The sequence below is a fragment of the Streptomyces sp. NBC_01808 genome (assembly GCF_035917395.1).
In the GTDB taxonomy this organism is placed as follows: domain Bacteria; phylum Actinomycetota; class Actinomycetes; order Streptomycetales; family Streptomycetaceae; genus Streptomyces.
The window spans coordinates 7745849-7861191 of the sequence record NZ_CP109072.1 but is presented as its reverse complement, the minus strand read 5'-3'; the positions used below and the strand labels follow the sequence as shown (position 1 = coordinate 7861191).

The following is a 115343-nucleotide window of genomic DNA, read 5'->3' as shown; positions in this document are numbered from 1 at the left end:
TCACGCCTCCCGTTCTACACCGCGTACCCAGATGTGCCCATTCCGGACACGCCGCCGCCGGCGTCGTGACCCCGAGCAGGTCCGGGGCGACCCCCAAGCTCCCTTATCGCCCACATGCCGCCAAACAGCACCGGTCCAGCGTACGCCGTACAGGACGAAGACGCGGCATGCGGTGGTCACCTCAATCCGCGCGCGCCGGAAGGAGCGCGAAACGCCGTCGTGCGCAAGGGGTTTGCCGGATCACACGGTGAGGCCGTCCAAGATCATGGTGAGCGTGCGGGTGACGATCGCGTCCCGCTGCGGGGGCGGCAGGTCGCTCAGCGGCCCGTCGAGGAGGAGCATCGCCAGCCCGTGCACGGAGGACCAGGCGGCGAACTCCGCGCCGGTCCGTACGCCCGGTCGCATCACGCCGGCGGCGTCGAGGGCGTCCATGGCACCGATGAGCAGCCGGAAGGAGCGGACGTCTCCGGGGTGCAGGTCCCCGACGCCGTCGCCTTGGTTCCACGGCTGCCGGCCCAGCTCGACCCGGCAGAAGGCCGCGCGGTACATGCCGGGCTCGGTGACGGCGAAGCGCACGTAGCCGAGGCCGAGCGCCATGAGCCGGCCCTTGGCCGCCCCGGCGGGATCCCCGCCCGGTGGCCCCTCGGTCTCGGCGATCACCTTCTCCATGGAGTCCGCCAGCCGCCGCTGGCCCTCGTCCTTGACCGCCTGCAGCAGATCGGCCTGGTTGGCGAAGTGGCGGTACGCGGCCGTCGGCGACACGCCGACGCGCCGGGCCGCCTCGCGCAGCACGACCGCCTCGGGCCCGCCGCCGCGGGCCAGCTCCGAAGCCGCGTCGACCAGCGCGTTCCGCAGGTCGCCATGGTGGTAACCGGCCTTCCCGCTCCTGACCTCGCTCATAGTCGCATCATGCCTCATGTTGACAGCATTAACATCACCTGCAAGGCTCAATGTTAACGCTATAAACATGGGAAGGGGAGCACCGTGCTGACACGCATTGCGGAGCTCGTACTGCGCAGGACCCGGCTCGTGCTCGCGCTCGCCGTCGTCGCGGTCGTCGCCATGGCGGCGCTCGGCTTCGGGGCCTTCGGCAAGCTCAGCGCCGGCGGCTTCAGCGATCCGGGGTCGCCGTCGAGCAAGGCGCAGGAGGTGATCGACGACAGATTCGGGGGCGATACGAACCTGGTCCTGCTCGTCTCCGCCGAGTCCGGGGGGCTCGGCGGGGACGCGGCCCGCGAGCGCGGTCTTGAGGTGACCGAGGGGCTGCGGGCGGAGTCCACCGTCACCAGCGTCATGTCCTACTGGGACCGCGGCGGCGAAGGACTGACGTCGCAGGACGGGAGCCAGGCGCTCGTCCTCGCGCATGTCGCCGGCGGCGACGAGAAGGAGGCCGACCACGCCAAGACGCTGACCGACGAGTACGCCGGCACCAGCGACGGCGTCACCGTCAGGGCCGGCGGCGGCGCGGCGGTGAGCAACGACGTCTCCATGCAGGTCGCCGCCGACCTGGCGCTGGCCGAGGCGATCGCCGTACCCCTCACCCTCGTGCTGCTGGTCCTCGCCTTCGGCAGCGTCATCGCGGCGCTGCTGCCGCTCGCGATCGGGCTGGTCGCCATCTTCGGCACCTTCGCCGAGCTGTGGGTGCTGGGCAGCCTCACCGACGTCTCGGTGTTCTCCGTCAACCTCACCATCGCGCTGGGGCTCGGCCTCGGCATCGACTACGGGCTGCTGCTGGTCAGCCGGTTCCGCGAGCAGTTGGCCGCGGGCGACGAGGTGCCTGCGGCCATCCGGCGTACGGTGGCGACCGCCGGCCGTACGATCGCGTTCTCCTCCGCGACGATCGTCGCCGCGCTCGCCGCGCTGCTGGTCTTCCCGCAGTACTTCCTGCGGTCCTTCGCCTACGCGGGCATCGGCGTCGTGGCCATCTCCGCGATCAGCGCGCTGGTGATCATCCCCGCGCTGCTCGCCGTCCTCGGCCACCGCGTCAACCGCGGCCGGATCCCGGGCGCCCGGGCCATGCGGCGCACCGACGCGCCGCTGTGGGGGCGGATCGCCGGCGCCGTCATGCGCCGCCCCGCGCTCACCGCGCTGCCGGTCCTCGGCGTGCTGCTGCTGGCCGCCTCCCCGCTGCTGGGCGTCAGCTACGGCACCCCGGACGAGCGGGTGCTGCCGGAGAGCGCGCAGGGCCGGCAGGTGGCCACCGCGCTGCGCGAGGACTTCGCCGTCGACGACAGCACCGCCATCGACGTGGTGACCACCGGCGCCGTCGCCGGGCCCGACCTCACCGCGTACGCCACCGAGCTGTCCCGGCTGGACGGCGTCGCCCGGGTCGCCGCGAGCAACGGCACGTACGCCGACGGCGCGGCCGGCCCCGCGGGCCCCGCGGCCGAGGCGCTCGGCCGGCCCGAAGCACAGCGGCTCACCGTCTCCGTAGAGCCCGCGCCCAAGTCGGGCGCGGCCCAGCACCTGGTCGAGGAGGTCCGCGCGGTGCCCGCGCCCGGCGGGGTGGAGACCCTGGTCGGCGGCACCGACGCGGAGCTGGTCGACGCCAAGGACAGCATCGGCAGCCGGCTGCCGCTGGCCGTGGGAATGGTCCTGATCACGACGTTCGTGCTGCTGTTCCTCTTCACCGGCAGCGTCGTCCAGCCGCTGCGGGCGGTCGTCCTCAACGCCGTCAGCCTGGCCGCGGCCATGGGCGTGATGGTGTGGATCTTCCAGGACGGCCATCTCAGCGGGATGCTCGGCTTCACGCCGCAGCCGATGGACACGGCGATGACCGTCCTGATGTTCTGCATCGCCTTCGGTCTGTCGATGGACTACGAGGTCTTCCTCACCAGCCGGATCAAGGAGCTGCACGACGCGGGCGCGGACCCGGCCACGGCGGTGACGAGCGGGCTCGCCCGCACCGGCCGGATCGTGACCATGGCCGCCGGCCTGCTGGCCGTGAGCTTCTTCGCCTTCGGCACCGGTGAGGTCAGCTTCATCCAGATGTTCGGCCTGGGCAGCGGGCTCGCCATCCTCATCGACGCGATCGCGGTACGCGGCGTGCTGGTGCCGGCCGCGATGCGGCTGCTGGGCAGGCACGCCTGGTACGCGCCGCGCTGGCTCCGCCGGGTGCACGGCCGGGTGGGCCTGAGCGAGGCCGGGCCAGGGCCCGCCGCGCCCGAGCGGGAGTCGGAGCGCGCCCCGGCCGGGGTGTGAGCACCGAGGACGTACGGCAAGGGCCCCGCCGCGACACGCGGCGGGGCCCTTTTGCGCGTACGCGCGGCTACCGCTTGGAAAACTCCTGGTACTCCTTCAGCACGTCGTCCGTCGGCCCGTCCATCACCAACTCGCCCTTCTCCAGCCACAGCACCCGGTCGCAGGTGTCACGGATGGACTTGTTGGTGTGGCTGACCAGGAACACCGTGCCGGCCTCCTTGCGCAGCTCGCGCAGCCGCGCCTCGGAGCGCTTGCGGAACCTCAAGTCGCCGGTGGCCAGCGCCTCGTCGATCATCAGCACCTCGTGGTCCTTGGCCGCGGCGATGGAGAACCGCAGCCGCGCCGCCATGCCGGACGAGTACGTCCGCATGGGCAGGGTGATGAAGTCGCCCTTCTCGTTTATGCCGGAGAAGTCGACGATGCTCTGGTACCGCTCGCGGATCTGCTCGCGGGTCATTCCCATCGCCAGCCCGCCGAGCATCACGTTCCGCTCGCCCGTGAGGTCGTTCATCAGGGCCGCGTTGACGCCGAGGAGCGAGGGCTGGCCGTTCGTGTACACCTTGCCGCTGTGCGTGGGCAGCACGCCGGCGATGGCCTTCAGCAGCGTCGACTTGCCGGAGCCGTTGGAGCCGATCAGGCCGATGGCCTGGCCGCGGTACGCCGTGAAGCTCACGCCGCGCACCGCGTGCACCTCGCGCACCCTGTCGCCCTTTTCCCGGCGCAGGATGCGGTTCAGCGCGGCGGCGCCGCTGCCCTTGCCACGGGAGCCGCCCTGCACCCGGTACACGATGTGCACGTCGTCCGCGATGACCGTCGGCACCCGCTGGTCGGCGGGCGTGTCGGTCTCGGCGCGGCTCGTCGGATGTTCAGCCACGGCCATATCGCTCCTCAGCCTTCCAGAAGAACACGAAACCGAACGCGCCGATCACCACGGCCCAGCCCGCCGCCAGCAGCCAGACGTTCGGCGGCAGGTAGGCCTTCGGGAAGTCCCCCATGAGGGCGTAGCGCATGAGGTCCATGTATACAGCGGCCGGGTTCATCGCGACGAGGTCGGCGGCCCACTGCGGCGCGTCCGCCCGCACCGTCATCATGTACTGCAGCGGGAACATCACGCCCGAGCCGTACATCCAGGCGCGCAGGATGAACGGCATGAGCTGCGCGAGGTCCGGCGTGTCGCTGCCCAGCCGGGCCACGACCATCGCCAGGCCGGTGTTGAAGACGTACTGGAGCGCCAGGATCGGCACGATCAGCAGCCACGTCCACGTCGGGTACCAGCCGAAGGCGACCAGGATGACGGCCAGCACCGTCATGGAGTAGAGCAGTTGCTGCAGTTGCTGCAGCGAGAACGAGATCGGCAGCGCGGCCCGCGGGAAGTGCAGCGCCCGCACCAGGCCCAGGTTCCCCGAGATCGACCGGACGCCCGACATCACGGACTGCTGGGTGAACGTCCAGACGAACACCCCCGTGACCAGGAACGGGATGTAGACGTCGTTGCTCATCCCGGCGCGGCCGCCGAGCAGCACGCCGAAGATGAAGAAGAAGACCGTCGCGTTCAGCAGCGGGGTCAGCACCTGCCAGACCTGGCCCAGCTTCGCCCGGCTGTACTGCGCGGTGAGCTTGGCCCGCGAGAAGGTCAGGATGAAGTGGCGGCGCGCCCAGAGCTGCCGCACGTACTCGGGCAGTCCGGGTCGGGCGCCGCTCACCGTGAGGCCGTACTTGGCGGCCAACTCGGCCGGGGTCAGCCCGTCATCGGGATGGCGCTTGGGCGGAGCGCCCACTGCCGTTTCGCTCACAGTCGGTAACTTTCGTCCTCAGACACTCAACGGTACGAGCTTGTCAGATCACGGGCGGTCGTCCCAGCCGGGTCAGCCGCCACACCGTACGCCACTTCATGGGCTTGCGCGGCCCGCACGGCGCGCGCCAGCCCTCTCGGAAGCCTACGAGCCATGATTTCAGCACAGCCGGGGAGGGGCTGCGTGCCACTGTGAGCAGGAACCAGACACCCAGATAGACCGGGACCAGCGGCGCGGGCAGGTTCCGGCGGGCCAGCCAGACGCGGTTGCGGGCCACGTTGTGGTGGTACGTGGCATGCCTGCTGGGCGGCATCGTCGGGTGGTGCAGCACCATGTCGGCGCGGTAGTCGATGTGCCAGCCCGCGTCCAGCGCCCGCCAGGCGAGGTCGGTCTCCTCGTGGGCGTAGAAGAAGTCGTCCGGCAGCCCGCCGACCTCCTGGAACACCTCCGTGCGCACCGCGTTGGCGCCGCCGAGGAAGGTGGTGACGCGCGAGGAGCGCATCGGGTCGGAGGCGCGCAACCGGGGCACGTGCCGGCGCTGGGTGACCCCGGTCTCGGGGTCGGCGATGCGGAAGCTGACGATGCCCAGGCGCGGGTCGGCGGCGAACGCCTCGCGCACCAGCCGGGCCGTGTCCTGTTGTGGCAGAAGACCGTCGTCGTCGAGAAAGAGCAAGACGTCGACATCGCGGCCGCCCTCGCCGAACGCCTCGATGCCGACGTTGCGCCCGCCGGGGATGCCCAGGTTCTCGGGCAGCTCCACGACCCGTACGCCCTGCGGGATGTTCGGCACGGTCACGCCCTGGGCGACGACGACCACCTCGACCGGCGCGCCGTCCTGCTTGGCGACCGACTCCAGCAGCGCGCGCAGCTCCTCGGGGCGCTGGCCCATCGTGATCACGACGGCGCCGACCCTGACGTCCTCCGGACGCGTGGCCTCCGTCTGCCGGGGCTGGTGTTCATATGTCATTCGGCTCACCGCAACCTACTGGAGGCCAGAATGCTGACCAGGTGAAGGAGGGTCTGGAGCATGGCTATCGCGGCGAGTACGGCGACACCGAGCCGGGAGAAGTAAAGGTCCCCCTTGATCAGGTCGAGGATCGCCAGCAGGAGGATGAGGAGCGACGCCTCGATCCCCAGGATCAGCCGGTGGAACTTCAGCGCCGACGCCGCCTTGCGGGCCACGGCGACTCCCGACGAGCGCGGCTCGGCCGCGGACTCCTTGACCGGCGGCAGGCCCTGCTGGTGGCGGGCGACGCCGACGAGGTCGGTCTCCGCCTTGATCAGCACGGCACCCAGTGCGGCGAGGGTGCCGAGGAAGGCCCAGAGCCAGTCGGCGGAGCCCTCGCCCCACGGGTCGGCGGCGCGCAGGCCGAAGCCCACCAGCACCGCGGCGTCGCAGAGGTACGCGCCGACCCGGTCGAGGTACACGCCGCCGATGGAGAACTGCTGCTTCCAGCGGGCGACCTCCCCGTCGACGCAGTCGAGCAGCAGGTACAACTGGACCATCAGCACGCCCAGCAGGGCCCCGGTGATCCCGGGGACCAGCAGCGCCGGGGCGGCGAGGACGCCGGCGAGGGTCATGACGTACGTCAGTTGGTTGGGCGTGACCCGGGTGTTCACCAGGTGCCGGTCGACGCGCAGCGAGATCTCGCGCATGTACAGGCGGCCGGCCCAGTGCTCCCCGCTGCGCCGGTCCTTCACCCCCGGGGGGTGGACCACGGGCCGTAGCTCAGCTACCGATGGCTTTGGCATAGTCGGCGTAGGCGTCTCTGATCTCGTCGGTGGACAGGTCGAGGTGTTCGAGGATCGTGTACCGGCCGGGCCGGGTCTGCGGCGCGAACTCGATGGCCTTCACGAACTCGTCGTCCGCGAAGCCGATGTCGTCGGCCAGCACCGGCAGCCCGTGCCTGCGCAGCACCTGCGCCATCAGCAGCGCCGTCTCCCGGTCGCCGCGCAGGAACGTGGCGAAGGTCCCGCCGATGCCGCACTGCTCGCCGTGGAGCGCGCAGCGCTTCGGGTAGAGCAGGTCGAAGGCGTGGCTGATCTCATGGCAGGCGCCGGAGGCCGGCCGGCTGTCGCCGGCGACGGACATCGCGATGCCGCAGAGCACCAGCGCCTCGGCGAGGATGACGAGGAAGTCGTCGTCGCCGATCCCGCCGGGGTGGCGCAGCACCGAGTCGCCGGCGCTGCGGGCCATCGCGGCGGCCAGCCCGTCGATGGGCTCGCCGGTCTCGCGGTGGGACAGCTCCCAGTCGGCGACGGCGGAAAGCTTGCACGTCACGTCGCCGATGCCTGCCCGGACGAAGCGCGCCGGGGCCTCGCGGATGACGTCGAGGTCGATGACGATCGCGATGGGGTTCGGCACGCCGTACGAGCCGCGCCCGGCGTCGTTGTCGAGCGTCGAGACCGGCGAGCAGAGGCCGTCGTTGGCGAGGTTGGTGGCCACGGCGACCATCGGCAGGCCGACGCGCGCGGCGGCGTACTTCGCGGAGTCGATGACCTTGCCGCCGCCGAGGCCGACGACGGCGTCGTAGCGGCCGGTGCGCTTGATGGACTCGGCGAGCCGCACGGCGCCGTCGATGGTGCCGTCGGCGTCGGCGAACCAGTCGGCGCCGGGCAGCGCCGGCGCGAAGCGGTCGCGCAGCGCCTGCCCGGAGCGCGGGCTGATGGCGAAGGCAAGCCGGCCCGACGGCGCGACCCGCTGGTCGGAGAGGAGGTCAGCGAGGTCGTCCAGCGCCCCGGCCCGGATGTCGACCGTCAGCGGCGACGGGATCAGGCGGGTCAGTACCGGCACGCGATCTCCCTGCCCTTGGCGAGGTCGTCGTGGTTGTCGATCTCGACCCAGGCGACGTCGCCGATGGGCTCGACGTCGATCCTGAAGCCGCGGTTGACCAGCTCCTGGTAGCCGTCCTCGTAGTAGAGGTCGGGGTCGCGCTCGAAGGTGGTCTTCAGCGCGTCGGCCAGCTCGTCGGCCGCGCCGCCCTCGATGAGGGTGACGCCGATGTACTCGCCGGTGGCCTCGGCCGGGTCCATCAGCTTGGTGATCTTCCGGACGCCCTTCTCGTCGGCGACGACCTTCATCTCCTCGTCGGCGAGCTTCTTGACCGTGTCGAGGGCGAGGATGATCTGCTTGCCGCCGCCGCGGGCGGCGAGCAGCGTCTTCTCGACGGAGACGGGGTGGACGGTGTCGCCGTTGGCGAGGATCACGTCGTGCCGGACCGAATCCCGGCCGCACCAGAGGGAGTAGGCGTTGTTCCACTCCTCTGCCTTGTCGTTGTCGATCAGCGTGAGCTTCAGCCCGTACGTGCGCTCCAGAGCCTCCTTGCGCTCGTACACGGCCTCCTTGCGGTAGCCGACGATGATCGCCGCCTCGGTGAGCCCGATCTCGGCGAAGTTGCCGAGGGTGAGGTCGAGGACGGTGGTCTCGCCGTCCACAGGCACCAGGGCCTTCGGCAGGGTGTCGGTGTAGGGGCGCAGACGCCTTCCGGCGCCGGCCGCCAGCACGAGGCCGATCATGCGGGTTCTCCTGTTTCGTCGTGTACAGCGGGGGCTCCGGAGGAGACCCAGAAGCGGATGCTCTCGGTGAGCACCACCAGCGCCACGGCCACGGCGATGGCCGCGAGCGCGAACGTGAAGCGCGTGCCGGTCAGCAGGGCTGCCGCCAGCGTGACCGCCAGCGCACGTCCCTCGTGCCCGCCGATCGCCCGCACCAGCAGGCGCGGGGGCGCACCCGTGCCGCCGCGGATGCGGTACACGGTGTCGTAGTGATGGTAGGCGACCGCGGCCACCAGTCCGAAAGCCGCAGGAAGCGCTCCGTTCACCTCGGAGCGGGCCGCGAGCGCGAGGACGAGGCCGTACTCGGCGGCCCGGAAGACCGGCGGCACGAGCCAGTCCAGCGGGCCCGCGAGCGGCCGGGCGACGGCGAGTGCCGAGGTCAGGACGTAGCCGGCGGCGCCTATCAGGGGCCACCAGGTGCCGTACGGGGTGAAGAGCGCCAGCGCCACGAGGAGCACGCCGCCGGCGACGGCGAGGGCGGGCGCGGCGTACGACGGCAGGGAGCGCACGGGGGCGCGCAGGGGGTGGGCGGCGGCTTCGGCGAGCGGGCCGGTGTCGGTCAGCTCGTCCAGCGCCCTGAGGGCCTGCTCGGTGCGCGGGACGCGGCGCTTGAGGGAGCGCAGCACCCGGCCCGCGGTGGTGTAGGAGGCGGCGAGCCCCATGCCGATCAGCAGGACGACGAAGACGACGCGCGGGGTGGTGACGGCGGTGAGCACGGCGATCAGCGCCCAGCGCTCGCCGATCGGCAGCACCACCATGCGGCGCAGCCACACCGTCCAGCCGAGCCGGTCGAGCCGTTCGGAGAGCGCCGCGGTGGGGCTGGTGTTGGCCGCCGCGGCGGCGGTGCCGGCGATGGACTCGTTGAAGGCGAAGTCCACGACGTGCCGGCAGGTCTGCAGCACCATGGCGCCGAGCGCGAGGGCCCACACGTCGTCGCCGTCGGCGTTGGCGGCGCCGATGGCGAGGCCCGCGAAGTAGGCGTACTCCTTGGCGCGGTCGAAGGTGGCGTCGAGCCAGGCGCCCAGCGTGGAGTACTGCAGCGAGTAGCGGGCGAGCTGGCCGTCGGTGCAGTCCAGCACGAAGGAGAGCATGAGCAGCACGCCGGCGGCGACGAAGCCGCCGCGGGTGCCGGTGGCCGCGCAGCCGGCCGCGAGCACGGCGGTGGCCAGGGAGGCGGTGGTGACCTGGTTCGGGGTGAGGCCGCGGTTGGCGCACCAGCGGGCGAGGTAGCGCGAGTAGGGGCTGATGAAGAAGGTGGTGAAGAACCCGTCGCGGCTCTTGACCGCGGCGCGCAGCCGGGCCTTCTCCTCGTCCACGGCGGCGACGGCGTCCGTGGCCTTCGCCCGCGCGAGGGCGTCTTCGGGTACGGCCGCCACCAGCACTCCCAGCTCCGGCCGGGCCAGCGGCCCGTCGGCCTCCGCGAGCTGCGCGGCGGTCTGCTCGGCGACGCCGTCCAGGGAGTGGCTGCGCATCACCGCGCGGGCGAGCGCGCTGCGGGCCGCGGGCGTCCGCACCGCGACCACCCCGGGCACGGCCGCGCCCGGGAAGCGGGGGTCGGCGAGGGTGAGGCGCAGGCTGTGCCGGTGGCCGACGAAGCGGCTGTCGATGAGCGCGACCCGGCCGTCCTCGGGCAGCAGCGCGAGGACGGTGGCGGCGTCGGCCACGTCCGCGGCGGTACGCACGTCGTCGTAGCCCAGCGACCTCAGGTCGCTCTCCAGGGGGGACCCGTGGACGGGCGGGCCGATCAGGATTGCGGTCCGCAGACGAACTCACTCCTTGGCAAGCGGGGCGGCAGGCGGGACCGCCCCTCCCCCGTCCGGCCGGGCGGCTGTCGGCAGAGGTTAGCGGATCCGTGGAACCACGGGTTCACCGCCCGTTCGCCTCGACCGGGTGGCGATCATCATTTCGCAGCTCGCACCCGTGCTCCAAACCGGGGCGGTAGTGTTCCGGCATGACGTGGTTGATCACCGGCGGGGCCGGTTATATCGGCGCGCATGTCGTGCGGACCATGGTGGGTGCCGGGGAGCGGGTCGTCGTGCTGGACGACGTGTCCACCGGCAATCCGGCCCGGCTGCCCGCGGACGTACCGCTGGTGCGCGGTACGTTCCTGGACCGGCTGCTGCTCGACCGCACGATCGCCGAGTACGACGTCACCGGCGTGCTGCACCTGGCGGCGAAGAAGCAGGTCGGCGAGTCGGTGGAGCAGCCGCTCTCGTACTACCGGGAGAACGTGCACGGCCTGGGGGTGCTGCTGGAGGCGGTGGTGGCCGCGGGCGTCCGCCGCTTCGTCCTCTCCTCCTCGGCCGCCGTCTACGGCATGCCCGACGTCGACCTCGTCACCGAGGACACCCCCTGCCTGCCGATCAACCCGTACGGCGAGACCAAGCTCGCCGGCGAGTGGCTGCTGCGGGCCACCGCGCGCGCGCACGGGCTGGCCACCGCCTGCCTGCGCTACTTCAACGTCGCCGGGTCCGCCACTCCCGAGCTGGCGGACACCGGGGTGTTCAACGTGGTCCCGATGTTCTTCGAGCGGCTGACCGCGCACCAGCCGATGCGGATCTTCGGCGACGACTACCCCACCCCCGACGGCACCTGCATCCGTGACTACGTGCACGTCGTCGACCTCGCCGACGCCCACCTGGCAGCGGCCCGCCGCGTCGCCGCCCCGGCGGTCTCCGGCGACCTGACGGTGAACCTCGGCAGCGGCACCGGCGTGTCGGTCCGGGAGCTGGCCGACGTCGTGGCCGAGGTCACGGGGCGGCGCGAGCACGCCCCCGAGGCCCTCCCCCGCCGCCCCGGGGACCCGGCCCGGGTGGTCGCGTCGTACGACCTGGCGGCCAAGGAGCTGGGCTGGCTGCCGCGGCTGGACGTGCGCGCCATGGTCGAGTCCGCCTGGGCGGGCTGGCTGCACAGCCATCCGGAGGCGCGGCGCGGCTGACCTGCCGAGACGCCCGCAGTAGCGTTTCCGCAGGTCAGACGATGAAAACCGACTTCATGTCAAGGTTTGGCGAATACCCCCTGCCCGTAGTTCACTGAGATCGTCGGGCAGGCACGAGGGCCTGTCCGCGACCGCCTGGGAACCGGAGGGCACGCGGCATGGGTGCAGGGCACGACCACTCCCACGGACCGTCCGGCGGCACGGCCTCCGCCGCCCACCTCGGCCGGCTGCGCATCGCCCTGATCCTCACCCTGTCGGTGCTGGGGCTGCAGGTGGCCGGTGGGGTGATCACCGGCTCGCTGGCGCTCGTCGCGGACGCCGGGCACATGGCGACCGACGTGGTCGGGCTCTCCATGGCGCTGCTGGCGATCCACTTCGCGAACCGGCCGACGAGCGAGCGGCGCACCTTCGGCTTCGCGCGGGCCGAGATCCTGGCGGCGCTGGCCAACTGTCTGCTGCTCTTCGGCGTCGGCGGCTACATCCTCTACCAGGCGGTCACGCGCTTCATGGACCCGCCGGAGATCGAGGGCGGGCTGACCTTCGCCTTCGGTGCCGCGGGCCTGGTGGTCAACCTGATCTCGCTGGCCCTGCTGATGCGCGGCCGGCAGGAGAGCCTGAACGTGCGCGGCGCCTTCCTGGAGGTGCTGGCGGACGCGCTGGGCTCGGTCGCGGTGATCATCTCGGCGCTGGTCATCGTCACCACCGGCTGGCAGTACGCGGACCCGGTCGCCTCGCTCGCCATCGGCTCGATGATCATCCCGCGGACGTTCCGGCTGCTGCGCGAGGCGCTGGACGTGCTGCTGGAGGCGGCGCCGAAGGACGTGGACGTCTCCGAGGTACGGACGCACATCCTGGCGCTGCCGGGCGTGGTGGAGCTGCACGATCTGCACGTGTGGACGATCACCTCGGGGATGCCGGTGATATCGGCCCATGTGGTGGTCAAGGAGAACGTGCTGCAGGCGGTGGGTCAGGAGAGGTTGCTGCACGATCTGCAGGGGTGCCTCGGCGATCACTTCGATGTCGCCCACTGCACGTTCCAGATCGAGCCGGTCGGACACGCGGAGCATGAGGCAAATCTCTGTCATTGAGCCGTCACCGGTAAGGCAGACTGAATGAGGTGTCCCACCGTCTCCGCCCGTCGCGGAGGCCGGGACGCCCGTGCCCCGGACGCCGTAGATCGGACGCAAAGGATGGTCATGCCGGCCGCTACCACCGAAGAGATCATGCTGGAGCTCGTCGACGAGAACGGCGCCACGATCGGCACCGCAGAGAAGCTCTCCGCGCACCAGGCGCCGGGCCGGCTGCACCGGGCGTTCTCCGTGTTCCTCTTCGACACCGGCGGCCGGATGCTGATCCAGCAGCGCGCGCTCGGCAAATACCACTCCCCCGGCGTGTGGTCCAACACCTGCTGCGGCCACCCCTACCCCGGCGAGTCGCCGCTCGCCGCCGCGGCCCGCCGCACCTTCGAGGAGCTGGGCGTCTCGCCCGCGCTGCTCGCCGAGGCGGGGACGGTCACCTACCACCACCCGGACCCCGCCTCGGGGCTGGTGGAGCACGAGTACAACCACCTCTTCGCCGGGCTGCTGCGGGCCGAGCCGCGGCCGGCCGCCGACGAGGTCGGCGCGGTCGCCTTCGTCACGCCGGACGAGCTGGCCAAGCGGCACGCCGAGAACCCGTTCTCGGCGTGGTTCATGACGGTGCTCGACGCGGCCAGGCCGGCCATCCGGGAGCTGACGGGGCCGTCCTCGGGCTGGTGACGCCGGCGAGCGGGAGGGAGGCCCAGATCACCTTCCCGCCGTCGACGGTGTGCTGCACGTCGCAGGCACCGCCCGCCTCTTTCGTGATCGCCTTGACCAGCAGCAGTCCCCGGCCGCCCGTCTCCTCGTCGTCCGCCTGCAGGGCCTTCGGGCGGTACGGGTGCTGGTCACGGACGGCGACGCGGACCCAGCCGGCGCCGACCGACAGCTCGACGCCGATCTCCGGGGAGAGCACGCCGGCGTGCCGGACCGCGTTCGTCACCAGCTCCGAGACGATCAGCAGCACGCCCTGCAGCAGGTCGTCGCCGATGGGGACGCGCCGCCGGACGAGGAGGTCGCGTACGGCGTGCCGGGACTGGGGCACGGAGGAGTCGAGCGCCGGGGCGTCGAACTTCCAGGTGCCCTCGTACGCCGCCGGGACCACCTGGCCGGGCTCGGGTCTCAGACTGCCGCCGTCGCTCACCGCCGGCACCTGCTTTCGCCACCACTCACCCTCCGAGTGTTGGCAATCACCGGAGCCCACCCCCCCATCGAGCAGAAGTTGACTGGCTTTCGTCACCTTCCGACCGGCTGCGCAATGACCGGCCTGCGTTGAGATCGAAATAATCGGTTGCCGATTCCCGTTGAAGAGTCGTACCTTCGCAGTGCCCTGCAGTCGACGATTGGAGAAGGTGTTGCTCGTCTGAGGTCTCTACGGCACCGTGCCCGCGGCATTTCCCGTGTGCGGCACGTGCGACCTCATGGCTCGAGCCACCTTCCTCTCCTGCAGGGCACCCAGCCCCGCCCCCGTTCCACCCGGCTCTCCCAGGTCGCCGTCCGGTGCCGACGCCGCCCCGTCGCACCCCTACGAGCTCACCGGGAGACGCCATGTCATTTCCCTCCACGCCGCGCGCCGCGGCCTCCGTCATCTGCGCCGGGCTGGCCTTCAGCTGGCCCGACGGCACCACCGTCTTCGAGGACTTCGACCTCGCGGTCGGCCCCGGCCGCACCGGGCTGATCGGCCGCAACGGCACGGGCAAGTCCACGCTGCTGCGGCTGATGGCCGGGGAGCTGGCCCCCGCCGCCGGCACGGTCAAGGCCGCCGGCACGGTCGGCTATCTGCCGCAGAACCTCGTCCTGGACACCGCCGCGCGGGTCGACGAGGTGCTGGGCATCGACGGGGTGCGGCGTGCCCTGCACGCCATCGAGTCCGGTGACGTCGCCGAGGAGCACTTCACGGCCGTCGGCGACGACTGGGACGTCGAGGAGCGCGCCCGCGCCACCCTCGACCAGCTCGGCCTGGCGCACGTCGGCCTCGACCGCACCATCGGCGAGGTCTCCGGCGGCGAGTCGGTGCTGCTGCGGCTGGCGGCGCTGCTGATGCGGCGGCCGGACGTGCTGCTGCTGGACGAGCCGACGAACAACCTCGACCTGAAGGCCCGCCGCCGGCTGTACGCGGCCGTGGAGTCGTGGCCGGGCGTGATGGTGATCGTCAGCCACGACCGCGAGCTGCTCGACCGCGTCGACCAGGTCGCCGACCTGCGGGACGGGGAGGTCACCTGGTACGGCGGCAACTTCACGGCGTACGAGGAGGCGCTGGCCGTCGAGCAGGAGGCCGCCGAGCGCACGGTGCGCTCCGCGGAGGCGGACCTGCGGCGGCAGAAGCGCGAGCTTGCCGACGCGCACGAGAAGCTGAGCAAGCGCAAGCGGTACGCCGACAAGCAGTTCGCGAACAAGCGCGAGCCGAAGATCGTCATGAACCTGCGCAAGCGGGAGGCCCAGGTCTCCGCGGGCAAGCACCGCATCATGCACGAGGAGCGGCTGCGGGACGCCAAGGAGCGGCTCGACGAGGCGGAGGCGGCGGTACGGGACGACGACGAGATCCGCGTCGACCTGTCGTACACCGCCGTGCCCGCGGGCCGGGACGTGCTCATGCTGCGCGAGCTGGAGCTGCGCTACGGCGCGCGGGTCTCGGCGCTGCAGGTGCGCGGCCCGGAGCGGATCGCGCTGACCGGGCGCAACGGCGCGGGCAAGTCCACGCTGCTGCGCACGATCGCCGGTCAGCTCGCACCGGTGGCGGGCTCGGCGTCGGTGCACGTACCGCTGCGCTACCTGCCCCAGCGGCTCGACGTGCTGGACGACGCGCTGAGCATCGTCGAGAACGTGGCCCTGCTGGCGCCCGCGGCGACCAACCAGGAGATCCGCTCGCGGCTGGCCCGCTTCCTCTTCCGGCAGGGCCGGGCGGACCAGATCGTCGGCACGCTGTCCGGCGGGGAGCGGTTCCGCGCCACGCTGGCGGCGCTGATGCTGGCGGATCCCGCGCCGCAGTTGCTGATGCTGGACGAGCCGACGAACAACCTGGACATGGCAAGCGTGCGGCAGTTGGTGAAGGCGCTGGAGTCGTACGAGGGGGCGCTCGTGGTCGCCAGCCACGACGTGCGGTTCCTGCGCGACATCGGGATCACGCGCTGGCTGCTGCTGGACGAGGAGTTGAGCGACATCGAGCCGCTGTAGGCGGGACGCACCCGGGACGCGCCCGCGTCCGGTCCCGGGTGCGCGGCCGGCCGTGAGAGGCTGCCGGTCATGAGCGAAGGCGAGCTGCGGTGCGGCGTCGACGGCGGCGTGGCGACGGTGGTCATCAGCAACCCGGCCAAGCGCAACGCGATGACGCCGGACATGTGGCGCGCGCTGCCCGGGGTGCTGGCGGGGCTGGCGGCGGACCGGGCGGTGCGCGCGGTCGTGCTCACCGGCGCCGGCGGCACGTTCTGCGCGGGCGCCGACATCGGCTCGCTGCGGGCCGGCAGCGAGGGCACGCAGGGCCTCGCCGAGGCCGCGGAGGAGGCGCTCGCCGCCTTCCCCAAGCCGACGCTCGCGGCCGTACGCGGGCACTGCGTGGGCGGCGGCTGCCAGCTCGCGGCGGCTTGCGACCTGCGGTTCGCCGCCGAGGACGCGCTGTTCGGGGTCACCCCGGCGAAGCTGGGGATCATCTACCCGGCCGGTGCGACGCGCCGGCTGGTGCGTCTGGTGGGCCCGGCGACGGCGAAGTACCTGCTGTTCTCCGCCGAGTTGATCGGCGCCGCGCGGGCGCTGCGCACCGGCCTCGCGGACGAGGTGCTGCCCGCGGCGGAACTCGGCGCGCGGGTGTCGGAGTTCACCGCGGTGCTCGCGGCGCGCTCGCAGCTCACCCAGGCGGCGGCGAAGGACTTCGCCGACACGGCCGCGGTGTACGGGGACGGCGGCGCGGCCGGCGACGCCGGGGCGGACGCGGCGCGTATCGCGCACTGGGCCCGGCAGGCGCGCGCGGCGGGCGACACCGCGGAGGGCGTCGCCGCCTTTCTGGAGCGCCGCGAGCCGCGCTTCACCTGGTCCGTCTGACGGCCGCGCGGCCCCCGGGCGTACGAACGGGAGGTCGCGCCCCCCTTCTCGCGCTAAGCGTCCGCTCAGTAGCCTGGCGGCATGACGTCACTCCCGCCGCGCGCCGGCCGCCGCTGCCAACAGGTCCTCAACCCGCTGCACTCGGCGATCTACTTCGCGCCGGAGTTCACCGAGGAGTTCGCCGGCATCGGCATCGACGGCTGGCACGCCGCGTACTTCACCGCCCGGTCCGCCGCCATGGGCCCCGTCGGACCCGGCGTGGTCGCCGCCGTCTTCTACAACTACAGCCACCGGCTGGCCGCGCAGCACCTGCCCGCCGCCTGGACGACCGCGGACCCGGCCACCGTGCTGGCGGCCCGGCTGCGGGTCGCCGACGCGGTGCTGCGGCGGCTGCTGGGCGAGGAGACGATCGCCTCGCCCGAGCTGGCCGAGGCCGCGGAGCTGGCGCAGCGCGCGGCGGCGGGCGGCGGGCGCGCCGGGCGGCCGCTCTACGCGGCGGAGGCGGAACTGCCGGTGCCGGACGCCCCGCACCTGGCCCTCTGGCACGCCGCCACCCAACTGCGCGAGCACCGCGGCGACAGCCACGACGCGGTGCTCGCCCACGCGGGGCTCGACGGGCTGGAGTCCCAGGTGACCCACACCGCCACCGGATTCGGCTTCACCCCGGAGTTCGCCCGGTACTCGCGCGGCTGGGAGGCCGAGGAGTGGGCCGCGGCGCAGGACCGGCTGCGGGCCCGCGGGCTGCTGGCGGCGGACGGCGAGCTGACCGAGGCGGGCACGGCGCTGCGCAAGGAGCTGGAGGACGAGACGGACCGGGTGGACCTCGGCCCGTACACCCGGCTGGGCGCCGCGGGTGTGGCGCGGCTCACCGAGCTGGCCACCGGCTACACCACCGCCGCGCTGGCCGCGGGCGCGATGCCGAAGGACATCTTCGGCAAGGGCTGAGGTGCGGACGGGCCGCGGAGCGGCGGGAGGCGGCCGGTGTTTGCGCAACGCTGCGACGGCTACCCGCAGTTCTCGACCGAGTAGCGAGGTGAACAGCCATGCGAGCCATCGCCGACGCCCTGCGCATGGTCGGCGGCGCCATTGCCGCCATCGTGACGCTCCCCTTCCGACTGGCCGCCCGCCTCTTCAGCGCTGCCTCCCGGGGCGGCCGCAGGGCCCGCCGCCGCACCGTCTGACCGCACGTCGGCCGGGGGCCCGGGACGCGTCTTCGCCACGGTCCGGCGCCCATCCGGCCCTGTTCCGACCCGCCGGGCGACCGGGGCAGGTCGCGCCGGGCGCCCGGCTGTCAGTCGGACCTGCCACAATGCACTCCGCCACAGATGACAGAAAGCGGGGCGGACGTGACGGCGTCGGTATCGATTGAGGCCAGGATCGCCGAGGAGCTCGGCGTACGCGAGCGGCAGATCACGGCGGCGGTGCGGCTGCTCGACGACGGCGCCACGGTGCCGTTCATCGCCCGCTACCGCAAAGAGGCGACGGAGATGCTCGACGACGCCCAGTTGCGCACCGCCGAGGAGCGGCTGCGGTATCTGCGGGAGCTGGAGGAGCGGCGGGCGGCGATCCTGGAGTCCGTGCGCGGGCAGGGCAAGCTGACCGAGGAGCTGGAGGCGCAGATCCGCGCCGCCGACTCCAAGGCCCGGCTGGAGGACGTCTATCTGCCGTACAAGCCGAAGCGGCGCACCAAGGCGCAGATCGCCCGCGAGGCCGGTCTGGAGCCGCTGGCCGACGGGCTGCTGGCCGACCCCTCGGTGGCGCCGCTCGCGGCGGCCACCGCGTTCGTGGACGCGGACAAGGGCGTGGCCGACCCGGCCGCGGCCCTGGAGGGCGCGCGGGCCATCCTCACCGAGCGGTTCGGCGAGGACGCCGACCTGATCGGCGAGCTGCGCGAGCGGATGTGGACGCACGGCCGCGCGGCCGCCAAGGTGCGCGAGGGCAAGGAGGAGGCGGGCGCGAAGTTCTCGGACTACTTCGACTTCGCCGAGCCGCTGACCGACCTGCCGTCGCACCGCATCCTCGCCCTCTTCCGCGGCGAGAAGGAGGAGGTCCTCGACCTCGCCCTGGAGCCGGACGCGCCCGGCGAGGCGGAGCAGGAGGGCCCGTCGGCGTACGAGCGCGCCATCGCGGCCCGGTTCGGCGTGGAGAACCGGGGCCGGCCCGCCGACCCCTGGCTCGCCGAGACGGTCCGCTGGGCGTGGCGCACGCGCATCCTGGTGCACCTCGGCATCGACCTGCGGCTGCGGCTGCGCACGGCCGCGGAGGACCAGGCGGTGGACGTCTTCGCCGCCAACCTGCGGGACCTGCTGCTGGCCGCCCCGGCGGGGACCCGCCCCACGCTGGGCCTGGACCCCGGGCTGCGTACGGGCGTGAAGGTCGCCGTCGTCGACGCCACCGGCAAGGTCGCCGCCACCGCGACGGTCTACCCGCACGCGCCGGCCCGCAAGTGGGACGAGGCGCTTGCCGTCCTTGCCGAACTGGCGCGGGTGCACGAGGTGGAGCTGGTCGCGATCGGCAACGGCACGGCCTCGCGGGAGACCGACAAGCTGGCCGCCGACCTGATCGCCGCACAGCCCGAGCTGAAGCTGACGAAGGTGATGGTCTCGGAGGCCGGGGCGTCGGTGTACTCGGCGTCGGCGTTCGCCTCGCAGGAGCTGCCCGAGCTTGACGTGTCGCTGCGCGGCGCGGTGTCCATCGCGCGGCGGCTGCAGGACCCGCTGGCCGAGCTGGTGAAGATCGACCCGAAGTCGATCGGCGTCGGCCAGTACCAGCACGATCTGTCGGAGGCGAAGCTGTCGCGCTCCCTGGACACGGTCGTGGAGGACTGCGTCAACGGCGTGGGCGTCGACCTCAACACCGCCTCGGCGCCGCTGCTGGCCCGCGTCTCCGGCATCGGCGCGGGGCTCGCGGAGAACATCGTGGCGCACCGCGACTCCCACGGTCCTTTCCGCAGCCGCGCGGCGCTGAAGGACGTGCCGCGGCTGGGGCCGAAGGCGTTCGAGCAGTGCGCGGGCTTCCTGCGCATCCGCGGCGGCGAGGACCCGCTGGACGCCTCCGGCGTGCACCCCGAGGCGTACCCGGTGGTGCGGCGGATGGTGAAGGCGGGCGGCGCGGAGGTGGCGGCGCTGATCGGCGACACGCGGACGCTGCGGTCGCTCAATCCGCAGGACTTCACCGACGAGCGGTTCGGGCTGCCGACGGTGACGGACATCCTCAAGGAGCTGGAGAAGCCGGGGCGCGACCCGCGGCCGGCGTTCCGGACCGCGGTGTTCAAGGAGGGCGTGGAGAAGATCGGCGACCTGCAGCAGGGGATGGTGCTGGAGGGCGTGGTGACGAACGTGGCCGCGTTCGGGGCGTTCGTGGACGTGGGCGTACACCAGGACGGGCTGGTGCACGTGTCGGCGATGTCGAAGACGTTCGTGAAGGACCCGCGCGAAGTCGCCAAGCCCGGCGACATCGTGAAGGTGAAGGTGCTGGACGTGGACGTGCCGCGGAAGCGGATCTCGCTGACGCTGCGGCTGGACGACGAGCCGGGCAAGCCGGCGGGCGGCGGCGGCCGGGGCGGCGGGCGCGAGCGCGACCGGCAGGGCCCGCCGCGGCAGCGCGGCGGTGGCCAGGGCGGTGGCGGCCAGGGCGCGGGCGGCGGCCGGCAGCGCGGCGGCGGTAGCGGCGGCCGGCGCCGTGAGGCGCAGCCGGAGAACAGCGAGATGGCGGACGCGCTGCGCCGCGCGGGGCTGCTCGGCGGCGGTGGCCGGAGCGGCGGCGGTGGCGGTGGCGGCAACGGCCGCCGCGGCAAGCGCTGATCGCTGCACGGGCACGGCAGCACGAGAACCCGCCGGGCCCCGTACGCCGCGTTGCGGTGAACGGGGTCCGGTCCGCGCCGGATCCTCGCCCCGCCGGTGCCGTAGGGCGCGGCGGCAGCCGCCGCGGCCGCCGGACGTGCGCCGGCCGTCCGCAGACTCACCGAAGGCGCTGCTCCGGTACCGGCCGCAGGGCCGGCGCCCGGTCACAGCCCCAGCAGGCCCTTCGTCAGGGTCGCCGCGCCGCCGGCCAGCCCGAGGATCAGCACGAGCCAGCGCGCGGGCGCCTCGGGCACCCGGTCGCCCAGGGCGCGGCCGATGAGCGCGCCCGCGGCGACGGCCGCCGCGCAGAGCGCCCAGGCCTCGGCCGACAGGTCGGGCGGGCCCTTCGCGGTGACCGAGAAGAGGTTGATGACGACGCCGTAGAAGAGCGCGTTCGGCACGAACTCCCGTACCGTCCAGCCCGCGTTCACGGCGTACAGGGAGACGGCGGGGCCGCCGATGCCGGCGGAGGAGTTCATGAAGCCGCTCACCGCGCCGGCCGTGACCGCCCCGCCGGTGCCGCGCAGGGACTCGGTGCGCGCACCGGCCATGACGAGCCCGACGGCGCCGCAGACCATCGCGCCCATGCCGGTGAGGAGTACGGGCGCGGGCAGCCGGGACGCCGTGACGGCGCCGATCGGCACGGTACAGACGGCGGCGGCCAGCAGCGGCACCATGGCGCGGGGCCTGACCTGCCGCCAGACGGTGGCCAGGCCGAACGCGCTGATGGCACCCGCGGCGCAGTTGGAGAGCCGGACGCCCTCCGCCGGGCCGAGCACCAGCGCGAGCGCGGGCCCCGCGACCAGCGCGAGGCCGATGCCCGCGAGCCGCTGCACGGACGCGCCGAGCAGCAGGACTCCGGCCATGAGCAGGACGTCACCGGTCACAGCAGCCCGGCCAGCCGGTAGAGGACGAGGGAGCCGGCCACGGCGACGTTGAGGCTGGCGCCGGTGCCGACCATGGGTATCTCGACGGCCTCGTCGAGCAGGTCGAGCGCGTCAGGCGGGATGCCGTGCTGCTCGTGGCCGAGCACCATCACCGTGGCCCGGCGCGCGGCCGGCAGGTCGGCCAGGCGCACGGCCTCGTCGGCGAGTTCGACGCCGAGGACGCTCTTGCCCGCGGCGCGCTGCCGCTCCAGCCAGCGCAGCGGGTCGCCGGTCCAGTGCACGCAGACGGGGCGGCGCAGCGTGTTGCCGCGGGCCAGCGCCTCGGGCACCCAGGGGAAGCGGGGCACGACGAGGCAGGCGCCGACGGCGTCACAGGTGCGCAGGAGCGTACCGAGGTTGGCGCCGTGGAGCGGCCAGAGCGGGGCGGCGTAGAGGTGGTCCCAGCAGGAGTGGGCGCGGGGGCGGCGGCTGCGCCTCAACTCGCGGGGGGTGCGGGTGCGGATGGCCGGCGCGTCCGTGCCGGGCCGGCCGACCCCCGGGCGGGCGCTCATCGGCGCGGGGCGCGCGCCCCCCGATCGCTTGTAGTACTCACGTCATTCGACATGCGAACAGAGTAGCGATCATCCTCGGCCGTCCACCACCCCGCGCGTGCTCCCGACCGGTGCGGCAGACTGCCGTGATGGATTCCGAAGTCATCGTGCTCGGCAGCGGCATCATCGGCCTGACCACCGCGGTCGTCCTCGCGGAAGGCGGGCGGCGGGTCACGGTGTGGGCGCGGGAGCCGGCGGAGGAGACGACGTCGGCGGTCGCGGGCGGGCTGTGGTGGCCGTACCGGATCGAGCCGGAACACCGGGTCGCGGACTGGTCGGTGCGGTCGTTCGACGTGTACGCGCAGCAGGCGGAGCACGCGGCGGTGACGGGCGTGCGGATGCGGACGGGGCTGCAGCTCGGCGCCGAACTCGCCGGCCTAGGACCGTGGCGGCGCGCCCTGCGCGACATGCGCGCCGCCAACTCCGCCGAGCTGCGCGGGGAGTACGTCACGGGCGTGCGCGCGACGGTGCCGATCGTGGACACCGGCACGCACCTGGCCCACCTGCGCGACCGGCTGACCGCGGCCGGCGGCCGGGTCGAGCGGCGCGCCGCCGGCTCCCTCGACGAGGCCGGGCGCACGGCCCCGTACGTCGTCAACTGCACCGGCCTCGGCGCCCGCGAGCTGGTGCCGGACCCCGGTGTACGCCCGGTGCAGGGGCAGCTCGTCGTCGTGGAGAACCCGGGCGTCGAGGAGTGGCTGGTCTCGGCGTACAAGGATGCGACGGCCACGCTGTACGCGCTCCCGCAGCCGTACGGGCTGGTGCTCGGCGGCACGGCCGTCGAGGACGCCTGGGGCACCGAGCCGGATCCGGCGGTGGCCGCGGGCATCGTGGCGCGCTGCGCGGCGATCGTCCCCGAGGTGGCCCGGGCCCGGGTCCTCGGCCACCGCGTCGGGCTGCGCCCGGCCAGGCCCGCCGTGCGGCTGGAGGCGGAGCGGCTGCCGGGCGGGGCGCTGTGCGTGCACAACTACGGGCACGGGGGCGCCGGTGTGACGGTGGCGTGGGGCTGCGCCGAGGAGGCCGCGGAACTCCTGGAGGCGTAAGGCCAGCACAAGACAGCACATCCCGCACATCCCCGCACACCCGCCCAAGGGTAGGCGGGCCCACCGACAGCCGAGCCGCCGCGCGTACAGCCAGGCCGCCGCCCCACGTACAGCCCTCGTGCACGCCTACGCGCCTACGCGCCCACGCGCCGAGACCGCCGCACCCTGCCGCTACGGCTCGCCGGCCGCCCCGCCCCGCTCAGCGGCAGCGTTCCAGCGGCCTGCCGTCCGTCAGCTCGTAGACCGCCCGCTGGTCCAGCAGCAGCGGCACCAGTGCGCGCAGCGGCTGCCGCAGCTTCACCAGCGCGCCGCCGTCCGGCCGTTCGCGGACCTCGATGCCGTGCAGCGCCAGCTCGTCGCCGACCGCGTCGTACTGCGCGGCGTCGAGTTCGTAGCCGCAGGGCGGGTCGTCGATGATCTGGCCGGGCGCGGGCGGCTCGTTGTCGGCGCCGCCGAGGTAGACGGGACCGGTGTCGGCGAGGCCGCGGGCGCGGGCCGCCGCGGTGGCGGTGGCCAGCCGGCCGCGGTGGTCCGCGGCGTAGGCGAACGTGGCGTCGAGCGCGGTGAGCTGGGAGGCGACCCGGCGGCGGTGGTTGGCGGCGGGGTTGCCGCGCTCGTCGTCGGTGAGCGCCGTGATGCGGGTCTCGACGAGCAGCCCGGCCGCGTGCTTGAGGCCCGCCGTGTTGCGCAGGATGCGCTCCTGGCCGTCGCCGGCGACCTGGCGGATCGGCTCGCCGGTCTGCGGGTCGGTCCAGATGCCGTAGACGCCGCTGCTGTAGCCGGCTTCCTCGACGCCGGCACGGACGTGGTCCTCGGTCAGGTGCCGGGCCTCGCGGTGGACGGCGTCGTGGGTGTTGAGGTTGCGCGGCCAGAGCGCGAGCACGTCCTTGACGTAGTACGGCTCGGTGGCGTCGAACTCGTGCAGGTCGTGGACGACGTCGGGGCGGTAGTCGCGGATGACGGCGGCCATGGCGCGGCCTTCCGCGGTCTCCAGGGCGACGTGGTCGCGGTTGACGTCGACGCCGTCGGCATTGCCGCGGGTGTCGGCGGCGCGGCCGTCGGGGTTGGCGCTGGGGACGACGAGGACGGAGTTGCGGGCCAGGAAGCGGCGGGTCTCGGCGTCCTTGGCGTAGGCGAGGTCGCGCAGGCTGGTCAGGCACGCCTCGCGGCCGGCCGGTTCGTCGCCGTGCTGGCTGCAGATCAGCAGGACGACGCTGCCGCGGGCGGCCTCGGCCGGCGTGGGCGGGCGGGGGGCGCCGATGCGGACGAGGTTCAGGGGGCGGCCCTGCTCGGTGGTGCCGATGCGGTCGACGGCGACGCGCTCGCTGTCCTCGGCGACGGTGGCCAGGAACTCCGCCTCCTCCTGCTCGCCGGTCCAGCGGGTGCCGTCGCTCTCCTCGAAGCCGGTACGCGGCGGGTTGGCGGCCTCGGCGGGCGGGCCGGTGAGCGGCGCCAGCACGACGGCCGCGGCGCAGGCCGCGAGGGTGGCCGTGCGGAGCACGGTGAGACGGGGGGCGCGTATGCGCATGGGCGGTCTCCCGGGGGCGGAGCGCGACGAGGGTGGCCAGAAGATAGCGGAGGGTGACCCGCCGCAGAAGCCTCCGCGCACGAAATCTCCGCGGCCGCCCGGCATCCGGGGGGTGCCGCGGTCTTTCACAGGACCGGTGAGACAGCAATATTGTTGGACCATGACCCAGGAGACGGAGGCGGCCGGGCTGACCGTGGACGAGCTGGCCGCACGCGCGGGCGTCACCGTGCGCACGGTCCGCTTCTACTCCACCCGCGGGCTGCTGCCCCCGCCGGTCATCGGCCCGCGACGGGTGGGGCGCTACGGCCACGAGCATCTGTCCCGGCTCGCGCTCATCGAGGAGTTGCAGCACCAGGGGCTGACGCTGGCGGCGATCGAGCGGTACGTGCAGCAGTTGCCGCCCGGGCTGAGCGCAGAGGACCACGCGCTGCACCGCGCGCTGGTGGCCACCTGGGTGCCGGACGCGGAGACCGAGGTGAGCCGGGCGGAGCTGGAGCGGCGCGCGGGGCGGTCGCTGACCGACGACGACGTGGCGCGGCTGGCGGCGATGGGGGTGCTGGAGCGTACGCCGCCGGGGCCAGGTGCGCACGATGCGGGCTCCGGTACGTACGACGCCGCGGCCGGTGCGTCCGACGCGGGATCCGGCGCGGACGGCGGCGGCGACACCTTCCGGGTCGACCCGGTCGTCCTCCACCTCGGCGTACGCCTCCTCGACGTGCCCATCCGGCTGGAGACCGTCCTCGCCGCGCGGGACGTGGTGCAGGAGCACTCCCGCGCGGTGGCCCGCGAGCTGACCCGGCTCTTCCACGACGAGGTGTGGGAGCCGTTCGGCGAGGCGGACCCCGACCCGGAGCAGGTCGAGACGATGAAGTCGCTCTCCGCGCACATGCAGCCGTTGGTGGTGCAGGCGCTCGTGACGGCCTTCCAGCGGTCGATGAAGGCGGAGCTGCGGGCCTCCTTCCCCGCGGAGTGACCTCTTCCCCCCGCGGCCCTTCCGGCGGAGTGACCTTGCGCACGTACGCCTGTGACGGCTGAGGTCCGACCGGCGTTCTTTGGCAACGACATGTGCGAAGGCCGCGGCCGCTCTTGCCCGGGCCCCACTGTGTTGTCATGCTCATCCGCGTCGCAGTCGCAAACCGCCGTCCGCGCCGAGGAGTCGGAACATGAGCGCACGCCCCCGACGGGGACGCCGCTGGGCCTTCCCCGTACTCGCCGTCCTGCTCACCGCCGCGGGGCTCACCGTCCCCGGCGCCCTCGCCAGCCCGGAAGCGGAGCCGGACGGCGGCCGCTTCAGCCTCGTCGGCGTCTCCTGGCCGGGCGGCGGCGGCGCGCTCGACGGCACGCCGCAGGTACGCACGCGGGACGCCGGCACCGGCCGCTGGACGGCGTGGCGGTCGCTGGAGGCCGAGCCCCGGCTGGCCGACCCCGGCGCGGACGCGCCGTCACGGGCCGCCACCGCGCCGCTGTGGGTGGGCGACTCCGACGCCGCCCAGGGCCGGCTGCTCCGCGGCGACGGCGGGACGGCGCCGCTGCCCGGGCGGGCCCGGCTGGAGCTGGTCGACCCCGCCGAAGGACCGGGGGTGCCCGCGGAGCCCGCGTACACCACGACCGCGACGCGACCGGCGATCATCTCGCGCAAGCAGTGGGGTGCCAACGAGTCCTGGCGCGACGGACCGCCCGAGTACGGCACCAACACCAGGGCGTTCATCGTCCACCACACGGTGGACAGCAACGGCTACTCCTGCTCGGAGGCCCCGGCGATCATCCGCGCGATCTACCGCTACCACACCCGCACCAACGGCTGGAACGACATCGGCTACAACTTCCTCGTGGACAAGTGCGGCCGCATCTACGAGGGCCGCCGCGGCGGCGTCACCAAGCCGGTGACCGGCGCCCACACCCTCGGCTTCAACAAGAACACCAGCGGCGCCGCGGTCATCGGCTCCTACGGCTCGGCGTCCGTCCCCTCGAAGGTCACCGGCGCGCTGGCCCGGCTCTCCAAGTGGCGCCTCGACGTCGCAGGGCACACCCGCACCGGCAAGGTCAGGCTGACCGCGGGGAAGTCCAACGGCAAGTACGACAAGGGCGACTCGACCACCGTCTACCGCGTTACGTCCCACCGCAGGCTCTATCCGACCGCCTGCCCCGGCGCGAAGCTCTACGCCAAGATCGGCACGATCCGCACCATGCGCGTCGGCTGACGACGACCCCGCCGCACGCCGCGGCCCCCGCCCACGCCGGCACCGGCGCGGCGGGGGCCCGGCCCGCTCAGACGGCGTCCATGAACGGCTCGCCCCGCTCCGCCTTCGCCAGCAGCAGCGCGGGCGGCTCGAAGCGCTCGCCGTACGCCGCCGCCAGCTCCCGCGCCCGCGCCACGAAGCCGGGCAGCCCGCCCTCGTAGCCGTTGATGTACTGCAGCACGCCGCCGGTCCAGGCGGGGAAGCCGATGCCGAAGACCGAGCCGATGTTCGCGTCCGCGACGGACGTCAGCACGCCCTCTTCGACCAGCCGCACGGTGTCCAGCGCCTCCGCGAAGAGCATCCGCTCCTGGAGGTCGCGCAGCGCCGGCGGCTCCTGGTCCTGCCTGGTGAAGTGCTCCCGCAGCCCCGGCCACAGCCGGGTCCGCTTCCCGTCCTCGTAGTCGTAGAAGCCCGCTCCCCCGGCCCGCCCGGTGCGGCCGAACTCGTCGACCATGCGGTCGATGACCGCCTCCGCCGGGTGCACGGGGTAGCTGCCGCCGGCGGACTCGACGGCCGCGCGCGTTTCGTTGCGGATCTTCCGGGGCAGCGTCAGGGTCAGCTCGTCCAGCAGGGACAGCACCTTGGCCGGGTAGCCGGCCTGGGCGGCGGCCTGCTCGACGGTCGCGGGCTCGATCCCCTCGCCGACCATGGCGACGCCCTCGTTGATGAAGTGGCCGATCACCCGGGAGGTGAAGAAGCCGCGCGAGTCGTTCACGACGATCGGGGTCTTGGCGAGCTGCCGTACGAGGTCGAAGGCGCGGGCCAGCGCCTCGTCGCCGGTGCGCTCGCCCTTGATGATCTCGACCAGCGGCATCCTGTCGACGGGCGAGAAGAAGTGCAGCCCGACGAAGTCCTGCGGACGGGCGACGCCTTCGGCGAGCACCGTGATGGGCAGGGTGGAGGTGTTGGAACAGAGCAGGGCGTCGGGCGCGACGACGTCCTGGATCTCCTGGAACACCTTGTGCTTGAGCGCGGGGTCCTCGAAGACCGCCTCGATCACGGCGTCGCAGCCGGCCAGCTCCGCCGGGTCCGCGGCCGGCGTGATGCGGGCCAGCAGCTCGTCCCGCTTCTCCTGCGTCGTACGGCCCTTGGCGAGCTGCTTGTCGAGCAGCCCGGCGGAGTAGGCCCTGCCCTTCTCGGCCGCCTCAAGCGACACGTCCTTCAGCACGACCTCGATGCCGGCGCGCGCGCAGGCGTAGGCGATGCCCGCGCCCATCATCCCGGCGCCCAGCACGGCGACCTTCGCCACGCGCCGCTCGGGGACGCCGGACGGGCGGGAGCGGCCGGCGTTGACGGCCTGGAGGTCGAAGAAGAACGCCTGGATCATGTTCTTGGCGGTCTGCCCGACGGCCAGGTCGACGAAGTAGCGGGCCTCGATCACCTGCGCGGTCTCGAAGTCGACCTGGGAGCCCTCGACGGCCGCCGCCATGATGTTGCGCGGGGCGGGGAACGGGGCGCCGCCGAGCTGCTTCTTCAGGTTGGCGGGGAACGCGGGGAGGTTGGCCGCGAACGCCGGGTTCTTCGGCGTGCCGCCGGGGATCCGGTAGCCGGGCTCGTCCCAGGGCTGCCGGGACTCCGGGTGGGCGTCCACGAACGCGCGGGCGGCGGCGCGCAGTTCCTCCTCGGTCCCGACGACCTCGTGCACGAGCCCGTTCTCCAGCGCCCGCCGCGGCCGGTACTGGGTGCCCTGGAGCAGCACCTTCAGCAGCGCGTCGGTGATGCCCATCAGCCGTACGGTACGGGTGACGCCGCCGCCCGCGGGCAGCAGCCCGAGGGTGACCTCGGGCAGCCCGATCTTCGAGCCGGGCGCGTCCAGGGCGACGCGGTGGTGGCAGGCGAGCGCGATCTCGTAGCCGCCGCCCAGCGCCGCGCCGTTGAGGGCCGCGACGACGGGCTTGCCGAGCGTCTCGATGCGGCGCAGCGCGTGCTTGACGGCCATGCCGGCGTCGAACGCCTCGCGCGCGTGCTCGCGGTCGATGCGGATGAGGTCGTGCAGGTCGCCGCCGGCGAAGAAGGTCTTCTTCGCCGAGGCGAAGACGACGCCGCGCACGCTGTCCCGCTCGGCCTCCAGCCGGTCGGCGACGGCGGTCAGCGACTGGATGAAGTCCGCGTTCATGGTGTTGGCGGACTGGTTCGGGTCGTCCAGGACGAGGGTGACGACGCCGGTGTCGTCCTGCTCCCAGCGGATCGTGTTCGTGTGGCTCATGGCGATGAGGTGGTCTCCGTAGGCAGGGGCGGGACGGGGTCAGACGCGCTCGACGACGGTGGCGATGCCCATGCCGCCGCCGACGCAGAGGGTGGCGAGGCCGTAGCGCAGGTCGCGGCGCTCCAGCTCGTCGACGAGGGTGCCGAGGATCATGGCGCCGGTGGCGCCGAGGGGGTGGCCCATGGCGATGGCGCCGCCGTTGACGTTGACCTTGTCCGGGCTGACGCCCATGTCCTCGATGAAGCGCAGCACGACGGCGGCGAACGCCTCGTTGATCTCGACCAGGTCGATGTCCTCGATGCCGAGACCGGCCCTGGCGAGCGCCTTGCGGGTCGCGGGCGCGGGCCCGGTGAGCATGATCGTGGGCTCGGAGCCGGTGACGGCGGCGGAGACGATACGGGCCCGGGGGGTGAGCCCGTACCGCCGGCCGACCTCGGCCGAGCCGACGGCGACGAGGGCGGCGCCGTCGACGATGCCGGAGGAGTTGCCCGCGTGGTGGACGTGGTCGATCCGCTCCACCCAGTGGTACTTCTGCAGCGCCACGGCGTCGAAGCCGCCCAGCTCGCCGATGTCCGCGAAGGCCGGCTTCAGCTTGGCCAGGCTGTCGGCCGTGGTGCCGGGCCTGATGTGCTCGTCCCGGTCCAGGACGGTGAGCCCGGCGCGGTCCACGACCGGCACCACGGAGCGCTCGAACCGGCCCTCCTTCCACGCCTCGACGGCCCGCTCCTGCGACAGCGCGGCGAACTCGTCCACGTCCCGGCGGCTGTAGCCCCCGATCGTGGCGATGAGGTCGGCGCCGATGCCCTGGGGTACGAAGCCGACCTCCATGTTGGTCATCGGGTCGTTGAACCAGGCGCCGCCGTCCGAGCCGATCGGCACCCGCGACATCGACTCGACGCCGCCGGCGAGGATCAGGTCCTCCCAGCCGGAGCGGATCTTGGCCGCGGCGATGTTGACGGCCTCCAGTCCCGAGGCACAGAAGCGGTTCTCCTGCACCCCGGCGACGCTGTCGGGCAGCCCGGCGGCGATGGCCGCGATCTTGGCGATGTCGGAGCCCTGGTCGCCGTGCGGGCTGACGACGCCGAGCACGACGTCGTCGACGGCGGCCGGGTCGAGACCTGGGAAGCGGCGGCGCAGCTCGTGGACGAGGCCGACGACGAGGTCGATCGGCTTGGTCCCGTGCAGGGCGCCGTTGGCCTTTCCGCGGCCGCGGGGGGTGCGGATCGCGTCGTAGACGTAGGCGTCGGTGACGGACGGCCTGGCGGTTGTGGTCACGGTTGGTGCGCCTCTCAGGAGAGCAGGGAGCGGCCGATGATCTCTTTCATGATCTCGGTGGTGCCGCCGTAGATGGTCTGGACACGCCCGTCGGTGAAGGCACGGGCCACGGGGAACTCGCTCATGTAGCCGTAGCCGCCGTGCAGTTGCAGACAGCGGTCCGCGGTGCGTTTCTGCAGCTCGGTGGCCCACCACTTGGCCATCGAGGCGTGCACCGCGTCCAGCTCGCCGGCGGCCAGGTCCTCGATGCAGCGGTCGACGAACGTCCGGGTCACGGCGCACTCGGTGGCCATTTCGGCGATCTCGAAGCGGATGTGCTGGAACCGGCCGAGCGGCCGGCCGAACGCCTCGCGCTCCTTGACGTACGCCGTGGTGGCCTCGACCAGGTGCTCGGCGGCGGCGACCGCGGCGACGGCGATGGCCATCCGCTCCTGCGGCAGGTTGGTCATGAGGTGGCCGAACGCGCCGTCGCGCTCCCCCAGCAGGTTGTCCTTCGGCACCCGTACGTCGGTGAAGAACAACTCGGCGGTGTCCTGGGCCTTCTGGCCGATCTTGTCCAGGTTCCGGCCGCGCTCGAAGCCGGCCGCGCCGCGCTCGACGACCAGCAGGCTGAGCCCGCGCGCCCCGCCCTCGGGGGTGGTCCTGGCGACCACGACGACGAGGTCGGCGAGGATGCCGTTGGAGATGAACGTCTTGGCGCCGTTGAGCAGCCAGTGGTCGCCGCGGTCCTCTGCGGTGGTGCGGATGCCCTGGAGGTCGGAGCCGGCGCCGGGCTCCGTCATGGCGATGGCCGTGATCAGCTCACCCGTGCAGAAGCCGGGCAGCCAGCGGCGCTTCTGCTCGTCGGTGGCCAGGGAGGTCAGGTACGGGCCGATGACGTCGTTGTGCAGGCCCACGGCGAGTCCGGCGGCGCCGGCGCGGGCGAACTCCTCGGCCAGCACGGCCGCGAAGCGGTAGTCGTCGTGGCCCCCGCCGCCGTACTCCTCGGGGACGGCGAGGCCGAGCAGGCCCTGCCGCCCGGCGGCGCGCCAGGCGTCGCGGGAGACGATGCCGTCGGCCTCCCAGCTCGCGTAGTGGGGGGCGACCTCCTTGGCGAGGAAGGTTCGCACGGTCTCGCGGAAGGCCAGGTGCTCGGGCCCGTACAGCCGGCGCTTCAACGCTCCTCCTGGGTCGGGGCGGGGGTGGGGGCGGGGGTGGGTTCGGGGAGGCCGGGGACGTCCCAGTCGCGGGCGACGGCCGCGGTGTCGGCGCCCGGGACGGCGGGCGGACGGCGTACGGCGCCGGGGGTGGCGGAGAACCGGGGCGCGGGGGCGGGCTGGACGGTGCCGTACTCCTCGGTGAAGGTGCCGCGGGCGGCGAGGTGCGGGTGGTCGCGGGCCTCGCGCAGGGACAGCACGGGGGCGACGCAGGCGTCGGAGCCGGCGAAGACCTCGGTCCACTCCGCGCGCGTACGCTCCCGGAACCGGGCGGCCAGCCGCTCGCGCAGCTCCGCCCAGGCGGCGGGATCGCCGCGGTCGGGCAGGGTGCCGGGGGCGCCGAGGAGGCGGACGAACTCCTCGTAGAAAGCGGGTTCCAGCGCGCCGACGGCCATGTACTGCCCGTCCGCGGTCTCGTAGACGCCGTAGAACGGCGCGCCGCCGTCGAGGAGGTTGGCGGCGCGGCGGTCGCGCCAGGCGCCGGCGGCGACCATGGCGTGGATCATCGCGGTGAGGTGCGCGGTGCCGTCCACGATGGCCGCGTCCACGACCTGCCCCTCCCCGGTGGTACGCGCGTGCTGCAGTGCGGACAGCACGCCGACGACGAGGTAGAGCGAGCCGCCGGCGTAGTCACCGAGGAGGTTGGCGGGGACGGCGGGCGGGCCGCCGGCGGGGCCGATCATGCCGAGCGCTCCGGTGACGGCGACGTAGCCGATGTCGTGTCCCGCGGTCTCCGCCAGCGGTCCCTCCTGGCCCCAGCCGGTCATCCGCCCGTACACCAGCCGGGGGTTGCGCGCGAGGCAGTCGCCGGGGCCGACGCCGAGGCGTTCGGCGACGCCGGGGCGGAAGCCCTCGACGAGGATGTCGGCGCGCTCGGCGAGGGCCAGTGCGGCGGCGGCGCCGGACACGGACTTGAGGTCGAGGACGACGGAGCGCTTGTTGCGGTTGGTGAGGTCGTGCGCGGGGTCGATGCCGAGTCCCGGGCCGCCGGGCCGGTCGACCCGTACGACGTCGGCGCCGAGGTCGGCCAGGAGCATGGCGGCGAACGGCCCGGGGCCGATGCCGGCCAGTTCGACCACGCGTACGCCGTGCAGCGGGCCGTGCCCCGTGCTCCCCATCAAGCCCCCAGCGGTGTGACACCAACTGTGTAACACCAGAGATGATAAGAACACGTTTCAGCGGGCACAAGTGCGGGGACACCCCGCGCGGGTCGGACACACCGCCGGGCGGCACGGGACGGGAATCCGCCGTCCGGCGCGTATACGTGACGGCACCTCATGAACCACCCTGGGTGCCATGGCAGACGAGCCCCGGCCGCACGACCTCATCCTCTTCGGCGCCACCGGCTTCACCGGCGGACTCACCGCCGAGTACCTGGCCCGGTACGCGCCGGCCCGCTGCCGGTGGGCGCTGGCCGGGCGCGACACCGGCAGGCTGGCGGAGGTACGCGACCGGGTGGCCGCGATCCGGCCGGAGTGGGGCGACCTGCCGCTGCTCACCGCGGACGCGGCGGACCCCGCGGCGCTGCGCGGGCTGGCCGAGCAGACCCGGGTGGTGGCCACGGCGGTCGGGCCGTTCCTGCGCCACGGCGAACCGCTGGCCGCCGCGTGCGCCGCGGCCGGGACGGACTACGCCGACCTGACCGGCGAGCGGGAGTTCGTCGACCGGGTGTACGTGCGCCACCACGAGCGGGCCCGGGAGACCGGGGCGCGGCTGGTCCACTCCTGCGGGTTCGAGTGCACGCCGTTCGACCTCGGCGTGCGCTTCACCGTCGAACAACTGCCGGAGGACGTGCCGCTGCGCATCGACGGCTTCCTGCGCGCCGCGGGCCGGATCTCCGGGGGCACGCTGGCGTCTGCGCTCGGGGTCGTCTCCCGGCCGCTGCCGGGGGCGCGCGCGGCGCGGGCCCGCCGCCGGGCGGAGCCGCGGGTGACGGAGCGCCGGGTGCGGGCGCCGCTGGGCGCGCCGACGCGCAGCGGCGCGCTGCGCGCCTGGGGGGTGCCGCTGCCGACGCTGGAGCCGCGGGTGGTGGCGCGGTCGGCGGCGGCGCTGCCGCGGTACGGGCCCGACTTCCGCTACCGCCACTACGCCGCCGTCAGGCGGCTGCCGGTCGCCGCGGGCAGCGTGCTGGGCGCCGGAGCGTTCGCCGCGGCGGCCCAACTGCCGCCGCTGCGGAAGCTGATGGCGTCCCGGCTGTCGCCGGGCACGGGCCCGGTGGAGGAGCGCCGGGCGCGCAGTTGGTTCTCCGCCCGCTTCGTGGGCACGGGCGGCGGCCGGCGGGTGGTGACGGAGGTCAGCGGCGGCGACCCGGGATACGACGAGTCGGCGAAGATGCTGGCGGAGGCGTCGATGTGCCTGGCGTACGACCCGCTGCCGGAGACGTCGGGGCAGGTCACGACGGCGCAGGCGATGGGTGAGGCGCTGACGGCGCGGCTGGTGACGGCGGGGATGGGTTTCCGGGTCTGGGTCGCGTCGCCGTAGCCGGGGCGGGCGGGACCGCGCTGAACGGGCCCGCCGCCGGCGGTCGTACGAGCCGGGCGCCCCGCTCCGTACGGCCTACTCTTCGGCCGTCTGCACCTCCAGGGCCGCGTCCCGCACCTCGCGCTGCGGGTGTGCGCGCAGGGTGCGCAGGGTGGCCCGCCAGGGCTCCGGCCAGCCCGCGCGCGTACCGCCGACCTCGGTGAGCGCGACCGCGAACAGGCCCTCCGCGTGGCCGCCCGCAGCCGCCAGCGCGCGGGCCGCCTCCGCCCGGGCGTCCGGCGTGCCCGGCCGGGCGTCCCGGTCGAGCCGGTGCCTCAGCGTGCCCGCCGTGGCCTCGGCGAGCACCGGGCGCCCCTCGTGCAGCGCAGCCAGTTCCCGCAGCGCCGCCGTCAGCTCCGCCGCCCCGGCCTCCAGATCGAGGGCCTCGGTGCGCAGCACCGCCGCCTGCGGCACGAAGTCGTCGTCCACGGCGAGCACGTCGGCGAACGCGTGCAGCGTGGGCCGCAGCAGGGGGCGGAGTACCCGCGTCCGCATGGTCAGCCGCCGGACGAGGGAGACCAGCCGCCGGCGCGCGGGCAGGTCGCGGTCCTGCTCCGCGTCGGGCTGGCCGAGGGCGCGGACGCGGAGTTCACGCGCGGCGCGTACGACAGGCTCGCGCGCCGGATCGTCCGCGGGGGCGTTGATCGCCAGGGTGACGAGGGCATCGGCCGCGGGCTCCCACGTGCCGCGGTTGCCGAGGTCGGTGACCGCGCGGCACAGCACGTCCGCCGCGGTCGGCGACCACGGTGCCCAGCCGGCGAGGCTGGTGTACGCGGTCCAGGCGAGCTGCGGGTCTTCGGTGCGGCTTGCGGCCTCCACCAGGCCCGCGTACCGCGGCCGGTACTCCTCGCGCAGGTCGCGCGGCTGCGGCCGGAGCAGCGGGAGCCGCACCTCCGAGTCGTCGGCCGCGGCCGCCTCCAGCATCCGCCACACCTCCGGCCTGCCGAGCAGGCCGCCGGCGAACGCCACGCACGCGGCGCGTACGTCGCGGTGCTGCTCGGGCAGTTCGTACGCACCGGCCACCAGCGCCGCCGCGCGTTCGGCCGGCAGCCGGGCGGCGGCGAGGCGGACGGCCTCCTTGCGGCTCGTCACCTTCGCGGCGGGGGACCCGTCGGGTCCTGGCAGCAGCAGCGGACGCAGGGCCGCCTCGACGCGCGAGGGCGCGGCGTGCCGGGTGGCTCGGGTGGCGGCGTACACGGCGACGCGGGCGCGGTCGCCGCCGGCGTGCGCGAGCAGCAGCGGCAGCGCCTCCGCGGGCCGGTCGGTCCACACCAGGGCGGCGAGCGCGGCCTCGGCGAGCACGACGTCGTCCGCCCCGGTGTAGCGGAAGACGACGTCGAAGCCGTGGCCGGGTATGCGGGCGACCTCCGCGAGGGCCCGGGTGCGGTCGTACAGCGGCAGCCCGGCGTCGGCCGCCGCGCGGGCCAGCAACCGGGCGGCGGCGGCCTGCTGGGCGGGCGTCCAGCGCTCGGGCGTGATGACGGGCGGGGTCCAGGAGGCGCGCCGCGTCAGGAACCTGCCCCACGGCGGGGTGTCGCCGAGGACGCCGTCCAGCAGGTCCGTACGGCTGCGGGCGAGCACCGCGTACACCGGCGGGAGGACCGCCGCGGACGGCTCCAGCGCCAGCAGCCGGCCGACGCGCTCGCCGCGGCCCGCCCACGGCTCCAGCCACAGCGACACGGCGGTGCGCACGGTCGCGTCGTTGCCGAACTGCACCGCCTGCCACAGGTATTCCTGCAGCTTGGGCATGCCCCAGGCACGCCGCCCGAGCGCCCGCGCGAGCGCGAACGTCAGCCCGTGGTCGACCTTGTCCGCGCCCGCCTCCAGCCACGGTTCGAGGGCGTCGAAGACCTCGTGCTCCTGCCCGCGGCGCAGCGAGGTGTCCAGCCGGCCGAGGTCGGCGCCGCCGGTGTGGCCGGTGAGCCGGGTGATCGTACGCAGCGAGAAGCTCACCAGCTCGGGCCGGCCGCCGGCCGCGTGCTCGCGGAGCAGCGCGACCGCCAGCGTGCGCAGCGCCCCGCGGGTGGCCGACGAGGAGTCGCGGGCGGCGATCGCATCGGCGGCGATGAGGTGGAGGTGGTCGGCGGCGTCGGCGGTGAACAGCGCGGGGTGGGTCCCGGCGAGCTGCCGCAGTGCGACGGAGCGCACCGGGTCCTGGTCGTTGCGCAGCCGCTCGGCCAGCAGCCGGACGGCGCTGGTGACGTCCTCGGGGTGGCCGGAGCGGGCGGCGTTGGCGACGAGCAGCCGGTACGCCTCGGCGCGCTCGTCGGCGTCGGAGCGGCGCAGCGCGGCGAGCAGTTCGCCGCGGGCCTCGGCGACGGGCAGGCAGGCCACCGCGCCCAGCACGACCGACGGGTGCGCGTCGCGCTCCCGGGCCTGCGCCGCCATGCGGCGCGCCTCCGCCGCGCGGCGCCGGTGGGGCAGGGCGTCGAGGAGGTCGGGCGGGAAGTCGTCGCGGGCGGTGTCCCGTCCGGCCATGGCGGCGTCGAAGAGCGCCTCGCGGCGGGACGGCGGGGTACGGCGCAGCAGGTCGGTGAGCGAGGAGGTGTTCTCCTGCCAGAGCCGGGCGAGTTCGGTCAGCTCGGGCGGCGCGGCGACGACGAGCCGGTCGAGCACGGTGCGCGGGAGCCGGGTCGCGGCGGTCCCCCGGCGGCGCTCCGGGGCGAGCAGCAGGCGCAGGGTGCGGCCGGGATCGGCGGCCACGAGGCGGTTCAGCCGCTCGTGCACGAGCGGCTGGAGCCCGCCGTGGCAGAACCGCTCCAGCAGGTCGAGCACGCGGTCCGGGGCGGCGTCGGCGAGCGGCGCGACGACGCCGGAGTACGCGGTCCACCATGCCGCCCGGCCGCCACGCGCCAGCAGGGCCAACTGCCGCTCCGCCTCGTCCAGTACGGGCCCGGGGTGCCGGCCGGCGAGGGCGGCGGGGCCGCTGAGCGCGGGCCAGAGCGCGGGCAGCAGGCGGCGTACGGTCTCCTCGGTGCACGCGGGCAGCAGCCGCGCGGCCTCGGCGTCACCCCACCGCTCGCCGACGGGCCCGATCAGCGCCTCCGCGACGGCGGTGCGCCGGCCGCGGACCACGGCCCGGACGAGCTGCCCGCGCACCACGGCCGGCGCGTCCTCGAACGCGGCGACGACGATGTCGTCGGGCAGCAGGCCGCGCCGTACGGCCTTCATCCCCTGGGCGCGCACCGCTTGGTCGGCGTGGGCGAGCCGGGCGGCGAGGAAGCCGGTGTCGCGCCCGACGAGGGCGGCGAACGCCGCGAGCCGGCGGCCGTACCCGCCGTGCCCCTCCAGCCCGTCGAGGAGCGCGGCCAGTTCGCCGCGCCCGGCGGCCCGGCGGGCGGCGAGGGCCAGCTCGCGCAGGCGCCGCGGGTACGGCAGGGGTTCGAGGGCGCGGATGAGGTCGTCGGCGTGAGGCTGCATGGGACGGCATTGTTCCGTGCCTGCTGCCGCTCCGGCGCCGAATTCTTGTACGAGCCGGGCCGGGTCGCGCCGGGCCGGGCGGCGGTCAGTCGAACGACGGCATCTCACGGGTGCGGGTGCGCTTGATCTCGTACAGGCCCGGCAGGCCGCCCAGCGTCAGCAGCCCGTCCCACAGCCGCAGCGCGTCGGCGCCGCGCGGCGCGGGCGAGACGACGGGGCCGAAGAAGGCGAAGCGGGCGCCGCCGGGCGGGGTGACCGCGAGGACCGGGCTGCCGACGTCCGTGCCGACCAGGGCGATGCCCTCGGCGTGCGAGGCGCGTACCGCCTCGTCGTACGCCTCCGACTCGGCTGCCGCGGCCAGTTCGGTGGGGAGCCCGGTGTCGTCGAGCGCACGGGCGAGGCCGTCCCACTCGCCGCGCTCGTGCAGGCGCACGGCGAGCGCCGCGTAGTAGCGGCCCAGGGCGTCGGACCCGTGGTGCTCGGCGACGGCGGCGCAGACCCGCACCGGCTGCCTGAGGTAGGCGCCCCACTCCCCCTCGGGATCCTCGGGGTTGACCTCGCGGCCCTCGTTGAGGACCTCCAGGCTCATGACCCGCCAGCGCACCCGGATGCCGGTGAGCCGCCGCACCTCCGTCAGCCAGCGGGCCGTCGTCCACGTCCAGGGGCACACGGGGTCGAACCAGAAGTCGGCTTCGGGCGTGCCGTCTCCGGGGTCCGCCGCCTCGTCGGTACGCATCACTCCACCGTATCGAGGTGCAGGCGGACGAACCGGGGGCGGTACAGGGCGACGTTGCGGTGCACGTGGGCGGAGACGTTCTCGGGCGAGGCGTCCAGCCAGTTGACGTCGTAGCCCAGGAGCAGCCCGTCGCCGGAGCCGACGCCGGGATGCGCCTGCGGGTTGTACGCGGCGGCGCCGGAGCCGCCGGCCGCGTCCTCGGGCAGCGGCGCGGTGAACGCCTTGTCCGGCCCGTGCCACGGGCCTTCCGGCCGGCACGCCCAGTACGACGCGACGGTCGTCAGCCCGCTCCCGGCCGGCCCGCCCGCGTCCATGGTGAACAGCACCCAGGTGTCGCCCTGCCGCACGACGCTGAACGCGCTGCCGACGCCCCTGCGTCCGCCGTCCCCCAGCACCGGCCGGGAGCGGGCCGCCTCCGTGCGCCACCGCTCGCCGTCCCAGTACCGCCACGCCGACCGGTCCCCGAGCCGGCCCACCGGCACGCGCGCGAGGTGCGCGCGGGAGCTGCGCTCGGCCTGCTCGGGAGTGCGGCCGTCGGTGCCGCCCCACACGTACGTGAAGTCCCCCCGCCGCACCGCGGCCGCACCGTAGACGAGGCGGTCGGCGGGGTCGGCGACCCGCGACTGGTCGTCGACCTGGGTGATGCCCTCCAGCCGCAGGTCGGGCAGCGAGAGCGTGGCGACCTCGGTGGCCAGCGGCACGCCGTAGATCCACGGCTGCTGCGCCTCCTGCCGGTGCCAGAGCAGCACCCGCAGCACCTGCTCGGCGGAGCCGGGCGCCCGCGGCTCCACCACGGCGTGCACCGGCCAGCGCCACTGCCGCACCGGGGCGCCGGGTTCGGGGAAGAGGGAGGCGGGCGCGCCGGGGGCGCCGCCGAGGAGGGTGCGTTCGAGCCGGCCGTCCGGGGACATGACAAGGGCGGCGTTGCGGGTCCACGCGGGGGTGCCGAGGGAGGTGTCGCGCCAGGCGTGCGGCTGGCCCTGCTTGTTGGGCGGCGGCTGGACCCGGCCGAGGTACGGGTCGGAGACCAGCCACAGGGTACGGCCGTCGGGCAGCCGGACGGAGTGGTTGCCGTCGCCGCCGGTCCAGTCGTCCGTGCGAGCGGCGTCGTCTCCGTAGCGCGCGAACTCGTCCGTCGTCGCGGCGTCGGCGCTCCAGCCGGAGACGGCGAGGCCCGTGCAGGCCCCGGCGTCCTCGCCGGAGTCGTCGTCGGTGAGCACGACGACGAGGCCCACGACGAGCAGCAGGGCGAGGGCTATCCCGGCGCCGGCGGTCTGGCGTCGCTCCATCGGGGCACGGTAACGGGCGGGGCCAGAGATCCGTAAGGCGCCCGGTGGGACGCGGCCCGCGGGCGCCCGTAGGCTGGCGGCGTGGCGAAGCGAGACCTCGCGGTGTTCGACCTGGACGGCACCCTCACCGACACCCGGCACCGGCTGCACCACCTCACGTCCTCCCCCAAGGACTGGGACGGCTTCTTCCGCGCGGCCCCCTTCGACCCGCCGCTGCCCGAGGGCGTGGCGCTGGCCCTTCAGTGGGCCGAGAGCTGCGAGGTCTGCTACGTCACCGGCCGCCCGGAGCGCACCCGCCGGGACACCGTGGCCTGGCTCGCCGCGCACGGCCTGCCCGAGGGCCCGCTCTGGATGCGCCGCGCGGGCGACCGGCGGCCGGCCCGGGTGGCGAAGCCGGAGTTGCTGCGCCGGGTGGCCCGCGGGCGGACCGTCGCGGTGGTCGTGGACGACGACGAACCGGTCTGCCAGGCGTACGAGAAGGCCGGCTTCCCGGTCGTACGGGCCGACTGGATGCCTCACGCCGAGCCGCTGCGCGCGGCGCAGGAGGACGAGGGCCGCACGTAGCACCCGCCCCCCGGCGGCTCCGGCGGGAGCGGCAACGCCGGTTGAATCCCGGGCCGGATCGCGGCCCGACCCTCCCGCGCCGCGGCCGGGCGACTACGCTCGGCGCACATGACCTCCCGCGACGACACGGACATCGACGACACGGGTCTCGACGAGACCGAAAAGACCGGAAAAGCCGGAAAGACCGGCATAGCCGCGGCCGGCACCGACACGGGCGACCCCCACACGCCCGGCGCCGGTGACTCCGGTGCGGCGGCAGGACTGCCCGGCCCGCTCGACGGCGAGGAGGGCGAGGACGGCGAAGAGCCGCCGCCGCCCCGGCTGACGCCGCGGCAGGCGCGCCGTGTACGGGCCCTGACCTCCGCCGGCGTGATGGTGGCCGTCGGCGTGGCGATGGTGGTGCGGTTCCGCACGGAGCCGTCGCTGCTGACGTTCGCCCTCTACGGCGGCGCGCTCGTCCTCTCCGGCACCGCGATCATGCTCAGCCGCGCGGGCCGCACCCGGGTCGCGATGGCGGTGCTGGCCGCCGGCTTCGCGTTCGTGGTCACGGACCAGTTGCTGCGCTAGCACCACCGCGGTAGAGGGCGGCCGGGGCGGGTAGGTCATCGGTAGTACGCCGAGTGGGGGGTTCGTTGAACAAGAAGCACGCGGCCGCAGCGGCGGCGCTCCTGGTGCCCGCGGTCGCCGTCGCCGCGGTGCTGTTCGCCCGGTCGCACGGCGGCACCGAGGAGACGGCGCACCGCCCCCAGGCCCGCTCCTCCCCCGTCTCCCCGGCGGCGTCCCCCTCGCCCTCGCCCACACCGGCCGACGAGCCGCCCGCGACCGAGGGCCCGGTGCTCGGCGTGAAGCTGGACAACGCCGCGGCCGCCCGGCCGCACACCGGCCTGGAACAGGCCGACGTGGTGCACGTGGAGCGCGTCGAGGCCGGCATCAGCCGGTTCCTCGCCGTCTACGCCTCCGGGCTCCCCGACGTCGTCGGGCCGGTGCGCAGCGCCCGCGAAACGGACCTGGAGCTGCTCGCGCAGTACGACGACCCCGTACTCGCGTACTCCGGCGCGCAGTCCAAGCTCAAGCCGTACATCAACCGCGCCCCGCTGCGCCCCGTGCCGCCCGAGCAACTGCCCGGCGCGTACTTCCGCGGCACCGACCGCCCCATACCCCACAACCTGTACCTGCGCCCCGAGCGCGTCACCGACGCCGCCCCCGAACTCGCCGGCATGGACGCCGCGTCGCTCTACGAGACCGGCGAGGCCCCGGCAGGCGGCCGGAAGACCGCCGAGCGCACGGTGGAGATGCCGGCCGCGAGCTTCACCTTCGACTGGTCGGCCGAGCGCCGCGGCTGGGAGGTCTCCATGGACGGCACGCCCGCCACCAGCGGCGGCACGCGGCTCGCGCCGCCGACGGTGGTGCTCCAGGAGACGACGATCCGCAAGGGCGGGTTCGGCGACCGGTGGGGCAACAACTCGCCGTTCACCGAGACCGTCGGCTCCGGCGACGCGACGGTGCTGCGCGACGGCCGCGCGTACGCCGCCGAGTGGGACCGGCCGACGGAGGCGGACCGCACGGTGTTCACGACGCCGGACGGGCGGACGATGCCGGTGGCGGAGGGCCAGGTGTGGGTCGTGTACGTGCCGCGAGGCTGACCGCGCCGGGCACCGGTCCCGTCGTACGCGCCCTCAGCCCGCGGCCATCCGCAGCACCGCCGCGCCCCTGACCCGGTCCGCCGCGAGGTCGTCGAGCGCCTCGTCCGCCCGGGCGAAGGGGTACGGGGTGACGGTCGCACGCACCCCGTGCGCGGCCGCGGCGGCGAGGAACTCCCGGCCGTCGGCGCGGGTGTTGGCGGTGACGCTGCGCAGCACCCGCTCGCGGAACAGGTGCCGCTCGTAGTCCAGCTCCGGGATGGTGGTGAGGTGGATGCCCGCCACGCTGAGCGTGCCGCCGGCGTCCAGCGCCTCCAGCGCGACCGGCACCAGCTCGCCGACGGGCGCGAACAGCACCGCCGAGTCGAACGGCTCCAGCGCCGGCTCGTCGGCCCCCGCCGCGGTCGCGGCGCCCAGCTCCAGCGCGAGCCGCTGCGCCGCCCGGGAGCGGGTGCGCACGTGCACCTCGGCGCCCTCGGCGAGGGCGAGCTGGGCGGTCAGGTGCGCGGAGCCGCCGAAGCCGTAGAGGCCGAGCCGGCCGCCGGGCGGCAGGTGCGCCAGGCGCAGCGCGCGGTAGCCGATGATCCCGGCGCACAGCAGCGGCGCCAGGTCCTCGGCGGCGGGCTCCTTGGGCAGCGCGTACGCGTACGGGGCGGGCACCACGGCGTATTCGGCGTAGCCGCCGTCCGCGTCCCAGCCGGTGTAGCGGGAGTGGGGGCACAGGTTCTCCTGGCCCCGCTCGCACCAGCGGCACTGTCCGCAGGTGTGGCGCAGCCAGGGGATGCCGACGCGGGATCCGATGCGCCGTTCGGCGGCGGCGCCGGCCGCGACGACCTCACCGACCGCCTCGTGACCGGGCACGACCGGCGTCTTGTGCGGCGGGAGGTCGTGGTCGCGGACGTGGAGGTCCGTACGGCAGACGCCGCACGCCTCGACCCGGACCAGCAGTTCGTCGGGCCCCGGCTCGGGCACCGGCAGCTCCACCGGCTCCAGCCGGCCCTTCGCGGTGACGACCCAGGCCCGCATGGCCGTCGGCAGCGTGGCTCCCATGCCCCCATCCTCGCGGGCGCCGGTTCTCCCCGTCCACGACGCGCCGGGCGGTGCACCCCCATGCGACCTCGGATGCCCCCGGCTGTCTGCGCAGGGGTGTTCGATCGCGCCACGCCGGGTACCCGCGGGTCGCACTCCCGCGAAGAGATCGGAGGTGATCATCGGCAGCACATGCCGTGACCGGTGACCACCGTGATCGTCGAAAGGACGTGCCCGTATGCGCATCGCATTCCTCATCGCCCCCGAGGGGGTCGAGCAGGTCGAGCTGACCGAGCCCTGGCAGGCCGTCACGGAATCCGGCCACACCCCCCGGCTGGTCTCCACCCGGCCGGGCCGGGCCCAGGGGTTCCACCACCTGGACAAGGCGGACACCTTCGAGATCGACCAGGTCGTCGCCGACGCCACCGCCGACGAGTACGACGCGCTGGTGCTGCCGGGCGGCGTCGCCAACCCCGACTTCCTGCGGATGGACGCGGACGCGGTGTCCTTCGCCCGGGAGTTCTTCCGGACGGGCAAGCCGGTGGCGGCGATCTGCCACGCGCCGTGGCTGCTGGTCGAGGCGGACGTCGTCCGCGGGCGCACGCTCACCTCCTGGCCGAGCCTGCAGACGGACATCCGCAACGCGGGCGGCACCTGGGTCGACGTACCGGTCCAGATCTGCGCCGACGGACCCAGCACCCTGGTCACCAGCCGCAAGCCGGGCGACCTGAAGCCGTTCGGCGAGGCGTTCCTGTCCGAGTTCGCCAAGGCCGAGCAGAGCTGAACCGGGCGGCGGGGCCCGCCTGCAGGGCGTCAGCCCCCGGGGCGGATCCTCGCGCTCCGGGTGACGCGGCGGACGCTCCACTCGAAGCCGCCGCGGCACACCACCGCGTGCCGCTCGTCGGTCACCACGCCGTGGGTGCTGATGCGGGCCCGGTCCGCGGTGCCGGCGAGGACGGGGCGCAGCACCTGGACGGCGGACGAGCTGAGCTTGCAGGAGGCGATGAGCCGGCCGCGGGCGGGCGCCAGGTACTCGAACGAGGCGGACGCGCCGAGCGGCAGCACGCCGTCCAGTTCGCCGGGCGCGTCGCCGGCGGAGAGGATCGCGGCCAGCGCGGCGGCGTCGACGAGGGTGGCGAGGCCGCTGGAATGCAGCGAGCCGATGACGTTCCCGAGCACACCGGGGGCCTCGACGGCGACCTCGGCGGCACCGTCGATGGCGCGCAGCACCGTGAGTCCGGCGGTGCGGTGGGCGGGCACGGGCTCTAACAGCGAGCGCGCCAGGGCGGTGGCATCCATGGAGGCATGGTGCCGGGGGCCGGCGAAGGCGGCGGGTCCGCCAGGCCAACTCCGGCTGACCGGTAGGTTCCGAAAAGTCGCCGGGTGCCGGCCGCTCACTCCTCCTTGCGGGTGGCAAGCACCTCGTGCAGGTCGTACGTGACCGGCTCCTCCAGCTGCTCGTAGGTGCAGCTCTCCGGCGTGCGGTCGGGGCGCCAGCGGCGGAACTGCGCGGTGTGCCGGAAGCGGGCCCCGTTCTCCATGTGGTCGTACGCGACCTCCAGCACCCGCTCCGGCCGCAGCGGCACCCACGACAGGTCCTTCTGCCCGCTCCACCGGCTCGGCGCCCCCGGCAGCCGCGCCGACTCGTGCGCCTCCTCCTTCGTCCAGTCGGCCCACGGGTGCGTCGCCTGCTCCTCGGGCGTCTCCATCCGCAGCGGCGCCAGCTCCTCGACCAGTTCGGCCCGCCGCTTCATCGGGAACGCCGCGCACACCCCCACGTGCTGCAGCACGCCCTTGTCGTCGTTGATGCCGAGCAGCAGGGAGCCGACCACCGGCCCCGACTTGTGCCAGCGGAAGCCGGCGAGCACCACGTCTGCCGTGCGCTCGTGCTTGACCTTGACGAGCACCCGCTCGTTCTGCCGGTACGGCAGATCGGTCGGCTTGGCGATTATCCCGTCGAGCCCGGCGCCCTCGTACTGCTCGAACCACTCCCCCGCGACCGCCAGGTCCGTCGTCGCCGGCGCGATGTGCACGGGCGCCCGGGCGTCGGCCAGCGCGCGCAGCAGCGCCGCGCGCCGCTCGGACTGCGCGGTGTCCAGCAGCGAGTCGTCGCCGAGCGCCAGCAGGTCGAACGCGACGAAGCTCGCCGGCGTCTGCTCGGCGAGCATCCGCACCCGCGAGTCCGCGGGGTGGATGCGCTCGGTGAGGGCGTCGAAGTCGAGCCGGTCGCCGCGCACGATGACGATCTCGCCGTCCACGACGCACCGCTCGGGCAGGTTGGCCTTCAGCGCCTCGACCAGCTCGGGGAAGTAGCGGGTGAGCGGCTTGCCGGTGCGGCTGCCGATCTCGACCTCGGCGCCGTCGCGGAAGACGATGGCGCGGAAGCCGTCCCACTTCGCCTCGTAGAGCATCCCGGGCGGGAGCTTCTTCTGCGGCTTGGCGAGCATCGGCTTCACGGGGGGCATCACCGGCAGATCCATGTGCGCAACGGTAAGGCGGGATTCGGACATCCGCCTTACCGTTACGCACATGGGTGCAGCGATTCAGCTCCAGGCGGGCGACAGAACAGTGCGGCTGTCCAGCCCTGACCGGGTCTTCTTCCCGGCGAAGGGGTACACGAAGCTCGACCTCGCGCAGTACTACATCGCCGTCGGCGACGGCATCGTACGGGCGCTGCGGGACCGGCCGACGACCCTTGAGCGCTATCCCGAGGGGATAAGCGGTGAGTCGTTCTTCCAGAAGCGTGCGCCGAAGAACACGCCCGACTGGATCCCCACCGCCCGCATCACCTTCCCCAGCGGCCGGTACGCGGACGAGATGTGCCCCACCGAACCGGCGGCGGTCGTCTGGGCGGCCCAGTACGGCACGCTGACGTTCCACCCCTGGCCGGTGCGGCGCGGCGACACCGAGCACCCGGACGAGCTGCGCATCGACCTCGACCCGCAGCCCGGCACGGACTACGCCGACGCCGTGCGCGCCGCGCACGAGATGCGCGCCGTCCTCGGCGAACACGGGCTCACCGGCTGGCCGAAGACCTCCGGCGGCCGCGGGATGCACCTGTTCGTGCCGATCGCGCCGCGCTGGACGTTCGTGCAGGTGCGCCGCGCGGTGATCGCCGCCGGGCGGGAACTGGAGCGGCGGATGCCGGAGCAGGTCACCACCGCGTGGTGGAAGGAGGAGCGGGGCGAGAAGGTCTTCGTCGACTACAACCAGATGGCCCGCGACCGCACCATCGCGTCCGCCTACTCCGTGCGGCCCCACCCGCACGCGCCCGTCTCCGCGCCGCTGCGCTGGGAGGAGGTGGACGACGCCGAGCCGGACGACTTCGACCTGGTGACCATGGTGAAACGCTTCGCCGAGGTCGGCGACGTGCACGCGGACATGGACGACCACGCCTTCGACATCACCTCGCTGCTTGAGCTGTCCGCGCGGCAGGAGCGGGACCACGGCCACGGCGACATGCCCTACCCGCCGGACCACCCGAAGATGGCGGGCGAACCGAAGCGCGTACAGCCCAGCAGGGCGCGGCCGGAGGAGTGACCGCGGGCGCGGGACGGCGCCGCCGATGCCGTGCGCGGCGGCCCGGGCACGGGCCGCCCGGCCTGCGGCGTACGGTGTGATCGTAGACTCGGCGCATGCGATTCGGACTCCTCGGCACCGGCCCCTGGGCGGAGCGCGCGCACGGCCCAGGACTGCAGGCACACCCGCGGGCGGAGATCGCCGGCGTGTGGGGCCGGCGTCCTGAGGCGGCCCGCGCGCTCGCCGACCGCTTCTCCACCCGCGCGTACGAGGACGTGGACGCCCTCCTCGCCGACTGCGACGCGGTGGCCGTCGCGCTGCCGCCCGACGTGCAGGCGCCGCTCGCGGAGCGGGCCGCCGCGGCGGGCTGCCACCTGCTGCTGGACAAGCCCGTCGCCACCGAAGTGGCGGCCGCCAGGCGGGTGGTGACCGCGGTGGAGCGCGCTGGGGTGGCGTCCGTGGTCTTCTTCACGATGCGCTTCCGCGACGAGACCGCCGGCTGGCTGGCCGAGCGGGCCGGCGAGGAGGGCTGGCTGGTGGGCCGCGCCGACTGGCTCTCGCCGGTCTTCGCGGGCGCCGACAGCCCGTACGCAGCCTCGCCCTGGCGCGGCGAGAAGGGCGCGCTGTGGGACGTCGGACCGCACGCGCTGTCGATGCTGCTGCCGGTCCTCGGCGACGTGGACCCGGCGGTGCCCGGCGCCGTCACCTCCGCGCGCGGCCCGGGCGACACCGTGCACCTCACGCTGCGGCACGCCTCGGGGGCGTCCAGCACCTGCACGCTGAGCCACACCATCCCGCCGCAGGCATCTGGCGTCACCGTGCAACTGCACGGCACGCCGGGCGTGCAGACGGCGCCGGACCGGGACGACGACGGGCCCGTGCCCGCGTTCGTACGGGCCGTGGACGCCCTGCTGGAGGCGGCCGAGAGCGGCCGCCCCGACCCCCGCGACGTACACCTCGGGCTGCGCGTGACCGAAATCCTCGCCGCGGCCGAGGAAGGGCTGCCGGCCGCGGGCGAGTGATCCGGCGGTAGCCGCCGGGCCCGCGACCCCGAAGGGCCGTGGCGCCCGCCTGTGCGGCGGGGGCCACGGCTTTCACTTCCGCCCCGCCGTCAGGATCCCGCCGGGGCCTGCGCGGTGGTACGGGCCGCGGGGACGACGCCCAGCAGGCGCAGCCGGTCGAGCGCCGTTTGCCGCGAGGCGATACCCGCGGCCCCGGCCGCCCACTCGTCCCACTCCGGCCAGCGCGCGCGGTCGAACCCCGCGTCCTCGTACTCGTCCTCGGCGAGCAACTCCCCCACCGTGCGCATGCCGTCGGCGTCGCCGAGCCCGGGCCACCCGAGGTACTCGGTGCGCCACGCCAGCCGGTTCTCACCGCCCACCGAGCAGTGCAGCAGGTGGGCGTCGAACGCCAGCATGTCGCCCGGCTCCGTCGGCAGCACGGTCTCGGGCACCGGCCAGCCGGGGAACCCCTGGTTGGCGGGGTCGAGATCGTGGTACGCGGCCAGCCGGCGGGCGTACGCCGGGTCGTGCGACCCGGGCACCACCCGCAGCGCGCCGGTCCGCCCGGTACGCGGCTCCAGGTGGGCCAGGAACGTGACCCCGGGCACATCCGGGCCGACGTCCGTGTGCCAGCCGGAGTTGCCGGTGAAGCACACCGCACTGGGTACGGAGGGCACGGTCATCCGCCCGCACAGTTCGGCCGAACCCTGGAACAGCCGCGGGTCGTCGGCGATCAGCGACTGGCTGAAGGGCGTCCGGTCGGCGGCAAGCGGCAGGTAGTCGCCGCGGATGCCGCCTTCGCCGTACGGGTCGGTGTCGGTGCCGAGAGCCCCGTAGGCGTCGGTAAGGGCGGCGGTCACCTCGGCGGTGAGCCGGTCGGTCTCCTCGTACGTGAGCAGGCCGCGCAGCACCACGTACCCGAAGGCGCGGAAGTGCTCTCTCTGCTGGTGGCTGAACAACGACGTCATGACGTCGTCTCCTCTCGTCTCGATGGCAGGTCGTCTCGCGCATCGGGCGGGAGGAGGGCCACGGGCCCGTCAGCGTCAAACGAATCCGGTTCGCATGGCGCCCACCGTAGCCACGCGGCCCCGGTGTCCGCCACGGGGTTTACCTGTCCGCGGCGTTCGGGGGTAGGCGCGTACGGCACCGGGCCAGTGCCTAGACTCGCCCCGACCACTGATCTTGACCACATCGGGGGGTTTGCGCCCATGGGCACGAAGAAGACCGCCATCTCCACCGCCGCCGCAGGACTGACCGCGCTGCTGCTGGCCACGGGGTGCAGCGGCGGTGCGGACGACGACGGGGGCGGCGCCGGCGACGAGAAGGCGCAGCCCCGCCCGGTGATCAGCGAGGGCCAGGCCCGCAAGGTGCTGGAGCGCTACGTCGAGACCAACAACGCGGCCAACGCCGCCCTGGACCGCAAGGCGCTCGGCGAGGTCGAGGGCGGCGCGCTGTACCAGCAGAGCCAGGCGCAGTACCGGCAGTTCCCCACGTACGAGAAGAAGTACCAGGCGCTCTACAAGAAGCCGTTCCGCTACCGCGCCGACGAGGCCCAGTACTACATACCGGCCCGCGGCGACTGGTACATGGTCGACGCCCCGGTGGAGGGCCCCGGTTACGACGAGGGCGACCGCAGCCTGCTGGTCTTCGAGCGCGCCGGCGGCGGCACGTGGAAGAACGTCGCGTCCGTCGGCATCCAGGGCCGGATCCCCGAGGTCGCCCGCGGCGACGGCGGCCTGCCCACCGTGCTGCCCCCCGGCACCGAGGTGGGCACGACCGCGCTTGACGGCCTGGACGACGCGGTCAACGACCTCTATGTCTCGGGCGGTAAGAAGGACGGCAAGCTCCTCGCGGACAGCGAGGTGCGCAAGAACATGGTCAAGGACCACGCCACCCGCCGGGACTGGATCAGGCCCGAGCACGACGGCTACTTCGAGACCGAGTTCGAGTCCCAGAACCGCAAGTGGGACGACGCGTACAAGCCCGCCTTCCCCGACGTCTACGCGCTGCGCACGGCCGACGGCGGCGCGCTGACGGTCTTCAACTCCTACGACGCGCGCGTGGACTTCGCCACCCGGCCGGGCTTCCACATCATCCCGGGTGATGCCACCAGCCTGTACGTCAAGGAGAAGGAGCCGCTGGGCGTACGGGAGTACTACGCCGTGCAGAACGCGGCGCACGTACCCGACGAGGGCAAGGTCGAACAGCTCGGCGGCGAGGTGGAGATGATCGGCGCGAGCTGACCGCCCTCCCCCCCGTTCCGCTCACCAGTCCGCCGGGTCCGGCGGCGGGAACTCCACCGTGACCGCGAGCCCGCCCTCAGAACCCGGCACCGTGGTCACCTCGGCGCGGTGCGCGGCGGCGACGGCGCCGACGATGGACAGCCCGAGGCCGTAGCCGCCGCCGGCCGCCCGCGGCTGCAGCCGCTGGAACGGCTCGTACAGGTCGGGGATGCGCTCCGCGGGGATCCGCGGGCCGCTGTTGACCACCCGCAGCATCGGATGGCCCGTCTCCCTGACGTCCGTGGCGACCCGCACCCAGCCGCCTGCCGGGGTGTAACGCAGCGCGTTCTCCACCAGGTTGCCGACGAGGCGGGCGAGGAGCCGTTCGTCGCCCGAGGCGACCGCGGGGCGCAGCGAGGAGTGCAGGTCCTGCGTGCCGGGCGCGGCCCGGGTGCGGTCGTGCAGCACCTCCCGTACCACCCGGGCGAGGTCGACGGGCTCGGCGGCGACCAGCCCGCTCTGGCTCCCGGCCAGCGTCAGCAGCGCCTCGATCAGCCGCTCCTGCTCCTCCCCGCGGCGACGACCCGCTCGCACACGGCACGCAGCGACGCCGCGTCCGCGCCCGGGCGGGAGAGCGCCACTTCGACCATCGCGCGCTGGAGCGTCAGCGGCGTGCGCAGCTCGTGGGAGGCGTTGGCGACGAACCGGCGCTGGGCCTCGAACGCGGCGTGCAGCCGGGGCAGGTCGCGGTCGAGCACGATCACGTCGTACTCGCTGCTCGTGGCACGGTCGATGGCCTCCTGGCCGTCGTACGCGAGGTCCGTGTCCATGCCGTCCTCGCGCAGCCCGGTGGCGACGGTCTCGGCCAGCTCCCGGTGATCCTCCACGATCAGCACACGCATGCCGTCAGCGTGCCGGAGACCGCGTAAGCCCCCGGTAACAGCCGAGGTCACCTGGCTGGGGTGGCCCGAAGGCGGCTCGTCTCGACGGGCGGCAGGACGGCCGGCGGCCGGGCGTACGCCGCGGGCGGAGCCCCCGCTGCTCGGGGGGACAGCGGGGGCACCGCGGTCTGCGTGGGCGTGGCTGCGTATCGGTGCACCGTCCGGACTCCCCCGGGCCGGTGCACCGGTACGTCAGGTGGTGGCCAGCGCCTCGGTCGGAGGCAGCCGGGCGGCGCGCACCGCCGGGTAGAACCCGGCGAGGCCGCCGATGAGGAGCGTCGCGCCGATACCGCCGGCCATCGCCCATATCGGCACCACCGTCGCCCAGTCCTGGGACGTGGCGTAGCCGACGGTCACGCCGATGCCCAGGACCACGCCGCCGAGGCCGCCGAGCGCGGACAGCAGCAGCGCCTCGCAGAGGAACTGGCTGCGGATCTGGCCGCGGGTGGCGCCCAGCGAGCGGCGCAGGCCGATCTCGGAGCGGCGTTCGAGGACGGAGATGACCATGGTGTTGGCCACGCCCACGCCGCCGACGATCAGCGCCACCCCGCCGAGTCCCAGCAGCAGGCCGCTGAGGGTCTCGTCGGTGGCCTCCTTGGCCGCCAGGGCGTCGGAGGGGCGGGAGACGGTGGCCTCGTTGGGGTTCTCCGGGTTGGCGGTGGCGCCGAGGACCGACTGCACGTCCGCGACGGCGGATTCGTCGGTGCGGGTGTAGATCGTCGTGGGGGTGCCGGCGAAGCCCAGCTCGTCCTCGGCGACGTCCCAGCCGACCAGCGCGGCCGAGTCCAGCTCGGGCACCAGCTCGTTGTACGCCGTGAGGCCCACGACCGTGAACCACCTGCCGCCCAGCCACACCTGCGAGTCGGGCCCCGCCTCGTAGACCCCGAGCTGCTCGGCGGCCTTGGGCCCGAGGACCACCGCGGGGTAGCGGCTGTTCGCGCCGTTCAGCCAGCGTCCTTCGGTGATCTGCAGCCCGACGGACTCCGGCAGATCGATGCGGGCCGCGCTCACACTGAGGCCGCCCGTCTGCTCTTCGGGGATCCGGTCGTTGCGGAAGACGTTGGCGTCGACGCGTCCGACGGCGGAGACGTTCTCGACCTCCGGGATGGCCCCGATCATGCCCACGGACTCCGCCGGCAGGCTGGCCTGGGAGCCCGAGAACGACTGCCCGGGGGTGACGGTGAGCAGGTTGGTGCCCAGCGCGTTCAGCCGGCGGTCCAGATCCTCCGTGGAGGAGGTGGAGATGCCGACGACGCCGATCATCGCGGCGATGCCGATGGCGATCCCGAGCGCGGAGAGGAACACCCGCATGGGGCGCGAGCGCAGCCCCGAGCCCCCGACCCGCAGCATGTCCGCCGGGGTCATCCGGGCGGGCTTCGGCGGGGTGGGCGGCGGCGGTACGGGCGGCTGCGCGCGGTCGAGCTCCGCTGTCGCGTGCGGCGCGGTCATCGGACGGCCTCCTGGGAGAGCCGGGCGGCCGGGAGGGCCGCGGCGGGGGCGGAGTCGTGCTCGATGCTGCCGTCCTTGAGGCGGACTTCGCGGGGCAGGGAGGCCGCGATGTCACGGTCGTGGGTGATGACGACGACGGTGGTGCCGGCCTCGTGGAGCTGGTGGAGCAGCTCCATCACGACCGCCCCGGAGCGGGAGTCGAGCGCGCCGGTGGGCTCGTCGGCGAGCAGCAGGGGCGGGTCGCCGAGGACCGCGCGGGCGATGGCGACGCGCTGCTTCTCGCCGCCGGAGAGCTGGTGCGGCTCGTGGTAGAGGCGGTGGCCAAGACCGACGCGGCGCATGGCCAGCTCGGCGAGGCGGCGCCGTTCGGCGCGGGTCCGGCCGCTGTAGAGCAGCCCGTCGGCGACGTTGTCGAGCGCCGGGACTCCGGGGGCGAGGTGGAACTGCTGGAAGACGAACCCGATGGTGCCCGCCCGCAGGGCCGACAGCTCCCGGTCGCTGAGCCGGTCGATGTCGTGGCCGTCGATGCGGACGGTGCCCGCGGAGGGGCGGTCGAGCGTCCCCATGATGTTGAGCATGGTGGACTTGCCCGAGCCGGACGGGCCGACGACGGCCAGCAGCTCGCCGCGCCGGATGACGACGTCGGCGGAGCGGAGGGCGGCGACGTCACCGTAGGTCTTGGTGACCCCGGTCAGCTCGACCACCGGATGGGAGAGGACGGTCACTTCGGAACCCCCACGGACATGCCTTCTTCGATGCCGTCGCCGGTGATCTCGACCAGCCCGTCGGCGAACATGCCCAGCTCGACGGGCACGGACTCCGTGCTCCCGCCCGCGGTGACCTTCTGCACCGCGTAGCCCCCGCCCTGCCGGGCGACCAGCGCGTTCACGGGCACCGCGAGCACGTCCTCACGCGTTTCCGCCTTGAGCACCACGTCGACAGGCGCGGCCTGGTAGCGGCCGAGCTTGTCCTGCTCGCCGACGGTCAGCTGCAGGGGCAGCGTGGACTCCTGGTCCTCCTCGCCCTGGCCGCCGGCGTCGCCGGAGCCGGAGCCCGTGGCGGCGGGCGGGGTGCCGATGTCGGTCACCTTGCCGTCCACGGTGGTGCCGTTGGGCAGTTCGATCTCGGCCTTGGTACCGACCCGTACGAGGTCCTCGAACTGCGCGTCCAGCTCCACGGAGACGACCCGCTCGGTGCCGGTCCAGTCCAGGACCGCGCCCCCGGCCTTGGCGCCCGGCCAGGTCTGCAGCGCGGCGACCCGCCGGGCGCTCTCCGCGGTCACGGCGTCGCCGGCCTCGACGACGCCGGTCTGCTCCCGGCCCATGTCCTCCTGCCATTCGGACACCGCGTCGGCGGTGTCCGAGCTGTACGTCCCGTCGACGGTGAACCCGGTGTAGCCGAGCTTGTCGAGGTTGCGTTCCAGCAGCTCGACGTCGCCGCCCTCGCTGCCGTCGGACAGCGTGCGGTACAGCGGTGTGTCGCCGTAGAACAGCGGGACCTTCTCGCCGTCGACGCTGTACACGGTGTCGCCGCGCCTGATCGTGGAGCCCTCGTTGGGCGTCCAGGTGACGATCCCGGAGCCCGTGTCCGCGGCGTCGCCGGCGGAGCCGGCCGCGGTTCCGCCGCCGCCGGCCGGCTGGCCGGAGCCGGGATCCGCGCCGGGGTCGGCGCCGCCGGCCGCCGGGGCGATGGCCTCGACGGTGGACACGTCGCCGTAGCCCAGGGTGCCGTCCACGGTCTCGCTGCTGGTGAGCGTCGTCCGTTTCACCTGGGCAGTCGCGGCCGGTCCCGACGGGCCGGCGGCGGGCTCTTCCGAGTCCTCGCCGCCGAGCGCGCCGGTGGCGGCGAGCCCCGCCGCCGCGGCGACGCCGATCGCGATCACCACGATCAGCGCCATCCGCAGCCTGCGGCTCTTGCGCACCGGCTCGGGGCCGCTCGGCGCGCCGTCGCCTTCGGCCGGCGGGGCCGCGGTGGCGAGTTCGCCGCCGGGACCGCCCGCCTCGGGGTCACCGCCCGCGGTGAGCGGCCCGGGCGGGCGGACTTCCAGCGTGCCCGGTGGCCGTTCCCGCAGGTTCAGCTCCTCCGTCTCCTCACGGCTGGTCACTGCGGGCCCCCGCCGATCCGCATCCCGCCGCCGGGGTACTTGTCCTGGCATGCCTGCCGGGCGGGCTCGAACGTCGTCGGGTCGGCGGCACCGATGTCGACGACCATGCTGTTGCCCTCGATCTCCGGGTCGGGGAAGTCGGGCACGCCGTTCTGGCGGATGCACTCGGCCCACTCCGCGACCTTCTCGGAGTCCAGCGGCTCACCGCCGTTGGGGCCGCCCTGGCGCTGCGGCTGCTTGTCGCGGCAGGCTTCCTCCGCGGCCTTGAACTCGGCGGACTCCGGGTCGAAGCCGCCCTGGTTGAACATGACGCCGCCGGTGTCCTGCACCGGGTCCTTGAACTCCGGCACCCCGTTGTCACGCATGCACTGCGCGTACTCGACCGCCTGGTCGAACGGGCTGCCCGGAGAGGCGGACGTGCCGCCGTCGGAGGAGGCGGCCCCGGAATCGTCGGAGCACCCCGCCAGCACGACGCTGACGACGAGTGCGGACGAGGCGAGCAGGGTCTGCGCGAATGCGCGTTTGCGTGTGGTGAACATGGACCCAAGTTCTACGCGAGCGCCGGTCACACGGCGGATACAGAACGCCGCCGACGAAGAGCATCGGCGGCGGCTTTCATGAGAATTCCATGAATGGGGTTCTGTCGGCGGTGCTCAGCGCGTCGCGGGGGTGCGTTTTATCCTCAGAAGAACTTCAGGCAAGACTGCCCGAACCGGTAGTCCGGTCGGCTCTTTCCGTGCCGGCGGCGCCGTCGGAGCCCTCGCTCCCGGTGCCGTCATGCAGCGAGATGGCCCGCCCGGGGCACCGGCCGGCGGCGCCGCGTACGGACCTGGTGAGCGCGGGGCCGGGGTGCGCGGTGGTGAGCAGCACCTTGCCGTCGTCCTCGGACTGGTCGAAGACCGCGGGCACGTGCATCATGCAGAGCCCGGACCCCACGCACCTGGCGCGGTCGACCCGTACCTCCATCGTCGTCTCCTCCCCGGCCGCCGGTCACCAGGCGACCGGCAGCCGCTCCAGCCCGTAGGCGGTCGTGTGCAGCCGGAACGGCACCTCCGGGGCCGGCGCGGCGAGGCGCAGGTGCGGGAAGCGTCGCAGCAGCGCCGTATAGCCGATGCCGAGTTCCATGCGGGCGAGCGCGGCGCCCAGGCAGTGGTGGATGCCGTGGCCGAAGGCGAGGTGGGCGGCGGGCTCGCGGGCGGGGTCGAAGCGGTCGGGGTCCGCGGTCAGGACCGGGTCGCGGTTGGCCGTCGGCAGGGAGACGACGACGTGTTCGCCCGCCCTGACGAGCTGTCCGCCGACGGTGACGTCCTCCAGGGCGGTGCGGGGCGTGGGCGCGTGCGGCACGGTCAGGTAGCGCAGCAGTTCGTCGACGGTACGGTCCACGGCCCCCGGGTCCGTTCGGATCTCCGCGAGCCGGTCGGGGTGTTCGAGCAGCACCAGGGTGCCGAGGCTCAGCATCCCGGAGACGTTGTCGAGGCCGGCGAGTATCAGGAGCACGCAGACGCCGCGGAGTTCCTTGTCGGTGACGTCGGTTCCGTGGTCCCGTACGAGCATGCCGAGGAAGCCGTCGCCCGGGTCCCGGCGCTGCCCGGCGACCAGGGCGGCGAGGTAGCGCGAGAAGGCGGCGCCGGCGGCCGCCCGCGCCTGCCGGCCGCGGCCCTGGTCGAGGTGGTGACGGGCGCGGCGCAGGAACGCGTCGCGGTCGTCGCGGGGGACGCCGATCAGCTCGCAGAGCACCGCGCCGGAGACGGGGGTGGCGAACTGCTCGACGAGGTCGGCGGGCGGTCCCGCGCGCTCCACGGCGTCGAGGCGGTCGGCGACGATCTCCTCGATCCGCGGGCGGAGGCGGCGGATCCGGCGGACGGTGAACTCCGGGGTGAGCATCTTCCTGAGCCGGGTGTGCTCGGGCGGGTCGTAGTCCATGAGCTGCCCGATCATGTCGTCCGGGCGGTAGTCATCGGGGTACGTCCCGTCCGCGCGCGCCTCGCGGCCGAAGCGGCGGCGGGTGGAGAACCGGACGTGGTCGCCGAGGACTTGGCGTACCTCGTCGTATCCGGTGACCAGCCAGACGTACTCCTCGCTGTCGCCGGGACCGACGTCGATCCTGGTGACGGGTCGTTCCGCGGCGATCGCGCGCAGCTCGGCGGCGGGGTCGAAGCGCGTTCTGCGGGTGTAGGCGGGCGCGGGCCCGGGGCGGCGTGGCATGGGATCCCCTACCAGGTGACGGGCAGCGCTTCGACGCCGTAGTTGGGCGCGAGCGTCCGGTAGCGCAGCTCTTCCGGCGGTAGGGCCAGGCGCAGCCCGGGGAAGCGGTGCAGCAGCCGCGGGAGCGCGATCCTGAGCTGCACGCGGGTCAGCGGGGCGCCGAGGCAGTAGTGGATGCCGTGGCCGAAGGCCATGTGGGAGGTGACCTCGCGGGTGATGTCGAAGCCGTCGTGGCCGGCGCCGTCCCTGGCCGCCCGGTTGACGGCGAGCAGGGAGCAGACCACGACGTCGCCCTTCTTGATCACCGCGTCGCCTACGGGCACGTCGGCGAGGGCGGTGCGCGGCGAGGAAGTGGCGATCACGGAGACGTAGCGGAGCAGTTCCTCCACCGCGCGGTCGGTCAGCTCCGGCTTCTCCAGCAGCAGCGCGAGCTGGCCGGGGTGGCTGAGCAGCAGCATCGTGCCGAGGCCAAGGGTGCCGGCGACGTTCTCGTATCCCGCGGCCATCAGCGAGGTGCCGATGCCGGTCAGCTCGGTGTCGCTGACGTCGTCGCCGTGCTCGCGGATCAGCATGCCGAGCAGGTCGTCGCCGGGGTCGCGGCGTTTGCGCGCCACGAGTTGGCTCATGTAGCCGACGTACGCCTTTCCGGCGGTCATCTGCTGTTTGCGGCTGCGGTTGCCGGCCCGGCTGATGTCGAGGTTGCGGGCCAGCTCCGCCTGGTCGTCGCGGGGCACGCCGAGCAGCGCGCAACTGACGAGCCCGGGGATGGGCCAGGCGAAGTGGCGCATGAAGTCTGCGGGCCGCCCTGCGCGTTCGAGGGCGTCGAGGCGTTCGGCGACGATCTCCTCGATGAAGGGCTCCAGCCTGCGCATCCGCCGGTTGGTGAACTCGGGGGTGAGCATCTGGCGCAGCCGGGTGTGGTCCGGCGGGTCGTACTGCAGGAGGTTGCCCTCCTGGATCTGGCGCCGCCGGTCCTCCTCGGTGTCGGCAGGGGGCATGGTGCTGAAGCGGTCGGCGTCGCCGAGGATCTGGCGCACCTCGGCCTGGCCGGTGGCGACCCAGTCGCGCGGGGTTTCGAGCAGCGGCGTCTCCCGGCTCATCCGGCGCAGCTCGGGGAGGGGTTCGAGACCGTCCCTGCGGTTGTGTACGGGAATCTCGGGTGACTTGGCCATGCGCGCGCTCCTTCTCCCTGAATTCGTGCGTCTTTTCTGCACGCCGCCGGGCCTGAGGGCGCGCTTTTCCGGGCCGCACCGGGGGATACGGAATCCGGGTTGCCGGATTCCGTATCCCCCGGTGCGCGGCTCATTTCTCCGGGGACCCGCCGGGAATGCCCAGCCGCCCGGCGAGAATGCGGCCGATGTGCGCCGCGGGGGCGGATTTCAGCATTCCGAAGTGGTTGGCCTCGATCTCGTGCGGTTCGACGTTTCCGGCGACGTACGGCTTCCAGCTCTCGACCGCGTCGGCGACGGGGAGCCCCGCCGGGCGGTCCTCGGTGGCGACGAAGAGCAGCAGGTCGCCCGTCGTACGGCGCGGGGTGTGCTCGGGGGCGAACCCGGCCGAGTTGCGCATGACCTGTTCCATGCGCGAGCGCAGCCGGCCGCTGACCCCGGGCACCGCGGCTTCGTCGCCGCCGGGGCCGAGGAGCCGGCCCTGCGGGGCGGAGGTGGCGGCGGCGCGGCCGGCGGCGTCCTCGTTGGAGAACAGCGAAGTGCCGGCCCCGCCATCGGGGTAGGCGTCCAGCAGGGCGAGCAGTTCCACCCGCTCACCCTGCTCCTCCAGCCGGGCCGCGACCGCCTGCGCGAGCATGCCGCCGAAGGACCAGCCGAGCAGGTGGTACGGGCCCTCGGGCTGCACGGTCCGCATCTCGTCGGCGTAGTCGGCGGCCATCTCGGCGACGCTCTTCGGCATCGGCTCGGGCCCCGCGAGACCGCGCGCCTGGATGCCGTACACCGGCCGGTCCCGCGGGAGATGCGGCACGAGGACCGCGTAGCTCCAGGCGAGGCCGGTCGCGGAGTGCACGCAGAACAGCGGCGCGCCGCTGCCCTCCTTGCGCAGCGGGAGCAGCACCCCGAGGTCGCCGCCGCCCTCGGGGCGGCGGGCCTGCGCGAGCGCCGCGTCGTGCTCCTCGGCCTGCCGGTCGCGTACGGTCAGCAGACCCGCGGTGCTCCACCTGGCGCGCTCGCCGGTGCGCAGCATCCGCTCCCCCGCCGGGCCGTACGGGCAGGCCACGAAGTGGTCGCCGGTGAGCCGGGTGCTGCCGTGGTAGCCGCGGGCGAGGGTGGCGCCGGCGACGTACAGGTCGCCGACGGCGCCGGGCGGGACGGGGCGGAGCCGGTCGTCGAGGACGTAGGCGCGGGTGTGGGGCCCCAGGCTGCCGGTGGGCACCTCGGCGGGGAGGGGTGCGCCGGGGGCGGCGCGGTGGTGCAGCCAGGGTCCCGCGGTGCCGGCCGGGCCGTAGCCGGTGACCAGGGCGGCGTCCGGGTGCCGGGCGCGCCACTCGCGGGCGTCGACGTCGGAGGCGGCGGCGCCGTCCTCGATGACGGTGACCTCCGCGAACGACGGGTCGCCGGCGGGCAGTTCGGCCAGGGTCCAGAGCAGGTCGCGGGTGGTGAGCGCGCGGCGGGCGGCGTGGGGGTCGGGCTTGCCGAGCAGGACGCTCTCGCCGGCGCAGAGCGCGCGCAGCAGCGGGGTCACCACGGCCTCGACGGGGGCGCGTTCGTCCAGGGTCAGGTGTCGCGGGCCCTCGCCGGCCGCGGGGTCTGCGGCCTCGTCGGCTCCGTCCGCGAGGTGGCTGACCAGCGAGCGGTGTTCGACCACGACGCCCGCGGGCACACCGTGCGGCGTCGTGGAGTCCAGCAGCAGCGCGGCGTGGCCGGGGCGCGGCGCGGTGCCCGTCTCGTCGGCGGGGCCCGGCCCCGTGTACGTGCCGCGGGCGGCGGCCAGGACGGGGTTGCCGAGCGGGACGACCGTCATCGCGTGGTCGGCGGGCAGCAGTCCTGCGGTGGTCGCGGTGCAGATCAGCGCGCCGGGCCGGTGGCCGCGCAGCGGCGCGAGCGCCTGCATCGGCCGGTCGGGTCCGGTGAACAGGCAGGCGGCGCCCGCCTTGAGCACCCCGAGCAGCGCGACGGCGAGCCGGGCCCCCAGCGGCAGCGCCACGGCGACGACGTCCTCCGCGCCGACGCCGCGGGCGGCCAGCCGGCGGGCGAGCATCCCGGAGGCGGTGTCCAGCGCCCCGTACGTCAGGGCGCCGTCCTGGTCGGTGACGGCGACGGCATCGGGGGTGCGGGCCGCCCGGTCGGCCAGGAGGCCGACGACGGTGGTGTCCGGCAGCGGCGCCGCGGTGTCGTTCCACTCCCGTACGAGCCGGTGGTGCTCGGCCGGGTCCAGCAGCACGTCGACGTCGCCGAGGCGCACGTCCGGGTCGTCCGCGACCTGCCGCAGCACGCGCACCAGGCGGCGGGCGAGCGCGGCGGCGGTGTCGGCGTCGAACAACTCGGCGGCATAGCGCAGGTGGCCGTCGAGGCCGTCCCCCGAACCGTCCGCGCGATACCACTCGCTGAGGCTCACCGACAGGTCCAGCTCGGACGCGGCGGGGCCGAGGTCGAGGCGGCCGGTACTCAGCCCCGGCAGCTCGGAGGTGTCCTCCTCCTCGGTGGTGCCGTCGCGCACGTCGAGCATGACCTGCACGACGGGGTGCCGCGCCGCGGACGGCGGCAGCTCCAGCACGTCGACCAGGCGCTCGAACGGCAGGTCCCGGTGGCGGCGCGCTTCGAGGTTCGCCTCCCGTACGCGGCCGAGGAGTTCGCGGAAGGTGGGGTCGCCGGAGGTGTCGGTGCGCAGCGCGACCGGGCCGGCGAAGGGGCCCACCACGCCCTCCAGCGCACCCTCCTCGTCCCGCCGCGGCAGCAGCGCGCCCACGGTGATGTCGGTGCCCGCGCCCAGCCGGGTGAGCAGCAGCGCCAGGGCCGCCTGCACGACGGTGAACGCGCCTTCGCCGGCCTCGTCGAGCTCCGTCAGCCGCTCGTGCACCTCGCCCTCGACGCGCAGCGGCACCTGCCCGGTGCGGTGCGTGGCGAGCCGCGGCCGCGGCCGGTCGGCGGGCAGCCGCAGCTCCGGGACGAGCCCGGCGAGGGCGTCCTTCCAGTACGCCAGTTGGTCGCTGATCAGGCTCTCCGGGTCGTCCTCGCCGGCGAGGAGTTCGCGCTCCCAGAGCGCGTAGTCGGCGAACTGCAGCGGCAGCGGCGCGCGTTCGGGCGTACGCCCCTCGCGGCGCGCCCCGTACGCCGCCGACAGATCGCGCAGCATGACGTCCAGCGACTCGTCGTCGGCGGCGATGCGGTGCACGACGAGGAGCAGCACGTGCTCCGTCTCCGACAGAGCGAACAGGGTCTGCGTCCACGGCGGTTCGCGGGTGAGGTCGAAGGCGTGCGCCGCGCGGGCCGCAAGCAGCTCCGGCAGCTCCACTTCGGTCGCGGGGACCACCTCCGGTGCGGGCCGGGCGGCGGCCGGGCCGAGGACGCGCTGCCGCAGGTCGGCGCCGCCTTCGGCGGCGAAGGTGGTGCGCAGGGTGTCGTGGCGGGCCGCGACGTCGCCGAGTGCCGCGCCGAGCGCGTCGCGGTCCAGCTCGCCGGTGAGGCGCAGCGCGACGGCCGTGCGGTACGCGGCGGAGTCCTCGGCGAGCCGGGACATCAGCCACGTATGCACCTGGCCGGCGGACGCCGGCACTTCGTCCGGGTGCTCGACGGCGCGCAGCGCGGGGCGGGTCTTGGACGCCAGCATCCGCGTCACGCCCACGGGGGTGGGGGCGCCGAAGAACTGCCGCATGTTCAGCTCGGCGCCGAAGTCCTCACGGATCCGGCCGGCGAGGCGCATCGCGAGGCCGGAGTCGCCGCCGAGGTCGAAGAAGCTGTCGTCGGCGCCGACCCGTTCGACGCCGAGGACGTCGGCGAAGAGCGCGCACAGCGCCTCCTCGGTCTCGCCCTCGGGCGCGCGGCCGGTGGCGCGCTCGGCGAAGTCCGGGGCGGGCAGGGCCGCGCGGTCGAGCTTGCCGCCGGGCGTCAGCGGCAGGCTCTCCAGGGCGAGCACGGCGGCGGGCACCATGTGCGCGGGCAGCCGGGCGGCGGCGTGTGCGCGAAGCGCGTCGATGTCCGCCTCCGGGCCGCCGGGGACGACGTAGGCGACGAGTCTCTTGTCACCGGGGCGGTCCTCGCGTACGACGACGGCGGCGCGGGACACGTCGGGGTGGGCGGCGAGGACGGCCTCGATCTCGCCCGGTTCGACACGGAAGCCGCGGATCTTGACCTGCTCGTCGGCGCGGCCGCGGAAGGCCAGTTGCCCGTCGGGCGTCCAGGCGGCGAGGTCGCCGGAGCGGTACATGCGTGCGCCGGGCTCGAAGGGGCAGGCGACGAAGCGCTCGGCGGTGAGCCCGCCGCGGCCGATGTAGCCGCGGGCCAGGCCCGGTCCCGCGATGTACACCTCGCCGGTGACGCCCTGCGGCACGGGCCGGAGGAAGTCGTCCAGCACGTAGGTGCGGGTGTTGCCGATCGGGCGGCCGATGGGGGGCGGCGGGTCGGCGGGCGTGATGTCCGCGTCGAGCGGGGTGGCGGTGGTGATGACGGTGGCCTCGGTCGGCCCGTACGTGTTCCACACCTTGGCCTGCCGCGTCCAGCGGGACGCCAGGTCCGCGGTCAGCAGTTCGGCGCCCAGCACCCAGTTCCGTACGGCCGTGACCGCGGCCGGGTCGAGGACGCTCATGAGGGACGGCACCACGCTGGCCACGGACACCCCGGCGCTGCGGACCATCCCGGCCAGCGCCGCGGGCTCCACCCGCTCCTCTTCCGACGCGATCGCCAACGTGCCACCCGCCGCCAGCGTGACGGCGACGTCCAGGACGGCGGCGTCGAAGCTGAACGACGCGAACTGCAGCGCCGTCACGTCCTCGGCCATCCCCAGGACCGGCCGCATCGCCTCAGCCAGGTTCGCCGGGCCGCGGTGGGGCACCGCGACGCCCTTGGGCCGGCCCGTGGAACCGGAGGTGTAGATCACGTACGCGAGTTGCCCCGGCTCCGGCACCGTGCCCAGCGGCTCCACCGACTCCGCCGCGATCTCCCCCGCGGCCTCGTCCAGCCGCACCGCGCCCTCGGGCGTTAGGTCTCCGGTGCTCAGCACCACCTGCGCGCCGCTGTCGGAGGCCATGAACGCCAGCCGCTCCGCCGGATAGGCGGGGTCGAGCGGCACGTACGCACCTCCGGCCTTCCACACCGCGAGCATCGCCGCGACCATCTCCGCGCCACGCGGCAGACACAGCCCCACCCGCGACTCCCGGCGCACCCCGAGGCGGACCAGATACCGCGCCAGCCGATTCGCCCGCGCGTCCAGCTCCCCGTACGACAGCTCCTCCGCACCGCACCGCACGGCGACCGCCTCCGGAGCCCACCGCGCCCGCTCCTCGAACCGGTCCAGCACCGAACCCTCCGGCACCGCAAGGCGCGTCGCGTTCCACCCCGACACCACCGGCGCCCGCTCCCCGGCCGCCAGCACGTCCACGTCCCCCACCCGCACCGAAGGGTCCGCCACCACCTGCTCCAGCACCCGCACCACCCGCTGGAAGATCGCCGTGGCCGCGGCGCGGTCGAACAGGTCGGGCCGGTAGTCGAGTTTGCAGCGCAGCCGGTCCCCGGCCGGGGTCACGACCAGCGTCAGCGGGTAGTGCGCCGCGTCCCGGGACATGCCCGAGGGGCGGATGGTCAGCGCCTCGGACCCGCCCGCCCCGGCGGGCGGCGGGGGGAAGCTCTCGTAGAGCACCAGCGTGTCGAAGACCGCGCCGGGGCCCGCGAGGCGCTGCACCTCCGGCAGCCCGAGGTGCTGGTGCGCCATCAGCTCCGACTGGCGCCGCTGGAGGTCGGCCAGCAGCTCCGTCACCGGCTGCCCGCCGTCGAGCCGTACGCGCACCGGCAGCGTGTTGAGCAGCAGGCCCACCATCGACTCGACGCCCGCCAGCTCCGCGGGCCGCCCGGCGGCGGTGGCGCCGAAGACGACGTCCGTGCGGCGCGCCAGCCGGGCCAGGACGAGCGACCAGGCGCCCTGCACCACGGTGTTGAGGGTCAGGCCCTCCGCGCGGGCCAGGTCCCGCAGGCCCTTCGTGACGTCCTCGGGGACGTCACCGAAGACGTGCTCCGGGAAGACGGCCGCGCGCGTGGGGTCGGCGGGGACGACGAGCGTCGGCTCGTCGGCTCCGGCCAGCTCCGCCTGCCAGGCGGCGCGCGCCGCGTCCTTGTCCTGGCGGCCGAGCCACGCGAGGTACTGGCCGTACGACGGCACTCTCTTCAGCCGCGAGGCGTCGCCCCCGGCCGCGTAGACGGCGGACAGCTCGGTGAGCAGGACGGGCATCGACCAGCCGTCCATGAGGATGTGGTGGAACGTCATCACCAGCCGGTGCCGGTCCTCCCCGAGACGGACGAGGAGGAAGCGCATCAGCGGCGCGCTCGCCAGGTCGATCCGCTCGGCGAGCCGGCGCGCCGTGAGCCGGTCCAGCTCGGCCCTCGCGTCGTCCCCGGTGAGCCCCGACAGGTCCTCCTCCCGCCACGGCAGCTCCACGTCACGGGCGATGACCTGCACCATCTTCGCTCCGCTGACCTGCCGGAAGCAGGCGCGCAGCGCGGCGTGCCGGGCGAGCAGCGCCTGCCACGACGCGCGCAGCCGGGCGGGGTCCAGCGGTCCTTCGATGTCCAGGGCGGACTGCACGGTGTAGACGTCGGGTCCGGTGCCGGCGAGCGCCGCGTGAAAGAGCATGCCTTCCTGCAGCGGCGACAGCGGCCACACGTCCTCGACCAGGGATCGGCTCATCGCACTCTCCTCATCAACGGCTTCGCGCCGGTCGGCCCGGCTGGGACTGCTCGTCGGCGAACGCCGCTTCGAGCTCTTCGATCTGGTTCTGGGCGAGGTCGAGCAGGGGAAAGTCGGAGGGCGTGTGCCCGCCGGCGTCCGGGTCCTCGGTGTGGGCGGCGAGCCCGGCCAGCAGCTCCAGCCAGCCGGCGCCCAGGCGTTCGGCGTCCGCGTCGGCCAGCAGCCCGCCGGCCCACGACAGGGTCACCGTCAGCGCCGGGCCCGCGGGCCCGTCCTGCACGACGGCGCCCGCCTCCAGCGCGTGCGCCACGGGCATGCCGGCGGCGGCGGAGCCGCCGACCGCGGTCTCGCCGGCCGGCTGCCAGGCCCGTACGGGACCCGCGGGGCCGGCGGCGGGGAAGCGGCCGAGGTAGTTGAAGCCGATCTGCGGCTGCGGCAGCGCCGCCATCGCCTCTGCCGTCCCGGGGTTGAGGTGGCGCAGCAGCTCGTGGCCGAGGCCGTCGCCGGGGATCTCCTGCGCCTGCTCCTTGACGGACTTCAGCAGCTCGCCTGCCGCGGCGCCGCCGGCCCGTACCCCGTCGAGGTCGATGCCCGACGTCCGCAGCCGCAGCGGGTGCACGCCGGTGAACCACCCCACCGTCCGCGTGAGATCGAGGTCGCCGACGGGCTCGCGGCCGTGCCCCTCGACGTCCACGAGCACGCCGTCGTACGCGCCCGGCCGCCACCCCGCGACCGCCCCGGCGAGCGTGGCGAGCAGCACCTCGTGGACTCCGCAGTGGAACACCCCCGGCGTGCGGCCGACGAGCGTGGCGGCCTGGTCCGCGGGCACGGTCCAGGAGCGATTGCGCAGCGTGGGGGCGGTGTCGACCGCCGGGTCGAGGGGCCGGTGGCCCAGCGGCGGCTCGGGCTCGCCGAGCAGCGCCGTCCACTGCGCCAGCTCCGCCCGCCGCCGCTCGCTCGCGGCCTCGGCCGCGAGCGTGCGGGCCCAGCGGCGGAACGACACCGCGACCGGGTCGAGTACGGGCTCCTCCCCCGCGGCCGCGGCCTCGCACGCGGCCTGGAGGTCGGGCAGCAGGATCCGCCAGGACACCCCGTCGACCACCAGGTGGTGCACGGCGAGCACCACCCGCCCGACCCGTCCGGGGCCGGTGTCCAGCCAGACCGCCTGCACCATCACGCCCGCCGCGGGGTCCAGCCGCGCGACCGCCTCGCGGGCCATGCCGCTCGCCGCCTCATCAAGACCGTCGTCGGGCACGCCCGCGGCGTCGATACGGGTCACCAGTCCCGCCGCGTCGAGCGCACCGCGCTCGGCGACGACGAGCCGGGGAGCCGCCGCGTCGGACAGGTCGGTGCGGGCCCGCAGCATGTCGTGGGTGCCGAGCAGCGCGCCGAGCCCCGTGGCCAGCACGTCCGCCGTGAGATCCGCGGGGGCGCCGACGACGGTCCACTGCGCGAACCGGCCGCCCGCGACGCCCTCGCCGAGCCGCCGCATGACCGGCGTCCACGGCACCTCGCCGACGCCCACGTCCGCCACCGCCGCCGCACCGTCCGCCGCCGCCTGTACGACCAGCGCCAGCCGCTCCGGGGTCTTCTCCTCGAAGACCTGCCGCGGCGTCAGCACGTACCCCGCACGCCGGGCGCGGGAGGCGAGCTGCATCGAGGTGATGGAGTCGCCGCCCAGCGCGAAGAAGCTGTCGTCGGGCCCGACCCGCTCCAGCGCCAGCACCTCGGCGAACAGCGCGCACAGCGCCGCCTCCGCCGCCGTGCGCGGCTCGCGGTCGGAGACCAGCCCGGCGAAGTCGGGGGCGGGCAGCGCCCCGCGGTCCACCTTGCCGTGCGGGGTGAGCGGCATCCGCTCCAGCGGCACGACGGCGGCCGGCACCATGTACTCGGGGAGCCGTTCGCGTACGTACTCGCGCAGCGCGGACGGCAGTTCGCCGTCGTCGTACGGGCCTGAGGGGACGACGTACGCGACGAGCCTGCTCTCGCCGGGCCGGTCCTGCCGGGCGAGGACCACGGCCTGGGCGACGTCCGGGTGCGCGCCGAGCGCGGCCTCGATCTCGCCGGGCTCGATGCGGTGGCCGCGCACCTTGACCTGCTCGTCGGCCCGGCCGGCGAAGACCAGTTCGCCCTCGCCCGTCCAGCGCGCCAGGTCGCCGGTGCGGTACATCCGCTCCCCGGGCGCGAACGGACAGGCCACGAACCGCTCCGCGGTCAGCCCAGGACGGCCGCGGTAGCCGCGGGCCAGGCCGGGCCCCGCGACGTACAGCTCGCCGGTGACACCCGGCGCGACGGGCTGCAGGAAGGCGTCGAGGACGAACGCGCGGACGTTCGCCATCGGGGCGCCGAGGGGCACGGGGTCGGTACCGGGGGTCAGCGGTGCGCTCATCGCGGCGCAGACGGTGACCTCGGTGGGCCCGTACGCGTTGATCATCCGCCGCCCCGGCGACCAGCGGTCGACCAGCCCGGGCGGGCACGCCTCACCGGCGACGACGAGGGTTTCGAGGGTGTCCGGCAGCTCGTCGGCGACGGCGGGCACGCTCGGCGGGACCGTCACGTGGGTGGCACCGGCGGCGCGGAGGGCGTCGCCCAGGGAGACCTGCGGCGGCAGTTCGCCGGCGGCGGGGACGACGAGCGCCGCGCCCGACAGCAGCGCCATGCACAGCTCGGAGACCGCGGCGTCGAAGCTCACCGACGCGAACTGCAGGACCCGGGACCGCGGGCCGACCGCGAAGCGGTCGATCTGCGCGCGGGCCAGGTTGCCCAGGCCGCGGTGGGAGACGACGACACCCTTGGGGGTGCCGGTCGAGCCGGAGGTGTAGATGACGTACGCGGCATGATCGGCTGTCAGCGGGCCCCGCCGCTCGTCCGTCCCGAGCACCCCGCCCGGGCACGCGGCCACCTCGGCGGCCACCGCCGGATCGTCCAGCACCACGGTGCGGAAGCCGTCCGGGAGTACGTCGTACGTCGCCGACGTGCACAGGACCACGGCGGGATCGGCCTCTCCCAGCACGAACCCCAGTCGCTCGGCCGGATAGTCGGGATCCACCGGCACGAACACGCCCCCGGCAAGCGACACCGCCAGCAGCGCCTCGACCAGCACCGCCGACCGCTCCGCCACCACCGCCACCCGGACCTCGGGCCCCACCCCCGCCGCCACGAGATACCGGGCCAGCCGCCCCGCACGGTCCCCCAACTCCCCGTACGACAGCGACTCCCCACCGGCCACCAACGCCACCGCCTCCGGCGACCGCCCCACCTGCGCACCGAACAGCGCGGGCAGTGGTGCGGCCGGCAGCGGGGCCGCGGTGCGGTTCCACTCGTCGGTCACCAGCGCGCGGCTCGCCTCGGTCACGGCGGCCACGCGTCCTACGGGCGCGGCGGGGTCGGCGACCAGTTGCGTCAGCACATGCTCGAAGGAGGCGAGGACGTCCTCGGCGCGGTCGCGGTCGAAGACGTCGGGGCGGTAGATGAAATCGCCCTGGATGCGCTCGCCGGGGACGGCGATCAGCGTCAGCGGGTAGTGGCCGGTGTCCTCGGTGACGCCCGCGGGGCGGATCGTCAGCGCCTCGGGGTCGGGCGAACCGGCGGGCGGCGCCGGGTAGTTCTCGAAGACCACGAGCGTGTCGAACGCACCGCCCGCGCCTGCCGCCTTCTGCACCTCCTGGAGCCCGATGTGCTGGTGCGCCATCAGCGCCACCTGCCGCTTCTGAAGCCCGGCGAGCATGTCGGCCACCGGCTGCGCGCCGTCGAGCCGGACGCGCACCGGCAGGGTGTTGATGAACAGCCCGATGATCGACTCCACGCCCGGCAGCTCGGGCGGGCGGCCCGCGGCGGTGGCGCCGAACACCACGTCGTCCCGGCCCGCGAGCCGCGCCAGCACCAGCGCCCACGCGCCTTGCACCACGGTGTTCACGGTCACCCCGTGCGTCCGCGCCAGCTCCGCCACTCCCGCCGACAGCTCCGCCCCGAACTCGTAGCGCACCCGCTCCGGCAGCACCGGCGCCCGCACCGACTCCGCAGGCACGACGAGCGTCGGTTCGTCCGCCCCGGCCAGCTCCGCGCACCACGCCTCCCGCGCCGCGTCCTCGTCCTGGCGGGCGAGCCAGCCGAGGTAGTCGGCGTACGAGGCGACGGCCTGCAGCCGGCTCCCGTCGCCGGCCGCGGCGTACGCGGCGGAGACCTCGCCGATCAGCAGGGGCAGCGACCAGCCGTCCATGACGATGTGGTGGTTGCTGACCAGGAGCTGGTGCCGGTCCGCGCCGAGACGTACCAGCAGGAACCGCAGCGGCGGCGCGGTGCTGAGGTCGAACCGCTCGGCCCGGTCCTCTTCCGTCAGCCGCCGCAGCTCGCGCGCCGCGTCGGCCCCGTCGAGCCCGGAGAGGTCGGCCTCGCGCCAGGGCAGCGGTACGTCGCGGGCGATGACCTGCACCGCCTCGCCCGACGCGAGCCGGTGGAAGCTCGCGCGGAGTATGGGGTGCCGGTCGAGGACCGTCGCCCAGGCGGCGCGCAGCCGGTCGGTGTCCAGCGGACCGTCGAGCGCGAGGGCGCGGCGGCCCTCGTAGACATCCGGTCCCGCATCGTCGAAGTCGGCGTGGAACAGCAGCCCTTGCTGCAGGGGCGACAGCGGCCACACGTCGGCCAGCGCGGGCACGGCCGTCTCCAGTTCGCTCACGGCGTCCTGGGTGGGGGTGAGGAGCGGGAAGTCGGAAGGAGTGTGCCCGCCGGCGGCCGGATCTCCGGTGTGGGTGGCGAGACCGGCGATCATGCGCAGCCAGGTGGCGCCCAGGCGGTCGGCGTCCGCGTCGTCCAGCAGCCCGCCCGCCCAGGAGAGCGTCAGCGTCAACTCCGGTCCGTCGGGCCCGTCCTGGACAACGGCGCCTGCCTCCAGCGCGTGCGCCACCGGCATGTCGGGGGCGACGGAGCCGCCGAGGGCGGTGTCGCCGGCGGGCTGCCAGGCGCGTACGGACGAAGCCGGCGCGGGGGCGGGGAAGCGGCCGAGGTAGTTGAAGCCGATCTGCGGCTGCGGCAGGGCGGCCATGGCGTCGGCGGTCCCGGGGTTGAGATGCCGCAGCAGGTCGTGGCCGAGGCCGTCGCCGGGGATCGCCCGGACCTGCTCCTTCACGGACTTCAGCAGACTGCCGGCGGCGGCGCCCCCGGCAAGGGCGTCATCGAGGCGTACGCCGGAGACGTCGACGCGCACCGGGTGGGAGCTGGTGAACCAGCCCACCGTGCGCGACAGATCCACGTCCCCTTCCGACTCGCGGCCGTGCCCTTCGATGTCCACGAGCACGCCGCGGTCCGTCGTGTCAGGGCGCCAGTGCACGACGGCCCCGGCGAGTGTCGCCAGCAGCACCTCGTGCACCCCGGTGTGGAACGCGGCCGGGACCCGCCCGGCGACGACGGCGGCCTGGGCGGCGGGCACGGTCCACTCCCGGCGGCGCTGAGTCGCGGCGGTGTCGGCGGTGGGGTCGAGGGGGCGGTGGCCGAGGGGTGGCTCGGGGGCGCCGAGGAGGTCGGTCCAGGGCTGGAGTTCGGCGGTGCGGTGACTGCTCGCCGCCTGGGTGACGAGTTCGTGTGCCCAGTGGCGGAAGGGGGTGGGGACGGGGTCGAGGGCGGGCTGCCGGTTGTCGGCGAGAGCCGCGCATGCGGACTGGAGGTCGGGGAGGAGGATGCGCCAGGACATGCCGTCGACCACGAGGTGATGGACGACGAGGACCAGCCGGCCGACCCGGGACGGCCCGGCGTCCAGCCAGACGACGTGCACCATCGCCCCGTTCGCGGGGTCGAGTCGCGCGACGGCGGTACGGGCTTGGCGAGCGGTCAGCGCGTCGAGGTCGGTGGTGTCGGCGGCGTCGATACGGGTGACGAGACGGGCGGGGTCGACGGTGCCGCGTTCCGGGACTACCAGGCGGGGGTTCGCCGGATCGGAGATGTCGGCGCGGGAACGGAGCATGGCGTGCGTGTCGAGCAGGGCGCCGAGGCCGCCGGTCAGTACGGGGCGGGTGAGAGACGCGGGTGCGCCGACGACCATCCACTGTGCGAAGTCGGCGTCCGCCGCCCGTACGCCCTGCGCCCGCATCGCCGCCGTCCACGGCACCTCGCCGGTGTCCCGGGCGTGGGCGGATGCCGGGAGAGCGGTCCGGGCGGCTCCGGCGACGACGGCCAGCCGCTCGGGGGTCCGCTGCTCGAAGACCTGCCGCGGGGTGAGCACCAGCCCTTCGCGGCGGGCGCGGGAGGCGAGTTGCATGGAGGTGATGGAGTCGCCGCCGAGAGCAAAGAAGTCGTCGTCCGCGCCGACCCGCTTGAGCGACAGGACGTCGGCGAAGAGGGCGCACAGCGTCTCTTCGGTCGCGCCTTCGGGCGCGCGACCGGTCGCCCGCTCGGCGAGGTCGGGCGCGGGGAGCGCGGCGCGGTCGGTCTTGCCGTTGAGGGTGAGGGGCAGCGCGTCGAGAACGACGAAGGCCGCGGGGATCATGTGCTCGGGCAGCCGGGTGGTGGCGAATTCGCGTACGGCGTCGGTGTCGACGTCGCCGACCAGGTAGGCGACGAGTCGTTTGTCGCCGGGGCGGTCTTCGCGTACGACCACGGCGGCGTGCGACACGTCGGGATGGGCGGCGAGGACGGCTTCGATCTCGCCGGGCTCGATACGGAAGCCGCGGATCTTGACCTGCTCGTCGGCACGCCCGGCGAAGTGCAGCAGCCCGTCGTCGGACCACCGGGCCAGATCGCCGGAGCGGTACATGCGCGCACCGGCCTCGAAGGGGCAGGCGACGAAGCGCTCAGCGGTCAGCCCGCCGCGGCCGATGTAGCCGCGGGCCAGGCCCGGTCCTGCGATATACAACTCGCCCACGACTCCCGGGGGTACGGGCCGGAGGAAGTCGTCCAGCACGTAGGTGTGGGCGTTGCCGATCGGGCGGCCGATGGGCGGGGGCGCGTCGTGCGGCTTGATATCCCTATCGAGGGGCGTGGCGGTGGTGATGACGGTGGCCTCGGTCGGCCCGTACGTGTTCCACACCCGCGCCTGCCGGGTCCAGCGGGACGCCAGGTCCGCCGTCAGCAATTCGGCGCCCAGCACCCAGTTCCGCACGCGCGTGATGGCAGCGGGGTCGAGGACGTTCATGAGCGACGGCACCACGCTGGCCACGGATACCCCGGCGGTACGGATCATCTCCGCCAGCGCCGCCGGCTCTTCCCGCTCCTCGCTCGACGCGATCGCCAACGTGCCGCCCGCCGCCAGCGTCACAGCGACATCCAGCACCGCGGCGTCGAAGCTGAACGACGCGAACTGCAACGCCGTCACACCCTCCGCCACCCCCAGCACCGGACGCATCGCCTCCGCAAGATTCGCCGGGCCCTCATGCGGAACCGCCACGCCCTTCGGGCGACCCGTCGATCCCGACGTATAGATCACATACGCAAGCTGCCCCGACTGGAGCATCGTGCCCAACGGCTCAGCCGACTCCGCCGCGACATCGACCGCCGCCTCGTCCAGCCGCACCGCGCCCTCGGGTACCAGCTCTCCGGTGCTCAGCACCACCTGCGCACCGCTGTCGGCGATCATGAACGCCAACCGCTCCGCCGGATAGGCAGGGTCGAGCGGCACATACGCACCCCCGGCCTTCCACACCGCGACCATCGCCGCGACCATCTCCACGCCACGCGGCAGACACAGCCCCACCCGCGACTCCCGACCCACACCAAGCCGCTGGAGATACCGAGCCAGCCGATTCGCCCACGCGTCCAACTCCCCGAACGACAGCTCCTCCGCCCCACACCGCACCGCCACAGCAGCGGGCGCCCGCCGCGCCCCCGCCTCGAACCGGTCCAGCACCGAACCCTCCGGCACCGCAAGCCCCGTGGCGTTCCACCCCGACACCACCGACGCCCGCTCGCGAGCGTCCAGCACCTCCACGTCCCCGACCCGCACCTCCGGATCCGCCACCACCTGCTCCAGCACCCGCACCAGCCGAAGCGCCAGCCCCTCCGCCTCGTCCGCCCCGAACAGATCCGGCCGATACGTCACCCGCACGTGCAGCCGGTCCGCCGGTACCACGCCGATGGCCAGCGGATAGTGCGTGCCCGCCATGCTGCGTACCTGGGTGATGCCGATGGTGTCGTCCGCGGGTCCGGTGCCGGGAAGCTCCAGGTCGTTCCGCGGGTAGTTCTCGAACATCAGCATCGTGTCGAAGGTGGCGCCGGCCCCCGCGAGTTCCTGGATCTCCTGGAGTCCGAGGTGCTGGTGCCCCATCAGCGCCGACTGCCGCCGCTGCACGTCCGCAAGCAGATCCGCCACCCGCTGCCCGCCGTCCAGCCGCACCCGCACCGGCAGCGTGTTGATGAAGAGTCCGACCATCGCCTCGACACCCGGCAGCTCCGCCGGACGCCCCGCCACCGTCGCACCGAACACCACATCCGAACGACGCGCCAACCGCGCCAGCACCAACGCCCACGCCCCCTGCACCACCGTGTTGACCGTCAGCCCCCGCCCACGCGCCCACACACCCAGTCCAGCCGTCGTCTCTTCCGTGAGCCCGACCAGGCACTCCTCCGGCACGACGGGTTCACGTCCCGGGTCGGCGGGCACGACCAGCGTCGGCTCGTCCGCACCGGCCAGCTCCGCCCGCCACGCCTCCCGCGCCGCCTCCTTGTCCTGCCGGCCCAGCCAGGCCAGGTAGTCCCCGTACGAGGCGGCGGGTTTGCGACCGGAGTCGGTGCCCCCGGCCGCGTACACCTCGGCCACCTCGTTGAAGACGACCGGCATCGACCAGCCGTCGGCCAGGATGTGGTGGCTGGTGATGACCATGCGGTGCGCGCGGTCCCCGAGGCGGATCAGCAGGAACCGCAGTAGCGGTGCCCGCCCCAGGTCCATCGGCTGCTGCAGTTCCTCCGCCGCCAGCCGTGCCACCTCTTCAGGCACGCCGGTGTCCGTCCCCGACAGATCCACTGTTCGCCAGGGCAGCGGCACGTCACGCGCGACGACCTGCACCGCCTCTCCCGACGCGGCCAGCCGGTGGAAGCTCGCGCGCAGCGCGGCGTGGCGGGCGAGGACGGTCTCCCAGGCGGCGCGCAGCCGCCGGGTGTCCAGGGGCCCGTCGAGGGCCAGGACGCGCTGGCTCTTGTAGACATCGGGACTGTCGTCGTCGTAGGTGGCGTGGAAGAGCATGCCTTTCTGGAGCGGTGACAGCGGCCAGATATCCGCTGGTGCGGGCACGGCCGCTTCCAGTTCCTCGACGGCCTCCTGGGTGAGGTCGAGGAGGGGGAAGTCGGAGGGGGAGTGCCCGCCGGCCGCCGGGTCCTCGGTGTGCGCGGCGAGGCCGGCCAGCAGCTCCAGCCAGGCGGCGCCCAGGCGTTCGGCGTCTACGTCGGCCAGCAGCCCGCCTGCCCACGAGAGGGTGACGGTCAGCTCGGGCCCGGCCGCCGTGTCGCGGACGGCGGCACTCGCCTCCAGGGCGTGGGCCAGCGGCAGGCCGGGGTCGACGGAGCCGCCGACGGCGGTGTCACCGGCGAGCTGCCAGGCATCGACCGGCCCCGAGGGGCCGCCGGCGGCGAAGCGGCCCAGGTAGTTGAAGCCGATCTGCGGCTGCGGCAGCACTGCCATCGCGTCGGCCGTCCCGGGGTTGAGGTAGCGCAGAAGTTCGTAGCCCAGGCCGTCCCCGGGGACGGCGCGCGCCTGCTCCTTCACGGCCTTCAGCAGCGCTCCCGCAGCCGCACCGCCGTCCCGTATGCCGTCGAGATCGATGCCCGAGAGCGAAGTCCGCACGGGCCGGGCGCTGGTGAACCAGCCCACGGTACGCGCAAGATCCGCGTCCCCGACCGGTTCACGCCCGTGCCCCTCGATGTCCACGAGCACGTCGTCGTACGCGCCCGGCCGCCACCCCGCGACCACCCCCGCCAGCGTGGCGAGCAGCACCTCGTGGACGCCGGTGTGGAACGCGACCGGCGTGTGGCCCGTCAGCGTCTCGGCCTGCCCGGCGGGCACGGTCCAGGTGCGCGAGCGCAGGGTCGCCGCGGTATCGCGCGCCGGGTCGAGCGCGCGCGTGCCGAGCGGCGGCTCGGGCGCGCCGAGCAGTTCGGCCCAGGCGGCGGCCTCCGCCGTCCGCTCCGGCTGCCCGGCCTCCACCGCCAACTCCCGCGACCAGCGCCGGAACGACGTCGCCACCGGCTCCAGCTCCGGCTTCCGCCCCTCCCCCACCGCCTCGCACGCGGCCCGCAGATCCGGCAGCAGAATCCGCCATGACACCCCGTCGACGACCAGGTGATGGACCACCAGCGCGATCCGCCCGATCCGGGCGGGGCCCGCGTCCAGCCAGACGACCTGGACCATGATCCCGGCCACCGGATCCAGCCGCCCGGCCGCGGCGCGGGCCTCGCGCTCCGCGAGCGCGTCGAGACCGCCGCCGGCGTCGGGGTCGTCCAGGTCGTCGGCATCCGACGCGTCGATACGCGTGACGAGCGCGGCCGGGTCGACCGAGCCGCGCTTGCCGACCGTCAGCCGCGGGTGTGCCGCGTCCGCCAGATCGGTACGGGCCCGCAGCATGTCGTGCGCGTCGAGCACCGCGCCCAGCCCGCCGGTCAGCGCCGCGAGTTCCAGGCCCGCCGGTGCGCCCGCGACCGTCCACTGCGCGAACCCGGGCGCCGCGGCCCGTACGCCGAGCCGCCGCATGACCGGCGTCCACGGCACTTCGCCCACGCCGTCGTCCCGTACCGCGGACCGGCGCCGCGCAGAGCCGGCGACCAGGGCGAGGCGCTCCGGGGTCTTCTCCTCGAAGACCTGCCGCGGCGTCAGCACGTACCCCGCACGCCGGGCGCGGGAGGCGAGCTGCATCGAGGTGATGGAGTCGCCGCCCAGCGCGAAGAAGTCGTCGTCCGCGCCGACCCGCTCCAGCGCCAGCACCTCGGCGAACAGCGCGCACAGCGCCTCTTCCGCCGCGCCCGCGGGCGCCCGGCCGGTCGCGCGCCCGGCGAAGCCGGGGGCGGGCAGCGCCGCCCAGTCGACCTTGCCGTTGACGGTCAGGGGCAGCTCGTCCAGCACCACCACCGCGGCCGGAACCATGTACTCCGGCAGCACGGCGGCGACGTGCCCGCGCAGTTGCTCCGCCTCCACGGTCCTGCCGTCCGGTACGACGTAGCCGATGAGCCGCTTCTCGCCCGGCCGGTCCTCGCGCGCCACGACCACCGCCTGCGCGACGTCCTCGTGGCCGGCGAGGACGGACTCCACCTCGCCCAGCTCCACCCGGTAGCCGCGGATCTTCACCTGCTCGTCGGCGCGGCCCGCGAAGTGCAGCAGTCCTTCGTCCGTCCAGCGCGCGAGGTCCCCGGTGCGGTACATCCGCCCGCCCCCGTCGAACGGGCAGGCCACGAACCGCTCGGCGGTCGGGGCCGCGCGACCCAGGTAGCCGCGGGCGAGGCCGGGCCCGGCGACGTACAGCTCGCCGACGACGCCCGGGGGCACCGGCTGCAGGAACGCGTCCAGCACGTACACCCGCCTGTTGGCCATCGGCCGGCCGATGGGCAGCACGGCGCCCGCCGTGTCGCCGGGGCGCAGGGCGTGCCACGTCGCGCAGAGCGTGATCTCGGTGGGCCCGTACAGATGCCGTACGGAGAGGCCGGGGCACGCCTCGCGGACGCGCGCGACCGCCGCGGCCGACACCACGTCGCCGCCGGTGAGCACTTCGCGCAGGCCGGTGAAGCATTCTGGGGCCTCCTCGGCGAGCACCCGGAACAGCCCGGCGGTGACGTGCAGTCTGCTCACACCCGCACCGGCCACGGCCCGGCGCACCCGCTCCGCGTCGACCACGCCCGGCTCGGCGATCACGACCCGGCCGCCGGCGGCGAGCGGCACCCACACCTCGTACAGCGAGATGTCGAACGCGTGCGGCGCGTGCATCAGCACCGCCTCGCCCGGGCCGGCCGCCCAGCCGCTCTCGCCGGCCAGCACCACGACGGCGCCGTGCGGCACGGCCACGCCCTTGGGCGTCCCCGTCGAACCGGAGGTGTACATCACGTACGCCACATCGGCGGCGCCCACCGGCACGGGGGCGGCGGCGGTGCGGTCGGCGAGGGCGTCCGCGGTCGGCGGGTCGTCGAGCACGACGAGCACCGCGGCGGCGTCACCGGGCACCGCCGCCCGCGTCTCCCGGGTGCACACCACGGCCGCGGGGGCGGAGTCGGCCAGCAGGAACGCGACCCGCTCCGCGGGGTAGCCGGGGTCCACCGGCACATACGCGGCGCCTGCCTTCCACACGCCGAGCAGCACCACCAGCAGGTCCGCCGACCGCTCCATGACGACCGCGACCCGGTCCCCGCGGCGCACCCCGGCGTCCGTCAGATGCGCCGCGAACCGCGCGGAGGCGGCGTCCAGTTCCCCGTACGGCAGCGTCCGCAGCCCGTCGGTCACGGCGGGCGCGTCCGGCGACCGTACGACGTGGGCGGCGAACAGCTCCGGCACGGAAGCGGCGGGCAGCGGCGCCCCCGTCGCGTTCCACTCCCCCACCACGCGCGCCCGGTCCGCGGCGGCGACCATGTCGATCCGGCCCACGGGCGCAGCCGGATCCGCGGCGATCTGCTCCAGCACCCGCACCAGCCGCTCGAAGACGGTCCGGGCCGCGGCCCGGTCGAACAGGTCCGGGCGGTAGTCGAGCTTGAAGCTCATCTGCTCGCCTGGGGCGGCGACGAGCGTCAGCGGGTAGTGCGCCGCCTCCTGGCCGCCGGCCATGCGCATGGCGAACATGCCGGGGTCAGGCGCGCCTTCGGGCGGCAGCGGGTAGTTCTCGTAGACGACGATCGTGTCGAAGACACCGCCGGATCCGGCGATCCGCTGCACCTCGGGCAGGCCCAGATGCTGGTGTGCGACGAGCGCGGACTGCCGGTCCTGGAGCGCGGCGAGCATGTCGGCCACCGGCTGCGCGCCGTCGAGCCGGACGCGCACCGGCAGGGTGTTGATGAACAGGCCGACCATCGACTCGACGCCCGGCAGCTCCGGCGGCCGTCCGGACGCGGTGGCGCCGAACACGACATCCGTACGCCCCGCAAGCCGCGCCAGCACCAGCGCCCACGCGCCCTGCACGACGGTGTTGAGCGTCAGGCCGCGGATGCGCGCCAGCGCGACCAGGCCCACGTACAGCTCCTGCGGAATCTCGGCGATCAGGCTCTCCGGAGCGACCGGCACCCGTCCGGGGTCGGCGGGTGCCACGAGCGTCGGCTCGTCGGCCCCCGCCAGCTCCGCGCGCCAGGCGGCCTGCGCGGCGTCTTTGTCCTGGCGACGCAGCCACGCCAGGTACTCGCGGTACGACGTGACCGGCGGCAGCCCGCGCGTGTCACCACCCGCCGCGTACACCGCGGACAGCTCGCCGAGCAACACCGGCATCGACCAGCCGTCCATGAGCACATGGTGGCTGGTGACGACCAGCCGGTGGCGCTCGGCGCCGATCCGGACGAGGAGCAGCCGCAGCAGCGGCGCGGCGGCCGGGTCGAACCGCTCCGCCCGCGCGCGGGCCCCCAGCCGCCCGGCCTCGGCGAGCGCGTCGGCCTCCGGCCGGTCGGAGACGTCGGCCACCTCCCACGGCAGCGTCACGTCCCGCGCGATGACCTGCACCGCCTCGCCCGACTTGCGCCGCCGGAAGCTCGCGCGCAGCGCGGCGTGCCGCTCCAGCAGCGCCTCCCACGACGCCCGCAGCCGCTCCGGGTCCACGGGACCGACCAGTTCCAGCAGCCGCTGGCCCTGGTAGACGTCGGGGCCCTCCTCATCGAAGGCGGCGTGGAACAGCAGGCCCTCCTGCAGCGGCGACAGCGGCCACACGTCCTCGACGGCGGATCGGGTCATCGCTCTGTCTCTCCTCACGGCGGATCGCTGGCTGCGGCTTCTTTTGGTCCGGGCTCTGCGGGTTTACTTGGCCGGGGTCACAGAAGGTCGTCTTCGGCCAGGTCGGCTTCGAACTCGTCCACCTCGTCCTGGCCGAGGTCGAGCAGCGCGAAGTCGGACGGGGTGTGCCCGCCGGCCGCCGGATCCTCCGTGTGCGCGGCGAGCCCGGCCAGCAGCTCCAGCCAGGCGGCGCCCAGTCGTTCGGTCTCCTCAGCGCCGAGGAGACCGGCCGGCCGGCTCAGGGTCAGCGTCAGCTCGGGGCCGTCGGTGGTGTCGCGGACCACCGCATTCGCCTCCAGCGCGTGCGCCACCGGCAGGTCCGGCGCGGCGGAGCCGCCGACCGCGGTCTCCCCGGATGCCTGCCACGGCTCGGGATCACCGGCTTGCGCGGCGGCAGGGAAGCGGCCGAGGTAGTTGAAACCGATCTGCGGGCGCGGCAGGGCGGCCACGGCGTCGGCGGTCTTGGGGTTGAGGTAGCGCAGCAGCCCGTGGCCGAGGCCGTCACCGGGCACGGCCTGCACCTGCTCCTTGACCGCCTTCAGCAGCGCACCGGCCGCCGGTCCGCCGGCACGCGCGTCGGAAAGATCGACGCCAGAGGCATCAAGGCGCAGGGGGTGGACGGCGGCGAACCAGCCGACCGTACGCGACAGGTCCATGTCCCCGACCGGCTGACGGCCGTGGCCCTCGATGTCGACCAGCACGCCGTGGTCGGTGGTGCCAGCCCGCCAGTGGGCGACGGCCCCGGCGAGGGTCGCCAGCAACACCTCGTGCACGCCGGTGTGGAAGACGGCGGGCGTACGGGTGGTAAGCGTCGACGCTTGCTCGGCGGGCACGGTCCAGCTGTGCGAACGCATGGTCGCCGCGGTGTCGGTGGCAGGGTCGAGGGGGCGGTGGCCGAGGGGCGGTTCGGGGGTGCCGAGGAGGTCGGTCCAGGGCTGGAGTTCGGCGGTGCGGTGACTGCTCGCCGCCTGGGTGACGAGTTCGTGTGCCCAGTGGCGGAAGGGGGTGGGGACGGGGTCGAGGGCGGGCTGCCGGTTGTCGGCGAGAGCCGCGCATGCGGACTGGAGGTCGGGGAGGAGGATGCGCCAGGACATGCCGTCGACCACGAGGTGGTGGACGACGAGGACCAGCCGGCCGACCCGGGACGGCCCGGCATCCAGCCAGACGATGCGGGCCATCGACCCGTCCTCGGGGCGCAACTGCGCGGCAGCGGTGCGGGCTTCGCGCGCGGCGCGCGCGTCGAGGTCGGTGGTGTCGGCGGCGCCGATACGGGTGACGAGACGGGCCGGGTCGACGGTGCCGCGTTCCGGGACGACGAGGCGAGGGTTCGCCCGATCCGACAGGTCCGCGCGGGCCCGTAACACGTCGTGCGCGTCGAGAAGGGCAGCCACACCGGCGGTGAGCACGTCGAGCCCCAGCACGGAAGGTGCACCGACGACCGTCCACTGGGCGAAGCCGGGGGCTGCGGCCCGTACGCCGTGCGCCCGCATCACCGGCGTCCAGGGCGCGTCACCGACACCCGTGTGCGCGATGGCCGACGCCGGCCCAGGCTCGGCGATTACGGCCAGCCGCTCGGGGGTCTTGGCCTCGAAGACCTGCCGCGGGGTCAGCACGAGCCCTTCGCGGCGGGCGCGGGAGGCGAGTTGCATGGAGGTGATGGAGTCGCCGCCGAGAGCAAAGAAGTCGTCGTCCGCGCCGACCCGTTCGAGGCCCAGCACCTCGGCGAACAGGGCGCACAACGCAGCCTCGGTGGGATTCGCGGGAGCACGGCCGGAGACGCGGTCGGCGAGGTCGGGCGTCGGCAGGGCGGCGCGGTCGGTCTTGCCGTTGAGGGTGAGGGGCAGCGCGTCGAGAACGACGAAGGCCGCGGGGATCATGTGCTCGGGCAGCCGGGTGGTGGCGAATTCGCGTACGGCGTCGGTGTCGACGTCGCCGACCAGGTAGGCGACGAGTCGTTTGTCGCCGGGGCGGTCTTCGCGTACGACCACGGCGGCGTGCGACACGTCGGGATGGGCGGCGAGGACGGCTTCGATCTCGCCGGGCTCGATACGGAAGCCGCGGATCTTGACCTGCTCGTCGGCACGCCCGGCGAAGTGCAGCAGCCCGTCGTCGGACCACCGGGCCAGATCGCCGGAGCGGTACATGCGCGCACCGGCCTCGAAGGGGCAGGCGACGAAGCGTTCGGCGGTCAGCCCGCCGCGGCCGATGTAGCCACGAGCCAGGCCGCGCCCGGCGATATACAACTCGCCCACGACCCCCGGGGGTACGGGCCGGAGGAAGTCGTCCAGCACGTAGGTGTGGGCGTTGCCGATCGGGCGGCCGATGGGCGGGGGCGCGTCGTGCGGCTCGATGCCCGCGTCCAGCGGCGTGGCTGTGGTGATCACGCTGGCCTCGGTCGGCCCGTACGTGTTCCACACCCGCGCCTGCCGGGTCCAGCGGGACGCCAGGTCCGCCGTCAGCAGTTCGGCGCCGAGCACCCAGTTCCGTATCCCCGGCACCGCCGCCGGATCGAGAACACTCAGCAGCGACGGCACCACACTCGCCACCGACACATCGGCGCTACGGATCATCTCCGCCAGCGCCGCCGGCTCTTCCCGCTCCTCGCTCGACGCGATCGCCAACGTGCCGCCCGCCGCCAGCGTGACCGCGACATCCAGGACGGCGGCGTCGAAGCTGAACGACGCGAACTGCAACGCCGTCACACCCTCCGCCACCCCCAGCACCGGACGCATCGCCTCCGCAAGATTCGCCGGGCCCTCATGCGGAACCGCCACGCCCTTCGGGCGACCCGTCGATCCCGACGTATAGATCACATACGCAAGCTGCCCCGACTGGAGCATCGTGCCCAACGGCTCAGCCGACTCCGCCGCGACATCGACCGCCGCCTCGTCCAGCCGCACCGCGCCCTCGGGTACCAGCTCTCCGGTGCTCAGCACCACCTGCGCACCGCTGTCGGCAACCATGAAGCCCAACCGCTCCGCCGGATAGGCAGGGTCGAGCGGCACATACGCACCCCCGGCCTTCCACACCGCGAGGATCCCCGCAACCATCTCCACGCCACGCGGCAGACACAGCCCCACCCGCGACTCCCGACCCACACCAAGCCGCTGGAGATACCGAGCCAGCCGATTCGCCCACGCGTCCAACTCCCCGAACGACAGCTCCTCCGCCCCACACCGCACCGCCACAGCAGCGGGTGCCCGCCGCGCCCGAGCCTCGAACCGGTCCAGCACCGAACCCTCCGGCACCGCAAGCCCCGTGCCGTTCCACCCCGACAGCACCGACGCCCGCTCGCGAGCGTCCAGCACCTCCACGTCCCCGACCCGCACCTCCGGATCCGCCACCACCTGCTCCAGCACCCGCACCAGCCGAAGCGCCAGCCCCTCCGCCTCGTCCGCCCCGAACAGATCCGGCCGGTAGGTCAGCCGGACCTCGAGCTGGTCGGCGACATCGACGCCAAGCGTCAGCGGGTAGTTGGTCGCCTCGCGGGAGTCCAGGACGTCGATGGAGAGTGCATCGGGGCCCGCGGTCTCCTCCGCCGGGCGGGGGTAGTTCTCGTAGACGACGAGGGTGTCGAAGGTCGCGCCCGATCCGGCCAGCTTCTGGATCTCCTGGAGTCCGAGGTGCTGGTGCCCCATCAGCGCCGACTGCCGCCGCTGCACGTCCGCAAGCAGATCCGCCACCCGCTGCCCGCCGTCCAGCCGCACCCGCACCGGCAGCGTGTTGATGAAGAGTCCGACCATCGCCTCGACACCCGGCAGCTCCGCCGGACGCCCCGCCACCGTCGCACCGAACACCACATCCGAACGACGCGCCAACCGCGCCAGCACCAACGCCCACGCCCCCTGCACCACCGTGTTGACCGTCAGCCCCCGCCCACGCGCCCACACACCCAGTCCAGCCGTCGCTTCCCGCCCCAGCCGCGCCTCGGTCTGCTCCGGCAGCACCGCCGCCCGCCCGGGGTCCGCGGGCACGACGAGCGTCGGCTCGTCCACTCCCGACAGCTCCGCCCGCCACGCCTCCCGCGCCGCCTCCTTGTCCTGCCGGCCCAGCCAGGCCAGGTAGTCGCCGTACGGAGCGGTGCGCTTGAGCGCGGAGGCGTCGCCGCCCGCCTCGTACACCGCGGACAGCTCGGCGAGCAGCACGGGCATGGACCAGCCGTCCATCAGGATGTGGTGGGTCGTCATCACCAGTCGGTGCCGCCGGTCGCCGAGCCGGACGAGGAGCAGCCGCAGCAGCGGCGGCGTCGCGGGGTTCAGCCGCTGCGCGCGCTCCTCCGCGGCCAGCTTTTCGAGGCGGGCGGCGGCGTCCGGGCCGGTGGCGGCGGACAGGTCGGCCTCGCGCCAGGGAAGCCGGACCTCGCGGGCGATGAGCTGGACGGCTTCTCCGGAGGCGCGCCGGTGGAAGCTGGCGCGCAGGGCGCCGTGCCGGGCGAGTAACGCCTCCCAGGAGGCGCGCAGGCGCGCGGCGTCCAGGGGGCCGTCGAGGCGGAGGACGAACTGCACGGTGTAGAGGTCGGGGCCGGTGTCGTCGTAGCCGGCGTGGAACAGCAGGCCCTCCTGCAGCGGCGACAGCGGCCACACGTCCAGGGCCGGGCGGGTGGCGGCGGCGTGGGTCTTCACCGGGGCAGTCCTCCTTCGATCGTGCCGGCGATCTCTTCGAGCTGTTCGACGTCGTCCTGGCCGAGGTCGAGGAGGGGGAAGTCGGAAGGGGTGTGCCCGCCGGCCACCGGGTCCTCGGTGTGCGCGGCGAGGCCGGCGAGCATCTCCAGCCAGGTGTGCCCGAGGAGTTCGACGTCGGCCCGGTCGAGCAGCCCGGGTGGCCAGCCGAGGGTGAACGACAGCTGGGGGCCGGCTGCCGTGTCGCGGATGACGGAGTTGGCTCCGAGCGCGTGCAGTATCGGCATGTCGAGCGGTGCGGTGCCGCCGATGGCGGTCTCGCCGGCGGGCTGCCACGCCTCGACCGGGCCCGCGGTGGACCCGGCGGGGAACCGGCCGAGGTAGTTGAAGCCGATCTCCGGCTGCGGCAGCGCCGTCATGGCGTCGGCCGTCTCGGCGTTGAGGTAGCGCAGCAGCCCGTGGCCGAGGCCGTCGCCCGGTACGGCCTGGGCCTGCTCCTTGACTGTCTTGAGCAGCCGTCCGGCGGCCGGTCCGCCGGCGCGTACGTCGTCCGGGTCGATGCCGGGCAGGTCGAGGCGCAGCGGGTGGACGCTGGTGAACCAGCCCACCGTGCGGGACAGGTCGAGGTCCCAGGCCGGCTCGCGGCCGTGGCCCTCGACGTCCACGAGGACGCTCCCGCGTGCTCCGGGCCGCCAGTGGGCCACCGCGGCGGCGAGGGTGGCGAGCAGCACCTCGTGGACGCCGCAGTGGAAGACGACCGGTGTACGGCCGGTCAGCGTCACCGCCTGGTCCGACGGGACGGTCCACGACCTGTTCTGCAGCGACACGACGGTGTCGGTCGCCGGGTCCGGTGCCCGGCGGGTCAGCGCGGGCGCGCGTGCGCCGAGTCGTGCGGTCCACTGCTCCAGCTCTGCCCGCCGCTCCTTGCTTGCGGCCTGCGCGGCGAGCTCCCGCGACCAGCGGCGGAACGACGTCGCCACCGGCTCCAGCTCCGGCTTCCGCCCCTCGCCCACCGCCTCGCAGGCGGCCCGCAGGTCGGGCAGCAGGATCCGCCATGACACCCCGTCGACCACGAGATGGTGGACGAGGAGTGCGATGCGCCCCACCCGGGCGGGCCCCGCGTCGAGCCACACGGCGTGGACCATGACGCCGTTCGCCGGGTCCAGCCGGGCGACGGCCGCGCGCGCGGCCTCCTCGGCGAGCCCGTCCAGGTCGTCGACGTCCGCGGCGTCGATACGGGTCACGCGGGCGGCCGGGTCCACCGAGCCGCGCTGCGCGACGAGGAGCCGGGGGGCCGCCTCGTCGGACAGGTCGGCTCTGGCCCGTAGCACGTCGTGGGTGTCCAGCAGCGCGCCGATGCCGCTGGCGAGCGCCTCCGGGCCGAGGCCCGCGGGGGCGCCGACGATCGTCCACTGCGCGAACTCCCGGCCCGCGGTCCGTGGGCCGAGCCGGCGCATCACCGGCGTCCACGGCACCTCGCCGACGCCGCTGTCCGCGCCGCCGGCCGCCGCGGGCGCCGCCGCCCGGGCTGCGGGCACGGCCAGGCGCTCGGGGGTCCGCTCGTCGAAGACCTGCCGGGGCGTGAGCACGAGGCCGGCGCGGCGGGCGCGGGAGGCGAGCTGCATGGAGGTGATGGAGTCGCCGCCAAGGGCGAAGAAGTCGTCGTCCGCGCCGACGCGTTCCAGCCCCAGCACCTCGGCGAAGAGCGCGCACAGTGCCGTCTCCGTCTCGCCCTCGGGCGGGCGGCCGGTGGCGTGCTCGGCGAAGTCCGGTGCGGGCAGGGCGGTCCTGTCGATCTTTCCGCTGGTGGTACGCGGCAGCCCGGGCAGTGCGAGCACCGCGGCCGGCACCATGTAGTCCGGCAGCGCCGCGGCCGCCTCTTCGCGCACCCGCCGCGGGTCGACGTCCTGCCCTTCCGGGACGACGTAGCCGACGAGCCGTTTCTCGCCGGGGCCGTCGGCGCGCGCGACGACCACTGCCTCGGCGACCCCGGCGGCTTCCCGCAGCACGGCCTCGATCTCGCCCAGCTCGATGCGGTGGCCGCGGACCTTGACCTGTTCGTCGGCGCGGCCGGCGAAGACCAGTTCGCCGTCGTCGGTCCAGCGCACGAGGTCGCCGGTGCGGTACATCCGCTCGCCGGGCGTAAACGGGCAGGCCACGAACCGCTCCGCGGTCAGCCCCTGCCGCCCCAGATAGCCGCGGGCGACTCCCGCCCCGGCGAGATACAGCTCGCCCGCCACGCCGGGCGGCACAGGCTGGAGGAACGCGTCCAGCGCGTACACCCGGGAGTTGGTGACTGGGGCGCCGATGGGCGGGGTGCCGCGGGCGTCACGGATCCTGCCGAGCGTGGAGGCAACGGTCGCTTCGGTGACGCCGTACTCGTTGAACAGCTCGCGGCCGGCCAGCCAGCGGCGGCGCAGCTCGGGCGACCCGGGTTCGCCGCCGAGGACGACGCTGCGCAGCTCCGGCAGGTCGGCGGGCGGTACTTCGGCGAGCAGGGTCGGGGTGGTGGCGACGTACGTGACGCGCTCGTCGCGCATCAGGCGGGTCAGCTCGTCGCCGGAGAGGTCGAGCCGGACGGGTCCGAGCACGAGCCGGCCGCCGGCGCAGAGCACCGGCCAGATGTCGCTCATCGAGACGTCGAAGCTCGGCGACACCAGTTGCAGGACACGGCTGCCGGCGCCGAAGCCGTACTGCGCGAGGCGGTCGGCGACGAGGTTGCGCAGGCCGTGGTGGGAGGCGACGACGCCCTTGGGGGTGCCGGTGGAGCCGGAGGTGTAGATGACGTACGCGGCATGATCGGCTGTCAGCGGGCCCCGCCGCTCGTCCGCCCCCAGCACCCCGCCCGGGCACGCGGCCACCTCGGCGGCCACGGCCGGATCATCCAGCACCACCGGCCGCACGCCCTCCGGGAGTACGCCCCGCGTCGCCGACGTGCACAGAACCACCGCGGGATCGGCGTCTCCCAGCACGAACCCCAGCCGCTCGGCCGGATAGTCGGGATCCACGGGCACGAACACGCCCCCGGCAAGCGACACCGCCAGCAGCGCCTCGACCAGCGCCGCCGACCGCTCCGCCACCACCGCCACCCGGACCTCGGGCCCCACCCCCGCCGCGACCAGATACCGGGCCAGCCGCCCCGCACGGTCCCCCAACTCCCCGTACGACAACGACTCCCCGCCCGCCACCAACGCCACCGCCTCCGGCGACCGCCCCACCTGCGCACCGAACGCCTCCGGCGCCAGCGGCTCGGGCACGGGCGCCGCGGTGTCGTTCCAGCGGGTCGTGACCAGCGCGCGCCGCCGCGCGTCGACGGCGTCGAGGCGCCCGACGGGCGCGGCCGGATCGGCGACGAACTGCTCCAGCACCCGCACGAAGGACGCGGTGACGGTCTCGGCCCGGCCGGGCTCGATCACGTCGCGCCGGTAGAAGAGCTCGGCCCTCAGTTGCTCGCCGGGCCAGGCGATGAGCGTCAGCGGGTAGTGGCCGGCGTCCTGGGGCTCGCCGGCGAAGCGGATCGACAGCGCCTCGGGGTCGTCGGACTCGGCGGAGATGAGGGGGTAGTTCTCGTAGACGACGAGGGTGTCGAACGTGGCGCCGGGGCCGGCGAGCTTCTGCACGTCGGGCAGCCCGATGTGCTGGTGCGCCATCAGGTCGACCTGGCGCCGCTGGAGGTCGGCGAGGAGTTCCACCGCGGGGCGGGCGGGGTCGAGCCGGACGCGGACGGGCAGCGTGTTGATGAACAGGCCGACCATCGCCTCGACGCCGGGCAGTTCGGGCGGGCGGCCGGCGGCGGTGGCGCCGAAGACGACGTCGTCGCGGCCGGTCAGCCGGGCCAGCACCAGCGCCCAGGCGCCCTGCACCACCGTATTGACCGTCAGGCCGTGCGCCCGCGCCAGCTCCGCCACTCCCGCCGACAGCTCCGCGCCGAGCGTGAAGCGCACCCGCCCGGGCACCACCGGTCCTTCGAGCGCCTCCGGGGGTACGACGAGCGTCGGCTCGTCGGCCCCGGCCAGCTCGGCGCGCCAGGCGGCCCGCGCCCGGCCCTTGTCCTGGCGGCGCAGCCACACCAGGTACTGCCCGTACGAGGGGGCGGGCTTGAGCATCGACAGGTCGCCGCCCGCCTCGTACACCGCCGCAAGCTCCCGCAGCAGGATGGGCATCGACCAGCCGTCGATGAGGATGTGGTGGGTCGTCACCACCAGCCGGTGCCGCTCCTCGCCGAGCCGGACGAGGAGCAGGCGCAGCAGCGGGGCCGCGGCGAGGTCGATGGGCCGGGCACGTTCCGCGTCGGCCAGTGCCTGGGTCTCGGCGAGCGCGTCGGCCCCGGGCAGCGCGGACAGGTCCGCGTCCCGCCACGGCAGCGCGACCTCACGGGTAATGAGCTGGACGGCCTCGCCCGAGGGGCGCCGGTGGAAGCTGGCGCGCAGTGCCGGGTGCCGCGCGAGCAGCCCGGCCCAGGCGGCGCGGAAGCGCCCGTGGTCCAGCGGCCCGTCCACATCCAGCATGAACTGCACGGTGTAGACGCCGGGGCTGTCGGTGTCGAAGCCGGCGTGGAACAGCAGACCTTCCTGCAGCGGCGACAGGGGCCACATCTCTGCCAGGGCGGAGCCTTTGGCGACGGCTGAGGGGTTCACCGGGTCAGTCCTCCTTGGAGCTTCGCCGCGATCGCTTCGAACTGGTCGATCTCGTCCTGGCCGAGGTCGAGGAGGGGGAAGTCGGAGGGGGTGTGCCCGCCGGCCGCCGGGTCGTCGGTGTGGACGGCGAGCCCTGCAAGCATGTCCAGCCAGATACGGCCGAGGCGGTCGGCGTCCGCGTCGGTCAGGACCCCGCCGGCCCAGGCGAGCGCGAGGGTGACCTCGGGGCCCGCGGCGGTGTCGCGGACGACCGGGTTGGCCTCCAGCGCGTGGGTGATCGCCATGCCGGGTGCGGCCGAGCCGCCGACGGCGGTCTCCCCGGCCGGCTGCCATGCCTCGACGCGGGACGCGCGGGGGCCGGCGGTGAAGCGGCCCAGGTAGTTGAAGCCGACCTGCGGTGCGGGCAGCGCGGCCAGCACCTCGGCCGTCTCCGGGTTGAGGTGCCGCAGCAGGCCGTGGCCGAGGCCGTCGCCGGGCACGGCCTGCGCCTGCTCCTTGACGGACTTCAGCAGCTCGCCCGCGGCCGGGCCGCCGCCGCGGACCTCGTCCAGGTCGATGCCGCGGAGGTCGAGCCGCAACGGGTGGACCGCGGTGAACCAGCCCACGGTCTGCGACGGGTCGAGGTCGCCGAGCTCCTCCCGGCCGTGGCCCTCCATGTCCACCAGCAGCCCCGTGTGCCCGCCGGTGCGCCAGCGCGCGACGGCGGCGGCGAAGGTGGCGAGCAGCACCTCGTGCACGCCGCAGTGGTACGCCGTGGGCGTGCGGGCCAGGAGGGTGGCGGCCTGCTCCGCGGGCACGGTCCACGACGCGCGGCGCTGGGTGCGCGCGGTGTCGGCGGCCGGGTCGAGCGCCCGCCTGCCGAGCAGCGGTTCGGGCTCGACGAGCAGCTTCGTCCACTGCTCCAGCTCCGCCTGGCGCGCCTCGCCCGCGGCCTGGGCGACGAGTTCACGCGCCCAGCAGCGGAACGGCGTCGGCACCGGGTGGAGGCGGGGCGGCCGGCCCGCGGCCAGCGCCTCGCAGGCGTTCTGCAGGTCGGGCAGCAGGACGCGCCAGGACACGCCGTCGACCGCGAGGTGGTGGACGACGAGCGCGAGGCGGCCGGTGCGGTACAGGCCCGCGTCCAGCCACACCACCCGCAGCATCCCTGCGCCGGTCGCGGGGTCCAGCCCGGCCGCCGCCTCGGCCGCCGCCCTGCCGGTCGTCTCGTCCAGCTTGCCGTCCGGCACGTCGGCGGCGTCGACGCGGGTGATCAGCGCGGCGGCGTCGAGGGAGCCGGACTCGGGGACGAGGAGGCGGGGGTACGGGTCGGCCGGGGCGGTGCGGGCGCGCAGCATGTCGTGCGCGTCCAGCAGAGCGGCCACGCCTCCCGCCAGCACCCCGTGCGCCAGCCCGGCGGGGGCGCCCACCACCGTCCACTGCGTGAACCCGGCGCCCGCGACACCCGCGCCGATCCACCGCATCACCGGCGTCCACGCCACCTCGCCCACGCCCGAGCCGCCGTCGCCATCCCCGTTCCCACTGCCCGCGGGCGCCCCCGCGCCGGCTCCGGCGGTCTCCAGGGCCACGGCCAGCCGCTCGGGGGTGCGCTCCTCGAAGATCTGACGTGGCGTCAGCACGAGCCCCGCCTTGCGGGCACGGGACGCCAGTTGCATGGACGTGATGGAGTCGCCGCCCAGCTCCAGGAAGCTGTCGTCCGCGCCGACGCGGGCCAGCCCGAGTACGTCGGCGAAGAGCGCGCAAAGCGCCGTCTCGGCGGCGCCCCGCGGGGCCCGGCCGGCCGCCCGGCCGGCGAAGTCCGGGGCGGGCAGCGCCTTGCGGTCCACCTTCCCGTTCGCCGTCACCGGCATCGCGTCGAGCACCAGCACCGCCGCCGGCACCATGTACTCCGGCAGCAGCTCCGAGGCGTACGCGCGCAGCAAGTCCTCGGTGACGTACCGCCCGCCGTCCGCGACGACGTACCCCACCAGCCGCTTGTCGCCCGGCCGGTCCTCACGGGCGACGACCACAGCCTGCCCGACCGCCTCGTGACCGGCGAGCACCGCCTCGATCTCGCCCAGCTCCACGCGGAAGCCGCGCACCTTCACCTGCGCGTCCGCCCGCCCGGCGAACTCCAGCACACCGCCGCCGGTCCAGCGCACCAGGTCACCGGAGCGGTACATCCGCTCCCCCGGCGCGAACGGGCAGGCCACGAACCGCTCCGCCGTCAGTTCCGGCCGGTCCGCGTAACCCCGGGCCAGGCCCGCGCCGGCGATGTACAGCTCCCCGATCACCCCGGCGGGCACCGGCCGCAGGAAGCCGTCCAGCATGTACAGCCGCATGTTGTCGAGGGGCCCGCCGATCGGCACGGACGGCGGAACGGGCGCGCCGGGCTCGATGCGGTACGAGGTCGCGAACGTGGTGGTCTCCGTCGGCCCGTACCCGTCCACCACCACCAGCTCCGGGCACGCCGCCCGCACCCGGCGCACCGCCTCCGCCTGCACCGCGTCGCCGCCGGTCCACACCTCGCGCAGCCCGCCCAGGCACTCCGGGTCGTCCTGCGCGAACAGGTGGAAGAGCGCGGCCGTCAGCCACATCGCGGAGATCCCGTGCCGCCGGATCAGCTCCCGCAACCGCGCGGGCGTCACCGCGCCGGGCGGGGCGACGACGACCCGGCCGCCGGTCAGCAGCGGCGCCCACAGCTCGTAGGTGGCGGCGTCGAACGTCTGCGGGGAGTGGAAGAGGACCCGCTCGTGGCCGCGGGCGAACCGGCCGTCGCGCGCGAGGTCGGCCACGTCGCCGTGTGTGACCTCGACGCCCTTCGGCAGCCCGGTCGACCCGGAGGTGTACATCACGTACGCCACGTCGTCCGTACCGAGGGACACCGGGTCAGCGGCGGCCGAGGCCAGCAACTCGCCGACCGGGACGACCGGCGCCGCCAGGGTGCCCGACTGCCCGTCCGCCACGGTCAGTACGGTCCTGCCGAGCGCAAGCGCGGTGCGCGCCGCCGGCCAGTCCGCGGCCACCGGGACATAGCCGGCACCTGCCTTGACGATGCCGAGGAGCACGATCACCAGCTCAGCGGACCGCTCCATCACCACGCCCACGAGATCCCCGCGCCGTACCCCGCGCGCGGTGAGCCCGCCCGCCACCCGGTCCGTGGCCTCGTTCAGCTCCGTGTACGTCCACTCCCGCTCGCCGTCGACCAGCGCGACGGCATCCGCGCACCATGCCGCCCGCTCGCCGAACAGCTCCGGCAGCGCACCTTTTGCGAGGGCGCGGTCGGTGTCGTTGAAGTCCCGCAGCACGCGCGCCCGCTCCGGGCCGCCGAGGACATCGAGCCGGCCGACGGGTGCCCCAGGGTCGGCCGCCATCCGCTCCAGGACGTGCACGAGCCGGTCGAGGACGGCACCGGCGGCGGTGGCGTCGAAGGAGTCGAGCCGGTGGCTCAGCTTCAGCCGCAGCCCGCCGGCGGGGTCGGCGACCAGCGTGACGGGGTAGTTCGTCTCACCCCACACCGCGGCCTCGGTGAAGCGCAACCCCGCCGGAGCCGGGCCGTGAGCGGGGCTCAGGTCTTCGGAGTCGCCGGTCCCGGAGGGGAAGTTCTCGAACGCCATCACGGTGTCGAACGTCGCGCCCGGCCCGGCGAGCCGCTGGATGTCCGCGAGACCGAGGTGCTGGTGGTCCATCAGCGCCGCCCGCTGCGCCTGTACGTCCACCAGGAGGTCAGCGACGCGCTGCGCCGGGTCCAGCCGTACACGCACCGGGACCGTGTTGATGAACAGCCCCAGCATGTGCTCCATGCCCGGCAGCTCCGCCGGGCGGCCGGCGACCGCGGCGCCCAGCACCACGTCACTACGGCCCGCGAGCTGGCCCACGACCATCGCCCAGGCCGTCTCGATCACGGTGTTGAGCGTCACCCCGTGCGCGCGAACCAGCCCGGCCAGCGCCTCGTCCAGGGCGGCCCCCGCGGTGCGCACGAGATCCCGGGAGGGGGTGTCGGTGCCGTCGCTGCCGGGCGCGACGAGCGTCGGCTCGTCCACGTCGGCGAGCGCCTGCCTCCACGCCTCGGTGGCGGCGTCCCTGTCCTGGCGGGCCAGCCAGGCGAGGTAGTCGCGGTACGGCGTCACGGGCGGCAGCCCGGCGGCGCTGCCCCCGGCCGCGTAGCAGGCCCACAGCTCGCGCCGCAGAATCGGCACCGACCAGCCGTCGAGCGCCAGGTGATGGAGGGTGAGCACCATCCGGTACCGCTCGGTGCCCGTCCGCAGCAGCGCCACCCGCAGCAGCGGCGGGCGCGCCAGGTCGAACCGCCGAACGCGCTCGGCGGCGGCGATCCGCTCCGACTCCGCCCGCGCCTCGGCGGCGCCCAGCCCGGTCAGGTCTTGCTCGCGCCACGGCAGTTCGGCGTCCTCAACCACCACCTGCACGGGCCGGGCCACGCCGGGCAGATTCCGGAACCCGGCGCGCAGGCTGGCGTGGCGGGCGAGCAGCGCCTGCCACGACGCCCGCAGAACGGCGGCGTCGAGCGGGCCTTCCACGCCGAGCACGAGCTGTCCGATGTAGACGTCGGTGGCCTGCTCGTCGTACACCGCGTGGAACAACAGCCCTTCCTGCAGCGGCGATACCGGCAGCACCTCCACCAGCCCCGGGACGGCGGCCGACAGTTCGCCCAGTACTTCCGGCGCCAGGTCGACGAGCGGTGGCGCGTCGGGAGCACCGGCGGCGCCGGTGACGGTGGCGGCGACGGCGGCGAGCCGGGCGGGGGTACGGAGCTGGAACACCTGGCGCGACGTGAACGCCAGCCCCGCCCGCTGAGCAGCCGACACCAGCAGCATCGAACGGATCGAGTCACCGCCGAGAGCAAAGAAGGAGTCGTCGGCGCCGACGCGCTCCACGCCGAGGACGTCGGCGTACAGCTCGCAGAGCAGCACCTCGCGCGGCGTCGCGGGAATGCGTCCTGTGGTCCCGTTCGCCTCGGGAGCGGGCAGGGCCTTGCGGTCGAGCTTGCCGTTGGGCGTGAGGGGCAGGGCGTCGAGGGCGACGATCGCGGCGGGGACCATGTGCTCGGGCAGCCGGGCCGCGGTGAACTCCCGTACGGCGCCCGGCTCCACGCGGTTGCCGGTCGGTACGACGTATCCGACGAGCCGCTTGTCGCCGGGCTGGTCCTCGCGTACGACGACGGCGGTGTGAGCAACCTCGGGGTGGGCGGCGAGGACGGCTTCGATCTCGCCGGGCTCGATACGGAAGCCGCGGATCTTGACCTGCTCGTCAGCGCGCCCGGCGAAGTGCAGCAGCCCGTCGTCGGACCACCGGGCCAGATCGCCGGAGCGGTACATGCGCGCACCGGCCTCGAAGGGGCAGGCGACGAAGCGTTCGGCGGTCAGGCCGCCGCGGCCGATGTAGCCGCGGGCCAGGCCCGGTCCTGCGATATACAACTCGCCCACGACCCCCGGGGGTACGGGCCGGAGGAAGTCGTCCAGCACGTAGGTGTGGGCGTTGCCGATCGGGCGGCCGATGGGCGGGGGCGCGTCGTGCGGCTCGATGCCCGCGTCCAGCGGCGTGGCTGTGGTGATCACGCTGGCCTCGGTCGGGCCGTACGTGTTCCACACCCTCGCCTGCCCAGTCCACCGCGACGCCAGGTCAGCGGTCAGCAACTCCGCACCCAGCACCCAGTTCCGTACGCCCGGCACCGCCGCCGGATCGAGAACACTCAGCAGCGACGGCACCACACTCGCCACCGACACATCGGCGGTACGGATCATCTCCGCCAGCCCCGCCGGCTCTTCCCGCTCCTCGCTCGAAGCGATCGCCAACGTGCCACCCGCCGCCAGCGTCACAGCGACATCCAGCACCGCGGCGTCGAAGCTGAACGACGCGAACTGCAACGCCGTCACACCCTCCGCCACCCCCAGCACCGGACGCATCGCCTCCGCAAGATTCGCCGGGCCCTCATGCGGAACTGCGACGCCCTTCGGTCGGCCCGTGGATCCGGAGGTGTAGATCACATACGCCAGCTCATCGAGCCCGACGCGCCGCTCCACCGCCGCACCGGGCTCCGCCTCGATCGCCGCCGCGGCCTCGTCCAGCAGCACGACCCGGGCCGCCCCCTCGGGCACCCCGGCCATCGACCCGGCCGCGCCGACGACCACCGCGGCTCCGCTGTCGGCGATCATGAAGCCCAACCGGTCCGCCGGATAGGCAGGGTCGAGCGGCACATACGCACCCCCGGCCTTCCACACCGCGAGGATCCCCGCAACCATCTCCACGCCACGCGGCAGACACAGCCCCACCCGCGACTCCCGACCCACACCAAGCCGCTGGAGATACCGAGCCAGCCGATTCGCCCACGCGTCCAACTCCCCGAACGACAGCTCCTCCGCCCCACACCGCACCGCCACCGCAGCGGGCGCCCGCCGCGCCCGCGCCTCGAACCGGTCCAGCACCGAACCCTCCGGCACCGCAAGCCCCGTGCCGTTCCACCCCGACACCACCGACGCCCGCTCGGTCTCGGCCAGCGCGTCGATGTCGCCGACCCGCGTGCCCGGGTCGGCGGCCATCTGTGCCAGCACGCGGACGACCCGGTCGGCCACGGCCTGTGCGGACCGCTCGTCGAAGGCGTCCAGCCGGTAGTCGAGCCAGAGCTTCATTCCGTCGTCGGGCTCCACGCCCAGGGCCAGTGCGTACGTCGTCGACTCGCGCAGCCTGGACTCCGTGACTCGCAGGGGCTCCGACGGCGCGCTCGCACCGGCGCCGTATGCCCGGAGCGTCATCAGGGTGTCGAACGTGGCGCCGGGCCCGGCGAGCCGCTGGACGTCCGCGAGACCGAGGTGCTGGTGGTCGAGGAGCGCGGTCTGCTGTGCCCGGACCGCGTCGAGCAGTTCGGCGATCGTCTGCGCCGGGTCCAGCCGGACCCGCACGGGCACCGTGTTGAGGAACAGCCCGACCATGTCGGCCACGCCCGGCAGCTCCGCCGGCCGGCCGGCGACCACGCCGCCGAAGACGACGTCGCTACGGCCCGCGAGCTGCCCGACGACCATTGCCCACGCGGCCTCCAGCAGCGTGTTCAGGGTCAGGCCGCGGCGGCGGGCCAGGTCTGGCAGCGCCGCCGTCAGCCCGGCGCCCGGTTCTACGACCACCTTGCCGGTCGGTGCCGGTTCACCGTCCTGCCGTGCCGGTGCCACCAGGGTCGGCTCGTCCACGTCGGCGAGCGCCTGCCGCCACGCCTCAGCGGCGGCCTCCTTGTCCTGCCGGGCCAGCCACGCCAGGTGGTCGCGGTGCGGTGTCGCGGGCGGCAGGGTGGAAAGGTCGGCGCCCGCCGCGTAGAGGGTCCACAGCTCGCGGAGGACACTCAGCAGCGACCAGCCGTCCAGGGCGATGTGGTGGAGGGTGAGCACCATCCGGTACCGCTCGGTGCCGACCCGCAGCAACGCCACGCGCAGCAGCGGCGGCTGCGCCGGATCGAACCGCCGCGCCCGCTCGGCGTCCGCGATCCGCTCCGACTCCGCCCGCGCCTCCGTGACGCCCAGCGCGGACAGGTCCTCCTCGCGCCACGGCAGCTCGACGTCCTCGACAACCACCTGCACCGGCCGCCTCATGCCTGCCGGCTGCCGGAAACCGGCGCGCAGACCGGCATGACGGTCCAGCAACGCCTGCCACGCCGGCCGCACCAGGCGCGGGTCCAGCGGCCCGTCGACATCCAGGATCAGTTGGCCGACGTATGCATCCGGCGCCTGGTCGTCGTACAGCGCGTGGAAGAGCAGGCCCTCCTGCAGCGGCGAGAGCGGCAGCACGTCCGCCAGCCCGGGCACCGCCGCCGCCAACTCCGCCCGCTGCTCGGCGTCGAGGTGCAGCAGCGGCGCGTCAGCGACCGTTTCTGCCTGGGCCGCGCCGTGGCCCGACGCGGCAAAGGCCGCCAGCCCCGCCGGTGTCCTGCCGTCGAACACCTGCCGGGTGGTCAGCGTGAAACCGGCCTCGCGCGCGGCGGACACCAGCAGCATCGAGCGGATCGAATCGCCGCCGAGAGCAAAGAAGTTGTCGTCGGAGCCGACGTGCTCGACGTGCAGCACGTTCGCGAACAGCTCGCACATCCGCTGCTCCAGCGGCGTCGCGGCGGCGCACACGCGTGCGGAACCGCCGTGCTCGGGCGGCGGCAGAGCGGCGCGGTCGACCTTGCCGTTGGGGGTCAGCGGCAGCGCGTCCAGAACCACGAGGGCGACGGGCACCATGTGCTCGGGCAGCCGCCCGGCGGCGAACTCCCGGAGGCCATCCGCGTCTACGCCTCCCTGGGCCGCCACGACGTAGCCCACGAGCCGCTTGTCGCCCGGCCGGTCCTCCCGTACGACGACCGCCGCCTGCGACACCCGCGGATGGGCGGCGAGCACCGACTGCACCTCGCCGGGCTCGATGCGGAAACCCCGGATCTTCACCTGCTCGTCGGCGCGGCCCACGAACACCAGCTCGGCGTCCGCCGTCCATCGGGCCAGGTCCCCCGAGCGGTACATCCGCGCACCGGCCGCGAAGGGGCAGGCGACGAACCGCTCCGCGGTCAGCCCGCCCCGGCCGATGTAGCCGCGGGCCAGACCGGCACCGGCGATATACAACTCCCCGGTCACGCCAGGCGGCACGGGTCGCAGCCGGGCATCCAGCACGTAGACGCGGGTGTTGCCGAGGGGGCGGCCGATCGGGGGCGGCGCGTCGTCCGGGTCGATGCCGGCGGCGAGCGGGGTGGCGGTGGTGATCACGGTGGCCTCGGTCGGCCCATACGTGTTCCACACCCGCGCCTGCCGCGTCCACCGCGACGCCAGGTCGGCGGTCAGCAACTCGGCGCCCAGCACCCAGTTCCGTACGCCCGTGACCGCTGCCGGATCAAGGACGCTCAGCAGCGACGGCACCACACTCGCCACCGACACACCCGAGCTACGGATCATCTCCGCCAGCGCCGCCGGCTCCACCCGCTCCTCGTCCGACGCGATCGCCAGCGTGCCGCCCGCCGCCAGCGTGACCGCGACATCCAGCACCGCCGCGTCGAAGCTGAACGACGCGAACTGCAACGCCGTCACGCCCTCGGCGACACCCAGCACCGGACGCATCGCCTCCGCCAGGTTCGCCGCACCACCGTGCGGGACCGCGACTCCCTTCGGCCGGCCCGTCGATCCGGAGGTGTAGATCACGTACGCCAACTGCCCCGGCGCCGGCGACCTGCCCGGCGGCTCCGCCGATGCCGCGGCGATGTCCTCCGCCGCGTCGTCCAGCGACACCACGCGCCCCGCCGACTCCGATACCACCCCCGCCGTGGCACCGGTCGTCAGCACGACCGTGGCTCCGCTGTCGGCGACCATGAACGCCAACCGCTCCGCCGGATGCGCCGGATCCAGCGGCACGTACGCGCCCCCGGCCTTCCACACCGCGAGGATCCCCGCGACCATCTCCACGCCCCGCGGCAGACACAGCCCCACCCGCGACTCCCGGGCCACGCCCAGCCCTCGCAGATACCGCGCCAGCCGGTTCGCCCGCTCGTCCAGCTCCCCGTACGACACCGTGTCCGCGCCGCATCGCACGGCACACGCCCCCGGCGTGCACCGCGCCCGCGCCTCGAACCGGTCCAGGACCGTCCCGGACGGCACCGCGAGGCGCGTCTCGTTCCACCCCGACACCACCAGCCCCCGCTCCCCCGTACCCAGCAGATCCACGTCGCCCACCCGGGCGTCCGGGTCGGCACTCACGCGCTCCGCGAATCTCGCAAACACCCGTCTCAGCGCCGCCCCCGTCTCCGATATGGATTCGGGGGCCGCGCACGCGGGCACCGCACCTTGCGCCCCGCCCCCGCATATCGCTCCGCGCCCGGATATCGCTCCGCCGTCCGCCCTGCCTGCCTTCCCCAATGCGGCGAGCAATCCCACAGCCCGCCCCTGGAGTTCGTCCAGCGTGCTCCCCGGAGCGATCTCGATACGCAAGGCCGCGGACGTCTCCCCCTCGATGACCACGACGACTTCCCGGTCACCCGTCAGCCGGTGGCAGAATCCCGCCGCCACGGCCGCCGCCTTTGTCGCGGACGCTTCCAGGTGCACCGCGAGATCGAGGCCGTCCGTGAATCGGAGATCCCATGTGCTGCCGGCGGGGCACGGTGTCACGTGCACCACGGGCAGGGCAGGGCTGCGCGAATCAGACATTCCTGAGGTCTCCACTGGCTCAATCAGGCGACGACGTTCATGGCGATTGCGGACTGCGCGTCCTGTGCCTGCGGTTGTCGACTCGTGGGGCTAGCGCGGCCCCGGGCCGTGCAGGACGGGACCGGGCCCGCCCATTCCGGGGCCGGGGCCCATTCCCGGACCGGGGCCGATGAGTATCCCCTGCGGCGGGCCGTCCATCATCGGGCCGTTCGGCGGCATGGGGGCCATCTCCGGGGCCGGGGCGTCGTTCTTCGGCTGGCGGGAGAACTGCGTGCGATACAACTCGGCGTAGAGGCCGTCGAGTTCGAGCAGTTCGTCGTGGGTGCCGTGCTCCTGGACCTGGCCCTGGTCGATGACCAGGATCTGATCCGCGTCCCGGATGGTGGAGAGCCGGTGGGCGATCACCAGCGAGGTCCTGCCCGTGAGCGCCGTCTTGAGGGCCCGCTGCAGCGCCGCCTCGGACTCGGAGTCCAGATGGGCGGTCGCCTCGTCGAGGACCACGATCGGCGGGGCCTTGAGCAGGAGCCGGGCCATGGCGATGCGCTGCTTCTCACCGCCGGACATCCGGTACCCGCGGTCCCCGACGAGGGTGTCGAGGCCGTCGGGCAGCGCCTCGACCAGGCTCCAGATCTGGGCCGCCCGGCAGGCTTCGATCACGTCCTTCTCGGTGGCGTCCGGGCGGGCGTACTGGAGGTTCTGCCGGATGGTGGTGTGGAACAGGTGGGCGTCCTGGGTGACCATGCCGACGGTGTCGCGGAGCGAGGCCAGCGTCAGGTCGCGCAGGTCGTGTCCGCCGATCCGGACGACGCCTTCGCCCGGGTCGTAGAGCCGCGGCACCAGGTGGGTGATGGTCGTCTTGCCGGCGCCGGAGGGGCCGACGAGGGCGGTGAGCTTGCCCGCGGGGGCGGTGAAGTTCAGGCCGCGCAGGGTCCAGGAGTTGTCGCCGCGCTGGGGTGCGGGGCCCGCGAGGGACTCCAGGGAGGCGAGGGAGACGTCCGCCGCGGACGGGTACCGGAAGGAGACTCCCGAGAACTCGATCTCCGGTGCCCTCGGTGGTGCACCGGCCCCGCTCGCAGCCGCTCCGTCCACCCCGGCCCCGGTCGAAGTGGCCCCGTTCGGGCCGGCACCGTTCACGGCGACCGTGGGCAGGGCGCGGGCGTCCGCCTTCTCCCGGATGAGCGGCTTGAGATCGAGGATCTCGAAGAGCCGGTCGAAGCTGACCAGGGCCATCAGGATGTCCCGCTGGGCGCCGGAGAGTTGGTTGATCGGCGCGAGCAGCCGGGTGAGCAGGGTGGCGAGCGCCACCAGCGTGCCGATCTGGAAGATGCCCTCGATGACGAGGCCGCCACCGAGCCCGTAGACCAGCGCGGTGGACAGGGAGCCGACGAGCATCATCGACAGGAAGAGCAGCTTCGAGTAGACCGACGCGCGGACACCGAGGTCGCGGCCCTTGCCCGCAAGGTCGGCGAACATGCCGTTCTCGGTCTCCGGGCGGCCGTAGAGCTTGGCGAGCAGCGCGCCGGTGACGTTGAACCGCTCGCTCATGAAAGCGCCGATCTCGCCGTTGACCTGCATGTGTTCGCGCATGACGCGCTGCAGCCGGTGGCCGACGACTTTGCCGGGGAGGATGAAGAGCGGAAGCATCACCAGGCTGATCAACGTGATCGCCCAGGAGAGGTAGAACATCGCGCCCAGGACGAGCAGCGCGGTCAGGCCGGCGGAGACGACGGTGGACAGCAGGGAGGTCAGGGCCTGCTGGGCGCCGACGACGTCTGTGTTGAGGCGGCTGACCAGCGATCCGGTCTGGGCGCGGGTGAAGAAGCCGAGCGGCTGGCGCTGTACGTGGTCGAAGACCTCCGTGCGGAGGTCGTAGATGAGCCCTTCGCTGACCTTCCCGGAGAGCCATGCCTCGGCGAAGCCGACGACGGTCTGCAGGAGGGAGAGGACCGCGACGGCGACGGAGATCCAGACGACGACGGAGGTGTCCCGCGGCATGATGCCGTTGTCGATGAGGTATTTGAAGAGAATGGGAACGGCCACCACGATTCCCGCATTGAGTGCGGTGACCGCGAAGAGCACCGAAATTCTGAGTCGGTGCGGCCGGGTGTAGGGAAGGATGCGCTTGGCCGTACCCTTCTTCACCTTCTGCCTGGTGACCGAATCCGGCCCGCCGGCGCGCATGATGACCGGCCCGGAGCCGCCAATCATGGCCACGAATTACCTCCAGTGTTCGTCGTCGGGCCGGGCTTCCTAGCGAGCTGCGGCCTGCTCCTGCCTGTCCATCTCGTCGATCAGGCTCTTCGGCCGCATGTCCGTCCAGTTCTCCTCGATGTAGTCCATGCACGCCTTGCGGCTCTCCTCGCCGAACACGGACTTCCAGCCGGCGGGGACTTCGGCGAAGGCGGGCCAGAGGGAATGCTGGTTCTCGTCGTTGACCAGTACCAGGAAAGTGCCGTTCTCGTTGTCGAACGGATTCGCCATGACCGCTCCCGTCGGTGGGGTTTCCTCAAGTCGGAATACACACTAACCAGGCGGGCAGAAGGCGACAAGGTTGGACAACCGGAAGGTGTCCAACTGTGAATTGCCAGCAGTTGGACGGAGATTATTCGGGGGGAAACGGAATGGGCTGTCTCAGAAATGGGCCGGCGCTGCGCCGGGCTCCGCGCGCTTGGCCACCCCGACGTTCTCGCCGGGCCCGTCGTCGCGCAGCGGGAAGGCGACGGTCACGGCCAGCCCGCCCCCGGCTCTGGCCTCGGCGGTGAGCGTGGCGCCGTGGGCGGTGGCGATGGAGCGGACGATCGACAGACCCAGCCCGTGGTGGCCGTCACCGGCGGTGCGGCGGAGCCGCTGGAAGGGGTGGAAGAGGCGCTCGACCTGGTCCGGCGGCACCGCGGCGCCGGTGTTGCGGACGGAGAGGTAGGCGCCCCCGTCCCGTACTCCGGTGGCGATCTCGACGCAGCCGCCGGGAACGTTGTAGTCGATGGCGTTGTCGAGGAGGTTGGCCACCAGGCGGTGGATGAGGGCCGAGTCGCCGGAGATGCGGGCCGGTTCGGTGGCGGAGCAGACGGCCAGCTCGCGCCGGCCGATCTCCGGCCGGAACGCGGGCAGGACGTCGTGGGTGAGCGCGGCGAGGTCGAGCGGTTCCTGGCTTTCCAGGCCCCTGTCGCTGCTGGAGAGGGTGAGGAGCGACTCCAGGAGCGTGGCCTGCTGCTTGCTGATCGTCAGCAGCCGCTCGAAGTTGGCGCGGAAGGACTCGAGGGTGGCGCCGCGGTCGATGAGGGTTTCCTCCAGCAGCGCATGTTCGAGGGTGAGGGGTGTGCGCAGCTCGTGGGCCGCGTTGGCGACGAATCTCTTCTGGGATTCGAGGGCCGTCTCCAGCCTGCCGAGCAGCCCGTTGACCGTGTCGGCGAGGTCCTTCAGCTCGTCGGGCGGGCCGCCGGTGGCCAGGCGCTCGTGCAGGTTGCGCGCGGAGATGTGGCGGATGGTGCTCGTCATGGTGCGCAGAGGGCGCAGGACGCGGCCGGCGACCACCCAGCCGAGGCCGATGGCGATGACCGACATGATGGCGAGGGCGAGCCCGGACTGCATGAGCAGCCGGTCGAGCATCGCCTCCCGCTGGTGCCAGGCCTGCTGGCGCATCCCCTCGACGATGCCGCTCTCCTGGCTGCCGAGATCCTCGTCCAGCCGGTAGGTGCGGGTGTCCGCCTGGGCGGAGGACTCTGCGGAGCCGTACTGCACGTCCTTGAACGTCACCAGACCGCCGGAGGGACGGGCGACGAGGAGGTACGTGATCGCCAGCAGCACGGCACCGGAGAGGACGAACAGAGAGCCGTACAGGAGGGTGAGGCGCACCCGGACCCGCCGCGGCGTGAGCTGCGCGGACATCGCGCCGACGCGCTTCAGGACGGCCAGGTGCAGTCGCGACAGCCCCATGGGCGTACCTCAAATCCGGTAGCCGCTCCGCGGCACCGTCTCGATCACCGGGGGCAGACCGAGCTTGGAGCGCAGGCGGTTGATCGTGGTCTTCACCGTGGTGGTGAACGGGTCGGCCGCCTCGTCCCAAACGCGTTCGAGGAGTTCCTCCGCCGAGACCACCCGGCCCTGGGCGGAGAGCAGGCACTCCAGGACGGCGAGTTCCTTCGGGGTGAGCGTCAGGCGTTCGCCGCCTCGGGTGGCGAAGCGCTGGGCGGGGTCGAGCCGGAGGTCGCCGTGCTCCAGCACCGGGGGTACGGCGGGCTGGGCGCGGCGGGCGAGTGCCCGCAGCCGGGCGACCAGCTCGGCGTAGGCGAAGGGCTTGGGCAGATAGTCGTCGGCGCCGAGGTTCAGTCCCTCGACGCGGTCGATGATCGTCCCGGAGGCGGTGAGCATCAGCACCCGCGCGTGGTGGGGCTGGGAGACCAGCTCCTTGCACACCTCGTCGCCGTGGACGCCGGGGAGGTCGCGGTCGAGGACGACGACGTCGTAGTCGACGGTCATCGTGCGCTCCAGCGCGTCGGATCCGTCATACACGACATCGACGGCCATACCCTCCCGGCGCAGCACCCGTGCCACCGAGTCGGCCAGCTCAACGTGGTCTTCGACTACCAGAACCCTCATCAGCGGCACCTGCCGGAGGTCTCGCGGGCGCATGGCGAGGATGCGGCGGATGGGCGTTCGAGAACGGCCATCACGGCTGACGATCCCCCACCTTGCGTCACACTGCGGTCACAGCGCTTCACTTCGTCGTGTCCCCGTGCTCGGTTGGAACCGCCTTCAGATTAGCGCGGCCGCGTGTAAGGCCGGGGTTTCAGCGGACGGGTTCCGGCCGGTGCCTTCCTGCTGGTGGCGGGCGCGGCAGGCGGGCTCAGACGGCGGCGAAGAAGTCGAGGACCGCCGCGTTGACGGCGTCCGGCCGCTCCAGATAGCCGTAGTGGCCGCAGCCGGGGATCTCGACATAGGCGGCATCGGGGATGGCGGCGGCGACCTCGCGCGACAGGTGCGGGCGGATGACGAGGTCGTCGCCGAAGCCGATGACCAGGCACGGGCGGGATATGCGCGGGTACGCACCGAGTCGGCCGGCCGTCGTCTGCAGCTCCAGTTGTCCGCGGAACGCCGACATGTCGACGGCCGTCATCTCGAAGACGTCGAGCCAGTCCCGCAGGGTCGCCTCGTTGTTCCACGTCTGCGGGGAGAGGTTCTGGAGGGCGTTGACGTACGCGGCGTAGCGCGGGGGGAGCTTCACGCCGCTGTCGCAGAGGTCGAGCTCGGCGGCGGTCATGGCCGAGACCAGGCCGTCGGCGCGCCCGGTGGGCGCCATGAGGACGGCCTGCCGGACCAGTTCTGGGTGGGCGAGGAGGAGTTCCTGGACGATGCTCGCGCCGAGGGAGAAGCCGACGACGCGGCACGGGGCGAGGTCCAGGTATTCGATGAGCCCGGCGGTGTCGGCGGCCATGTCGGCAAGGGTGAAGCCTTCGGGGCACGGGTCGCTCGGGGGCATGCCGCGGTTGTCGAGGGTGATCACCCGGTGGCCGGCGGCGGTGAGGGCGGGCACCTGGTGGGTGCGCCAGATCCGTCCGGGGGCGCCGGTGCCGGTGACCATGACGACCGGTTCCCCCGCGCCGTGGTCGTCGAAGCCGAGGGTGATCCCGTTGATCCTGGCGGTGGGCATCCGGCTCGCTCCTTTCCTGTGGGCGGTCTGCGGGGGGCCTGAGGTTCCTGCTGCGGCCGTGGTGCTACGGCGGCGGGTGCGTCCGCGGCAGCCGGGCGCCCGGCTGCCGCGGACGGTGGTCATGCCGACCGCTGCGTGAACCTGCCGACCTTGCCGACGACGTCCGCGCCGTGGATTCGCAGGGCCTGCTGCAGCGCGAACTCGGCCATGTAGCGCCGGAACTCGTCCGCCGGCTCCTCGGCGACGTTGAGCATGTGGCGGTTGGGTACGACGGCGGGGCCGCCGAGCCGGTCGACGGCAGCGGAGATCGCGTCGTCCATCCCGGCCGGCTCCACCACCTCGTCCAGGACCAGCCGCGCATCGGGGTCGGTCGCGGGCAGCCGGCGGTCCTGCAGGATGACCTGCCGGGAGATCCGCGGGCCGGTGTGCCGGCCGAGCCGGAGGTTCCCGGCGCCCGGCACGATGCCCTCGCGGGCGGCGGGCAGGGACACGTACGCATCCGAGGCGGCGAGCACGTGGTCGCAGACGAGGAGCAGTTGCATGCCGCCGCCGATGGCGAAGGTGTCGACCGCCGCGATCCAGGGTTTCTCCACGGTGCGGGAGTGCCAGGGCGCGCCGCCGACGCCGCGGACCCCGCGGACGATCTTGTGGATGTAGCCCAGCTCGCGGCGGAGCAGGAAGCCCACCAGGGAGATGTCGCCGGCGTGCAGGCTCTTGAGGTTGATGCCGGCGCTGAAGACGCGCTTGCCGCGGTAGCGAGGATGGGTCATCTCGCCGCCGCGCAGCACGGCCACCCGGACGCCGGGGTCGAGCAGCGCGAGGTCGACGGCGGTCTCCATGTCGTCGACCTGCTGCTCGTCCTCGGCGTTGAGGCAGTCGTCACGGTGCATCGTCAGATACGCCGCGCCGTCGCGCCGTTCGAGCCGGACGGAGCGGGTGTCGACCAGGCCGGTCTCGGTGAACCTCGGCAGCAGTTCCAGCGCGCGGGGCGTGGGGCGCAGCATGGCGTCGAGGAGGTTGGCGCCGGCGACAGGGGAGGCGAGCACGGCCCGCAGGAAGATGCCCTGGTCGATCTCGTGGCCTTCTTTGTCCGCCTGGAGCCTTGTGCGCTCGGCGGCCAGTTGCCCGGCGGTGGGTACGAGCCCGGGGTACGCGACGGCGGCGGCGGAGACCAGGTCGGCGAGCCGCAGGGGTGTGGTGCGGCCGTCGGTGAGCCGGTCGTAGACGGCGTCCACATGGGTGTCGAGGAAGGCGGTGCGCAGCGCGCGGGCCTCGTCTTGAACACCGGCGGCCCGGGTCCGCTGGGCGGCCGTACGGGCGTCGGGCGGCGGCAGCGCCGCGACCGTCTCCTCGGCGCGGGCGAGCGCCGCGCCGACGTCCGCCCAGCCGTCCCGGACGGTTGCCGCCCGCACGTCCGCGGTCACGAGACCACCCGGGCGGCGTCCGCCCGCAGCGACCGGTCGCAGGCGGCGAGGTGCCGGCCGAGTGCGTCTTCGAAGCTGGTCGTGGTGGCGTCGAAGAGCAACTGCCGGCGGATGGCGACTTCCTTGCCGGACAGCCCGCCGACCATCCCGGCGGCCGCGGCGACGCAGCTCGCGGGGTCCGCGGCGAGGTCGTCGACGAGGCCCAGCGCCTGTGCCACCGGAGCGTCGATGGGCACGCCGAAGAGCACGGCCCGGCGGATGCCGGCGGCGCCGGCCAGTTGGACGAGCCGGTAGCTCGCCATGCCGGGCCAGGTGGCCTCCCCGTCCCGGGCGACGAGCAGCCGGGTGCCGGGGGTGGCGACGCGGATGTCGGCGGCGAGGAAGACGTCGAGCGCCGTGCCGCCGCAGTCGCCGCGGGCGACCGCGACCGTGGCCGCCGGCAGCCGTTCGAGCCGGCGCAGCGCCCGCTCCCACTTGCTGACCAGTTGGACGTCGAGCCCCCGGGTCCAGCCCGGCCCGGGGGCGCCGGTCACGTACACCGTGACGATGCCCGTGCCGTCGCCGTCCTCCGCCTCGTCGCAGACGGCGCCTAATGCCCTGACGGCCGCGGCCGTCGGCCGCTCGGCCCCGTCGATTCTCAGCGTGAGCGTGTCGCTCATCGCATCCTCCGCTCTCACCATCGGACCAGGGCCGTTTCGATCGTGGAGCCCGGGCCCATGGTCATGAGCACACCGTGGTCTCCGGGGTGGGTGACGTCCTCGTCGAGCAGCCGCTCGTACGAGAACAGGAACGAGCCGCTCGACACGTTGCCGTAGTCGCGCAGGACGCCGACCGTGTGGCGGACGTCGTGGCGGGTGAGCCCGAGGTTGACGACGACGGCGTCGATCACCTTCTTGCCGCCGGAGTGGACCAGCCAGTGCCGGATGTCGCTGCGGCGCAGGCCGGTGTCCTCCAGCAGCCGGTCGACGACGAGTTCGGCATGGGCGCCGACGACGTACGGGATCAGCGGGTCGAGGAAGAAGCTGAACCGGTCCTGGTCGCGGTCCCAGTCGTAGCGCATCGCCTCCAGCGCCTCGGGGATGAGGCGACTGGCGAACTTCAGCACGTCCGGGCCACGGTCGCCGTCGGGTCCGGTGGCGGACGCGCCGGAGATGAGCGCGACGGCGGCGGCGCCGTCGCCGAAGAGGCTGTTGACGACGGCGGTGCGCATGGTCTCGTCGAACGCGTACGCCGCGGAGCAGGCTTCGGCACAGAGGACGACGGCGAGTTCGCCCGGGTGGGCGGCGGACCAGCCGCTGACGACGTTCAGCGCGTTCAGCCCCGCGTTGCAGCCCATGCCGACGATGTCGGAGCGGCTGCAGTGGCGGTCGATGCCCAACTCGCGGATCAGCAGCGCGCTGAGCCCGGGGGTGAGGAAGCCGGTGGAGGTCACGCAGCACAGGTGACGCAGGTCCGACAGCTCGTAGCCGGCGTTCTTCAGGCAGGCGCGGAGGGCTTCCGCGCCCATTTCGATCGCGGTGGCCTTGTGCTTGTCGAGCAGGTCGCCCTGCGGCTCGGAGTGCCGGACTCCGTGCTCGTCGGGGGCGGGCAGCGTCAGATGGCGCCGTTCTATCGCGCTGTTGAGGAAGACGGAGCTGATTCTGGGGTCGGTGATGCCGAAGGCGTCGAGCACCTCCTGCTGGGTGTACGTCGTGGGGGTGGCGGCCGTGCCCACCCCGAGGATGCGGGGCCGGTACGGGCCGGGCACCTGTGCTGTCGCGGACCGCGGATCCAGGAGCTCCGCACTCTCCACGCCGGTGATCATCGGAAGGTCCACCCCCACATGCGCTTCTTGCTACGCGGTCGTTGTGCTCCGCTGATGCCGTTCACGTGCGGTCCTTTCCCGCTCGATTCGGACGGATGGAGGAGGGAGATCGGGCGGGACCGGTGGGTGTCACGCGGCCCTTGTCGCGGCTTCGATGAAGCGGGCGAGGCGCGCGGTGCCCTCGTCGATCTCCTCGGTGGTGAGATAGCTGGTGGAGAGCCGGAGGGCGCGGTGGCCGCCGCCGGCGCCGGGGTAGAAGTGGCTCATCGGCGTCCAGATGACGCCGAAGTCCTGCGCGGAGCGGGTGAGCGCCGCATTGTCGGCGGGGAACGGCACCTGCACGGTGAGGAAGAAGCCGCCCGCGGGCCGGTTCCACCGCACCTCCAGCGCGCTCCTGCGGTCGGCGGGCAGCCGCTCGTCCAGGGCCCGGAGCATGGCCCGCATGGCGTCTCCGTAGTACGCCGCCGCGCGGGAGTTCAGCTCGGAGACGAGTCCCTGCGCGGCCAGCAGCGCGCCGGCGACCGCCGCCTGGCTCAGGGACGGGGTGTTGACCGTCACCATGCTCTTGATCTTGGCGAGTTCGTCGGCGAGCAGGCTGGTGGCCCCGGAGTCGTCGGCGACGGTCTGGTCGGCGACGGCGAAGCCGACGCGGGCGCCCGGGAAGACGGTCTTGGAGTACGAGCCGAGGTGGACGACGCACCGGGTGCGGTCGAGCGACTTCAGGGTGGGCGGCGGCGGTCCTGGGCTCACCAGCCGGTACGGGCTGTCCTCCAGGATGAGCAGGTCGTGGCGGGCGGCCAGGCCGAGGAGGTCCGTGCGGGCCTGCGGCGTGAGCGTGGCTCCGGAGGGGTTGGAGTGGTCGGGGACCAGGTAGAAGGCGCGGGGGCGGCGGCCGCGCGCCTTCTCCGCCAGCACCGCGGCTTCGAGATCGGCGGCGTGGAAGCCGTCTTCGCGCTCCTCCACGGGGTGCACGGCGATGTCGAGCAGCCGGGCCGCCCCGGTGATGCCGACGTAGCACGGGCTGGCGACCATCAGTACGTCGTCGGGACCGCTGATGAGCGCGCGCAGCACCAGCAGCATGGCCTCCTGGGCGCCGACGGTCACGACGACGGACTCGGCCGGCACGTCGATGCCCTCGTCGGCGCGGAGCGACTCGGCGATGATCTCGCGGATCTGACCGGCGGTGGGGCCGTACTGGTAGAGGGCGGTGCGGATGTCCTCCGGGGTGCCGCCGTGGGCGGCCAGGTGGTCGAGGTAGGTCCGCATGTGCGTGAAGACCTGCTCGGTGTCGAAGAACCCGTCGTACGGCCGGCCGGGGGCGAAGGAGATCGCGTCGGGGTAGCGGAGCGTGATCTCGTTGAGGAAGTTCATCGTGTCCAGCAGGGGGTCGGACACGCTGCCGTGCAGCTCGGCCTTGCGCAGCGGGCGCACGGACGGAGCGGGCGCCGAGGGCGCGGTGGCGCCGGGCGCCGGGGCGTTCGGCACGGCGCCGGCGACGAGTGCTTCGGGACCCGGAGCAGCCATGGAATTCCCCCCACGCGAAGGCAATTGATGAAGTCGTCTTCCGGCGCTTAGAAAAGCACGCCCCCGGGTATTTCGACAACGCCGTCCAAGAGAGCAATCTGCACACTTGGACACGCGTGAGCGCACTTGGACAATTCCCGCGGTTGGACGGTGGCGTACGCGTACGTGAAAAGCGGCGTGGGTCACCGGGGAGCGGGTGCGAGTTCGGCATCTCCGCCGTCGGTCTCCGCGTCCCACCCGTCGGCCTTGAGTTTCGCCGCGATTCGGCAGACGTCGGACGGGTGCACGCGGCACCGTACCGTGAATCCGCCGCCCGCGGCGGCGCCCACCGACGCGCTCTCGGTATCCACGCCGAGGCCCGCGACGGCTCCGAGGAAACGCCCCAACTCCCCCGGGCGGCCCGGGACGGCCACGCGCAGCGCGGGGGTGTGCCCGGGGGGTTCGGAGCGGGCGCCGGGGATCGCGCCGAGGCCGGCGATGCCGCGGTCGAGCAGGTCGACGACGGTCCGCAGGCCCTCCTCGCGGTCCCCGGTGCCGTGCCCGGCGAGCGCGTCGAGCGCCGGCACCAGCCGGCCGAGGTCGGCGTGCACGTTCCGTACGACCCCGGCGAGGGCCGCCGCGTTGGTCTCGATGATGTCCGCCCACAGCCGGGAGTCGCCGCCCGCGATCCGCGTGACGTCGCGCAGCCCCTGGCCGGCCAGCCGGGCGACCCCGGCGGGGTCGTCCCGCAGCCGGGCGGCCATCAGGCTGGCCAGCAGATGGGGAACGTGGGAAGTCAGGGCGACGGCGTCGTCGTGGGCGCGGCTGGCCATCACCAGCGGGACGGCGCCGCACAGCTCGGCCAGCCGGCGGCCCCGCTCCAGGGTGGCAGGGGAGGTGAGCCGCGACGGCGTGAGCACCCAGGGGCGGCCCTCGAAGAGGGTGCCTCGGGCCGCCAGCGGCCCGGAGCGCTCGCGGCCGGCCAGGGGGTGCCCGCCGACGTAACGCGCGGGCTGGGGCGCGGCGTTCAGCGCGGCCCGTTCCGGCACGGTCTTCACGCTGCCCACGTCCGTGTACGCGCCCGCGAGACCGCTCCGCTGCACGTCGACCAGCACCGCGCCCACCTTGCTGGGCGGGACCGCGATCACGGCCAGGTCGACCGGCCCCGGCGGTTCCTCGGCGAGTCCTGCGCCGAGGGCCGCGGCGGTGCGGGCGGCCGTGGCGTCGCTGTCGGAGAGGTACACGGTCACCCCCTGGCGGCTGGCGGCCAGGGCCACGGAGGTGCCGATCAGGCCGGTGCCCACGACGGCTATGGAGCGAATCACCAGACATCCCCTGTCCGAAAGAACCTGATCGAAGGATTGCGCTCGGAAGATCCCGCCCGAAAGCCGTGGACCGAATAGCGGAAACGGCGCAACAGCTTATGCACCGGGGGCCGCCGACCGACAAGAGGGGAGTCCGGAAAAAGACAGTCGTAGCCAGATTCACGACCGGTCGCCTACAGTCCGGGAAACGCATGCCACTTCGTGACCAGGGGACAGTCATGCATGATTTCAGCGAGGCCGGAGTTCCGTTCGGCGACGTGGCCATCGACTACGTGGAGATGTACGTCGGAAGCCTGGAGGCCGCAGCTTTCGACTGGGTCGACAAGTACGCCTTCTCGGTCGTCGGCACCGGCGGCTCCCCGGAGCACCGGAGCATCGCGCTGCGCCACGGCCGCATCACCCTCGTGCTCACCCAAGCCACGTCCGACCAGCACCCCGCGTCGGCCTACGTCCAGGCGCACGGCGACGGCGTGGCCGACATCGCGCTGCGCACCGCCGACGTACGGGCCGCGTTCGCCGCGGCTGCGGCCGGCGGCGCCAGATTGGTGCGTGAGCCCACCACGCACGACGGCGACGGGCCGGCGGTGACGGCCGCGATAGGCGGGTTCGGGGACGTGGTGCACACGCTCGTGCAGCGCGCTCCCCGGGCGGGCGCGGGGCTGCCCGTGGGGTTCACGGCGGCGCTGCGGGAGGACGACGGTCGCGCGGACCCGGTGGGGCTGGACGAGATCGACCACGTCGCGGTCTGCCTGGACACCGGCAGCCTCGACCCCACCGTCGACTTCTACCGGCAGGCGCTCGGCTTCGACTTCGTGTTCGAGGAGCGCATCGTCGTCGGCTCGCAGGCGATGGAGTCGAAGGTCGTGCAGAGCCGGTCGGGCGCAGTGACGCTCACGCTCATCCAGCCGGACCCGACCGCGGACCCGGGCCAGATCGACGAGTTCCTCAAGGGCCACCAGGGCTCCGGCGTCCAGCACCTCGCCTTCTCCTCGGCGGACGCCGTGCGTTCGGTGCGCACCCTGGCGCGGCGCGGGGTCGCGTTCCTCACCACCCCCGGCTCGTACTACGACATGCTCGGCTCGCGCATCCCGTCGCTGAGCCAGGCGCGGCTGGCGGACCTGCGGGCGACGAACGTGCTGGCCGACGAGGACCACGACGGGCAGATGTTCCAGATCTTCACCGCCTCGACCCACCCACGGCACACCCTGTTCTTCGAGGTGATCGAGAGGCAGGGCGCGCAGACCTTCGGCAGCGCGAACATCAAGGCGCTGTACGAGGCCGTGGAGCTGGAGAGGACCGGCCAGCGTGGGCCGTCCCGGCGCTGACTCCCCGGGCCGCGCGGTCCACACGCTCGCGGACGTCGAGCGGGCCGCCGCCGCTGTCCTGCCGCCCGGGGTACGGGACTTCGTGGCGGGGGGCAGCGGCGCGGAGACGACGCTGGCTGCCAACCGGGCGGCGCTGGACCGGGTGTGCGTCGTGCCGCGCGCGCTGCGCGACGTCTCTGGCTGCACCACTGAGACGACGCTGCTGGGGCGCGCGGTGGCCATGCCGGTGGCGGTGGCGCCGGTGGCGTACCACCGGCTGGTGTGCGCCGAAGGGGAGACGGCGGCGGCGCGGGCGGCGAAGGCGGCGGGGGTGCCCTTCACGGTGAGCACGCTGAGCAACGTGCCGATCGAGGAGATCACGGACGTCGGCGGCACGGTCTGGTTCCAGCTCTACTGGCTGCGGGACACGGCGCGGACCCTCGATCTGGTGCGCAGGGCGGAGGACGCCGGCTGTACGGCGGTCATGCTCACGGTCGACGTGCCGTGGATGGGCCGCCGGCTGCGGGACGTACGCAACGGGTTCGCGCTCCCCCGCGGCGTGCGCGCGGCCCACTTCGCCGCCGCGGACTCCACGGCACACCGGCGCCGCGGCGGCGCCTCCGCGATCGCGGCGCACACGGCCGAGGCGTTCTCGCCGGCGGTCACGTGGGAGTCCGTGGCGGCGCTGCGGGCGCACACCCGGCTGCCGTTGATCCTCAAGGGCGTGCTCGACGCCCGGGACGCGCGCCGCGCGGCGGATTCGGGGGTGGACGCGATCGTGGTCTCCAACCACGGGGGGCGGCAGCTCGACGGCGCGGTGCCCAGCATCGACGCTCTCCCGGAGGTCGCCGCGGCGGTGGGGAGCGGCTGCGAGGTGCTGATGGACAGCGGCGTCCGCGGCGGGACGGATGTCTTACGGGCGCTCGCGCTCGGCGCCTCCGCGGTCCTGGTGGGGCGGCCGGTGATCTGGGGGCTGGCCGTGACCGGTGAGGCGGGTGCGCGGCGTGTGCTGGAACTGCTGGGCGACGAGCTGCGCGACGCGCTCGGGCTCTCCGGCTGCACGGATGTCGCGGACGCCCGCGAACTGCGCACCGTACGCGGTGCGATGAGCGGACGCTCCCGGGGTGCGCCCTAGGCATACGGCACCCGCGCGCAAGACTGCGGCCCGGTCCGCCGGCAAGGCGGTGGACCCGGGCCGTCCAACAGCTTGTTTCGGGTGGTTGGACACGCGTGGAATTTCGCCGAGGGGACAGCAGGACGTGCATGTCTTCATCCCAGCACCAGACGAAGACACGCACGCCGCGCAGGGACGGCCGCCGCTTTCCGGCGGAGTTCACCTGCTTTCCTGCTGTCTCACCCGTCGCGCTTCGCGACGGCGGCTCCACGGCGTTCGGAATACGCCGCGATCACAGCGGCCGGGCGCTCTCGCGTTCCATCCGCATCGCGATGTCCTTCCAGATGCCGGCGCATTCACGCGCCAGTTGGGCGACGACGCCGCGGCAGTGCGCGGGTACGTTGCCGATGATCTCCTCCCACTCGTCACCGCTGAGTGTGTGAATGTTGAGCAGCCGAAGGAGCGTCCGGCCGGTTTCGCTCAGCCGCAGCGCCGGGTCGGCCTTCAGCCGGTTGACCGCCGAGCCGCGGTCGTCGACCGTTATCCGGACCGCCGCGGCCGTCGTCGCCACGCCCGCGGATACCGCCACCACCTTCGGTCTGCTCTCGATACGCGCCGTACTGCGCTGCCGCGGCACCGGCAGCGGACCCTCCCCCCTGCGCATGCGGTTTCTGACGTCCCTGACCGTTTCCGGGGAGATCCCCGCGGCCCGGGCGACCTGCCGCAGCGACAGGCTCGGATTCTCGCTGATCATCCGGCTCGCGATCCTGCGCCCCTCGCTGCCGTTGAGGGGCCGTACGCGGCCGTCCTGGCCGACCCGGTGGCCGGTGGCGGCGGTGTCCGCCGACTCCCGCCGGCGGATGGCCGCGACGGTCGCCGGGGCGATGCCCGTCACGGACGCGATCATCCGGTCCGACCACTGCGGATGCGACAGGATGATCCTGCTCGTGGCCCGCTTCCGGTCCGCCATGGTCAGCGGCAGCCCGTGGGCGATGTTCGACTCCACGGCGAGGACGAAGGCGTCCGCCTCGGTCCCGTCGAAGAAGCGGACGGCGATGGTGTCCTGACCGCGGAGCTCGGCGGCCCGCAGTCGATGAAGCCCGTCGACGACCCGCATGGTCGCGCGGTGTACGACGATGGGCGGTAGTTCGGCCTGTGCCTGCGCCAGTACTCTCACATGCTCGCGATCTTCTCCCGAAGTCCGAGGCGAGCCCGCTCTCCGTAAACTGCGGACTTCGACCTCGACCGGCGTCTGATCGAGATGCCCCTGCACGGACGTCAACTTCAATTCCTCCCCGATCCAACTTCCGGTGGGCGGGGCCATGGCCCGAACCCAATCGTGCGATTACCGGAACTCGAACAATCCCTTGACGCAGCCGTACTGATGTGGTCGCCGGCAGAACCGGCGGCCGAGAGGTCAGACCTCTCGATACAGGGGATGTGGGGGGTGATCGGAATGACGTCAGACCGACGCGGACACCAGCTCCACTGTCGACGCCATTCGATTCTCCCCCGCTACTCGCTTCGCTCCCGGACGAAGCGAGTGAATGTTCCCCCGTTCGGACATCGACTCTAACAGCGCCGTCACCGATCAGACACCCCACGCCTCACCGAACGCAGTTCACCACACCAGGCATTTGACATGCGCCGTGCATGGCCGTTCTTCAAAATCACAGCTCGCCCGGGGCGGAAGGCAGGAATCCGGATAAATGCCGCCTCAGTGAGCACCTGCGTCACGAATTCACAGAAAGGCTTTGCAGTGTCACACGTCGCACGAATCGAGCCGCCTTGTCCCGCCGGCGGGACAAGGCGCGGGAGGGCGGCGAGAAAGTACCGGAACGGAACATTCCGCAAAATGGGCATCCGTACGCACGGGTTCGACTCCGCCAACACCGCGCGCATTCACGGGAGTTGCCCGCCCGCCGGTTATCCGGAGGCGTCCGCGGGCTCTTCCGCCGCCTCGTCCAGCATCAGGACCATCCATTCCATCAGCCCCAGACCGACGGCCTCGGCGGCCTTCTGCCACCGCACCCGGCGCTCCGCCACCACGCTCATCTGGACGAGCGACGCGCCCGCGCCCTCCGCGGTGGCACGGCGGCTGGCCCGGATCTGCTTACGCAGTTCACTACGGGTCCACCGGCCCCGCTCCGCACGGGTCAGCCACTCGTCCTGCGCGCCGGCCGGCATCCCCGCGACCTCCGCGTGATGCTGGAAGCTGAGCTTGTCCCGCCGTCTCGAAGGATGGAATTTCCCCGCCACCCAGGCGTAGTTGCGAAGAGTCTGATAATCGAAAGAAGTCTCGGCCAGGGCGCGTTTGTAGCGGTCCGGGTAGTGGCTCCTGCCGTAGATGAGCCAGTCGCCGAGCCACCACGCCGAGGAATCCGCGATAACGAAGATCTGCCGCCCCAGATGGCTCCATTCGGCCAGCGGCAGGCCGGGCGGCAGGGACAGCGCCGTACGCCGCGTGGTGGAACGGCCGTTCACCGACAGGCGGTTGGGGGGACGCGACGGGGCCGGTGATGTCGGCGTCGGGGCCTGGCTCGCGGGCGGGTGGCCCGAAGCGCGGACCGCCGGGTTCGTCACGGGGCCGGCTCCGCGCGTCTCTCCCATGGACATACTGCGCACCTCACCTGCCGATCTGCGACGCGCTTCCTCGTCAACCCGACCGGACCACCGCCGGCCTGCTCCGCAGGGCCGCGGTCCGCCGACCGGACCGCACGCGATCAACCGTGCTGATCCCATCATCCGTGGCGGCAGGTTGCAGCGCGGTGACAGCGCTCCTCTCCTGTGCCTGCTTTCACCTCAACCACCGCTGCGGGTGGACCGTGGGTTGCACCGCGGTTACAGCAGGCGTTCCGGCGCAGTAACCCTCCCCCCGATCTACTTGTCACCAAACCCCGAGCCGACGGTGCCGGCCCCCGCCGCGCCGGACGAGGAGGATCCATGGCCACCCAGACCCGGTACTGCGCCGAGTGCCGTGCGGCGTTCACCTGGACGAGCAGCAGCCCCAACAGGAGGTTCTGCGGGCCGCGGTGCAAGGCCCGGTGGTGGCGCGGCCAGCACCGGCGGGCCGCCGCGGGAGTCAACGGCGCGGCGCCGGGAGCGGAGCCGCAGGCGCCTCGGGCCCAGGAGCAGCCGGCTCTCGGCACGGCGCACGCGTGCCCCAACTGCGGACAGCAGCTCACGGTGGTGAACGTGGTGGTCCCGCTTGGGGACGCCCCGGCGGTGGCCGGCGAGGGCCCGCGCGCGAGGGTGTTCGCGGCGGATCACCCGTGAACGGCGGGCCGGGCGAGGGGGGGTCAGCCGTCGAGGGGCTGCAACTCCAGCCGGCCGAGGTGGTCCGGGTCGGCGATCACGTCGATGCCGACGATCGTGCCGTTGGCGACGGCGAGGGCGAACGCGATCCGCGGCCGCCCCTGCTGCATCCACACCAGCCCCGGCGAGCCGTCCACCAGCGCCGGGTGGGCGGCCCTGAGCCGCCCCGTGAAGACGTCGGCGACCGCCACCGCGCCGCGTACCTCCTCCGCCGCACCCGCGGCCACGGCGGCGGCGTCGGCGCGGAGCACCACGTCGGGGTCGAGGAGCGCGACGAGCGCGTGGAAGTCCTCCCCGCGCGAAGCGGTGAGGAACGCGCCGGCGATCGCACTCCAGCGCGCGGTAACGCCCCAGTCCGCCGGCGCGCCCTTGTCCGCAGCGGCGCTTGCGGCGTACGAACCGGCAGAGCGTGCGCCGGGCGCGTCCCCGGCCCGGCGCGGGCCGTCCGCGCGGTCGGCCGCGGGGCCCTGCACGCGCCGCCGGGCCCGGAGGGCCAGTTGCCGGGTCGCGGCGGGCGAGCGCCGGAGGATCGGCGCGATGTCCTCGTACGGGACCGCGAACAGGTCGTGCATCACGAACGCCAGCCGCTCGGCGGGCGCCATCGAGTCGAGCACGGCGAGCAGCGCGAGCCCGACGGAGTCGCCGCGGAACCCGTCCCGGTGCGCTACCGGCGCGTCCGTTCCCGTCGGCTCGGGGTTCACGATTGCCGCTTTTTCACCATTTAACGGCTTTTCAAATTCAATGGGGTCCAGC

At 74.0% G+C, this 115343-nt stretch carries 73 protein-coding genes and 1 pseudogene (1 of these 74 cut by a window edge); 23 read left to right on the top strand and 51 right to left on the bottom strand.

Translation table 11 applies throughout. The features are described from left to right. Positions 1-240 precede the first annotated feature (240 nt). Positions 241-900: a TetR/AcrR family transcriptional regulator gene (locus OG946_RS34340; protein WP_326799837.1), complete on the bottom strand. Its 660-nt coding sequence runs from the start codon at positions 898-900 to the stop codon at positions 241-243. 84 nt (positions 901-984) lie between these two features. Here OG946_RS34340 and OG946_RS34335 point away from each other — a divergent pair, with 84 nt between their 5' ends. Beyond that, positions 985-3201, top strand: coding sequence for an MMPL family transporter (locus OG946_RS34335; RefSeq protein WP_326799836.1), 2217 nt, complete (start codon positions 985-987; stop codon positions 3199-3201). A 67-nt stretch (positions 3202-3268) separates the two neighbouring features. Here OG946_RS34335 and OG946_RS34330 read toward each other — a convergent pair whose 3' ends face one another. The 7 genes from OG946_RS34330 to OG946_RS34300 are packed head-to-tail and all read right to left on the bottom strand — an operon-like array spanning position 3269 to position 10312. Continuing rightward, on the bottom strand, positions 3269-4081 hold the full coding sequence (locus OG946_RS34330) for an ABC transporter ATP-binding protein (RefSeq protein ID WP_326799835.1): 813 nt from the start codon (positions 4079-4081) through the stop codon (positions 3269-3271). Continuing rightward, entirely contained in the window at positions 4068-4994 is a 927-nt protein-coding gene (locus tag OG946_RS34325; RefSeq protein WP_442814568.1) for an ABC transporter permease, read from the bottom strand. The genes OG946_RS34330 and OG946_RS34325 overlap by 14 nt, the downstream gene beginning before the upstream one ends. A 43-nt stretch (positions 4995-5037) precedes the next feature. Then, positions 5038-5961 (bottom strand): glycosyltransferase family 2 protein, encoded by a 924-nt coding sequence (locus OG946_RS34320; protein ID WP_326799834.1) that lies wholly within the window; start codon positions 5959-5961, stop codon positions 5038-5040. A gap of 5 nt (positions 5962-5966) precedes the next feature. Then, positions 5967-6746 (bottom strand): CDP-alcohol phosphatidyltransferase family protein, encoded by a 780-nt coding sequence (locus OG946_RS34315; protein ID WP_326799833.1) that lies wholly within the window; start codon positions 6744-6746, stop codon positions 5967-5969. Further along, entirely contained in the window at positions 6724-7788 is a 1065-nt protein-coding gene (locus OG946_RS34310; protein ID WP_326799832.1) for an iron-containing alcohol dehydrogenase family protein, read from the bottom strand. Before OG946_RS34310 ends, OG946_RS34315 begins: the two co-directional genes overlap by 23 nt. Next, complete coding sequence (locus OG946_RS34305; protein ID WP_326799831.1) at positions 7776-8510, bottom strand: phosphocholine cytidylyltransferase family protein; 735 nt, start codon at positions 8508-8510, stop codon at positions 7776-7778. The genes OG946_RS34310 and OG946_RS34305 overlap by 13 nt, the downstream gene beginning before the upstream one ends. Beyond that, positions 8507-10312, bottom strand: a complete 1806-nt coding sequence (locus OG946_RS34300) for a DUF5941 domain-containing protein (RefSeq protein WP_326800458.1) — start codon at positions 10310-10312, stop codon at positions 8507-8509. Before OG946_RS34300 ends, OG946_RS34305 begins: the two co-directional genes overlap by 4 nt. 188 nt (positions 10313-10500) lie before the next feature. Between OG946_RS34300 and galE the strand changes: the two genes are divergently transcribed. The 3 genes from galE (at position 10501) to idi (ending at position 13244) form a co-directional block, all read left to right on the top strand. Further along, positions 10501-11487, top strand: a complete 987-nt coding sequence (galE, locus tag OG946_RS34295) for a UDP-glucose 4-epimerase GalE (RefSeq protein ID WP_326799830.1) — start codon at positions 10501-10503, stop codon at positions 11485-11487. 158 nt (positions 11488-11645) lie between these two features. Then, positions 11646-12575 (top strand): cation diffusion facilitator family transporter, encoded by a 930-nt coding sequence (locus OG946_RS34290; protein WP_326799829.1) that lies wholly within the window; start codon positions 11646-11648, stop codon positions 12573-12575. A gap of 108 nt (positions 12576-12683) precedes the next feature. Continuing rightward, positions 12684-13244 (top strand): isopentenyl-diphosphate Delta-isomerase, encoded by a 561-nt coding sequence (idi, locus tag OG946_RS34285; protein ID WP_326799828.1) that lies wholly within the window; start codon positions 12684-12686, stop codon positions 13242-13244. On the opposite strand, the gene OG946_RS34280 is transcribed toward idi, so the two are convergent. Continuing rightward, positions 13177-13707, bottom strand: a complete 531-nt coding sequence (locus OG946_RS34280; RefSeq protein ID WP_326799827.1) for an ATP-binding protein — start codon at positions 13705-13707, stop codon at positions 13177-13179. The two genes, idi and OG946_RS34280, sit on opposite strands and share 68 nt — an antisense overlap. Positions 13708-14111: 404 nt before the next feature. Between OG946_RS34280 and OG946_RS34275 the strand changes: the two genes are divergently transcribed. The 5 genes from OG946_RS34275 (at position 14112) to OG946_RS34255 (ending at position 20401) form a co-directional block, all read left to right on the top strand. Beyond that, positions 14112-15737: an ABC-F family ATP-binding cassette domain-containing protein gene (locus tag OG946_RS34275; RefSeq protein WP_326799826.1), complete on the top strand. Its 1626-nt coding sequence runs from the start codon at positions 14112-14114 to the stop codon at positions 15735-15737. 69 nt (positions 15738-15806) lie between these two features. Continuing rightward, positions 15807-16598, top strand: a complete 792-nt coding sequence (locus OG946_RS34270; RefSeq protein WP_326799825.1) for an enoyl-CoA hydratase/isomerase family protein — start codon at positions 15807-15809, stop codon at positions 16596-16598. An 81-nt stretch (positions 16599-16679) separates the two neighbouring features. Next, positions 16680-17543 (top strand): SCO6745 family protein, encoded by an 864-nt coding sequence (locus OG946_RS34265; protein ID WP_326799824.1) that lies wholly within the window; start codon positions 16680-16682, stop codon positions 17541-17543. A 98-nt stretch (positions 17544-17641) separates the two neighbouring features. After that, positions 17642-17779, top strand: a complete 138-nt coding sequence (locus OG946_RS34260; RefSeq protein WP_326799823.1) for an LPFR motif small protein — start codon at positions 17642-17644, stop codon at positions 17777-17779. Positions 17780-17923: 144 nt separating this feature from the next. Next, positions 17924-20401: a Tex family protein gene (locus OG946_RS34255; protein WP_326799822.1), complete on the top strand. Its 2478-nt coding sequence runs from the start codon at positions 17924-17926 to the stop codon at positions 20399-20401. Between the two features lie 203 nt (positions 20402-20604). Here the strand turns inward: OG946_RS34255 and OG946_RS34250 are convergent, their stop codons facing one another. Continuing rightward, on the bottom strand, positions 20605-21306 hold the full coding sequence (locus OG946_RS34250) for a sulfite exporter TauE/SafE family protein (protein WP_326800457.1): 702 nt from the start codon (positions 21304-21306) through the stop codon (positions 20605-20607). A gap of 17 nt (positions 21307-21323) precedes the next feature. After that, positions 21324-21878: a TrmH family RNA methyltransferase gene (locus OG946_RS34245; protein ID WP_326799821.1), complete on the bottom strand. Its 555-nt coding sequence runs from the start codon at positions 21876-21878 to the stop codon at positions 21324-21326. A gap of 128 nt (positions 21879-22006) precedes the next feature. Between OG946_RS34245 and OG946_RS34240 the strand changes: the two genes are divergently transcribed. After that, positions 22007-22960, top strand: a complete 954-nt coding sequence (locus OG946_RS34240; RefSeq protein WP_326799820.1) for an FAD-dependent oxidoreductase — start codon at positions 22007-22009, stop codon at positions 22958-22960. A 199-nt stretch (positions 22961-23159) separates the two neighbouring features. Here the strand turns inward: OG946_RS34240 and OG946_RS34235 are convergent, their stop codons facing one another. Further along, positions 23160-24488, bottom strand: a complete 1329-nt coding sequence (locus OG946_RS34235; RefSeq protein WP_326799819.1) for a M14 family metallopeptidase — start codon at positions 24486-24488, stop codon at positions 23160-23162. Between the two features lie 160 nt (positions 24489-24648). Here OG946_RS34235 and OG946_RS34230 point away from each other — a divergent pair, with 160 nt between their 5' ends. Both OG946_RS34230 and OG946_RS34225 read left to right on the top strand, forming a co-directional pair. Then, positions 24649-25461, top strand: a complete 813-nt coding sequence (locus OG946_RS34230) for a MerR family transcriptional regulator (protein ID WP_326799818.1) — start codon at positions 24649-24651, stop codon at positions 25459-25461. Positions 25462-25651: 190 nt separating this feature from the next. After that, the gene (locus tag OG946_RS34225; RefSeq protein WP_326799817.1) at positions 25652-26689 is read left to right on the top strand and encodes an N-acetylmuramoyl-L-alanine amidase; all 1038 of its coding nucleotides are present in this window, start codon (positions 25652-25654) and stop codon (positions 26687-26689) included. A gap of 67 nt (positions 26690-26756) precedes the next feature. Here the strand turns inward: OG946_RS34225 and OG946_RS34220 are convergent, their stop codons facing one another. Genes OG946_RS34220 through OG946_RS34205 form a run of 4 tightly spaced genes read right to left on the bottom strand, consistent with a single transcriptional unit; the run spans position 26757 to position 32523 of the window. Next, the gene (locus tag OG946_RS34220; RefSeq protein WP_326799816.1) at positions 26757-28934 is read right to left on the bottom strand and encodes a 3-hydroxyacyl-CoA dehydrogenase NAD-binding domain-containing protein; all 2178 of its coding nucleotides are present in this window, start codon (positions 28932-28934) and stop codon (positions 26757-26759) included. 39 nt (positions 28935-28973) lie between these two features. Continuing rightward, positions 28974-30209: an acetyl-CoA C-acetyltransferase gene (locus OG946_RS34215; protein WP_326799815.1), complete on the bottom strand. Its 1236-nt coding sequence runs from the start codon at positions 30207-30209 to the stop codon at positions 28974-28976. Between the two features lie 14 nt (positions 30210-30223). After that, positions 30224-31366, bottom strand: a complete 1143-nt coding sequence (locus OG946_RS34210; RefSeq protein WP_326799814.1) for an acyl-CoA dehydrogenase family protein — start codon at positions 31364-31366, stop codon at positions 30224-30226. After that, the gene (locus OG946_RS34205) at positions 31363-32523 is read right to left on the bottom strand and encodes a CaiB/BaiF CoA transferase family protein (RefSeq protein ID WP_326800456.1); all 1161 of its coding nucleotides are present in this window, start codon (positions 32521-32523) and stop codon (positions 31363-31365) included. Before OG946_RS34205 ends, OG946_RS34210 begins: the two co-directional genes overlap by 4 nt. 178 nt (positions 32524-32701) lie before the next feature. Here OG946_RS34205 and OG946_RS34200 point away from each other — a divergent pair, with 178 nt between their 5' ends. After that, positions 32702-33886 carry a saccharopine dehydrogenase family protein gene (locus OG946_RS34200; RefSeq protein ID WP_326799813.1) on the top strand — a complete coding sequence of 395 codons (1185 nt, stop codon included), beginning with the start codon at positions 32702-32704 and terminating at the stop codon, positions 33884-33886. A gap of 75 nt (positions 33887-33961) precedes the next feature. Here the strand turns inward: OG946_RS34200 and OG946_RS34195 are convergent, their stop codons facing one another. From OG946_RS34195 to OG946_RS34185, 3 genes are all read right to left on the bottom strand, one after another. Continuing rightward, complete coding sequence (locus tag OG946_RS34195) at positions 33962-37345, bottom strand: hypothetical protein (protein WP_326799812.1); 3384 nt, start codon at positions 37343-37345, stop codon at positions 33962-33964. A gap of 85 nt (positions 37346-37430) precedes the next feature. Then, positions 37431-38081: a DsbA family protein gene (locus tag OG946_RS34190; RefSeq protein WP_326799811.1), complete on the bottom strand. Its 651-nt coding sequence runs from the start codon at positions 38079-38081 to the stop codon at positions 37431-37433. After that, on the bottom strand, positions 38081-39370 hold the full coding sequence (locus OG946_RS34185; RefSeq protein WP_326799810.1) for a DUF4185 domain-containing protein: 1290 nt from the start codon (positions 39368-39370) through the stop codon (positions 38081-38083). The genes OG946_RS34190 and OG946_RS34185 overlap by 1 nt, the downstream gene beginning before the upstream one ends. An 81-nt stretch (positions 39371-39451) precedes the next feature. Here OG946_RS34185 and OG946_RS34180 point away from each other — a divergent pair, with 81 nt between their 5' ends. The 3 genes from OG946_RS34180 (at position 39452) to OG946_RS34170 (ending at position 41577) form a co-directional block, all read left to right on the top strand. Further along, on the top strand, positions 39452-39934 hold the full coding sequence (locus tag OG946_RS34180; RefSeq protein WP_442814565.1) for a phosphatase domain-containing protein: 483 nt from the start codon (positions 39452-39454) through the stop codon (positions 39932-39934). Positions 39935-40042: 108 nt separating this feature from the next. Continuing rightward, positions 40043-40501 carry a hypothetical protein gene (locus OG946_RS34175; RefSeq protein WP_326799809.1) on the top strand — a complete coding sequence of 153 codons (459 nt, stop codon included), beginning with the start codon at positions 40043-40045 and terminating at the stop codon, positions 40499-40501. A 65-nt stretch (positions 40502-40566) separates the two neighbouring features. After that, positions 40567-41577 (top strand): DUF3048 domain-containing protein, encoded by a 1011-nt coding sequence (locus tag OG946_RS34170; RefSeq protein WP_326799808.1) that lies wholly within the window; start codon positions 40567-40569, stop codon positions 41575-41577. Positions 41578-41610: 33 nt separating this feature from the next. Here the strand turns inward: OG946_RS34170 and OG946_RS34165 are convergent, their stop codons facing one another. Next, the gene (locus OG946_RS34165; RefSeq protein ID WP_326800454.1) at positions 41611-42600 is read right to left on the bottom strand and encodes a zinc-binding alcohol dehydrogenase family protein; all 990 of its coding nucleotides are present in this window, start codon (positions 42598-42600) and stop codon (positions 41611-41613) included. 241 nt (positions 42601-42841) lie between these two features. Here OG946_RS34165 and OG946_RS34160 point away from each other — a divergent pair, with 241 nt between their 5' ends. After that, complete coding sequence (locus OG946_RS34160) at positions 42842-43387, top strand: type 1 glutamine amidotransferase domain-containing protein (protein WP_326799807.1); 546 nt, start codon at positions 42842-42844, stop codon at positions 43385-43387. Positions 43388-43416: 29 nt separating this feature from the next. Here OG946_RS34160 and OG946_RS34155 read toward each other — a convergent pair whose 3' ends face one another. Continuing rightward, positions 43417-43902: a hypothetical protein gene (locus OG946_RS34155; RefSeq protein ID WP_326799806.1), complete on the bottom strand. Its 486-nt coding sequence runs from the start codon at positions 43900-43902 to the stop codon at positions 43417-43419. Between the two features lie 95 nt (positions 43903-43997). Further along, positions 43998-45083, bottom strand: a complete 1086-nt coding sequence (locus OG946_RS34150) for an ATP-dependent DNA ligase (RefSeq protein WP_326799805.1) — start codon at positions 45081-45083, stop codon at positions 43998-44000. 49 nt (positions 45084-45132) lie between these two features. Here OG946_RS34150 and ligD point away from each other — a divergent pair, with 49 nt between their 5' ends. Further along, positions 45133-46143 (top strand): non-homologous end-joining DNA ligase, encoded by a 1011-nt coding sequence (gene ligD, locus OG946_RS34145; protein ID WP_326799804.1) that lies wholly within the window; start codon positions 45133-45135, stop codon positions 46141-46143. A 95-nt stretch (positions 46144-46238) separates the two neighbouring features. Then, on the top strand, positions 46239-47144 hold the full coding sequence (locus tag OG946_RS34140) for a Gfo/Idh/MocA family protein (protein WP_326799803.1): 906 nt from the start codon (positions 46239-46241) through the stop codon (positions 47142-47144). Between the two features lie 89 nt (positions 47145-47233). Here the strand turns inward: OG946_RS34140 and OG946_RS34135 are convergent, their stop codons facing one another. Further along, entirely contained in the window at positions 47234-48091 is an 858-nt protein-coding gene (locus tag OG946_RS34135) for a phytanoyl-CoA dioxygenase family protein (RefSeq protein WP_326799802.1), read from the bottom strand. A gap of 240 nt (positions 48092-48331) precedes the next feature. Here OG946_RS34135 and OG946_RS34130 point away from each other — a divergent pair, with 240 nt between their 5' ends. Next, positions 48332-49366 carry a hypothetical protein gene (locus OG946_RS34130; RefSeq protein WP_326799801.1) on the top strand — a complete coding sequence of 345 codons (1035 nt, stop codon included), beginning with the start codon at positions 48332-48334 and terminating at the stop codon, positions 49364-49366. Between the two features lie 21 nt (positions 49367-49387). Here the strand turns inward: OG946_RS34130 and OG946_RS34125 are convergent, their stop codons facing one another. The 25 genes and pseudogenes from OG946_RS34125 to OG946_RS34005 all read right to left on the bottom strand — a co-directional run bounded on the left by OG946_RS34125 (position 49388) and on the right by OG946_RS34005 (position 108857). Beyond that, positions 49388-49939, bottom strand: a complete 552-nt coding sequence (locus OG946_RS34125) for a sensor histidine kinase (RefSeq protein ID WP_326799800.1) — start codon at positions 49937-49939, stop codon at positions 49388-49390. Continuing rightward, the gene (locus OG946_RS34120; RefSeq protein ID WP_326800453.1) at positions 49897-50025 is read right to left on the bottom strand and encodes a hypothetical protein; all 129 of its coding nucleotides are present in this window, start codon (positions 50023-50025) and stop codon (positions 49897-49899) included. The genes OG946_RS34125 and OG946_RS34120 overlap by 43 nt, the downstream gene beginning before the upstream one ends. Before the next feature lie 48 nt (positions 50026-50073). Continuing rightward, positions 50074-50247 (bottom strand): annotated as a pseudogene (locus tag OG946_RS34115) (response regulator); the annotation flags it as partial. 231 nt (positions 50248-50478) lie between these two features. Beyond that, positions 50479-51735: an ABC transporter permease gene (locus OG946_RS34110; RefSeq protein WP_326799799.1), complete on the bottom strand. Its 1257-nt coding sequence runs from the start codon at positions 51733-51735 to the stop codon at positions 50479-50481. Further along, entirely contained in the window at positions 51732-52460 is a 729-nt protein-coding gene (locus OG946_RS34105; protein ID WP_326799798.1) for an ABC transporter ATP-binding protein, read from the bottom strand. Before OG946_RS34105 ends, OG946_RS34110 begins: the two co-directional genes overlap by 4 nt. Next, positions 52457-53839 carry a peptidoglycan-binding protein gene (locus tag OG946_RS34100; RefSeq protein ID WP_326799797.1) on the bottom strand — a complete coding sequence of 461 codons (1383 nt, stop codon included), beginning with the start codon at positions 53837-53839 and terminating at the stop codon, positions 52457-52459. Before OG946_RS34100 ends, OG946_RS34105 begins: the two co-directional genes overlap by 4 nt. Continuing rightward, the gene (locus OG946_RS34095) at positions 53836-54378 is read right to left on the bottom strand and encodes a hypothetical protein (RefSeq protein ID WP_326799796.1); all 543 of its coding nucleotides are present in this window, start codon (positions 54376-54378) and stop codon (positions 53836-53838) included. Before OG946_RS34095 ends, OG946_RS34100 begins: the two co-directional genes overlap by 4 nt. Before the next feature lie 154 nt (positions 54379-54532). Further along, positions 54533-54805, bottom strand: a complete 273-nt coding sequence (locus tag OG946_RS34090) for a ferredoxin (RefSeq protein WP_326799795.1) — start codon at positions 54803-54805, stop codon at positions 54533-54535. Between the two features lie 24 nt (positions 54806-54829). Beyond that, positions 54830-56044 carry a cytochrome P450 gene (locus OG946_RS34085; RefSeq protein WP_326799794.1) on the bottom strand — a complete coding sequence of 405 codons (1215 nt, stop codon included), beginning with the start codon at positions 56042-56044 and terminating at the stop codon, positions 54830-54832. A gap of 8 nt (positions 56045-56052) precedes the next feature. Continuing rightward, positions 56053-57216 carry a cytochrome P450 gene (locus tag OG946_RS34080; protein WP_326799793.1) on the bottom strand — a complete coding sequence of 388 codons (1164 nt, stop codon included), beginning with the start codon at positions 57214-57216 and terminating at the stop codon, positions 56053-56055. Positions 57217-57346: 130 nt separating this feature from the next. Beyond that, on the bottom strand, positions 57347-63889 hold the full coding sequence (locus tag OG946_RS34075) for a non-ribosomal peptide synthetase (RefSeq protein ID WP_326799792.1): 6543 nt from the start codon (positions 63887-63889) through the stop codon (positions 57347-57349). Between the two features lie 13 nt (positions 63890-63902). After that, positions 63903-77714 (bottom strand): non-ribosomal peptide synthetase, encoded by a 13812-nt coding sequence (locus OG946_RS34070; protein ID WP_326799791.1) that lies wholly within the window; start codon positions 77712-77714, stop codon positions 63903-63905. 77 nt (positions 77715-77791) lie between these two features. Continuing rightward, positions 77792-82375: a non-ribosomal peptide synthetase gene (locus OG946_RS34065; RefSeq protein WP_326799790.1), complete on the bottom strand. Its 4584-nt coding sequence runs from the start codon at positions 82373-82375 to the stop codon at positions 77792-77794. Continuing rightward, on the bottom strand, positions 82372-87009 hold the full coding sequence (locus tag OG946_RS34060) for a non-ribosomal peptide synthetase (RefSeq protein ID WP_326799789.1): 4638 nt from the start codon (positions 87007-87009) through the stop codon (positions 82372-82374). The genes OG946_RS34065 and OG946_RS34060 overlap by 4 nt, the downstream gene beginning before the upstream one ends. Further along, positions 87006-96707 (bottom strand): non-ribosomal peptide synthetase, encoded by a 9702-nt coding sequence (locus OG946_RS34055; RefSeq protein ID WP_326799788.1) that lies wholly within the window; start codon positions 96705-96707, stop codon positions 87006-87008. Before OG946_RS34055 ends, OG946_RS34060 begins: the two co-directional genes overlap by 4 nt. A 537-nt stretch (positions 96708-97244) precedes the next feature. Continuing rightward, entirely contained in the window at positions 97245-99362 is a 2118-nt protein-coding gene (locus tag OG946_RS34050) for an ABC transporter ATP-binding protein (protein WP_326800452.1), read from the bottom strand. Between the two features lie 42 nt (positions 99363-99404). After that, positions 99405-99635, bottom strand: coding sequence for an MbtH family protein (locus tag OG946_RS34045; protein ID WP_047019284.1), 231 nt, complete (start codon positions 99633-99635; stop codon positions 99405-99407). Between the two features lie 150 nt (positions 99636-99785). Next, positions 99786-101087, bottom strand: a complete 1302-nt coding sequence (locus OG946_RS34040; protein ID WP_326799787.1) for a sensor histidine kinase — start codon at positions 101085-101087, stop codon at positions 99786-99788. 9 nt (positions 101088-101096) lie between these two features. After that, positions 101097-101750: a response regulator transcription factor gene (locus OG946_RS34035; RefSeq protein ID WP_326799786.1), complete on the bottom strand. Its 654-nt coding sequence runs from the start codon at positions 101748-101750 to the stop codon at positions 101097-101099. Positions 101751-101997: 247 nt separating this feature from the next. Then, complete coding sequence (locus tag OG946_RS34030; RefSeq protein ID WP_326799785.1) at positions 101998-102801, bottom strand: alpha/beta fold hydrolase; 804 nt, start codon at positions 102799-102801, stop codon at positions 101998-102000. 119 nt (positions 102802-102920) lie between these two features. After that, positions 102921-104225, bottom strand: coding sequence for a (3,5-dihydroxyphenyl)acetyl-CoA 1,2-dioxygenase DpgC (gene dpgC, locus OG946_RS34025; protein WP_326799784.1), 1305 nt, complete (start codon positions 104223-104225; stop codon positions 102921-102923). Next, positions 104222-104884 carry an enoyl-CoA-hydratase DpgB gene (gene dpgB / locus OG946_RS34020; protein ID WP_326799783.1) on the bottom strand — a complete coding sequence of 221 codons (663 nt, stop codon included), beginning with the start codon at positions 104882-104884 and terminating at the stop codon, positions 104222-104224. The genes dpgC and dpgB overlap by 4 nt, the downstream gene beginning before the upstream one ends. A 14-nt stretch (positions 104885-104898) precedes the next feature. Beyond that, positions 104899-106029, bottom strand: a complete 1131-nt coding sequence (gene dpgA / locus OG946_RS34015; RefSeq protein ID WP_326800451.1) for a 3,5-dihydroxyphenylacetyl-CoA synthase DpgA — start codon at positions 106027-106029, stop codon at positions 104899-104901. 129 nt (positions 106030-106158) lie between these two features. Next, a complete protein-coding gene (locus OG946_RS34010) occupies positions 106159-107553 on the bottom strand; it encodes an aminotransferase-like domain-containing protein (RefSeq protein ID WP_326799782.1) in 1395 nt (464 codons plus the stop codon). A gap of 182 nt (positions 107554-107735) precedes the next feature. Further along, positions 107736-108857, bottom strand: a complete 1122-nt coding sequence (locus OG946_RS34005; RefSeq protein ID WP_326799781.1) for a prephenate dehydrogenase — start codon at positions 108855-108857, stop codon at positions 107736-107738. 218 nt (positions 108858-109075) lie between these two features. Between OG946_RS34005 and hppD the strand changes: the two genes are divergently transcribed. Both hppD and OG946_RS33995 read left to right on the top strand, forming a co-directional pair. After that, on the top strand, positions 109076-110182 hold the full coding sequence (hppD, locus tag OG946_RS34000; RefSeq protein WP_326799780.1) for a 4-hydroxyphenylpyruvate dioxygenase: 1107 nt from the start codon (positions 109076-109078) through the stop codon (positions 110180-110182). Next, the gene (locus tag OG946_RS33995) at positions 110163-111296 is read left to right on the top strand and encodes an alpha-hydroxy acid oxidase (RefSeq protein ID WP_326799779.1); all 1134 of its coding nucleotides are present in this window, start codon (positions 110163-110165) and stop codon (positions 111294-111296) included. Before hppD ends, OG946_RS33995 begins: the two co-directional genes overlap by 20 nt. Positions 111297-111567: 271 nt before the next feature. Here the strand turns inward: OG946_RS33995 and OG946_RS33990 are convergent, their stop codons facing one another. After that, a complete protein-coding gene (locus tag OG946_RS33990; protein WP_326799778.1) occupies positions 111568-112452 on the bottom strand; it encodes a ParB/RepB/Spo0J family partition protein in 885 nt (294 codons plus the stop codon). Positions 112453-113201: 749 nt separating this feature from the next. After that, the gene (locus tag OG946_RS33985; protein ID WP_326799777.1) at positions 113202-113759 is read right to left on the bottom strand and encodes an LmbU family transcriptional regulator; all 558 of its coding nucleotides are present in this window, start codon (positions 113757-113759) and stop codon (positions 113202-113204) included. Positions 113760-114218: 459 nt separating this feature from the next. Between OG946_RS33985 and OG946_RS33980 the strand changes: the two genes are divergently transcribed. Next, the gene (locus tag OG946_RS33980) at positions 114219-114551 is read left to right on the top strand and encodes a hypothetical protein (RefSeq protein ID WP_326799776.1); all 333 of its coding nucleotides are present in this window, start codon (positions 114219-114221) and stop codon (positions 114549-114551) included. 23 nt (positions 114552-114574) lie between these two features. On the opposite strand, the gene OG946_RS33975 is transcribed toward OG946_RS33980, so the two are convergent. Then, positions 114575-115343: the 3' portion of a sigma factor gene (locus tag OG946_RS33975; RefSeq protein ID WP_326799775.1), read on the bottom strand. 239 nt of this gene lie beyond the right edge of the window; 769 of the gene's 1008 nt are visible here — the last part of the coding sequence; the start codon falls outside the window, past its right edge — the gene reads right to left on this strand; its stop codon occupies positions 114575-114577.

Excerpts from the sequence above, each read along its gene's own strand:
- OG946_RS34075 (WP_326799792.1), bottom strand. The coding sequence starts at position 63,889 with ATGAGCCGATCCCTGGTCGAGGACGTGTGGCCGCTGTCGCCGCTGCAG.
- galE (WP_326799830.1), top strand. The coding sequence starts at position 10,501 with ATGACGTGGTTGATCACCGGCGGGGCCGGTTATATCGGCGCGCATGTC.
- hppD (WP_326799780.1), top strand. The coding sequence starts at position 109,076 with ATGCATGATTTCAGCGAGGCCGGAGTTCCGTTCGGCGACGTGGCCATC.
- OG946_RS34265 (WP_326799824.1), top strand. The coding sequence starts at position 16,680 with ATGACGTCACTCCCGCCGCGCGCCGGCCGCCGCTGCCAACAGGTCCTC.
- OG946_RS34080 (WP_326799793.1), bottom strand. The coding sequence starts at position 57,216 with ATGGCCAAGTCACCCGAGATTCCCGTACACAACCGCAGGGACGGTCTC.
- OG946_RS34140 (WP_326799803.1), top strand. The coding sequence starts at position 46,239 with ATGCGATTCGGACTCCTCGGCACCGGCCCCTGGGCGGAGCGCGCGCAC.
- OG946_RS34330 (WP_326799835.1), bottom strand. The coding sequence starts at position 4,081 with ATGGCCGTGGCTGAACATCCGACGAGCCGCGCCGAGACCGACACGCCC.
- dpgB (WP_326799783.1), bottom strand. The coding sequence starts at position 104,884 with ATGAGCGACACGCTCACGCTGAGAATCGACGGGGCCGAGCGGCCGACG.
- OG946_RS34270 (WP_326799825.1), top strand. The coding sequence starts at position 15,807 with ATGAGCGAAGGCGAGCTGCGGTGCGGCGTCGACGGCGGCGTGGCGACG.
- OG946_RS34045 (WP_047019284.1), bottom strand. The coding sequence starts at position 99,635 with ATGGCGAATCCGTTCGACAACGAGAACGGCACTTTCCTGGTACTGGTC.
- OG946_RS34095 (WP_326799796.1), bottom strand. The coding sequence starts at position 54,378 with ATGTTCACCACACGCAAACGCGCATTCGCGCAGACCCTGCTCGCCTCG.
- OG946_RS33980 (WP_326799776.1), top strand. The coding sequence starts at position 114,219 with ATGGCCACCCAGACCCGGTACTGCGCCGAGTGCCGTGCGGCGTTCACC.
- OG946_RS34195 (WP_326799812.1), bottom strand. The coding sequence starts at position 37,345 with ATGCAGCCTCACGCCGACGACCTCATCCGCGCCCTCGAACCCCTGCCG.
- OG946_RS34155 (WP_326799806.1), bottom strand. The coding sequence starts at position 43,902 with ATGGATGCCACCGCCCTGGCGCGCTCGCTGTTAGAGCCCGTGCCCGCC.
- OG946_RS34185 (WP_326799810.1), bottom strand. The coding sequence starts at position 39,370 with ATGGAGCGACGCCAGACCGCCGGCGCCGGGATAGCCCTCGCCCTGCTG.
- OG946_RS34175 (WP_326799809.1), top strand. The coding sequence starts at position 40,043 with ATGACCTCCCGCGACGACACGGACATCGACGACACGGGTCTCGACGAG.
- OG946_RS34315 (WP_326799833.1), bottom strand. The coding sequence starts at position 6,746 with ATGCCAAAGCCATCGGTAGCTGAGCTACGGCCCGTGGTCCACCCCCCG.
- ligD (WP_326799804.1), top strand. The coding sequence starts at position 45,133 with ATGGGTGCAGCGATTCAGCTCCAGGCGGGCGACAGAACAGTGCGGCTG.
- OG946_RS34240 (WP_326799820.1), top strand. The coding sequence starts at position 22,007 with ATGGATTCCGAAGTCATCGTGCTCGGCAGCGGCATCATCGGCCTGACC.
- OG946_RS34205 (WP_326800456.1), bottom strand. The coding sequence starts at position 32,523 with ATGGGGAGCACGGGGCACGGCCCGCTGCACGGCGTACGCGTGGTCGAA.
- OG946_RS34305 (WP_326799831.1), bottom strand. The coding sequence starts at position 8,510 with ATGATCGGCCTCGTGCTGGCGGCCGGCGCCGGAAGGCGTCTGCGCCCC.
- OG946_RS34190 (WP_326799811.1), bottom strand. The coding sequence starts at position 38,081 with ATGCGTACCGACGAGGCGGCGGACCCCGGAGACGGCACGCCCGAAGCC.
- OG946_RS34165 (WP_326800454.1), bottom strand. The coding sequence starts at position 42,600 with ATGCGGGCCTGGGTCGTCACCGCGAAGGGCCGGCTGGAGCCGGTGGAG.
- OG946_RS34235 (WP_326799819.1), bottom strand. The coding sequence starts at position 24,488 with ATGCGCATACGCGCCCCCCGTCTCACCGTGCTCCGCACGGCCACCCTC.
- OG946_RS34220 (WP_326799816.1), bottom strand. The coding sequence starts at position 28,934 with ATGAGCCACACGAACACGATCCGCTGGGAGCAGGACGACACCGGCGTC.
- OG946_RS34260 (WP_326799823.1), top strand. The coding sequence starts at position 17,642 with ATGCGAGCCATCGCCGACGCCCTGCGCATGGTCGGCGGCGCCATTGCC.
- OG946_RS34230 (WP_326799818.1), top strand. The coding sequence starts at position 24,649 with ATGACCCAGGAGACGGAGGCGGCCGGGCTGACCGTGGACGAGCTGGCC.
- OG946_RS34150 (WP_326799805.1), bottom strand. The coding sequence starts at position 45,083 with ATGGATCTGCCGGTGATGCCCCCCGTGAAGCCGATGCTCGCCAAGCCG.
- OG946_RS34010 (WP_326799782.1), bottom strand. The coding sequence starts at position 107,553 with ATGGCTGCTCCGGGTCCCGAAGCACTCGTCGCCGGCGCCGTGCCGAAC.
- idi (WP_326799828.1), top strand. The coding sequence starts at position 12,684 with ATGCCGGCCGCTACCACCGAAGAGATCATGCTGGAGCTCGTCGACGAG.
- OG946_RS34030 (WP_326799785.1), bottom strand. The coding sequence starts at position 102,801 with ATGCCCACCGCCAGGATCAACGGGATCACCCTCGGCTTCGACGACCAC.
- dpgA (WP_326800451.1), bottom strand. The coding sequence starts at position 106,029 with ATGATCACCGGCGTGGAGAGTGCGGAGCTCCTGGATCCGCGGTCCGCG.
- OG946_RS34110 (WP_326799799.1), bottom strand. The coding sequence starts at position 51,735 with ATGACCGCGCCGCACGCGACAGCGGAGCTCGACCGCGCGCAGCCGCCC.
- OG946_RS34130 (WP_326799801.1), top strand. The coding sequence starts at position 48,332 with ATGGGCACGAAGAAGACCGCCATCTCCACCGCCGCCGCAGGACTGACC.
- OG946_RS34225 (WP_326799817.1), top strand. The coding sequence starts at position 25,652 with ATGAGCGCACGCCCCCGACGGGGACGCCGCTGGGCCTTCCCCGTACTC.
- OG946_RS34135 (WP_326799802.1), bottom strand. The coding sequence starts at position 48,091 with ATGACGTCGTTGTTCAGCCACCAGCAGAGAGAGCACTTCCGCGCCTTC.
- OG946_RS34250 (WP_326800457.1), bottom strand. The coding sequence starts at position 21,306 with ATGGCCGGAGTCCTGCTGCTCGGCGCGTCCGTGCAGCGGCTCGCGGGC.
- OG946_RS34275 (WP_326799826.1), top strand. The coding sequence starts at position 14,112 with ATGTCATTTCCCTCCACGCCGCGCGCCGCGGCCTCCGTCATCTGCGCC.
- OG946_RS34245 (WP_326799821.1), bottom strand. The coding sequence starts at position 21,878 with ATGAGCGCCCGCCCGGGGGTCGGCCGGCCCGGCACGGACGCGCCGGCC.
- OG946_RS34040 (WP_326799787.1), bottom strand. The coding sequence starts at position 101,087 with ATGGGGCTGTCGCGACTGCACCTGGCCGTCCTGAAGCGCGTCGGCGCG.
- OG946_RS34090 (WP_326799795.1), bottom strand. The coding sequence starts at position 54,805 with ATGGAGGTACGGGTCGACCGCGCCAGGTGCGTGGGGTCCGGGCTCTGC.
- OG946_RS34255 (WP_326799822.1), top strand. The coding sequence starts at position 17,924 with ATGACAGAAAGCGGGGCGGACGTGACGGCGTCGGTATCGATTGAGGCC.
- OG946_RS34200 (WP_326799813.1), top strand. The coding sequence starts at position 32,702 with ATGGCAGACGAGCCCCGGCCGCACGACCTCATCCTCTTCGGCGCCACC.
- OG946_RS34085 (WP_326799794.1), bottom strand. The coding sequence starts at position 56,044 with ATGCCACGCCGCCCCGGGCCCGCGCCCGCCTACACCCGCAGAACGCGC.
- OG946_RS34160 (WP_326799807.1), top strand. The coding sequence starts at position 42,842 with ATGCGCATCGCATTCCTCATCGCCCCCGAGGGGGTCGAGCAGGTCGAG.
- OG946_RS34070 (WP_326799791.1), bottom strand. The coding sequence starts at position 77,714 with ATGACCCGATCCGCCGTCGAGGACGTGTGGCCGCTGTCGCCGCTGCAG.
- OG946_RS34290 (WP_326799829.1), top strand. The coding sequence starts at position 11,646 with ATGGGTGCAGGGCACGACCACTCCCACGGACCGTCCGGCGGCACGGCC.
- OG946_RS34050 (WP_326800452.1), bottom strand. The coding sequence starts at position 99,362 with ATGATTGGCGGCTCCGGGCCGGTCATCATGCGCGCCGGCGGGCCGGAT.
- OG946_RS34035 (WP_326799786.1), bottom strand. The coding sequence starts at position 101,750 with ATGAGGGTTCTGGTAGTCGAAGACCACGTTGAGCTGGCCGACTCGGTG.
- OG946_RS34340 (WP_326799837.1), bottom strand. The coding sequence starts at position 900 with ATGAGCGAGGTCAGGAGCGGGAAGGCCGGTTACCACCATGGCGACCTG.
- OG946_RS34320 (WP_326799834.1), bottom strand. The coding sequence starts at position 5,961 with ATGACATATGAACACCAGCCCCGGCAGACGGAGGCCACGCGTCCGGAG.